The following is a 111,515-nucleotide window of genomic DNA, read 5'->3' as shown; positions in this document are numbered from 1 at the left end:
TGGCGTTTGGCCAAATCTCCCCCTTTCTCCCAAACTGTTCTTCAGACCAGCGGTCACATCCACGACTTGCAGAAAATTATTATGAGAATAATATTCTAGTCGTAATATTCGGAGGCAACGATGAACGATAAAAAAGCTCAAACCCGCGAACGCATCCTCAAGGCTGCCAGCGCCGCGCTGATCCAGCGTGGTCCGGCCGAGCCGAGCGTTGGCGAAGTGATGGGCGCAGCCGGCCTGACCGTCGGCGGCTTCTATGCGCACTTCGAAAGCAAGGACGCGATGATGCTGGAAGCGTTCAAGCAGTTGCTGGGTCACCGCCGTGACCTGATTGCCGACATGGATGACCAATTGACCGGTGAAGAGCGTCGCGCGTTGGTCGCTGCGTTTTATCTGTCACGCAAACACCGTGATTCCAGCGAGTCTGCGTGCCCGATCCCGGCCTCGATCGGTGAGCTCGGCCGCCTGCCTGAGGCGTTTCGAATCGCCCTGAATGAGCACATGGAACTGATGGTCGCGCAGTTGGCGGCCAGTCCTGAAGACACCGACAAAGCCCTGGCCGATCTGGCCTTGATGGTGGGCGGCCTGGCGCTGGCACGGGCGCTGGGACCCGGTGATTTATCCGATCGTTTGCTGCGCGCGGCCAAGTCGGCGGTGCGTTGACCTGAAGGCTGCGGCCTGGGGAGAATGCGATGAGCACGTTGAAGTGGGTTCGTGGCGTTAATGGCACCTTGGGCTGGTTCGCCCCGAAGCTGGTGGCGAGCAAAATGCGCCTGGCGTTCATGACGCCGCGCGATTTTCCACCGCGTGATTGGGAATTGCCGCTGCTGGCCAAATCCGAACGAATCACTTTGCGTTTCGGCCTCTCGGCCTTGCGCTGGGGGCAAGGCCCTGCGGTGTTGCTGATGCACGGCTGGGAAGGTCGGCCTACGCAGTTTGCCAGCCTGATCACGGCGCTGGTCGATGCCGGGTATTCGGTTGTCGCCCTGGACGGCCCGGCGCACGGTCGCTCGCCCGGAAGCGAGGCGAATGTCGTGCTGTTCGCCCGTGCCATGCTCGAAGCCGCTGCCGAGTTGCCGCCGCTGCAAGCGGTCATCGGCCACTCCATGGGCGGTGCCAGCGCCATGCTTGCCGTGCAATTGGGCTTGCGCACCGAAACCCTGGTCAGCATCGCCGCCCCGGCGCGGATTCTCGGGGTATTGCGCGGTTTCGCCCGCTATGTGGGGCTGCCCCCGAAAGCCCGCTCGGCGTTCATCCGCCAGGTCGAGACTGACGTTGGCATGCGCGCGGCGATGCTGGATGTCGCGCACTACCAGCTCGACATGCCTGGCCTGATCGTGCATGCCGAAGATGACACCCATGTCCCGGTCAAGGAATCGCAACTGATCCACGAAGCCTGGTTCGACAGTCGCTTGCTGCGTCTGCAGGAAGGCGGTCATCAGCGGGTGCTGGCCGACCCGCGGGTGATTGATGGCGTGTTATCACTGCTGGCCGGTCGCAGCCTGCAATCGCGCCAATCGGCTTGAGCATCCGTTACACTGCCCCGGTCGAATCAAACTGACCGGGGAGTGGGGCATGGGCTGGGATCGGGCAACGCCATTTATCATTGATCTGCAAGTGGGCGCCGAGGACATCGATGGGCTGGGGCACGCCAATAACGCGGTGTACGTGACCTGGCTGGAACGCTGTGCCTGGCGCCACTCCCAGCGCCTGGGCCTGGATCTGGTCGAGTATCGTCGGCTGGACCGGGCGATGGCGGTGGTGCGGCACGAGATCGATTACCTGGCAGCCGCCTATGAAGGCGACGAGCTGCAGTTGGCGACCTGGATCGTCGATTGGGATCAGCGTCTGCGCATGACCCGGCATTTCCAGCTGAAGCGCCCCAGCGACAACTCGACCCTGCTGCGCGCGCAAACCACGTTCGTTTGCATCGAGCTGTCCACGGGCAAGCCCAAGCGCATGCCTGCCGAGTTCATCGAAGGCTATGGGCCTGCGTTGCAGCTCACGATCTGATTGTCCGAACGGGCCTCTTCGCGGGCAAGCCTCGCTCCTACAGCGAAGACGTCCGCACAAACGCCACCATCCGGTCTGACGAAATACCTTCTGCACGCCGAAACCAGTAAACTGCCGCACGTTTTTCGTTGAGTGTGTTTTTCATGCAAATTGCCTTGGCGCCCATGGAGGGGTTGGTCGACGATATCCTGCGCGACGTGCTGACCCGAGTGGGCGGTATCGATTGGTGCGTGACCGAGTTCATTCGGGTCAACGACCAACTGCTCACGCCTGCCTATTTCCATAAATTCGGCCCGGAGCTGCTCAACGGCGCCCGGACTGCTTCTGGTGTGCCACTGCGCGTGCAGCTGTTGGGTTCGGACCCTGTGTGCCTGGCGGAAAACGCCGCGCTGGCGTGTGAGCTGGGCTCTGAGGTGATCGATCTCAATTTCGGCTGCCCGGCCAAGACGGTCAACAAGTCCCGGGGCGGTGCTGTGCTGCTCAAAGAGCCTGAGCTGCTCAACCAGATCGTCGAGCATGTACGTCGCGCCGTTCCGGCGCACATTCCGGTAACGGCCAAGATGCGCCTGGGCTTCGATAGCCCGGACGGTTCGCTGGTGTGCGCCACGGCGCTGGCTGAAGGCGGCGCCGAGCATATCGTGGTCCACGCGCGAACCAAGACCGACGGCTACAAGCCACCCGCCCATTGGGAGTGGATCCCGCGCGTACAGGACGTGGTCAAGGTGCCAGTGTTCGCCAACGGCGATATCTGGAGCGTCGAAGACTGGCGCCGTTGCCGCGAAATCAGTGGCGTGGAAGACATCATGCTCGGTCGCGGCCTGGTGTCGCGCCCGGATCTCGCCCGGCAAATCGTGGCGGCGAAGGCCGGTGAAGAAGTCGTCGAGATGACCTGGGCCGAGCTGCTGCCGCTCATCCAGGACTTCTGGCTGCAAGCCAAGGCGCAGATGACCGCGCGTCAATCGCCGGGCCGATTGAAGCAGTGGCTGGCGATGTTGACTCGCAATTATCCGGAGGCGGTAGAGCTGTTCAGCGTGCTGCGCCGTGAGACCGAACTGGATCAAGTCTCGCGTTTGTTGGGGTTGCAGGTGGCTGAGGCCGCCTGAAAAAAATCTGTGGAAAATCTCTTGAAAACCAATCAGCGGTCCCTATCTAAGGGTTACGCGATGCCGAATTCGGGTCGCGGAGACAAAAAACCTTGCTGATTGTTTTCAGGAGATTTGAACCATGAGTACCGCATTTTCCCTGGCCCCACTGTTCCGTTCCTCTGTCGGTTTCGACCGTTTCAACGACCTGTTCGAAACCGCCCTGCGCAACGAGCCAGGCAGCACCTACCCACCCTACAACGTCGAGAAACACGGTGACGACCAATACCGCATCGTCGTGGCGGCGGCCGGCTTCCAGGAAGAAGACCTGGAGCTGCAAGTCGAGAAGGGCGTGCTGACCATCAGTGGCGGCAAACGTGACGCCAACGAAGGCGTGACCTTCCTGCACCAGGGCATTGCCCAGCGTGCGTTCAAGCTGTCGTTCCGCTTGGCTGATCACATTGAAATCAAGGCCGCGGACCTGCGCAACGGTCTGTTGAGCATCGACCTGTTGCGGGTTATTCCGGAAGAGGCAAAAGCCAAGCGCATCCCGATCAACGGGACGCAAAAGCCGGCTCTGCAACACTAAGTCAGAGCAGGAAAAGGGCGCCATCAGGCGCCCTTTTTTGTGAAAATAAATCTGTCCCCCTCTTTTGTCCCCCTCTTTTTATCCTCCCTTTTTCATTGTTTTATTTCCCTATGGCTGTCGCAGAGTTTTCGCAGCCTTTTCAAGGCGAACCCGAGGGATAGGAACGTAGCGAGGGAATAGAGTGTCATTGTAGATAGAAGTTGCGGGAATGCTTGAGCTCACGGGGAGTGGTCTTCCTATCACTTTTAGGTCCATGATTGCGACTTTAAGCTGAAGTCTAAAGACGTCCATACTGGTTGCTACCCTTGCCTCAGTGGACCTAGTTAATAGATATGATGCATCGTTCACTATGTCGAGTCTTCTTGTAATCTGTGACATGTATCCTTGTGCCTGCGGTAGAAGGTCGGGTGCTTGTCCGCGTGTCGCGGATTGATAACGTAATAGCTCAACTTCGTCCGGGACGAGCACTCGGTTGTCGGAGATGAGTTTTTCGGCAACTTTTCGTGTGGATTCAAATCTGAGGGTGTATGGAGTGCTCGGTTGTAGCTTTGTTACTGCCTCTACCGTAGCGGTTGATAACATCCCATTACCGGCGCGAAATTTTATAGAAGATTTCATCGTATTAAGAATTGCCTCCAAAGTTCGCCCTGTTGGATCAGTATTCAAGACTGGATTGCCACTGCAATATGCATATGCGTTCACCCCTCCCTTTTTAAACGGGCTCAAACTGTCTGGACTATTGAAACGCATTAATACGGGATTGAACTGTCGATATCCATTACCTAAGTGATAATGCCCAGTCACCGGATCGGGTCGTTCGCCGTTATATGCAAGCAGTCTAAGTAACCCGTTACTTGGTAGACGATGGCCATAAGGCGTATAAGCAATGGGATGTAGTCGGTGTGCGTCGAGAGCGTTCAATACCGACCCTTGCAGGTCGGTTGTCAGTAGGGTGATATCGATCTTGTTGTCCATATGCTGCCGTTGCGCCAACACTTGGACGTCATGCTGAAAAATACTGTTCTTGACCGAGTCCTGGATTTCAGTGGTCAAACGGTCTTTACAGTGAAAACGCTGAATGCCGGCTTGCCCAATCGGCGCCCAATCGATAGATCGATCCAAGGCGTCATAGCGGTAACTGCACAGCAGACTCTGGCGAGGTGATATGGGCATTGGCTGAGCTCCTAGCAAGGTCCATAAAGCTGGACCTAAAGCATCGGCGCATTTTCAGTTTCTGCCCACTATCAGAACTGCTAGTCCGCTCATGTGGCTGGGGTCAATGCAGTCAAGTCCACCCATACCGAACCAGATGAAAGAAGATCGGCGCCGCAAAACACACCGAATCCAGTCGGTCGAGCATGCCACCATGGCCCTCGATCATATGCCCCCAATCCTTCACCCCACGGTCGCGCTTGATCGCCGACATCACGATGCCGCCGGCGAATCCCAGCAGGTTGATCAGCAGGGCGATGAGCAGCGACTGCCAGGCGGTGAACGGTGTGATCCACCACAGGGCGCAGCCGATCAGCGAGGCCAGCAGGATGCCGCCGACAAAACCTTCCACGGTCTTGGACGGCGACAGGTTCGGGGCGATCTTGCGTTTGCCGAACAATTTGCCGCAGACGTACTGCAGCACATCCGACATCTGCACCACGATCACCAGATAGGCGATCAGCAGCAGGTTTCGGCCCTCATAACCGGCGATGTCCAGGGTCAGCAGGGCGGGGACATGGGACACGCAGAACACCGCGATCATCAGGCCCCACTGGACTTTCGAGGCGCGTTCGAGGAAGTGCGTGCTGTCGCCGCCCAGCGACGCCAGGATCGGCAGGAGCAGGAACACGTAGACCGGGATGAAGATCGAGAACAGCCCGTACCAGTCGTAGTAGATCAACAGGTACTGCAACGGCAGCGCCAGGTAGAAGGCCGCGACCAATGCCGGGTAGTCGCTGCGGCGGGTGGGCGTGAGGGTCATGAATTCGCGCAGGGCGTAGAAGGACACGGTGTAGAACAGCAGGATCACCGCGGTGGTGCCGAGCCAGAAGGCGATCCCGATCACCAGGACCATCACCCACCAGGCGTTGATCCGCGCGTTGAGGTTGTCGATCACCGGGTTGGGGCTGCCTTGGCTGCGGCGCTTGAGCACCCAACCAATCGCCGAGGCCAGAAGCAGAAACGCGCCAATCCCACCGAACAACATCAAGGTTTGTCTATCCATGTCAGGCAGGCTCCCCGGCCAGGCTCAGCAGCGCGTCGCGACTGCGTTCGAGAAAGTGCGTCTTGCTTTCGTCTTCGCCCAGGGTCAGCGCAGCGCCAAAGCTGATGGTGCATAACAGCGGCAGCGGCAGGACCCGCCCCTTGGGCATGACGCGGTTGAGGTTGGCGATCCACACCGGGATCAACTGCGCCTGGGGATACTGCCTTGCCAGGTGGTACAGCCCGCTCTTGAACGGCAGCAAACCCTCATCGGGGTTGCGCGTGCCTTCGGGGAAGATGATCAGCGAGTCGCCGTTTTCCAGGGCATCGAGCATTGGCTGCAAGGGGTTGTCGGCGGGTTCCTTGCGTTCACGGTCAACCAGCACGCCGTTGAACACCTGGTTGATGATGTAGCGCCGCAGCGCGCTTTTCAGCCAGTAGTCGGAGCCTGCCACGGGCCGGGTGATGGTGCGCAGGGTTGGCGGCAGCGAGGCCCACAGCAGGACGAAATCGCCATGGCTGCTGTGGTTGGCGAAGTAGATCCGCTGTACCGGTTCCGGCGCACAGCCGAGCCACAGGCTGCGCGCGCCGGTCAGGATGCGCGCGGCCGAGGTGATGAGGGTGGCAACCACGGGTTCGAGCATGAGATCTCCTTATCCAGCAAAGGTCAGCCAGGGGCCGGCCAGGATGAAAACCAGGGTCAACAACAGTTGTGCGGCCACCAGCAGCGCCTGGCGGCGTAACAGTTTCAGGGCTCCGGCGATGCGTTCGCTCCAGGGGCGGCCGCCGCGGTCAGCGGGTTGTAGGCCGAGGGCCGCCAATGCCTGGTCCAGGGCTTGAGTGTGCTGGGGAAGCTCTTCGGCGGGGTTGGCGAGGTGTCGGAATAGATCGGCATCGAAGGCAACCCGCAGTGCCCAGTATTTTTGCCATAGACCGAGCACCAGCAGCCCGCTGCTGCAGACCAGGCCCCACCACCCAGGTCCGGGAATTACGTATTGGCTCAGGCCGAGCAGGGCGCCCAGCAGGGTGAGGCCGCTGGAGAGTCGATCCAGTGAGTCGCCGCGACGCAACAGGCTGGCGGTCGCCTGCAACTGCATATCAATGGGCACTGTGCATCTCCATATGGATCGCCAGCGGCTCCAGCGCCTCTCGGTGACGCGGCCCCAGGACAATCCCCGGGCGAGCGCGCTGAATCAACAAGAAGGCTTCGGCGACACTGCTGGCCCGCCCGGTGTGCAACAGCCAGGCGGCTACGGCGGTGGCGCTGCGCGAATAGCCCAGGGCGCAGCAGACCAGGAGCGGCCCATGCTGGCGCAGGCTTTCGATGGCCAATGCGGCTTCCCGGCATTGCGCGGCGGTGGGGGCGGTCAGGTCCAGGACAGGCAACGCACGGTAGGCGACAGCGCCAGGATCGAGAGACAGTTCGGCACACAGGTCGAACACCGCAGTGAAGTTACTGCTCTCGAGTTCTCGGCGAGTCGGTATGCGCCCGAGCCAGACGTCATCGAGCACCTGGTCTGGCAGCGGATTGTTGCGGGTCCACAGCCGCGAATTGATCCAGGCGGCCGCCAGGTAGGGCGCCAGCAGCCAGCGCGCGGCGGGGGACAGTCGCCCGTCGGCGCGCTTCTGAAACCCTCCTGCGTCCAGGACGGCGTAATTGAGCGCCACCAGCAGCAAGGCCAATGCTGACCAGGTCAGCCACAGCCAAGCTCCGCCGAAGTAAAAGGCCGGGACGGCGAAGGCTGCAGCCCCCAACAGGTAATACAACGCGAGTTGCCAGCGCTTTTTTTCGGTTGCCAGCCGGGCGTCGTGCAGAGGCCCCGGTCCCTCCAGCGGCCACACCCATACACACAGCCAGCCAAGCAGCGCACCGGTAGGCAGATCAATGAAGTGGTGCTGGTAGGTGGTCAGCACCGAGAGCCCGATCAGGGTAAACCAGGCGTGCATCAATCCGCGCCAGAAGCCCTGCAAGTGCCGGTGATAGCAGGTCCACAGGATGACCAACAGCGCAATATGCAGCGATGGCGCCTGATTGAACGGTTTGTCGAAACCGGCCAGGACGTCGAACAGCCAACCGAATACGCCGTCCAGTTCCGGCCGGGCGAAGGTGAAGCGCAACGGCCAGATCAGAAAGCAACTGACGGCAATCAGTTGCGCGGTCAGCAGGCGCAAGGCGTGGCGCCTGAGCTCTACGCGACTGGTGGGCAACAACAGGGACAGCCCGTACAGCAAGTCGATGGACCAGTACGGGACGATGCTCCAGGCCCAGAACGGCATGTGGGTTTCCCAGCCGAAGACCAGGCTGCCGACATCGTCGCGCTGGGTGGTGACCCAGGTGGCGAAGCCGTAGGTGCCGAAAAACAATGGCGCCAGGAGCAGCAGCCAGAGCACTGCGGGCTTGAGCAAGCCGGGCTCGCGTGCCGCCGTTGCTGTGAGCTGCATCACGACACCCGTTGCGCGAGAGCCACGCTGAAAATCCCCCACTCGTCGACGCGCATGCCGACCTTGCGAAATCCGGCGACCTCCACCAGTTGATCCATTTCCGCCTGGGTGCGCCGGCGCATGACCCAGGCCTGGCCTTCACGGTGGCTGGTCAGGGCGCGGGCGATCAGTTCCAGCTGCGGGTGCCAGGGTTGACCGGTGTAGACCAGGTAGCCACCGGGCTCGACGGCTTCGGCCAGCCCGGCGAGGGACGCGCTAACCATTTGGTTGTCGGCGAACAGTTCGTAGAGTCCGGAGACCACCGCCAGGGTCGGTTTGGGCTCCAGCGCGGCCAGGTCGGCACGGTCGAAGGCGTCGCCCTTGACGAACCGCGCGATTCCTTCCAGGCCTTTTTCCCGGATCAGCGCGCTGCCGTCGCGCACGTTGATATCGCTGTAGTCGCGCAACAGAATCGATTCGGGTAACGGGCTGACGCCCTGCAAGGCTTCGAGAATGTAACGTCCGTGTCCGGCGGCGATGTCGACGATGCGCACTTCGCGGCCCTGGTCGCGTAATTGCTGCATCGCCAGGCGCAGCAGTTCTTCGACGTGCAGCTTGCGTTGGCGAATGCCGCGCCAGCCGATGGAGTCGAGGTAATTGCGGTCGATCAGGCGGCCGACACCCGAGGTGCCCGTGGGGGTGTTGCGATAGACGTAGTCCAGGGTGCTCCCGGAATCGAAACCGGTGTCGAAGCCTAGCTTGATCCCGGACGACAGTTGGCTGCCCAGGCGCATGCTGGCGCGGGTCATGCGCCAATACAGATCGCGCAGGGAGTTGCGCGGCAGCGGCGCGGCCAGTGATTCGGATTCGGCGCAGGTCAGGCCCAGGCGATCGGCGGTCAGCAGGGCAGGGCGTTCGGTGGGCTGTGCGAAATTCTGCAGAACGAAGCGACGAGCGCTGGCGACGGCGTGTCCACGGTTCTTTTCACCCAGGGTGTCGTGGAAGAACCCCGGCAGGACATGTTTTTCCTTGTGCACAGTGCCCAGGCGCTCGAAAAACTGTTCCTGGGGTTGGCGATGCACGACGAAGTCGGCACCGGAGATCAGCATCTGCGTGGGTATCGCAATGGCCTGGGCATCGGCCACCACTCGGTCGGCGGCCTCGTAGAGACCGAGCAGGACATTGACTGAAATGGCCTTGGTGATCAGCGGATCGTTGTCGTAGCTGGCGACACGCTGTGGGTCATGGCTGAGAAAGCGCGCCTTGACGTAGCTGTTGACGAAAAAGTTGCCGCGCCACCGGCGCATCAGCGCCAACCCCTGGCGGGCGAAGGGCACATAGAGCTTGACCTTGAACGCCGGTGACGCCAGCACCAGCGCACGTATGCGCGGCGCGTAATCGTGGGCCCAGGTGGCCACGATCACCGCGCCGACGCTCTGGGCGATCACCGCCATATTTTCTTCATCGATACCGTAAACCGCGCTCAGGTGCTCGCAGAAGGTCTGCACGTCCCGCACGCTGGTGGCAAAGCTGGGGCTGTCGCCCCGGGCACCCGGCGAGAGACCATGGCCCCGGGCATCCCAGGCGAAGAAGTCAAAGCCGGGCAGCTCCAGTTCATCCACCAGATGGGCAATGCGCCCGGAGTGTTCATGGCCGCGGTGAAACAACAGCACGGCCTGGCGGGGCGCTCCCGGTTCAGGGCTGCCGGGCCAGTGGCGGTAGAACAATTGCACGCCATCGTGGGTGGTGAATGTTTGTTGCTGTGCTTCGCGCATTGCCATTTCCTTAGGCTGAAGAGCTGTCGATGTGTACTTCCCTGAGGCCCTGGCGGACCCGGTTGACCATGGTGTAAACCAGCAGCATCGCGATGATCGCAAACACCGTGTTGATCCAGAATGGGCTGAGCCAGCCCGGTACGATGCCGGCGGCCACGACCCCCAGCACGAAAGCCCGGTCACTTTTGCCCATGGGTCCGTCGTAGCGCCGCGAAGCCCCGACCATTGGCCCCAGTACGCCGCTGTACTCGCTGAACAAGGCGAGCAAAGTCACCAGCAGCACCAGCCACAGGCTGACACCGGGCAGCAGGGCAAAGGGCAGGATCAAGGCGCAGTCGGCGGTGATGTCGCACAACTCGTTGAGATAGGCCCCCAGGCGCGACTGCTGGTCGAACTCCCTGGCCAGCATGCCGTCGATGGCGTTGAGCGCCATGCGCACCAGCATCCAGATCGGTACCAGCACGAATACCCAGGGGTGATTCACGAAACCTGCGATCACCACGCCCACCAGTATCGAGCCGATGCCGGCCAGCAGGGTGATCTGGTTGGCGGTGGTGCCTTTGGCGAACAAGCGCCGGACCAGGGGGCGCAGGAGGTTTTGGAATGCGGGTTTGATCAGGTAGATGCTGGGCACGTTGATGAGGTCTCGGGGGAGGCGATATGGTTACTGAGTGTAGATGGCATCCTGAGATGGATTTGGGGACGGCGCCTGGTGTGTGGGTTTAATGCTCAAAGCGTGTCAGGGATTCGTCCATGGCTTGGCCAGTGACAGCTTGATGAGGTAGCGCTCCTCGGTGGGGTGCCTGTAATCCTTGAAGCGATTGACCACCAGCATCACTTGATACTGGGTGCCTGCATGCCAGTAGGAGGTGCCGCCCTTGTTCACATCCCGCAATTGGGCTCGCCATTGCGGGGTGTCGGCGAACGGTGGGTCTTCTTCGACGCGGATAGGTGTCCAGCCAGCTCTGCGCCATTGCTCTTGCAGATCCAGCACGACCTTGAAGGTGTCGTCGAGTAATAGCGGCTCAATTTGTGGGGACATGCGGACACCGTGGATGTGTTCATCATCAAACATCACCGTGAAAAAACGGGCCAGAGGGGTTACAAAACCGTACTTGGGATCAATGAAGCGCAGGCGTGCATCTGATTTCGGAACACTGAACCATGAGCGCCCCGGAATGGCTGGGCCAATGCTAGCGCTGGAGCGCTGGCGCATAGACTCGTAGGGCTCGCCAATCAATAGGGCGATTTCCGGCTCATCCGATAGGGTCTCGATCACGGCCAGTGTCAGAAGGGCCGCGACTGCCAGTACTGACACGCCGCGTCGCCAGCCCATGCGTTGCATCAGGTTCACCGCACGCCTCCACCCCAGGCGATATCCCGAATCGATTGCTCAATCTGGTCGCGCTGGTCGCTGTGCAGTAAATCGTTAAACTGCGCCGCGGCTTTGAGCACAAAGGCCATGCGCCGTTCGATGTCAGCCAGGTTGGCAAAGGGATTGCTGCCAAAACCAATGGTGCGTCCGTCCTCGATTGGACGGCACTGGCTGGCCAGCGTCAGCTCGATGGCCTGAGCGGCACCGGAGGGGATGTTAGTGACGTAGGAGGCATGGTTACCGCGCAATAACCATTTCAGACCGCTGTCTTCGTACATCGCCGGTTGCAGAATATTGACCTGTTCGTGCTTGGCTAGATACTCAACACTCTTGGCAATATTGCCCACCTCGATCGCCTCAAAGGCTTGGAGGATTTCCTCTTGGCTAGTCCCGAATTCCAGAGTTTCCTGCCCGACTGGCCACAGCACCGGATGCTGACCAGTGCCATAGATGTTTTTTCGTGAAGCGAGGCAGTCCTTCAGCGCCTCCAACCCCCGTTCCTTGTAGAACACATGCAGCGGATACACATCCAGGAACAGCGTGGTATTGCCCATGGCCAGCATCTCGTACACAAACCGGTACATCCGTTGCGAGAGCGACAAGGGAAGGTCGGCACCCCAGTGGGTGAAGCCCCATACCGGGTTGTCACGGTTGGCCTCTTCGTACTCGTGCTGGCGCTGCTCAAACGCCCGAATGGTCGCGCGCTTTTCCCGCTCACTGGGACTGAGCAAGCCTCTCAGTCCTTGTCTGGCATTGTCCCTCAATTGCTGTATCGCCTCTTCTTCCGCCTGAATTTTCTCGACCGAATCAGCCGCGTGCAGCAGACCACAGCCCACCTGTTTCGAAGCGAACGCCGCAAGACCAGCCCACTGGAAACGCGGGTCATGGCGCCACAGCTGGGCGTAGGCGGCATTGATCGCCTTGTTGCGCGCCTTCGGGTCGGCAATCAGCTTGCCGCCCGGTGCCACGACGTTTTCGACCCGCAGCTGGTAGCCGCGCCAATGGTTTTCGCAGACCGTCCCTGGCCGTTCGCTGAGCGTCGGCGAGGGGGCCCGCGCTGAAGTGAAACTGGATTGTCGTGGCGTCACCGGATTGCTGGGCGCAACAGGCGCGGCCGCCTGTTGAGGGGCACTCCTCACGGCTTGCGGCGCTGAACCCTGGGTGGACTCATAGCTGACGTTGGTAAACGACGGGAGGAGCCCGGCCTTGCAGGGACAGCTGCTGCGGCTATCCAGCGAGCCAGCTGCCAGCCTGCCGTGACTGTCAAAGAACGAGATTCCACCGACGATTTCATAGGTTTCGTCGTTCTTGCCACAGGACACCGGATCCCCGGCGCGAGCATGGGCGAAGCCATACATCATGATGCGGGTATCGGTGTCCAGCACCTCGCCACCGCAACTGGTCTTGTCGCCCTTGCGAATGAAATATCCCTTTGTCATTGCTTCAACTCCTTGTCTGTTGGCGATCTGCAGCACAAGGGTTCAATACGAAGGTGTCAGGCGTAAATCAGACGTATCCGGAATGCGTGTAGGAAAGGGGGATTGAATCGAAGGTGGGGATTTGTAGGAGCGAGCCTGCTCGCGATGAACCTGAGAGTGTCGCGGGGTGTCAGGCTCCCCGCGTTATCGTTGACGACCTTCGCGAGCAGGCTCGCTCCTACAGAAGGAGCTTTTGCAGCTCCTCCACCGGCAGCGGCCGGCTATGCAGGTACCCCTGATAGAGATGGCAACCCAGGCCCTGCAAAAACTCAAGCTGTTCCGAGTTCTCCACCCCTTCGGCAATGATCTCCAGCCCCAGGCTGCGGGCCATGGCGACGATGGCGCGGATGATCTCGGCATCGTTGGGGTCGGTGGTGGCGTCGCGAATGAAGGACTGGTCGATTTTCAGGGTGTCGACCGGCAGGCGCTTGAGGTAGGTCAGCGAGGAGTAACCGGTGCCGAAATCGTCCATTGCAAAGCTCACGCCGAGTTTTTTCAGGCGCAGCATCTTGTTGATGGTGTCTTCCAGGTTCTGGATGACGATGCCTTCGGTGATTTCCAGTTTCAGCAGCGAGCTGGGCAGGCCGTAGGTGGCGAGGCTGTTTTCGATGCGCTCGACGAAGTCGTTCTGGCGGAACTGACGCGGGCTGATGTTGACGCACAGGCTGAATTGCAGCGGGTCCACCCGGCCATCGGCGATCAGTTGCCTGAAGGCCTGGCAGGCTTCGTCGACGATCCAGGTGCCGACCTCCAGGATCAACCCGCTGTCTTCCAGCACCTTGATGAACTCGGTGGGCGACTGCGCGCCGAGTTCCGGGTGGTTCCAGCGCACCAGCGCTTCGGCGCCGACAATGCGGTTATCCCGGGCGTCCACCTGGGGTTGGTAATGCACGCGAAACTCACCGCGCGAAAGCGCCAGGCGCAGGTCGGTTTCCATGCGCAGGCGTTCGCTCGCGGCCTTCTGCATGGTGTTGTGGTACATCTGTGCGGTATTGCGCCCTGAATCCTTGGCGCGATAAAGGGCGATATCGGCACGCTTGAGCAGGTCGGTCGGCGTGGCGCCGTGGTCGGGAATCAAGGCAATGCCGATACTCGGCGTCACCTGCAGGCGCTGACCGTCGAGGAACATCGGTTCCGACAGCAGCTCACGAATGGTATCGGCCAGCTCGCAGACCTGGTCGCTGACCTCGTTGCGCGAGCCTTCGAGACCGCTGAGCAGCACCACGAACTCATCCCCGCCCAAGCGCGCGACGGTGTCTTCCATGCGCACGCTGGCTTCCAGGCGCGCGGTGATGATTTTCAGCACCGTATCGCCCACCGGATGGCCGAGGGAGTCGTTGATGTGCTTGAAGTGGTCGAGGTCGAGGAACATCAACGCGCCGCGCAGGTTATGGCGCTTGAGCAGGGCGATCTGCTGGCTCAGGCGATCCATCAGCAGCGCGCGGTTGGGCAGGTTGGTCAACGGGTCGTGGTAGGCCAGGTGGCGGATCTGCGCCTCGGCGTTTTTCAGCAGGCTGACGTCCCGGGCGGTCAAGAGCAGGCACGCGGTTTCGTTGAGGGTGATCGGTTCCACCGACACCTCCACCGTCAGCAACTCGCCGCGCTTGTTGCGCCCGAGCATTTCCTGGTGATGTACGCGGCCCTTGATCTGCAGTTCGGCCAGCAACGCCGAGCGTTGCTTCTCTTCGGCCCAGATCCCCACCTGGTACACGGTACGGCCGATAACTTCGTCGGCGCGATAACCCGTCAGGCGGCAGAAACCGTCGTTGACCTCCAGGTAGCGTCCGGTATCGCGTTCAGTGATGGTGATGGCGTCGGGGCTTGAGTGGAAGGCCTTGGCGAACTTCTCTTCGCTGGCCTTGAGCGCCGCTTCCGAGCGTTGCTGTTGGGTAATGTCGCGCAAGGTGGTGACGATGCACGGCTGTTCGCTGACGCTGATCTGGCGACTTGAAATCACGCAGGTCAGCGACTGCCCGTCCTTGTGCTGGACGAGGATCGCCACATTGTTCAGGCCTTGTTCGCGGATCACCTGTTCGATCCGCTGCAGGCTTTTTGCCGATGCGTCCCACAGGCCGATTTCGTCGGCGCTGCGCCCGATCACATCGGCGGCGCTCCAGCCAAAGGTCTGGGTGAAGCTGGAGTTGATCTCGATGAACTGCCCGGTGTCCTGGCGCGTCACGCAGATCGGGTCCGGGCTGACTTGGAACAGGGTGGCGAATTTCTCTTCGGAGGCCACAAGGCGTTGTTCGCGCTCAACCTGGTCGGTGATGTCGAGCAGGGTGCCGGCCATGCGCAGGGGCACGCCGTTTTCATCGCGGTAGAGGCGGGCGCGGCTTTCCAGGTAGCGTGAGCTGCCGTCCGGCATTTGCACCCGATAGGTCAACTGATAGTTGCCGGCCGGGCCTTCGCGCAGGCTGCGGTAGGCATCGCGCATGGTGTCGCGTTCTTCGCCGGGCACGCCTTCGAAAAAATCGTCGAAGGATTCATGGAAAGGGATGGGATCCATGCCGTGCAACTGGGCGGCGCGGGCCGAGCCATACAGCATGCCGCTGGGAATGTGCCAGTCCCAGGTGCCCAGTTGCGCCGAGTCCAGGGCCAGGTCGAGGCGCTCCTGGCTGTCCTTGAGGGCGTGTTCGGCGGCTTTGCGTTCGGTGGTGTCGAGGAAGGTGCTCAGCAGGTAGGGCTGGCCTTCGAGTTCGACCTTTTGTGCACTGAGGATGCCATCGTGGATCTGCCCGTTGCTGGCGCGAAACTGCACCTCCATGCTGGTCAGTTCGCCCTTGGCCTTGGTGGCCTTGACCAGTTGCGCGCGTTGCTCGGGGTGTACCCAGAGGCCCAGTTCCAGCGTGGTGCGGCCGATTGCGTCCTGCACCGGCCAGCCGAACAGGCTTTCGAAATACTGGTTGGCTTCGGTGATCAGGCCGTCATCCTGGCGCGTCAGCAGGACCATGTTCGGGCACAGGTGGAACAGCGTTGCGAAGCGTTTCTCCGAACTGCTCAACGCCTGTTCGCGCAGGCGTTGGTGGGTGATTTCGCGGATCACGCCAATCATGCGTGGACGGCCGTGCTTGTCTGGCAGCAGGCTGCCGCTGATCTCCAGCCAATGCAGGCTGCCGTCGGGCCAGCGAACGCGATGGTGCATCGCTTGCTCCAGCGGCGCGCCAGCGATCACGGCATGGAAGGCGCGAAGGGTCTTTGCCCGATCTTCGACAGGTAACAAGTCGAGGTATTCCAGATCGGCCGGCAATGGTTGCCGGGGATCGAAGCCAAACAGCGCCTGCGTGCCCCGGGACCAGCTGATCTGCCCACGTTCTATATCCCAATACCACGCGCCCAGGCGCGCGCCGTTAAGCGCGGCCAGCAATTGCGAGGCACTTTCCCAGCTTTGTTCGGAGCTTTTCGGGTCAAGCGCCTGGATGCGCGGCATGGGCGGAACACGGTCAACAGATTTCGGCATTGGCAAGCCTTGAGCTGAATTGGGTATCGGGTACAGAAATTCGGGCTCTATAGGAGTAGCACAAGTCAGCCTTGAGTCCCTGGCAGATCGATCTGGGCATCCAGCAAGGCCATGAAAGCCCGGGCTGCATTCGATAGCGTCCTTTCTGTGTGCAGGATATAGCCTAGCTGGCGAGTCAGTTGTATGCCCGGTAAAGGTATTCGCGCAACCTGCTCATCAAGCATGGTGCGTGGCAAGACGCTCCAGGCCAGGCCGATCGACACCATCATCTTGATGGTTTCCAGGTAATTGGTGCTCATGGCGATGTTCGGCGTCAGGCCCTGGGCCTCGAACAGGCGCTGGACAATGTGGTGGGTAAAGGTGTTGCCGCCGGGGAACACCGCCGGGTGCCGGGCGATGTCCGCGAGGCTGACCTTGCCGTTGTTGAGCAACGAATGCTCCGGGGCCACCACGAAGTCCAGCGGGTCGTCCCACACCGGCGTGGCCTTGACCAGGGCGTGGGGTTCCGGCGCCAGGGTGATGACCGCCAGTTCGGCCCGGCCATGGAGGATTTCTTCGTAGGCCACTTCCGAATCGAGAAACTGGATGTCCAGCGCCACCTCGGGGTAGCGGCGGGTGAACTCCCTTAATAAAGGCGGCAAACGGTGCAGGCCGATGTGGTGACTGGTGGCCAGGGTCAGACGGCCGGTCACCTCCCCGGTGAGGTTAGTCAGGGCGCGACGCGTATCATCGAGGACATTCAGAATCTGGTAGGCCCGGGGCAGCAGGGCACGGCCAGCCTCGGTCAGGCCGACTTCGCGGCCCAGCCGATCGAACAGCCGCACCTTCAGTTGCTGCTCCAGCCCGGCGATGCGCTTGCTGATCGCTGGCTGCGTCAGGTGCAAGCGTTCGCCCGCGCCGGAAAAGCTTCCGGTCTCGGCGATGGCGATAAAGGCATTGAGGTTGGCCAGGTCCATATCAGTATTCCAGATGGTTATCCAAAGCATAAAAAATATGAATTTGAGTTATTTAATGTAACCCCATAGGATCAGCCTCACAAGCCAAAGGGTTATTGAATCACTCAAGACCCAGGGCATAGAAACAAGCTGATGAGGAAACCGTCTGATGGCCGGCAAAACGCTCTACGACAAGCTCTGGGATTCGCATTTGGTCAAACAGCGCGACGATGGCTCGGCGCTGATCTACATCGATCGTCACATCATCCACGAAGTGACCTCGCCGCAAGCCTTTGAAGGCCTGCGTCTGGCCGGGCGCAAGCCATGGCGTATCGATGCCAACATCGCGACCCCGGACCACAACGTACCGACCACCCCTGAGCGCAAGGGCGGCATCGCAGCCATTGCCGACCAGGTCTCGCGTTTGCAGGTCCAGACCCTCGACGATAACTGCGACGAATACGGCATCGTCGAATTCAAGATGAATGACGTCCGCCAAGGCATCGTCCACGTCATCGGCCCGGAGCAGGGTGCAACCTTGCCGGGCATGACCGTGGTCTGCGGCGACTCCCATACCTCGACCCACGGCGCGTTCGGTGCCCTGGCTCACGGTATCGGCACTTCCGAGGTCGAGCACGTGCTCGCCACCCAGTGCCTGGTCGCCAAGAAAATGAAGAACATGCTGGTACGCGTCGAAGGCCAATTGCCGTTCGGCGTGACCGCCAAGGACATCGTTCTCGCCGTGATCGGCAAGATCGGTACCGCCGGTGGTAACGGCCACGCCATCGAATTCGCCGGCAGCGCGATTCGCGACCTGTCCGTCGAAGGCCGCATGACCATCTGCAACATGGCCATCGAGGCCGGTGCCCGTGTTGGCCTGGTAGCAGCGGATGAAAAAACCGTGGCTTACGTGAAGGGCCGTCCCTTCGCCCCGAAAGGCGCGGAATGGGATTTGGCCGTCGAAGCCTGGAAAGACCTGGTGTCCGACGCCGATGCGAAGTTCGACACCATCGTTGAGCTCGACGCGACCCAGATCAAGCCGCAAGTCAGCTGGGGCACTTCGCCCGAGATGGTATTGGCTGTGGATCAGAACGTGCCGGATCCTGCGAAGGAAATGGACCTGGTCAAGCGCGGTTCCATCGAGCGTGCCTTGAAATACATGGGTTTGACCGCCAATCAGGCGATCACCGACATTCAGCTGGACCGTGTGTTCATTGGCTCCTGCACCAACTCGCGGATCGAAGACCTGCGCGCAGCAGCAGTGATCGCCAAGGGCCGCAAAGTGGCCTCGACCATCAAGCAGGCCATCGTGGTACCGGGTTCGGGCCTGGTGAAGGCCCAGGCTGAATCGGAAGGCCTGGACAAGATTTTCCTCGAAGCCGGTTTCGAATGGCGCGAGCCGGGTTGCTCGATGTGCCTGGCGATGAACCCGGACCGTTTGGAGTCGGGCGAGCATTGCGCTTCCACCTCGAACCGCAACTTCGAAGGCCGCCAGGGTGCCGGTGGTCGTACCCACCTGGTCAGCCCGGCCATGGCCGCCGCCGCCGCTGTGAACGGTCGTTTCGTCGACGTCCGTGAATTGATCTAAAGGAGCGCAGCATGAAAGCTTTCACCCAGCACACTGGACTTGTCGCGCCTCTGGATCGTGCCAACGTCGACACCGACCAGATCATCCCGAAACAATTCTTGAAGTCGATCAAGCGCACCGGTTTCGGCCCGAACCTGTTCGACGAATGGCGTTACCTGGACGTGGGTCAGCCGTATCAGGACAACTCCAAGCGCCCATTGAACAAGGACTTCGTGCTCAACGCCGAGCGTTACCAAGGCGCCAGCGTGTTGCTGGCCCGGGAGAACTTCGGTTGCGGCTCCAGCCGTGAGCACGCGCCATGGGCCCTGGAAGAGTACGGTTTCCGCAGCATCATCGCGCCGAGCTATGCCGACATCTTCTTCAACAACAGCTTCAAGAACGGCTTGCTGCCGATCATCCTGAGCGACGCTGAAGTCGACGAGCTGTTCCAGCAGGTCGAGGCCAATCCGGGCTACCAGTTGCAGATCGATCTGCAGGCCCAGACCGTGACCCGTCCGGACGGCAAGGTCTTGAGCTTCGAGATCGATGCGTTCCGCAAGCACTGCCTGCTCAATGGTCTGGACGATATCGGCCTGACGTTGCAGGACGGTGATGCGATTGCAGCATTCGAGGCCAAGCACCGGGCTAGTCAGCCTTGGTTGTTTCGCGACGCGTGATTTTTCTTAAGGCCTGATGACGCCTTCGCTGGCAAGCCAGCTCCTACAAGGGCAGCGCAATACCTGTAGGAGCTGGCTTGCCAGCGAAGAGGCCCTAACCCCAAAAGGAAGTCCCCCATGACCAGCACCGCCCAGCACAGCCAGGTAGTCCAGAAGCAATTCGGTGAACAGGCCGCGGCCTACCTGAGCAGCGCCGTACACGCTCAAGGCACCGAATTCGCGCTGCTGCAGGCCGAACTGGCGGGGCAGGGCGATGCCCGTGTGCTGGACCTGGGTTGCGGTGCCGGTCACGTGAGTTTTCAGGTGGCTTCGCTGGTCAAGGAAGTGGTGGCCTACGACCTGTCGCAGCAGATGCTCGACGTGGTCGCCGCCGCAGCCGTTGATCGGGGCCTGGGCAATATTTCCACGGTCAACGGCGCCGCCGAGCGCCTGCCGTTCGCCGACGGCGAGTTCGACTTCGTCTTCAGCCGCTATTCGGCGCACCACTGGAGCGATCTCGGCCTGGCCCTGCGGGAAGTGCGTCGGGTGCTGAAACCGGGTGGCGTGGCGGTATTCATCGACGTGTTGTCACCGGGCAGCCCGTTGTTCGACACTTACCTGCAGAGCGTCGAAGTGCTGCGCGACACCAGCCATGTGCGCGACTATAGCGCCGGTGAGTGGTTGCGCCAGGTCAGTGAGGCAGGGCTGCATACCCGCAGCACGAGCCGCCAGCGGCTGCGCCTGGAATACAACTCCTGGGTCGAGCGCATGCGCACGCCACAGGTGATGCGCGCGGCGATCCGCGAGTTGCAGCAATCGATGGGCAACGAAGTGCGCGAATATTTCGAGATTGAGGCCGATGGTTCGTTCAGTACCGATGTGCTGGTACTGATGGCTGAAAGATAAGCGACTAACAGACTTTTTCCGGGAGCGCCCCAGGCGCACCGACTGATGACATGAGGAACGCATGAGCAAGCAGATTCTGATTCTCCCAGGTGACGGTATTGGCCCGGAAATCATGGCCGAAGCGGTCAAGGTGCTGGAGTTGGCCAGTGACAAGTTCGCTCTGGGCTTCGAGCTGAGCCACGATGTGATCGGTGGCGCGGCCATCGACAAGCACGGCGTACCTTTGGCCGATGAAACCCTGGAACGTGCCCGCGCTGCCGATGCCGTGCTGTTGGGCGCTGTGGGCGGCCCGAAATGGGACACCATCGAGCGTGACATTCGTCCTGAGCGCGGCCTGCTGAGAATCCGTGCGCAACTGGGCCTGTTCGGCAACCTGCGTCCGGCGATCCTGTACCCGCAACTGGCCGAGGCCTCCAGCCTGAAGCCGGAAATCGTTGCCGGCCTGGACATCCTGATCGTCCGCGAGCTGACCGGCGGTATCTACTTCGGCGCGCCACGCGGCACCCGTACCCTGGAAAACGGCGAGCGTCAGTCCTACGACACCCTGCCGTACAGCGAAAGCGAAATCCGCCGCATCGCCCGTGTCGGTTTCGACATGGCCATGGTTCGCGGCAAGAAGCTGTGCTCGGTGGACAAGGCCAACGTACTGGCCTCCAGCCAGCTGTGGCGTGAAATCGTCGAGGAAGTGGCCAAGGATTACCCACAGGTCGAACTGAGCCACATGTACGTCGACAACGCCGCCATGCAACTGGTGCGGGCACCGAAGCAGTTCGACGTGATCGTCACCGACAACATGTTCGGCGATATCCTGTCCGACCAGGCGTCGATGCTTACCGGTTCCATCGGCATGCTGCCGTCGGCGTCCCTGGACACCAACAACAAAGGCATGTACGAGCCGTGCCACGGTTCGGCACCGGACATCGCAGGCAAAGGCATTGCCAACCCGTTGGCGACCATTTTGTCGGTCTCGATGATGCTGCGTTACAGCTTCAACCAGCAGGCCGCTGCCGATGCCATCGAAAAAGCCGTTAGCCTGGTGTTGGACCAGGGCTTGCGCACCGGTGACATCTGGTCGAACGGTTGCACTAAAGTCGGTACGCAGGAAATGGGCGACGCAGTAGTCGCCGCGCTGCGGAATCTGTAATCTCTCGGGCCCGCTGCCACTTTTACCCCCAAAGGCAGCGGCCCACTTTTCAAGAAGGTGTAGTTGCGATGAAACGTGTAGGTCTGATCGGTTGGCGCGGTATGGTCGGTTCCGTGCTCATGCAGCGGATGCTGGAAGAGCAGGATTTCGATCTTATCGAGCCGGTGTTTTTCACCACTTCCAATGTCGGTGGCCAAGGCCCGTCCGTGGGCAAGGACATTGCTCCGCTCAAGGACGCTTACAGCATTGAAGAGCTGAAGACCCTCGACGTGATCCTGACCTGCCAGGGTGGCGACTACACCAGCGAAGTCTTCCCGAAACTGCGCGAAGCCGGCTGGCAGGGTTACTGGATCGACGCCGCTTCCAGCCTGCGCATGCAGGATGACGCGGTCATCGTGCTGGACCCGGTCAACCGCAAGGTCATCGACCAGCAACTGGATGCCGGTACCAAGAACTACATCGGCGGCAACTGCACCGTCAGCCTGATGCTGATGGGCCTGGGCGGCCTGTTCGAAGCCGGTCTGGTGGAGTGGATGAGCGCCATGACCTATCAGGCGGCATCGGGTGGCGGCGCGCAGCACATGCGTGAGCTGATCAAGCAGATGGGCGTAACCCACGGCGCTGTTGCCGATCAACTGGCCGACCCGGCCAGCGCGATCCTCGACATCGACCGTCGTGTGGCCGAAGCCATGCGCAGCGACGCGTACCCGACCGAAAACTTCGGCGTACCGCTGGCCGGCAGCCTGATCCCGTGGATCGACAAGGAACTGCCGAACGGTCAAAGCCGTGAAGAGTGGAAGGCCCAGGCCGAAACCAACAAGATCCTCGGTCGCTTCAAGAGCCCGATCCCGGTGGATGGCATCTGCGTGCGCATCGGCGCCATGCGCTGCCACAGCCAGGCGCTGACCATCAAGCTGAACAAGGACGTGCCGATCGCCGATATCGAAGGGTTGATCAGCCAGCACAACCCTTGGGTCAAACTGGTGCCGAACAACCGTGACATCAGCATGCAGGAGCTGAGCCCGACCAAGGTCACCGGCACCCTGAACATCCCGGTTGGCCGTCTGCGCAAGCTGAACATGGGCTCGCAGTTCGTCGGCGCGTTCACCGTCGGCGACCAACTGCTGTGGGGCGCGGCCGAGCCGCTGCGTCGCATGCTGCGGATCCTGCTCGAGCGTTGATCGACTGAAGCTGTGAAAAAACCCGCGCCTTGCGAGAGGCGCGGGTTTTTTATTCCCCCACCGATCGTTCCCACGCTCTGCGTGGGAATGCATCCCGTGACGCTCTGCGTCACATTCAGAAGCGGAACGCGGAGCGTCCCTGGCGGCATTCCCACGCAGAGCATGGGAACGATCCAGGGTAGGCGCGAATTGCCTGCATGCCCCCCACCCGGTAAAGTGCCGCTCCCCCCGTTTCGCCAGAGGTAAAACCATGAGCCAGACCATTGATATTGCCGTGATCGGCGCCACCGGTACTGTCGGCGAAACGCTGGTGCAGATCCTCGAAGAGCGTGATTTTCCGATCGGCAGCCTGCACCTGCTGGCCAGCAGTGAATCCGCTGGCAGTTCGGTGCCGTACCGCGGCAAGAACGTGCGGGTGCGCGAAGCCGATGAGTTCGATTTCAGCAAGGTCCAGCTGGTGTTCTTCGCCGCGGGCCCGGCAGCGACGTTGAGTTTCGCTGCACGCGCCACGGCGGCCGGTTGCTCGATCATCGACCTGTCCGGCGCCTTGCCGGCCGACCAGGCGCCACAGGTGGTCCCGGAAGCGAACGCGCAGTTGCTGGCCGGCCTGAAGAAGCCATTCCAGGTCAGCAGCCCGAGCCCGGCGGCCACCACCCTGGCGGTGCTGCTCGCGCCCCTGCTGGGGCTGATTGATCTGCAACGCATCAACCTGACCGCCAGCCTGGCGGTGTCTGCACAGGGCCGCGAAGCCGTGACCGAGCTGGCCCGGCAAACCGCCGAACTGCTGAATGTGCGCCCACTGGAGCCGACTTTCTTTGACCGGCAGATGGCCTTCAACCTGCTGGCTCAGGTCGGCAAGCCGGATGAGCAGGGCCATACCCTGCTGGAAAAGCGCCTGGTGCGCGAACTGCGTCAAGTCATGGCGTTGCCTGCATTGAAGATTTCCGTCACTTGCATTCAAGCCCCGGTGTTTTTTGGCGATAGCTATAGCGTGACCCTGCAGTGCGCGAGCGACATCGACCTGGCAAAGGTCAACGCTGCGCTCGAGGACGCGCCCGGCATCGAGCTGGTGGAAGCTGGCGATTACCCGACAGCGGTCGGCGATGCGGTAGGGCAGGATGTGGTCTACGTTGGTCGGGTGCGCCTGGGGATCGACGAACCGTCGGAACTTAATGTGTGGCTGACGTCAGATAACGTACGCAAAGGCGCGGCGCTCAATGCTGTGCAGGTGGCCGAATTGTTGATAAAAGACCTGCTGTAAAAGATACTTCCAAACGAGCGTCATGCTTGGCCGTAATGTCGAAGGCGAGCCGCCCTGAAGGACTTTGCAGGGCATGCATGAAACGATCGCGCGCGGCGACCTTCGCCCGCGCGCAATGCCTTACGGCAGCGGCTATCTGCCTCGCTGGCCGAGGAATGTGAAAACTAAGGATAAGCTATGGTTCAAGTTCGCAAACTGGTGTTAGCAATAGCGGCCGCCTCGGCGCTGTCCTCCGGTATGGCGCATGCCCTCGGGCTCGGGGAACTGACCCTGAAATCGACGCTGAACCAGCCGCTGGTGGCGGAAATCGAGTTGCTCGACGTCAAGGAACTCACTGCTGCCGAAGTGGTGCCGAGCCTGGCTTCTCCTGAAGATTTCGCCAAGGCCGGTGTCGACCGCCAGGCGTTTCTCAACGACCTGACCTTTACCCCGCTGCTCAATGCCAGCGGTAAAAGCATCCTGCGCGTGACCTCCAGCAAGCCCCTGACCGAACCGATGGTGAAATTCCTGGTTCAGGTAATGTGGCCCAACGGTCGTCTGCTGCGCGATTACAGCGTGCTGCTCGATCCGTCCAAATTCTCGCCGCAGACCGCCGAAGCGGCTGCGCAAGCTGCACCTGTTCAAACCGGTACCACGCCCGTCACCGGTGCGACCCAGCCGTCCGAATACACCACCACGCGGCGCGATACCCTGTGGGAAATCGCCGCGAAGGCGCGTAATGGCGGTTCGATTCAACAAACCATGCTGGCCATCCAGGCGCTGAACCCGGATGCCTTCATCGATGGCAATATCAACCGGCTCAAAACCGGTCAGGTGTTGCGTCTGCCGGATCAGGCCCAAAGCACGAGCTTGCCGCAATCGAAGGCCATCGCCGAAGTGGCTGCGCAAAACACCGCCTGGCGTCAGGGGCGGCGTTATGTCGCCAAGCCGGGTGCAGGCCAGCAACAGCTCGATGCGACCAATCGCGGTCGCGGTGAAGCCGTTTCCACGCAAGCTGGCCAGGACAAGCTGAGCCTGGTTTCCGCCGAATCTGGCAAGGCCAGGGGCAAGGGCACCGCAGGCGATGCCAAGGCCTTGAACAACCAGTTGGCGGTAACCCAGGAAAGCCTGGATACCAAGCGCCGTGACAGCGCTGAACTGAAAAGCCGCATGACCGATCTGCAAAGTCAGATGGACAAGCTGCAACGCCTTATTGAGCTGAAGAACAACCAGCTGGCCAAATTGCAGGCCGAAGGTGCGGCGGGAGCGCCGGCGGCAACGGCGACCGCTGCGGCGATCCCGGCTGAGCTGCCCGCCGATCCTGCGGCAACGCCTGCCGAAGCGCCGGTGCCAGCCACCGCCGAAGCAGCGGCGCCTGCCCCGGCTGAAGCGGCGCCTGAAGCGAGTCCTGCTGCGGCCCCGGCAGAAACGCCGATCGAACCGACGCCTGCAGTCTCGGACGAGCAGAAATTCAATGAATTGCTGACCAATCCGTGGCTGCTGGGCCTGGCGGGCGGCGGGGCGGTGGTGGTGCTGCTGTTGCTGCTGTTGCTGGCCCGTCGCCGCAAAGCCCAGCAGGAAGCCGAGAAACATCTGCGCATGGCTCGCGCCCTGGCCGAAGAGCAGGAATTTTCCTCCGAGCTTGACCTGTCTAAAGGCATCTTCGACGACCTGGAAGAGGTTGAGCCGCCGAGCCCGAAACTGGCCACTGCACCAGCTCCAGAACCGACTCCAGCCCCAGCTCCAGCACCCGCCCCGGTGATTGCCCCGGTCGTGGTCACGCCGCCAATTGCCGCGCCGCTGGTGTCGCCCGCCGGCGAGCATTCCGACGATGTGCTGGACCGCGCGCAGTTACACATCGACGGTGGTCGCCTGAATCAGGCGGTCACGCTGATGGAGGCGGGCGTCAAGCAAGAGCCGCAACGCAGCGATTTGCGTCTCAAGCTGATGGAAGTCTACGGTTTGCAGGGCGATCGCGACTCGTTCGTGGTCCAGGAGCGCCAGTTGGTAGCCAATGGCGACAACTATGCCCAGGTCGAAAAGCTCAAGAGCCGTTTCCCCGCCATGGCGCTGGTCGCTGCGGGCGGTATAGCCGCTGCGGCCGCCGCTGCCGAGCTGGACGCGCAGTACGTCAAGGACCTGTTGCTCGACGAGCCGCAAGCGCCGGCTGCGGTCGCTGACGATTTTGACAGCGCGTTCGACCTGAGCCTGGATGACCTGGAAAACGTCACGCCGGTAACGGTTGCGCCAGCGCCGGAGCCCGAGCCGGCACCCGCTTCGGAGCCGGAGCCTGAAACAACCCTGGCCGATCTGGAAGATTTCCCGCTGGACGATGACCTGAGTTTTGAGTCGGTCCTGCAGCAACAGACTGAAACCCAGGAAAACCTCGATGACCTGTCGGAGTTCGACCTGGACATGGACCTCGGTGGCGAGCCAACGCCTGCGATCCTGGCCGAGGACGATTTCCTGCTGAGCCTGGACGAAGACGTCAAGGACCTGCCGGCCGCGCCAGCGCCGGAGCTGCCACAAGTGACCCTGGACGAACTGGACCTGCCGGCCGATTTCGATTTGTCCCTGGCCGATGAAATGGACGTTGCGGCGCCTGCGCAGGCGTTTACCACAGAGCTGGATGACGTCAGCGCCGAACTGGAAAGCCTGTCCCAAAGCATCAGCGAGCCAAGCTTCACGATCGATGACGCCTTGGCAACCGTGGATGACGAGCCGGAATTCGATTTCCTGGCCGGTACCGACGAAGTCGCTACCAAGCTCGATCTGGCCCAAGCCTACATCGACATGGGCGACAACGATGGTGCCCGCGACATCCTCAATGAAGTGGTGACCGAAGGCAGCGACGGCCAGAAGAGCGAAGCCAAGGAAATGCTCGCGCGCCTGGCTTGAGTGACTGACCGGTTGTAGACAAAGCGGCAGCCCATTGAGGCTGCCGTTTTTGTTTGCGGGTGATGTGATGGTGGCTGTGGGGCCGCTTTCGCGAGCAGGCTCGCTCCTACAGGGGAAGGCGTTTTGCCTGAAGAAACGCGGTCCACTGTAGGAGCGAGCCTGCTCGCGATAGCGGCATCCCATTCACCACAGGGCCCTCTGTTGTACTGGCGTCCCTGCTCGACAGCCTTATAATGCCCCCCTTTGCGTACATCAGCAGGCTGTCACTCCTTGGCAAACATAGATAACCCGGCCGCCGAAATGGCGGCCGACGGCTTTTTCCGGATCGCGTTGGGCGTTGAATACAAGGGCTCGCGTTACCGTGGCTGGCAGCGCCAGGCCTCTGGCGTGCTCACGGTGCAGGAAACCCTCGAAAACGCCTTGTCCAAGGTCGCCGACTCTCCCGTTTCGCTGCTGTGCGCCGGGCGTACCGATGCCGGCGTGCACGCGTGTGGCCAGGTGGTGCACTTCGACACGCAAGTCGAGCGTTCGATGAAGGCCTGGGTCATGGGTGCCAATATCAATTTGCCGCACGATGTCAGCGTTAGTTGGGCCAAGGTCATGCCGGCGCATTTTCATGCCCGGTTCAAGGCTATTGCCCGGCGCTATCGCTACGTGATCTACAACGACCAGATCCGTCCGGCGCACCTGAACGAAGAAATCACCTGGAACCACCGTCCGCTGGACGTCGAGCGCATGGCCGAGGCGGCCCGGTACCTGGTGGGCACCCACGATTTCAGCGCTTTCCGTGCCGGCCAGTGCCAGGCCAAGTCGCCGATCAAGGAGCTGCATCACCTGCGCGTCACGCGTCACGGCAAGATGATCGTGCTGGATATCCGCGCCAGCGCCTTCCTGCACCACATGGTGCGCAACATTGCCGGCGTGCTGATGACCATCGGTGCCGGCGAGCGCCCGGTGGAGTGGATGAAGGAAGTGCTGGAGAGCCGAATTCGCCGTTCCGGCGGGGTGACGGCGCATCCGTTCGGCCTGTATCTGGTGCAGGTCGAGTACCGCGACGAGTTCCAGTTGCCCGAGCGTTACATCGGCCCACATTTCCTTACCGGTTTCAGCGAACTTGACGGCTGACGCCTTCGAACGCTTTTGTTACCATCCGGGACTTTCCCGGATTTACCGTGAGGATTTCTCGACATGCCAGCCGTTCGCAGCAAGATTTGCGGAATTACCCGCATGGAAGATGCGTTGGCGGCGGTCGAGGCCGGGGCCGATGCCATCGGCTTTGTGTTCTACGCCAAGAGCCCGCGGGGCGTGACGTTCCAGCAGGCGCGCGCAATCATCAAGGCGTTGCCGCCGTTCGTCACCACCGTGGGCTTGTTCGTCAACGCCAGCCGCTGCGAGCTGGGGGAAATTCTCGACGCCGTGCCGCTTGACCTGCTGCAGTTCCATGGCGATGAAACGGCAGAGGACTGCGAGGGCTGGAATCGTCCGTACATCAAGGCCCTGCGGGTCAAGGCGGGGGATGATATCGCGGCGGCCTGCGACGCTTATCCGAGGGCCAGTGGTATTTTGCTCGATGCCTATGTCGAAGGCGTTCCCGGTGGAACCGGCCAGGCGTTCGACTGGTCATTGATACCGCAAGGCCTGAGCAAGCCGATTATCCTGGCGGGCGGCCTGACCCCGGAAAACGTCGCCGAGGCGGTGGCGCGGGTTCGACCTTATGCCGTGGATGTCAGCGGCGGGGTAGAGGCGAGCAAGGGCATCAAGGATCACGCAAAGATTCAGGCGTTCATCGACGCGGTACGCAGAAGCTCACAGGAGCTCCCACGTTGATGTGACGGCTGGCAGACTGCCGCCGTCCACTGCACTGTACAAAACGGCTGAGGATTGATGGGGCGTACGCTGGTCTCTGCACTGACCCGGCCCCCATTGAACATCGCCGCACACATGAATTTAGCTCAAGGGCATACGCGGGGCTGCGAACCAGAGCGTTCGGGCCGCCGGTACTGGAGAAAGAAAGCATGAGCAACTGGTTAGTAGACAAACTGATCCCTTCGATCATGCGTTCCGAGGTCAAGAAGAGCTCGGTGCCTGAAGGTCTTTGGCACAAATGCCCGTCTTGCGAGGCTGTGCTGTATCGTCCGGAGCTGGAAAAGACCCTGGACGTTTGCCCCAAGTGCAATCACCACATGCGTATCGGCGCACGCGCGCGTATCGACATTTTCCTCGATACCGAAGGTCGTACCGAACTGGGTGCTGACCTGGAGCCGGTTGACCGCCTGAAATTCCGCGACGGCAAGAAGTACAAGGATCGCCTGACCGCCGCGCAGAAGCAGACCGGCGAAAAAGACGCGCTGATCTCGATGAGCGGTACCCTGCTGGGCATGCCTGTGGTGGTTTCGGCGTTCGAATTCTCCTTCATGGGTGGTTCGATGGGCGCCATCGTCGGTGAGCGCTTCGTGCGCGCCGCCAACTACGCGCTGGAAAAACGCTGCCCGATGATCTGCTTCTCCGCCTCCGGTGGCGCGCGGATGCAGGAAGCCCTGATCTCGTTGATGCAAATGGCCAAGACCTCCGCGGTGCTGGCGCGTCTGCGTGAGGAAGGCATTCCGTTCATTTCCGTGCTGACCGACCCGGTCTACGGTGGTGTTTCCGCCAGCCTGGCGATGCTGGGCGACGTGATCGTCGGCGAGCCCAAGGCCCTGATCGGCTTTGCTGGTCCACGCGTAATCGAACAAACCGTTCGTGAAAAACTGCCTGAAGGCTTCCAGCGCAGCGAGTTCCTGCTGGAACACGGCGCGATCGACATGATCATTCACCGTCAGGAACTGCGCCCACGCCTGGGTAACCTGCTGGCGCAAATGATGGGCCTGCCGACGCCGAAATTCGTCGCTGCGCCAATCGAGCCAGTCGTGGTTCCACCGGTGCCTGCAAACATATGACCCAACGCACCCTTGGCGAGTGGCTCGCCTACCTTGAGCAGTTGCACCCTTCGGCCATCGACATGGGCCTTGAGCGCTCGCAGCAGGTAGCGTCCCGCATGGGACTGGGCAAGCCGGCGCCTCGGGTGATCACGGTCACCGGCACCAATGGCAAAGGCTCTACCTGTGCATTCGTGGCTTCATTGCTGCGAGCACAGGGCCTGCGCGTCGGTGTCTACAGTTCTCCGCACCTGCTGCGTTACAACGAGCGGGTGCAGGTCAATGGCGTCGAAGCCACTGACGCCGAGCTTTGCCAGGCTTTCGCTGCGGTCGAAGCCGGTCGCGGCGACACTTCCCTGACCTATTTCGAGATGGGCACCCTGGCGGCGTTCTGGCTGTTTCAACAGTCAGGACTCGACGCCGTGGTCCTGGAAGTGGGGCTGGGCGGACGCCTGGACACAGTCAACGTGGTGGACGCCGACATGGCGCTGGTTACCAGCATTGGCGTGGATCATGCGGATTACCTGGGTGATACCCGCGAGTCCGTGGCCTTCGAGAAGGCCGGCATCTTCCGCCAGGGCGCGCCTGCGCTCTGCGGCGACCTGAATCCCCCACAGCCCCTGCTGGACAAGGCGCGCGAGCTCAATTGCCCGTTTTTCCTGCGTGGACGCGATTTCGACCTGGGTGTGACCGATCAGCATTGGCAATGGCGCGGAGTCGATGCCAAGGGGCAAGTGGTCGAATTGCACGATCTGCCGTTGCTCGACCTGCCGATGGAAAACGCCGCCCTGGCGCTACAGGCCTACCTGTTGCTCGGTTTGCCTTGGGAGCGCGCGCAGATTGTCCAGGCGCTGCAAGCGACGCGGATCGTCGGTCGACTCGATCGCCGGCAGGTCGACTGGCAGGGTAAACGCCTTAATCTGTTGCTGGATGTGGGGCACAACCCCCACGCCGCCGAGTATCTGGCCCGTCGCCTGGCCAGTCGTCCACCGGTCGGCAGGCGTCTGGCGGTATTCGGATTGCTGGCAGACAAGGATCTGGATGGTGTCATCGGCGAATTGAGTGCTAGTGTCGAGCACTGGGCTGTCGCGCCGCTGGATTCACCCCGGGCGCGACCGGTGGCCGACTTGCGCGAGGCGCTGGATAAGCGCGGTGCGTCGGTGACGTCCTACGACAGCGTGGCCGCCGCCCTGGAAGGGCAGTGTGCGCAGGCGACGAGCGACGACGAGATTCTGCTGTTCGGATCATTCTATTGTGTTGCCGAGGCCCTTGAGTGGCTGGCCCGGCGCTCCACGGAGGAGGCGGCAAATGGCATTGCTGGATAAGGCTTACAAGCAGCGCATGGTTGGTGCCCTGGTCCTGGTGGCGCTGGCCGTGATTTTCCTGCCGATGCTGTTCTCCCGCCAGGATGAGCAGCGTCAGGTGACGGTCCAGGCCCCGGCTGCACCGCAAGCACCGGCGATGCCGCAAGTGCAGGTGGAGCCGGTGGTGGTGCCTGAGCCGCAAGCCCTGCCACAGGAGCCTGTGCCGAGCGACGAAGAAATCGCCCAGCAGGAAGCGCCGGTTGCACCGGTTGCGCCTGCAGCATCGGCGCCCGCCGCCAAGCCGGTCACGCCGCCTCCTGCGCCAGCCCCTGTCCCGGCGCTGGCGGCCAAGCCCGCCACGCCGCCGTCGCAACCGATCACCGCCGCATCGGGCAAGCCCGATACCAGCCAAAGCCGTGTCGACGCCAATGGCCTGTCGGTCAGTTGGTCGGTGCAACTGGCCAGCCTGGCCAATCGCGAAAGCGCGGAAAAGCTGCAAAAAACCCTGCGCAGCCAGGGATACAATGCCTACATCCGTACGGCCGATGGCAAGAATCGCGTGTTTGTCGGGCCGCTCATCGAGCGTGCAGAAGCCGATCGCCTGCGTGACCTGTTGAACCGCCAACAGAACCTCAAGGGGTTTGTCGTGCGCTTTCAGCCAGAGCGTGGCTAAAACTATCGCCACGATTTGAAATGCACTGACAATCGCAGCTTACCGATAAGCATGGGCTCTGCTAAAATGCGCCGCCTTATCCGTCTGTAGGCTGCACTGTGCCATTTACCTGGGTTGACTGGGCGATCGTTGCAATCGTCGCCATCTCCGCTTTGATCAGTTTGAGCCGCGGCTTCGTTAAAGAAGCATTGTCGCTGGTGACCTGGATCATCGCAGGAGCTGTTGCCTGGATGTTCGGTGGCTCATTGTCCGAGTACCTCGCCGGATACATCCAGACCCCATCGGCTCGTGTGATCACGGGCTGCGCCATCATGTTCGTCGCCACACTGATCGTGGGCGCAATGATCAATTATCTTATCAGCGAGTTGGTTCGCGTCACCGGGTTGTCCGGGACCGATCGATTCCTCGGCATGGCTTTCGGCGCAGCGCGTGGCGTGTTGCTGGTGGTCGTGGCGGTCGGGCTATTGAGCCTGGGGCCGGTACAACAGGACGGGTGGTGGAAAGAGTCCCAACTCGTGCCAAAATTTTTATTGGTCGCCGACTGGTCCAAAAACCTGATTCTCGGGTGGAGCAGTCAGTGGCTTGCCAGCGGTATCAGCGTACCCGCTGATATTCCGTTCAAGGAGCAGCTCTTGCCGATGGCCAAAACGCCTCAGTGAGTGTTGTTCAGTTCAGATCCATTAAGTAGGGGTTGCGTCGCATGTGTGGCATCGTCGGTATCGTCGGTAAGTCGAACGTCAATCAGGCGCTGTATGACGCGCTAACCGTCCTCCAGCACCGCGGCCAGGACGCTGCCGGTATCGTGACCAGCCATGATGGCCGGTTATTCCTGCGCAAGGACAACGGCCTGGTGCGTGACGTGTTCCAGCAGCGTCACATGCAGCGCCTGGTCGGCCACATGGGCATTGGCCATGTGCGCTACCCGACCGCGGGCAGCTCGACCTCGGCCGAAGCTCAACCGTTTTACGTCAACTCGCCTTACGGCATCACCCTGGCGCACAACGGTAACCTGACCAACGTTGAACAACTGGCCAAGGAGATTTACGAATCTGACCTGCGCCACGTCAACACCAGCTCCGATTCGGAAGTACTGCTCAACGTGTTCGCACACGAGCTGGCCCAGCGCGGCAAGCTGCAGCCGACCGAAGAAGACGTATTCGCTGCCGTCACCGACGTGCACAACCGTTGCGTCGGTGGCTACGCGGTCGTAGCGATGATCACCGGCTACGGCATCGTCGGTTTCCGCGACCCGCACGGCATCCGTCCGATCGTGTTCGGCCAGCGTCACACCGACGAAGGCGTCGAGTACATGATCGCCTCCGAAAGCGTGTCCCTGGACGTGCTCGGTTTCACCCTGATTCGCGATCTGGCACCGGGCGAAGCGGTCTACATCACCGAAGACGGCAAGCTGCACACCCGTCAGTGCGCGACCAATCCGTCCCTGACCCCGTGCATCTTCGAACACGTCTACCTGGCGCGTCCGGACTCGATCATCGACGGCGTGTCGGTGTATAAAGCCCGCCTGCGCATGGGCGAGAAGCTGGCCGAGAAGATCCTGCGCGAGCGTCCGGATCACGACATCGACGTGGTTATCCCGATCCCGGACACCAGCCGCACCGCGGCCCTGGAGCTGGCGAACCACCTGGGCGTGAAGTTCCGCGAAGGTTTCGTTAAGAACCGCTACATCGGCCGGACCTTCATCATGCCGGGCCAGGCCGCACGGAAAAAATCCGTACGCCAGAAGCTCAACGCCATCGAGCTGGAATTCCGCGGCAAGAACGTGATGCTGGTGGACGACTCCATCGTGCGCGGCACCACCTGCAAGCAGATCATCCAGATGGCACGCGAGGCGGGCGCCAAGAACGTTTACTTCTGTTCCGCTGCCCCGGCCGTGCGTTTCCCGAACGTCTATGGCATCGACATGCCGAGCGCCCACGAGCTGATCGCCCACAACCGTTCGACCCAGGACGTTGCGGACCTGATCGGTGCCGACTGGCTGATCTATCAGGACCTGCCTGACTTGATCGAAGCGGTCGGTGGCGGCAAGATCAAGATCGACAAGTTCGATTGCGCGGTGTTCGACGGCCAGTACGTCACCGGCGACGTCGACGAGGCTTACCTGAACAAGATCGAGCAGGCGCGTAACGATGCCTCCAAGGTCAAGACCCAGGCAGTCAGCGCGATCATCGATCTGTACAACAACTGAGTAACTACCGGCCCTGAGGGGCCGGTTTTGTATCTGGCTTTTAATTTTCGAGATTAGGGAAAGGAGTGACAGCATGAGTCAGGATTGGGATGCCGGTCGGTTGGACAGCGACCTCGAAGGCGTAGCGTTCGATACCCTGGCCGTACGTGCCGGTCAGCACCGTACGCCGGAAGGCGAACACGGTGATCCGATGTTCTTCACTTCCAGCTACGTATTCCGCACCGCCGCCGACGCGGCCGCGCGTTTTGCCGGGGAAGTGCCGGGTAACGTCTACTCGCGCTACACCAACCCCACCGTTCGCGCCTTCGAGGAGCGCATTGCCGCTTTGGAAAGCGCCGAGCAAGCCGTGGCCACCGCCACCGGCATGGCCGCGATCATGGCAGTGGTCATGAGCCTGTGCAGTGCCGGCGATCACGTGCTGGTGTCGCGTAGCGTATTCGGCTCGACCATCAGTCTGTTCGAGAAGTACTTCAAGCGTTTCGGCGTCGAAGTCGACTACGTGCCCCTGGCGGACCTGTCCGGCTGGGATGCGGCGATCAAGGCCAACACCAAATTGCTGTTCGTCGAATCGCCGTCCAACCCACTCGCTGAACTGGTGGACATCACCGAACTGGCGAAAATCGCTCATGCCAAGGGCGCGATGCTGGTAGTCGACAACTGCTTCTGCACTCCGGCGCTGCAACAACCGCTGAAACTGGGCGCGGACATCGTCGTGCACTCGGCAACCAAGTTCATCGATGGCCAGGGCCGTTGCATGGGTGGTGTCGTGGCCGGGCGCAGCGAGCAGATGAAAGAAGTGGTCGGCTTCCTGCGCACCGCCGGGCCGACCTTGAGCCCGTTCAACGCCTGGATCTTCCTCAAGGGCCTGGAAACCCTCAACCTGCGGATGAAGGCCCATTGCGCCAACGCCCAGCAGTTGGCCGAGTGGCTGGAACAGCAGGACGGCATCGAGAAAGTCCATTACGCCGGTCTCAAGAGCCATCCGCAGCACGAGCTGGCCCTGCGTCAGCAGAAGGGCTTCGGTGCGGTGGTGAGTTTCGAGGTCAAGGGTGGCAAAGCGGGCGCCTGGCGCTTTATCGATGCGACCCGCCTGATTTCGATCACGGCCAACCTGGGCGACAGCAAGACCACCATTACCCACCCGAGCACCACCTCCCACGGCCGCCTGGCGCCGCAAGAGCGTGAGGCCGCGGGCATTCGTGACAGCCTGATCCGCATTGCGGTCGGCCTGGAAGACGTGGCAGACCTGCAAGCCGACCTGGCGCGCGGGTTGGCTGCCCTGTGATCGAGTTGTCCACGCCACCGGGCTCCAATGGCCGCGTTGCACTGGTGACCGGTGCGGCGCGGGGCATTGGCCTGGGTATTGCGGCCTGGTTGATCAGCGAAGGCTGGCAGGTAGTGCTGACGGACCTGGACCGGACGCGTGGTTCGAAAGTGGCGAAGGCGCTTGGCGACAATGCCTGGTTCATCGCCATGGACGTTTCGAACGAAGGGCAGGTGGCGCTGGGTGTTGCCGAGGTGCTGGGGCAGTTCGGGCGCCTGGATGCGCTGGTGTGCAATGCGGCGGTTGCCGATCCGCACAACATCACCCTGGAAAGCCTCGACCTGGCTTACTGGAACCGGGTGCTGGCGGTGAACCTCAGTGGGCCGATGCTGTTGGCCAAGCACTGCGCGCCCTACCTGCGGGCCCATAGCGGGGCGATCGTCAACCTGGCCTCGACCCGCGCCGGGCAGTCGGAACCCGACACCGAGGCCTATGCCGCGAGCAAGGGTGGTCTGCTGGCCTTGACTCACGCACTGGCTATCAGCCTTGGCCCGGAGATTCGGGTCAATGCGGTCAGCCCCGGCTGGATCGATGCGCGGGACCCTTCCGTGCGTCGTGCCGAGCCGCTCACCGATGCCGACCATGCCCAGCATCCGGCGGGCAGGGTAGGGACGGTCGAGGACGTGGCGGCGATGGTGGCGTGGCTGCTGTCGAAGAACGCCGGGTTTGTCACGGGGCAGGAGTTCGTGGTCGATGGCGGTATGACCAAGAAGATGATTTACAGTGAGTAATGCAAGTTTACTGTAGGAGCGAGCTTGCTCGCGAAAGCGGTCTGACTGTTGTCGATGCTGTGCCGGTTGAAAGAATTTTGTCTTTTTCAGAAAAACTTCAATCCTGCTATTGACTTAGGTTCGCTACCTGCGTAAATTTCGCGGCCTCGGAGATGCAAACGGGTGATTAGCTCAGCTGGGAGAGCGTCTGCCTTACAAGCAGAATGTCGGCGGTTCGATCCCGTCATCACCCACCACTTCCGAGAAACTTGCGAAAGCAAGAGGTAGGCTGAAATGCCTCCACCGACGCGCAGCGGTAGTTCAGTCGGTTAGAATACCGGCCTGTCACGCCGGGGGTCGCGGGTTCGAGTCCCGTCCGCTGCGCCATATTTACGAAGCAGATTACGATCTGGTTCGCGATTGAAGAGCACCGAAGCTTTTCAATCAAACAAGTTAAATGGACGCAAGTCCACAGCGATACGCAGCGGTAGTTCAGTCGGTTAGAATACCGGCCTGTCACGCCGGGGGTCGCGGGTTCGAGTCCCGTCCGCTGCGCCATATCTGCTTCGAGGCCCACTGAACGCCTTGGAGCTACGAAGAAAGCCACTGGTTTACTTCGAGTCGATAGCAAAGACCCTGGTCGAAAGACCGGGGTTTTTTGTTTCTGGAATTTGTCTTTTTCTCCTCTCTAACGCCCCCCGTCGAATTGGTTTTGCGTTGTTACATAGTTTCAATGAACAGCACAAATCCCCTGTGGGAGCGAGCCTGCTCGCGATGGCGGCATCAGCCACACCGCAAACTCAGCCTTGCAGATGAACTGTATGCGTACGGGCCTGCTCAACAACCCGTCCTCACCATCCTCTCCACCAGTCTGCTGCGTCCAAAAGTCGCGGTTTTTTGATTTCTTGGTCAGTTTTTTGTTTTCCGCGAGCGCAGAAACCTTTAAAGTTAACCTATCGGTCAGCTTTGAATTGTCATCACAGCCCCTTGCATCGTCAAAAGGGGCTTCTGCGCGACTCGAGATTTCCAGAACATAACCAGAAGGGCGGCCTCCATGACCGCCCATAGGATGATCCATGTCCAACCGTGAAATATCCCGGCGCTCGTTCCTTCAGGGCGGGCTGGTGGCGGGTGTGAGCGTGACGCTTACACCGCTGAGCAGTCAGGCGCTGGCAGCCTTGATGGAAAACAGCGTGACCGTGCCGTCCGAGCAGTGGCTTGGCAACAACGGCAAGGCGCGCGCCCGTAATGATGCCTTGTCCAAGGTCTGCGGCAGCAAAGTCTTTGCCCGCGACATCCGCGCCAAGGACATGCCGGGCTGGCCGCAGCAGCAAGGCCACGCCATGCTGCTGAAAACCATCAAGGCCGACCGCATCTACGCAGGCTACGACCTGTCGTGGCTCGGTGCCGACCTGCAGCCCGACCGCATCGTTACCGCCGACGACCTGGTCAAGGACGGCATCGTCTTCCCGGAAGAGCACGCCCCCGACCCCCTGTTGCCGGCCGGCAAGGTGCCGATGTTCATCGGCCACCCGGTGGCAATCCTGATCTGGAACGACTTCGAGCGCTTCCGCCAGGCCAAGGCCCAGCTCAAGTTCAATGACAAGGCAATCCGCTACGGCGAAAAAGTGCCGTTCTACGAGGGCGATCCCTATGGCAGCTTCCGCTATGTGCGCGTCGGCGGCGCTACCTCGGCTGACGAAGACGAATTCGCCAGCCTCAAGGATTCGATCCTGTTCCCGATGCTGCGTAACCGCCGGCCGGTCTGGAACGCACAGCCGAACCTGCACGGCAACCTGACCGAGCGCGGCTTGTTCTACGCCGAGCGCATGAAGCAACAGATCGACACGCCGCCAGACAACTGGCTGGTGTTCGACGAGCGCTACAAGACCCCGTCGATCGAGCCGGCGGCGATGGAGCCGGACAACGGCAACGGCTGGTACGACCCGGCAACCAAGACCCTGCATTTTGTGGTTGCCACCCAGTGCCCGCTGGAAACCGCGACCGAGACCGCGAAGATGATCGCGCCGTCGCGTTTCGGCCTGGCCAACCTGAACATGCACCCGGGCTACACCGTCGGCTACGGCTCGAAAGACCACAACATTTTCGTCTACTACGCGGCCTTGGCGGCGTTGTACGGCGCCGGTGTGCCGGTACGCCTGGCCAACGACCGCTACGAGCAATTCCAGAGTGGCATCAAGCGTCACCCGTTCGACATCCGCTACCAACTGGCGGTGGACAAGACCGATCACAGTTTCAAGATCTTCCGCGCCGAGATGAGCGTCGACGGCGGCGGACGGGTCAACTACAGCCCGTCCGTGGCCGCAGTGGGCGCCACGGCGGCGCAGTCGATCTACTACATGCCGCAGAACGACCTGCAGGTCACCGCCTATCACTCGCGCGCGGTGGAAGCCGGTTCGATGCGTGGCTACGGCACGCTGCAGAGCATGGCGTCCACCGAGATGATGGTCGATGAAATCGCCGATCGCCTCGGTGTCGATGCCATTGAGCTGCGGCGCAAGAATGCCCTGCGTTCGGGCATGAAAAACACTCAGGGCGCGGTCCCGGCGGGTGCCCTGCGCCTGCACGAGATTCTCGACAAGGCGGCGGTCAACGAAGTCTGGAAGAACCGCAACGCGATCAAGCAACAACGCGAAGCGGCGGACCCGGATAACTGGTATGGCGTCGGTTTCGCCATTTGCCAGAAAGATTTCGGCACCGGTTCCGAAGCGCCAATGGCCAGCATCGAGTACAGCGTTGACGGTCGCATCACCCTGCGCCACATCGGTATCGAAATCGGTACCGGCATGTCCACCTCGCAGGCGATGGTGGTGGCCGATTTCCTCGGCAACCCGGCGCACGAAGTGAAGACCGGCGAAACCGAATGGAAAGAGCTGCAGCTGATCAGCGGCGGCAACCCGTACATCATGAGCCAGGCCGAGCAGGACAACTTCCTGCGCAACCCGCGCTGGGTCGGCAAGGTCGCGTCGGCGTCGTCGGCGACCAACTCCGCCTACTACTTCAGCCACGCCACCCGTGAAGCGGCGCGCGTGCTGTTCAACCACGGCCTGTGGCCGGCGGCGCTCGAGATCTGGCGCCAGGGCCCCTACGGCGGCCAGGCCAACCCTTACGTGGTGCGCCGCGAAGACGCCCATTGGGTCGATGGCAAACTCACCGCCAACGGCATGGAGCCCTTGCCGTTCGCCATGCTCGCCAAGCGTGCCCACGAACGCGGTTTGGTCACCGGTGCCACGGTGCACGGCTTCAACCGCTGGAGCTGGGCCGAGGCCGAGTACAGCATCGATGGTGTGCGTGAGCGTTTGCCGCTCGATGGCCTGGCGGTCAAGTACGGCGACGGCGCGCCGAAGGCGAAGCAAGCGCAGATGAGCAGCGCCGGTTTCCATCTGCTGGATCGGCAGAACATCGCCTATCCGCCAACCCAGTTGAACAACGCTGCGGTGACTTACTACAGCCCGGTGGCGACGCTGGTGGAAGTGAAGGTCAACAAGGGCTCGCACGAAGTGTCGGTGCTTAATCACCACTCGTGGGTCGAGTGCGGTCGGGTGCTGGTGGAAGAGCTGGTCAAGGGCCAGGTCGAAGGTGGCATCGCCATGGGTATCGGCCATGCGCTGATGGAAGAAATGCCGCTGTACGAAGGCGGGCCGGGGGAGGGTGACTGGAACTTCAACCGTTACCGCTTGCCGATGGCGCGGCACGTGGCGGTGTGGAAACAGACCGCGGAAATCCTGCCGCCACTGTCGCCGAGCGACCCGTCCAAGGGCATCGCCGAAGTGGTGATGATCCCGGTGGTCGGTGCCATCGGCAACGCTGTGGCCCACGCCATTGGCAAACGTGTCCGCGACCTGCCTATCACTTCTGCACGCATCAAGGAGGCCCTCAATGGCTAACCGTCCGCTTCAACTGACCCTCAACGGTCAATCCGTCGGCCCGGTGGACATCCCTGATGACCTGCCGATGATCGACTACCTGCACGAATACAAGAACCTCACCGGTTCGCGCCTGGGCTGCGGCCAGGGCATCTGCCACGCCTGCGTGGTGATCGTCGACAACCCCGACGGCACCAGCGAAGAAGTGCGCACCTGCATCACCGGCGCGCACTATTTCGAGGGCAAGAAAGTACGCACCATCGAAGGTCATGCGACCCGTGACGAGCAGGGCAAAGTCACCGAGCTGAACCCGATCCAGCAGCGCTTCGTCGACGAGTTCGCCTTCCAGTGCAGCTACTGCGCACCGGGTTTTGTGAATGCCGCGACGGTGCTGGTGGAAAAGCTGCAGCGTCAGCCGATCGTCAAGAGCCAGCTGGAAAAAGTCATCGAGGACAGCCTCGGTCATCACATCTGCCGTTGCACCGGATACGTGCGCTACTACAGCGCCACGCGCAACGTGCTGACCGATCTCGGCCTGGTCAAGGAGGGCTAAGCATGAAGCAACTACTTACCCGCCTGACCCTGGCGGTCGGCTTGGCTGCGCCGGTATTGCTGGCGCAGGCGGATGATCAGGTCACGCGCGGCGAATACCTCGCCCGTGCCGCTGACTGCATGGCCTGCCATACCGCTCCGGGTGGCGCGCCCTATGCGGGTGGCCTGCCGATCGTCTCGCCATTCGGCACGATCTACGGCACCAACATCACCCCGAGCAAAGAGCACGGCATCGGCCTGTACAACGATGACGAGTTCTTCGCTGCGCTCACCGCAGGCAAGCGTCGCGATGGCGCCAACCTGTACCCGGCGATGCCCTACACCTCGTATCACCTGATGCCACGTGCGGATTCCGACGCAATCCACGCCTACCTGAAAACCGTCGCGCCGATCGAGCGTGCTGCACCGGTCACCAGCCTGAGCTTTCCGTTCAACGTGCGCCTGGGCCTGATGGGCTGGAACATGATGTACGGCAAGGACGTGAAGCTCGCGCCGACCGAAGGCAAAAGCGAAGCCTGGAAGCGTGGCCAGTACATGGTCGACGTGCTCGGTCACTGCGGCGAATGCCACACCCCACGCGGTTTGCCGGGCGCGATGCAGCAGGACAAACGCATGACCGGCGGCATTCTCAACGGCTACCTGGCGCCGAGCCTGTTGGCCACTGACCTGGCGGCCCGTGGCTGGAATCATCAGGACTTGAGTTCGTTCCTCAAGCACGGCATGAGCGCCCAGGGCACCATGTTCAACGAGATGTTTCCGGTGTTCCACAACAGCACCCAGGGCCTCAACGACCCGGACCTGGCTGCGATGGCGACCTTCCTGCTCGGCGACCAGCCACCGGCGGCGAAAGTCTTGACCGACGTGCCACTGGAGCAGCTCAGTGCCAGCGCCCAGCGCGGCCGCCAGGGCTACCTGAACGTCTGTGCCGGTTGCCACGCGCCAAATGGCGAAGGCAAGCCGCACATCGCCGTGGCCATGCGCGGCAACACCACCTTGCGTCTGGAAGATCCACGCAACCTGGTGCGGGTGATCGACGATGGCATCGGCGAGCAGAAGTTCGCAGGGTTCGAACACATGCAACCCATGCCGGGTTTCGCGCAGAAGCTCACCGACGCGCAGCTTGCGGATCTGTTGAACTACCTGCGCCAGGCGTGGGGCGGTCAACCGGGTGACCTGGCCTTGAACGATGTGCAGAAGTTGCGGGCCGACGCGCCGCCGCTCGAGCACAAGGCGCACTGACATGCAGCATCTGGATCTGCAAGTGGTGCGGCGAGCACTGGCGTGGTCGACGGCCGGGCAGCGCATCTGGCTGTGCAGCGTGCTGGCCACCTACGGCTCGGCGCCTCGTGCGCCGGGTTCGTTGCTGGCGGTGAATGCTGACGGGCAGTGGATAGGTTCGCTGTCCGGCGGCTGTGTCGAAGAGGACTTCCTCGAACGCGTCGCCGAAGGTGCATTCGAGCAAGCGGTCAGCGTGGTGCGCTACGGCGAAGGCGATGACCCGCGCTCGCGGGTCAGCCTGCCCTGCGGCGGCGTGCTCGATGTGCTGGTGGAAAAGCTTGAGCCTGTTTGCGAGGTTCAGGCGCATCTGCGGGAGCTGGAGTCGGCGTTGTTGGGCCGACGTCGGCTGATCCGCGAAGTCGACCTGGCCAGCGGCGCGCGCAGTCTGTTCGATGATCGCGAGCAGGGTGTGCGCGTCGAGCGCGAGATCGATCGCGTCAGGCTGCGCATCGGCGCGGCACAACGCCTGTTGCTGGCCGGGTATTCCAGCGTGGCCCAAGCCTGCGCGGAGTTTGCCGTGGGCCTGGGATTCGAGGTGATTCTTTGCGATCCGCGGGACGAAGTGCTGGAAGGCGTGGTGCTGGACAACGTGGAGATTCGTCGTCAATTGCCCTCGGTGTTCATCGCCGACGGCGGCTGTCACAGCGATACCGCGGTAGTGGCGCTGACCCACGATCCGCGCATCGATGACCTGGCGATGATGGAAGCGGTGCGCACCGACGCGTTCTACATCGGCGTGATGGGCTCCCTGCAGACTTCGCAAAAGCGCTTCGAGCGATTGCGGCGCATCGGTGGGTTGGGGGAGGCGGAACTGGCGCGGATCCATGCGCCCATCGGGCTGAACCTGGGCAGCAAGACCCCGGCGGAAATCGCCCTGGCCGTGCTCGCCGATATCCTGCGAATTCGCAGCGGGATCGCGCGCGATCGACTGTGATGCAGGCCCCGTCAGGGCCCAGGCTTGTGCAAAAAGAGGCTCGTCGCTTGATTGGACGAGCCTTTTTTGTTGTGCGTCATTCTTGACACTGTCCGGTCAGCTTCTCTAGGATGTTGCCCATGCGCCGATTTAAACAGCTACTTGCGGGGCGCCAGGTAACTCATTGAGTTACCGACAGAAGCTTGAAGCAGGCTTCGAAATACCGCTAAAGCGCTGGTTCGGTGTTGCCTCTCACCTGCCATGCAGACTTTTTGAGGCTGAGACACGACACGATGAATGCACTAAGCCCAGTTGTACGTCCCGCGCCGATCACGGCACATCTCACCCAGCGCAATCCAAAAATCCTGCTTGGCGGTAAACATCAGCCGACGCTGCTGCGTTACCTCGATGGTTGGCCACGCCGTACCGGTGGGCCAGCAGCCTTCCTGATCCAGTTTGTCGAAGACGGTGAATCCCTGGCGCGCTTTGCCGCGGACAGTTTCGACCTGGCGGTGATTCAGTCGCCCAGCATCGAAGACGCTCCGGAAATGATCAGGCAACTGACCCGCGTTGCCCGGCAGGGGCTGATTACCCGCCGCTGAGGCGCCGATCACTCGGGCGCATCGCGCTGCTGCTCATGGATAGTCGATCGCCACGATATACACACATTGCTCACCCGTCGGAGTCTGGACCCGTACCTCGGCGTCCAGTGCCTTGCCGATCAGCGCGCGGGCCAAGGGCGAGTCGATGCTGATCAGGCCCTGTTTCAAATCCAGTTCATCCGGGCCGACGATGCGGTAGCGTGATTGCTTGCCATCCTCGTCCTCGATCGTGACCCAGGCGCCAAAATAGACTTTGTTCGGGTCGCTGGGCTTTTCGCTGACGACCTTGAGGGCTTCCAGGCGTTTGGTCAGGAAGCGCACGCGACTGTCGATCTCGCGCAGCATCTTTTTGCCGTAGGTGTACTCGGCGTTTTCCGAACGATCGCCCTGGGCTGCCGCTTCGCTGACCGCTTGCGTCACCTGGGGGCGGCGTACGTGCCACAGTTCATGAAACTCGGCGCGCATCCGCGCTTCACCTTCTGGGGTGATCAGCGCGGTACCGGCGGTACGGGGAGGGCGATAACGGCTCATGGCAACTTTTCTTCGAATCAGGAGCGCTTGAGTCTATCAACCCTCGCGCAGGACTGTCAGGGGGCTGGCGTTCAAGGCGCGCCGGGTGCCGAACACGCCGGCGCCACCGATCAGCACGGCGCCGATCAACGGCAGCACCAGCAGCCACGGATGCGGATGCCAGGGCAGGTCGAAGGCGTAGCGGTAGAGCACCAGGCTGACGACTTCCGAACCGAGCGCCGCGAGCAGCCCGCTGACCGCACCCAGCAGCCCGAATTCGATCCGTCGCGCCTTCACCAGCAACTGCCGTTCCGCCCCCAGCGCGCGTAGCAGGGCGCCCTGGCGGATGCGTTCATCCAGGGTCGCCTGCAGGCCGGAGAACAACACCGCCATCCCCGCCGCCAGGACAAACAGCAGCACGTACTCCACCGCCAGGGTGACCTGGGCGAGGATGCTGCGCAGTTGCGCCAGCAGGGCTTCGACCTGCAGGATCGTCACCGCCGGAAAACTGCGCGACAGGTCGACGATCTGCTGGTCATGCCCGGCCGCCAGATAGAAGCTGGTCAGGTAGGTGGCCGGCAAATCCTTCAGGGTGCCTGGCTGGAAGATCATGAAGAAGTTCGGCTGGAAGTTGTCCCAGTTGATCTCCCGCAGGCTGGTGACTTTCGCCTCGCGATTAGCCCCGCCGACGGTAAAGACCATGTGGTCGCCGAGCTTGAGCTTCAGGCTTTCGGCGACCTTGCCCTCCACCGACACCCCGGGGATGTCATCCGGCGGTTGCTCCGGCCACCAATTGCCGGCGGTGATCTGGTTGCCCGCGGGCAGGTCTGCCGCCCAGGTCAGGCTCAGGTCACGCTGGATCGCCCGGTCACCCGCCGATTCCTTGGTGACGATTTGCTGCACGGGTTCGCCGTTGATGCTGATCAGTCGCCCCGGGACCACCGGATACAGTGGCGCCGATTGCGCCGACAACGAGATCAGGCGGTCGGTGAACGCCTGTTTGTCCGCGGGCAGGATGTTCAGGGCAAAATAGTTCGGTGCGTTCTTGGGCAACTGGTTCTGCCAGGTGTCCAGCAACTCGCCACGCAGCAGGGCGATCAACGCCATCGACAGCAGGATCAGGCCGAAGGCCAGGGACTGCCCGGCGGCGGCCAACGGATGGCGCAGCAATTGCCCCAGCCCCAGGCGCCACGGCAGGGAGGCACGGGCCAGCAGGCGTCGCAGGCTTTTCAGCAACAGCAACAGCAGGCCGCCCAACACCAGTGCCGCGACCACGCCGCCGCCGAGCAGGGCGAAGGTCAGCACCAGGTCCAGGCTCAGGCGCCACATGATCAGCCCGAGGGCGCCCAATGCGGCGCCGTAGACCATCCAGGTGCTGGAGGGTATCGGTAGCAGGTCCCGGCGCAATACGCGCAAGGGTGGAACCCGACCCAGCGCCGCCAGCGGCGGCAGGGCAAAACCGGCCAGGGCCACCAGTCCAGTGCCAATACCGGCGATGGCCGGGAACAGGCCGCCCGGTGGCACGTCGGTCGGCAGCAAGTCATGCAGCAGGGCGAACAGCCCCAATTGCGCCAGCCAGCCGATGGCGGCGCCACTGAGGCTGGCGAGCAGGCCAAGCACGGTCAGCTGCAAACTGAACAGCACCATGGTTTCCCGACGGGACAGGCCAAGGCAGCGCAACAACGCGCTGGCATCGAAGCGGCGGGTGGCGAAGCGTGTCGCCGACAACGCCACGGCTACCCCGGCCAGCAGCACCGCCACCAGGCTGGCCATGTTCAGATAGCGTTCGGCCTTGCCCAGTGCGCCGCCAATCTGCCGGTTGCCATCGCGGGCATCCTGGATGCGCTGGTTGGCGGCCAGTCCGGGCTTGATCAGTTGGCGATAGGTTTCCAGGGCTTCGGCTTTGCCGCGCCAGAGTTCGCGGTAGCTGACCCTGCTGCCGGGTTGCACCACGCCAGTGGCTTGCAGGTCACTGAGGTTGATCAGTACCCGCGGCGTCAGGCTGTAGAAGTTGCCGGCGCGGTCGGGCTCGTAGGTCAGCACCCGTGCCAGCTTGAGGGTTTTCATGCCGACATCGATGCTGTCGCCGATCTTCAAGTCCAGTGCCGTCAGCAACCGGGCTTCGACCCAGGCCTCACCGGGTTTCGGCCCGCCACCGGGTTCTTCCGGGGCGAAAGGCGCAGGGGCGCTTTTCAGTTCGCCGCGCAGCGGGTAGACATCGTCGGCCGCCTTGATGCTGGAGAGCTGTATGCCGTTGTCCGTGGCGATGACACTGGAAAACTCCACCACCCGGGCGTGCTCGAGGCCAAGCTCGGTGCCGCTTCTTACTTGCTCGGGGCGCGCTGGCGAGCTGCCTTCGAGCAGCAGGTCGGCACCAAGAAACTCGGTGGCGCGCAACATCATCGAGGCATTCAGGCGCGCGCCGAAGTAGCCGATGGCGGTACTGGCGGCCACGGCGACCACCAGGGCGAAAAACAGCACGCGCAGCTCACCGGCGCGGGCATCGCGCAACAGTTGACGGAGGGCGAGACTGAACAGGCGCAACAGCGGCAGGCTTGCCATCAAGGCTCCAGAGGGGCGACCAGCAGGCCGGCTTCAAGACGGATCAGGCGCCGGCAGCGGTGTGCCAGGCGTTCATCATGGGTCACCAGCACCAGGGTGGTGCCGCGTTCCTGGTTGAGTTCGAACAGCAGGTCGCTGATGCGCTCGCCGGTATGGCTGTCGAGGTTGCCGGTGGGCTCGTCGGCGAACAGCACATCGGGTTCGGCGGCAAATGCCCGGGCAATCGCCACGCGTTGCTGTTCACCGCCGGAGAGCTGGCGTGGCGAGTGGGTCAGGCGTTGCCCGAGGCCGACCCGCTGCAACAGCTCGGTAGCACGGCCGCGGGCGTCCTGGCGGCCATCGAGCTCCAGCGGCAGCATGACGTTTTCCAGGGCGTTGAGGCTGTCGAGCAACTGGAACGACTGGAAGACGAAGCCCACATGTTCGGCACGGATGCGCGCACGCTGGTCTTCGTCAAGGTTGCTCAGGCCCTGGCCGGCGAGGGTGACTTCGCCGCTGCTCGGCAGGTCGAGGCCGGCGAGCAGGCCGAGCAGGGTGGATTTTCCGGAGCCCGAGGCGCCGACGATGGCCAGGCTGTCGCCCTTGTTCAGTTCCAGGCTGAGTTGGTGCAGGATGGTCAGTTCACCTTCCGCGCTGGGTACCACTTTGCTAAGGTTCTTCGCGGTGAGAATACTTGCGCCCATGGAGAGTCCGATGCGTGTGTGGTTTTTGAGTGCTGGACTGGCCTTGATGTGCATGGCCCAGAACGCAGCGGCGGGTACGGTCCTGATCGTTGGCGATAGTATCAGCGCCGGTTTCGGACTGGATACCCGCTTGGGGTGGGTGTCGTTGCTCGAGCAGCGGCTCAAGCGCGAAGGTTTCGACGATAAGGTGGTCAATGCGTCCATCAGCGGCGACACCAGTGCCGGAGGCCAGGCACGCCTGCCGGCGCTGCTTGCAGAGCATAAGCCAGCGCTTGTGATCCTCGAGTTGGGGGGCAATGACGGCTTGCGCGGTTTGCTGCCAACACAATTGCAACAAAATCTTGCTTCGATGATCCAGCAGTCGCAGGAGGCGGGTGCCAAGGTGCTGCTGCTCGGCATGCAATTGCCACCCAACTACGGCGCTCGATACACCAAGGCCTTCGCTGACGTTTACAGCAACCTGGCCGATGAGAAAAACATCCCGTTGGTGCCGTTTTTCCTCGACGGCGTGGGCGGTCATCCGGACCTGATGCAGGCCGATGGCATTCACCCGGCAGCCGGGGCTCAGGACAAGTTGCTGGAAAATGTCTGGCCTACGCTAAAACCGCTGTTATGACACTTTTCTAGGAGCAGGCTTTCGGCTAAGGTGGCGCCCCCGATTTGGAGCCCCCGATGCCGCGTTCTGCCTGGTCACTTTATGCCTATCAACTGATCGAGCCTGACGAACAGCTGGATCTGTTCGCCTGCCAGGAAGTTCGTGTACACCTGGTGACCCGGCAACTGGAGCTGGGCGGCTCGGCGGACCGGACCTTGTGCGGCAGTCTGCTGCCGGCTCAGCCACGCTGGTCTAACGTCGATCGGCGGGTGTTCCAGGATCAGCGCCTGTGCTCGTTGTGCCGGGCCATTCTGGAATCGCAAAAGCGTGGCACATCGCCGATCTGGCCGGAGTTGCGGTTCGAGCTTTGATCGTTGCCGCGGTGGCGGCCCCTGTAGGAGCTGGCTTGCCAGCGAAGGCGGCCTTATAGTCGACCTATGTTTTGTCGACTGCGTACATATCCATTCCTGCGGTAACGGCCACTTAGGGTTTCGCCCTTACGGCGACTCACTTTTTCAAACGCCAAAAAGTAAGCAAAAGGCTTTGCCCCACCACTCGGTGCCTCGCCTAGGCTCGGCATGCCGTAACGAAGGCATTGCTCCGTGGGTCGCCGCGATGGGCCGTCCCTGGCCCAGCGCGGCTAAACCGGCGTCCTGCCGGTTTACCCACTGCGCAATGCCTGCGTTCGGCCATCGTGGTTAACGGGGCACCCAGATCAAAAACAAAAGCGAGGCGGCCTTAAAGCCGACCTGACTTTTCCGGTTACCCCCAACCTGATCGTTCCCACGCTCTGCGTGGGAATGCATCCTGTGACGCTCCGCGTCACCATTGCGCAAGGCTAACGTCATGCGTCGTCATCGGAACGCGGAGCGTCCCTGGCGGCATTCCCACGCAGAGCGTGGGAACGATCACATCGCGGACAGCCCTGCAATCAGGTCGGCTATAAAGCCGCCATCGCAGGCGCGCCAGTTCCTCCAGGAAATGCCTTGCATCGCCTACACCCCCCTCAACCTCCCCGAAATAACGGCCAGCGGTGTACAATCTCGTTCTTATACCCCTCTGTCGATCATGCAAAGGATTTTCCGGATGTTGCCGCGCTTTCCCGCCGTCACCCGCTGCCTGACACTTGCCGCCCTCTGTGTAGCGGGTCCCGTCGCAGCATTGGAGCTACCCCTGCCACCGCCTGGTGAAGACATCGTTGGCCAGGTACAGGTGATCAAGGCCAAGTACGAAGATACCTTCGCCGACCTGGGCACGACCTACGACCTGGGCTATTCGGAAATGGTAGCCGCCAACCCTGGCGTCGATCCATGGCTGCCTGGCGCCGGCACTGAAATCGTTCTGCCGACCCGCTTCATCCTGCCACCTGGCCCCCGTGAAGGCATCGTCATCAACCTGGCCGAATACCGCCTCTACTACTTCCCGAAAGGCCGGAACGTGGTCTACACCTTCCCGCTGGGGATCGGCCGTGAAGGCTGGGGCTCGCCGATTGCCCACACCAGCATCGTCGCCAAGACGCCGAACCCGACCTGGACGCCTCCTGCGTCGATCAAGGCCGAGCACGCCGCCGACGGTGATCCGCTGCCCAACGTGGTGCCGGCCGGCCCTGACAACCCGCTGGGGCCGTTCAAGTTCACATTGGGGACTCCTGGCTACCTGATCCACGGCTCGAACAAGAAGTTCGGCATCGGCATGCGCACCAGCCATGGCTGCTTCCGCATGTTCAACAACAACGTGCTGGAAATGGCGGGCATGGTGCCGGTAGGCACGTCCGTACGCATCATCAACGATTCCTACAAGTTCGGCGTGAGTGGCGGCAAGGTCTACCTGGAGGCGCACACGCCGCTGGACGACAAGGGCAACCCGTCGGTGGTCGACAAGCACACCGCCGTGATCAACGCGATGCTCAAGCGTGAAGACATCACCAACAACCTGCGCATGAACTGGGATGTGGTGCGTGATGTAGTGGCGGCCGAAGATGGCCTGCCGGTGGAAATCGGCGTGCCGAACACCACCGCGCCGATGGTGACGAGTGCACCGATCGACCCGCTGCAGTAATGCTTGAAACAAACCCGCCGACGCAGGCCGCGTCGGCGGGTTTTTTATTGGCTGCAGGAAATCGCAGGCAATAAAAAAGCCGACCCAAAAAATGGGTCGGCTTGATAATAATCCCGAAGGACTATTACTTGCGGCTAGCTTTTTCCAGCATGCGCAGAGCACGCTCGTTAGCTTCGTCAGCAGTCTGTTGTGCTTTTTGAGCAGCAGCCAGAGCTTCATCAGCTTTACGGTAAGCTTCGTCTGCACGAGCCTGGGAGCGAGCTGCTGCGTCTTCAGTAGCGGTCAGACGTGCTTCGGTTTCTTTCGATGCGCTGCTGCAACCGGTAGCCAGAACTGCGGCCAGAGCCAGAGCAGAGAATTTCAGAACGTTGTTCATCGTGTTCCCCTTCAAGGACTTTCTATTAAGTGGCTGTCTCCTCCGAGTGAGGAAATAGCCGGCGTACATACTACCCATTACTTGTCGTAAGTAAACTGACGTGAAGCAAGAAGCAAAAAAAATTGTAGGCGTTGATTCTTTTTCGAGCAACTTTTAACTGCGTTGCATAAAAAATATCCAGCTACAAGGCCCGTTTTGAGCGATCCGCCCAGGAAAAGTTCCCCAGGCTCAAAGCTCTTTTTGCGGTCTTGTCTTAAGTCCGTCTAGATGGATTCGTCTACACTTTTGTTCGGAATTTGCGCGGTGTCTCTCATATCTTTCTCCATGTTCAGGTGACTTTAACGAGGGGCGCTCGTCTTATGTCTCAACATCCGGCAATGTTCAGGCTGTCGACCGCTGCAAGACCGTCGGTCCAGCTGTTTCCTGCGTTATCCACAGCAGCACCTGCCAACCAGCATGATGACGAGCGAGCCTTGAGCATTTCTGCCAATGGCGCCTACTATTTGTACGTGCTCGGTTGCGCGAGATCGGTGTAGCTCTTCTCGGTGTCGATTCAGGCACGGGGTGGCGTAGTTGTTCCTTCGCCGGAAAAACATCGGTAAGGTAGGGGTCAGAATCCCAGACCCGCGAGGAGTAGTGATGAGCGAGGCGTTGTCCATCCACCATGACCAGGCTGGTCATCAATTCGAGACCAATGTGGACGGTCATCGTGCCTACCTGACCTATATGGATCTGGGGAAACAGACCCTGGATATCTATCGCACGTTTGTGCCCAATGCATTGCGCGGTCGCGGCATCGCCGCGGCCCTGACCGAGAAGGCGCTCGAGTACGCCGAGGAGATGGGTTATACCGTCATTCCCTCGTGCTCCTACGTCGAGCGCTACATGGAGCGTCACCAGCGCCATGCGGCCAAGCTGAGCCAGTGACCCTCGACAAAATCGACGCATAAAAAAACGCCGGGTCCAGCCCGGCGTTTTTTTTGTCTGCGGTAAAAGCCAATCAGGTGCGCTGGCGTTTCGGCAGCACTTCCTTGAGCTTGGCATGCATGCTGCGCAAGGTGTTTTCGGTGGCAGTCCAGTCGATGCAGGCATCGGTGATCGACACGCCGTATTGCAGGTCGGCGAGGTCTTTCGGGATGGCCTGGGCGCCCCAGTTCAGGTGGCTTTCGACCATCAGGCCGATGATCGACTGATTGCCTTCGAGGATCTGGTTGGCGACGTTCTCCATCACCAGCGGTTGCAGGGCCGGATCCTTGTTGGAGTTGGCGTGGCTGCAATCGACCATGATGTTGGGCTTGATCTTCGCTTTGTTCAGCGCCTGTTCGCACAGGGCGACGCTGACCGAATCGTAGTTCGGCTTGCCGTTGCCGCCGCGCAATACGACGTGACCGTAGGCGTTGCCCTTGGTGGTGACGATCGACACGCCACCTTCCTGGTTGATGCCCAGGAAGCGGTGCGGGCTGGAAACCGATTGCAGGGCGTTGATCGCGACGGTCAGGCCGCCATCGGTACCGTTCTTGAAGCCGACGGCCGAGGACAGGCCGGAGGCCATTTCACGGTGAGTCTGGGATTCGGTGGTGCGCGCGCCGATGGCCGACCAGCTGATCAGGTCTTGCAGGTATTGCGGGGAGATCGGGTCGAGCGCCTCGGTAGCGGTCGGCAGGCCCATTTCCGCCAGGTCCAGCAGCAGCTGGCGACCGATGTGCAGGCCGTCCTGGATCTTGAACGAGTCGTCCAGGTACGGGTCGTTGATCAAGCCTTTCCAGCCAACGGTGGTGCGTGGCTTCTCGAAGTACACGCGCATGACCAGATACAGGGTATCGGACACTTCCGCCGCGAGAACCTTCAGGCGCTCGGCGTACTCGTGGGCCGCCTTGATGTCGTGGATCGAGCAAGGCCCGATGACCACGAACAGGCGATGGTCGGTGCCATCGAGAATGTTGCGAATGACTTCGCGGCCCTTGGTGACGGTGCGCAGGGCGGCATCGCTCAGGGGGATATCACGCTTGAGCTGGTCAGGAGTGATCAGCGTCTCGTTGGAAGCGACGTTTAGGTCGTTGATCGGTAAATCAGCCATCGTTTACTCGTCAGGTCACGGGTGCCGTCCGCCAGCGAACCCGCGCGGCGGAGCACAGCAAATTAAGCGCGTCGGGGAGCCGAACCTTAGCGCGTTACACCGTGGCTCGACAATGGGCTGGCCCGGTTTAATCCAGCACAGCCTGTGCAAATGCCTGGTGGACCCGGTCGTGGGAGAACTCGTCGGCATGTTGCTGGACCCATTCAAGGGCCAGGGCCTGGATATCCTGCAGGTCGTTGTGGGCATCATGCTGGCGGCAGTAACGCTCGATCTGGCATACCTGCTCACCCATCCTCGCACTGAAAAGCGTCTGTTCGTCGACGAAGGCAATGCCCACCAGGTAGCCTCGCTTTCGTCGCAGGCACCAGGCCACGTAGCCCAGGAAGCGCAGGTCCGGGTTCAGGGTCGGCATGCGCACCTCCAGCGCCGTGCCGTGACGCCAGGCGCGGTGATAATTGCAAGCCATGCCCCCGAGGCTGATAGTGTGCAGTTGTTGCCTTGAAATGCACTCCGGTTTGAGTAACGTCAATTCGACAGGTATATCGTCAGGATGAGGAATAAAACGTCCCATGAGCACGGACTCCATGTGTCGGCCATCTGACATTGTTTCCCCCAGTATAGTGGTCGAATTGGAACTGACCGATTTCGACGCCGACCAACGGCTGCTGGCAATGGCTGGCGTATCGCTGGTGGTTTTCACCAGTGTCGGCTGTTCCTCCTGTCGTTTTGCCCGCGAGCAGTTGCCCGCGCTCGACCTGAATGTCGATCGCCTGTGCTGGATCGATGCCGGCAACAATGGCGGGGTGGTCGAGCGTTATCAGGTCTTTCACTTGCCGGCGCTGTTTGTCGTACGCGACGGTGAATTCCATGGGGCATTAAAATCGCGCCTGACCGGCGCCGAGCTCAACGCTGCCTTGAGGCAGGCGTTGGGTCGAACAGCAGAGGAGTTGCCATGACGGGTGCAGTTGCCAAGCCGACAATCGGAATTATCGGGACCGGGGCAATCGGCGGGTTCTACGGGATGATGCTGGCGCGGGCCGGCTTCGATGTGCATTTTCTGTTGCGCAGCGAGTTTTGCGCGGTGGCCGAGCGCGGGCTGCAACTGCACAGCGCGGTACATGGCGCGCTGACGCTGAATCCGGTGCAGGCCTATTCGGCGGCCGAAGACATGCCACCCTGCGACTGGTTGCTGGTCGGCGCGAAAACCACCAGTAACCGCGATCTTGCGCCCGCCATCGTGCAAGCCGCCGCACCGAATGCCAGGGTGTTGCTGTTACAAAATGGCCTGGATGTCGAAGACAGCCTGCGTGAACTGCTGCCCGACGCGCTGCATGTGCTGGGCGGACTCTGCTATATCTGCGTCCATCGCCAGGGCCCCGGTGTGATTACTCATCAGGCCCTGGGGGCGGTGCATGTCGGCTATCACAGCGGGCCGGCGTCCGAGGGGCCTGCGCGTGCCGCGATTGTCGAGGAGGGCGCGGGGTTGTTTCTTGAAGCTGGCATCGACGCCCAGGCCATGGCGAACCTGCACCAGGCGCGCTGGCAGAAACTGGTCTGGAATATCCCGTACAACGGTCTTTCCGTGCTGCTCGGGGCAAGTACCACGCCGCTGATGGCCGATGCGGACAGCCGCGAGCTGATCAGGTCGCTGATGGGCGAGGTGATCCAGGGCGCAAACGCCTGCGGTCACGAGGTGCCTGCCGGCTATGTCGAACAGTTGTTGATGATGACGCAGAGAATGCCCGACTACTGGCCGAGCATGTACCACGATTTTCTGCACAAGCGGCCGCTGGAGCTGGAGGCTATCTACGCCCGGCCCCTGGCCGCGGCGAAGGCGGTTGGCTGTGAATTACCACGCATCGAGGCGATGTATCGCAGTTTGAGTTTCATCGATCGACGGAATGCCTGAGTCGATCAACCGGAGGGGGAAGGGGATGCCAAAGTCCATAGACGACAAGCTGGTGCTGGCGATTTCTTCGCGAGCGTTGTTCGACCTGAGTGAAAGCCACAAGGTCTATCTGTCGAGTGGCGTCGAGGCCTATCGGCAATACCAGATCGAACACGAAGAGGAAATCCTCGAGCCCGGCGACGCCTTCCCGCTGGTGCAAAAACTCCTGAATCTCAATGCCCACCTCGGCCGCGCCCGGGTCGAGGTGATCCTGGTCTCGCGCAACAGCGCCGACACCGGCCTGCGTGTGTTCAACTCGATCCACCACTATGGGCTGGCGATTTCCCGCGCGGCGTTTGTCGGTGGACGCAGTCCTTACCCGTACCTCAAGGCCTTTGGCTGCGATCTGTTTCTTTCGACCCACGCCGAAGACGTGCGCAGTGCGCTGGACGAAGGGTTCGCCGCGGCGACCATCCTGTCCGGTGGCGCCAGCCGTGCAGCCAGCGACGAACTGCGCATCGCCTTCGACGGTGATGCCGTGCTGTTTTCCGACGAGTCCGAACGCGTCTACCAGGCCGGTGGCCTGGAAGCATTTCAGGCCAGCGAGCGCGAAGCGGCCCGGGAACCTTTGCGCGGGGGGCCGTTCAAGGGCTTCCTCGCCGCCCTCAATCTGTTGCAGCGCGAATTCCCGGATGACGCTTGCCCGATTCGCACGGCACTGGTCACGGCGCGCTCGGCGCCGGCCCATGAGCGGGTCATCCGTACGTTGCGCGAGTGGGATATTCGCCTGGATGAATCGCTGTTCCTCGGTGGCCTGACCAAGTCGGCCTTTCTTGAAGCCTTTGCCGCCGATGTGTTTTTCGACGATCAGGCCGGCCATTGCGAGTTGGCCCGCGAAGTGGTCGCCACCGGCCATGTGCCACATGGCATAAGCAACGAGCAAAAGGTTTAAGCCCGCCGTTCAACGTGTTACGCCAGACGTCGCACTCGCCAAGGCACTGCTAAGCTGAATCAATCTCCGCCATTGTCGGCACGTGAGGAGGTCATATGATTCGCTCGATGCTGTATGCCACTGACCTCGGGCTGTACGCACCCGTGGTGATGCAGCATGCCCTGGAACTGGCCCGAACATTCAATGCCGACCTGTATGTGGTGCACGCCGTGGAGCCCATGGGGCTGTTTGCCGAATCGGTGCTGCAGAGCTATCTCGACGAACAGGCGTTGAACGAATTCCACAGCCAGGGTCTTAACACGGTGATTGCCAGCATCGAGCAGCGGGTGCTCGACAATTTTCGCGAAGAGTTGGGAGACGAGGGGGAGCACGACCTTGAGCGGATCAAGGCGGTACGGGTGCTGCAGGGGGATCCATCGCAGGTGATTCTCGACCAGGCGCAGAAACTCTCGGTGGATTTACTGATCGTAGGAAGTCACAGCCATGGTGCGGGTGCGGAAACGCCTTTGGGCCGGACCGCAGCGCGTGTGTTGCAACTGGCCAAGGTACCGGTTTACCTGGTGCCGCTGGTGCAACGTCGTCGCCAAGGGGATCGCTAGAACACGAATAATGGCGTTTTGATAAAAAGTTCTAGATTTATTCTTCAAACCATTAATATAGTTATATACCGTCGCTGATGCCCGTGGCGTCTACCTGCTTTGAGGGATTCATATGAAGCTCCAACAATTGCGCTACATCTGGGAAGTGGCGCACCACGACCTCAACGTTTCCGCTACAGCCCAAAGTCTCTACACCTCTCAGCCGGGCATCAGCAAGCAGATCCGTTTGCTGGAAGACGAATTGGGCGTCGAAGTGTTCGCCCGCAGCGGCAAGCACCTGACCCGCGTGACCCCGGCCGGTGAGCGCATCATCACCACCGCTGGCGAGATCCTGCGCAAGGTCGAAAGCATCAAGCAGATTGCCCAGGAATTCTCCAACGAGAAGAAAGGCACCCTGTCGATCGCCACCACCCACACCCAGGCGCGCTACGCGTTGCCGCCGGTGATCAGCAATTTCATCAAGCAGTATCCGGACGTTGCCCTGCACATGCACCAGGGCTCGCCGATGCAGATCGCCGAGATGGCCGCTGACGGCACCGTGGATTTCGCCATTGCCACCGAAGCCCTCGAGCTGTTCGGCGACCTGGTGATGATGCCGTGCTATCGCTGGAATCGCTGTGTGGTCGTGCCCCAGGGACACCCGCTGACCAAGCTCTCGAAGCTGACCCTCGAAGCCCTGGCCGAATACCCGATCGTGACCTACGTGTTCGGTTTCACCGGCCGTTCCAAGCTCGACGAAGCCTTCAGCCACCGTGGCCTGACGCCCAAGGTAGTGTTCACCGCCGCGGATGCCGACGTGATCAAGACCTACGTGCGCCTGGGCCTGGGTGTGGGCATCGTGGCGAAAATGGCGGTCGATACCAAGCTCGACAACGACCTGGTGGTGCTCGATGCCAGCGAGTTGTTCGAATCCAGCGTGACCAAGATCGGTTTCCGTCGCGGCACCTTCCTGCGCGGTTTCATGTGCGACTTCATCGAGAAGTTCGCCCCGCACCTGACCCGCGAAGTCATGGCCAAGGCCATCCAGTGCCACAACAAGCAGGAGCTGGAAGAGCTGTTCGACGGCGTCGAGCTGCCGGTTCACTGATAGCGCGTCCTGCCACGCAGACAGGGCAGCCGGTCAAACCACCTCGGTGACAGCGAACTGTTGCCGAGCACCCGCCACCAGAATTTCCACCTCGTCACCTGCGAACTTGCCCAGCAGACTCTTGCCCAGCGGTGAGCGCGGGGTGATCACGGTAATCAGTTGCCCCACCAGGTCAACCTTCAGGCCCGCCGCATCCGGCGCCAGGAACAGCCATTGCTCGCGACCCTTTTCGTCTTCCAGGCCGAGCAGGGCACCGATCTCGATACCCCGTTGCTCATCATACGGACGCAGTGCCAGGTTCTGGCAAAGCGCCAGTGACTGGCGAATCTCCTCGACCCGCCTGGCCTGCCCGGCGGCCAGGTAAGACGCTTCCAGGCCCAGTGTGTCGTACTTGTTTTCGGCGATGTTTTCTTCGTGGGTCGCGGTTTCGTACGCGGTTTGCGCGGCGCGCTCGGCAATGTCGAGATCGACCCGCAGCTTGTCGAGAATCAGTTGGTGGACAGTGTGCTTATTCATGATCAATCGCAGAATTGCAGGACATTGGCGCGGCTTTTTTCGCTGGGTGCCGTCTGGTCCTGTTGCAACCAGAACTGGCATCGGGGGTTCGACAGGTTGCGGTTGCTGCCGCGCGCCTGGTCGAGTCGTTGTGCCTGCTCGTTCTTACGCAGGTTTTCTTCATACTGCTCGAACAAGGGGCTCTGTGCGGGAATGTCCGGTACCGGGCGTGTCACCGCCGGCGGTTTGACCGCTTGCTCCACCGCGGCGGCGACCGGTGCCAGTTGTTCGCTGAAAAACAGCCGGGATACCAGCCAGCCGGTCAACACGATGGCGATGAAACCCAGCCACAGGCCGAGGGCGATGCTGCCGGTCAGTTGCAGGGCGCTGAGGTGAATCGCAATGGGTCGGCGCGGAGTAGGGCGGTAGGGCATGGTTGCCTCCTGGCGAGGGGTCGCGGGCGAGTGCCGATTGTCGCACGAAGATTAATCGGCGTCGGCTCTTCTGCGCGGGCTGATTTATGCGGACAATTGGCACTTTTGCCAACGGGAGCCTGGAATGCCTGATAAGAAAACCCGCTGGGATATTTTTTGCACCGTGGTCGACAACTTTGGCGACATCGGCGTGACCTGGCGGCTGTCCCGGCAACTGGTGGCCGAGCACGGGGTGGAGGTTCGTTTGTGGGTCGACGACCTGCGTGCCTTCGAGCGCCTGTGCCCGCAGATCGACATTCACGCTGGCCGGCAATGGCAGCAGGGTGTCGAAGTGTGCCATTGGTCGGCCGATTGGCAACCGGTGGAGGCCGCCGATGTGGTGATCGCCGCGTTCGCCTGTCAGTTGCCAGGCGCCTACATGGATGCCATGGCCCTGCGGGAAAAGACGCCGCTGTGGATGAACCTCGACTACTTGAGCGCCGAGGACTGGGTGATCGGCTGCCACGGCTTGCCGTCGGTAAAATACAAACATGTGCAGAAGCACTTTTTCTTTCCCGGGTTCCACAAGGGGACGGGCGGCCTGCTGCGTGAGAACGGCTTGCTCGAACGGCGTCGGCAGTTCCAGCAGAGCCCCGAGGCTCAGCGAAGCTTCCTGCAAGGCCTGGGGGTCGACCGCGCGCCGGGTGCGCTGCTGATTTCGCTGTTTGCCTATGAAAACGCCGGGTTGGCCAGCTGGCTGGACACCTTGGCGAGCGACTCCACGCCCACTCATCTGCTGGTGCCGCAAGGGCGGATCCTGGGCGACGTCGAGCGTTGGCTGGGGGTGCAGGATCTGCACGCGGGGGCATTGCATGTGCGCGATGCCTTGACCGTACAGGTGCTGCCGTTCGTCCGACAGGACCAGTATGACCAGTTGCTGTGGTGCTGTGATTTCAACGCCGTACGCGGCGAAGATTCCTTTGTCCGTGCGCAATGGGCGGGGCGGCCCATGTTGTGGCACATCTATCAGCAGGAGGAAGATGTCCATCTGGACAAGCTCGAAGCCTTCCTCACGCTCTACACCAAGGACCTGGCGCCAGCGGCTGGCGAGGCGATCAGCGGTCTCTGGCGGGCCTGGAATGCCGGTGAGACAATGACCGACCACTGGCAATCAACCCGCAAACACTGGCCACAGCTACAAAATCACGCCGAGACGTGGTGTCTGGAACAGGCCTTGCACACCGATCTTGCCGCGGCGCTGGTACAGTTTTATGTAAATTGGATATGATACGCGGCCTAGATTTTTGTAAATCCCATCCAAATTCGGATATTCGCAATGAAAACTGGTAAAGAACTCAAACCCGGTACCGTGATCCGTATCGACAACGATCCTTGGCTGGTTCAGAAAGCTGAATTCACCAAGTCGGGCCGTAACAGCGCGATCATGAAGACCAAGCTGAAAAACCTGCTGACCGGCTACAAGACTGAAACCGTCTACAGCGCCGACGACAAGCTGGACGACGTGATCCTGGACCGTAAAGAAGCGACCCTGTCCTTCATCAGCGGTGACAGCTACACGTTCATGGACACCACTGACTACACCATGTACGAACTGAACGCCGAAGACATCGAAAGCGTTCTGCCGTTCATCGAAGAAGGCATGACCGACGTTTGCGAAGCCGTGTTCTTCGAAGGCCGTCTGGTTTCCGTAGAGCTGCCGACCACCATCGTGCGTCAGGTTGACTACACCGAAGGTTCCGCTCGCGGCGACACTTCCGGCAAGGTGATGAAGCCTGCCAAACTGAAGAACGGTACCGAGCTGTCGGTTGCTGACTTCATCGAAATCGGCGACATGATCGAGATCGATACCCGCGAAGGCGGTTCCTACAAAGGCCGTGCTAAATAAGCACTGCTTGAGGAATGAAAAAGCCCGACCATTGAGTCGGGCTTTTTTGTGCCTGTTGCAAAGGTGTTGACCGATGCGCGGCCGGTACACCCGATCCCTGTAGGAGCCCGGCTTGCCGGCGAAGGCGTCTTCAAGATCGCTTTCGCCGGCAAGCCGGGCTCCTACAAGTGGGGCGTGTTATTTCAAGTGTTCTTTCAGTTCTTGCGAAGCTTGAAGCATCGCCGACCGCACCGCCGGCACCTGGCTCACCACGTTGAGCAAGCCATAGTCGTGGATCATGCCGTTGTAGCGCACCGAGGTGACCGCCACACCGGCCTCGTCGAGTTTGCGGGCGTAGGCTTCACCTTCATCGCGCAGCACGTCGGCACTCGCCGTCTGCACCAGAGCAGGTGGCAGCCCCTTCAACTGAGCGGTGGTGGCCCGCAACGGCGAGGCGTAGATCTCGCTGCGCTGTTTGGCGTCAGTGGTGTAGTTGTCCCAGAACCACTTCATCATGTTGCGAGTCAGGAAGTGCCCTTCGGCATACTGGTTATAGGAACCGGTGTCGAAGTTGGCATCGGTCACCGGCCACAACAGGACCTGGAACTTGATTGCCGGTGTGCCTTTGTCTTTTGCCATCAGCGCGACCACTGCCGCCATGTTGCCGCCGACGCTGTTGCCGGCCACCGCCAGGCGCTTGCCGTCGACGTTGATCTCTTTGCCGTGCTCGGCCACCCATTGGGTCGCGGCATAGGCCTGGTTGATCGCCACCGGGTAGTGCGCTTCCGGCGAGGGGGTGTAGTTGACGAAAACCGCCGCCGCACCCGAGCCCGCCACCAGATCCCGAACCAGCCGCTCGTGGGTCGGGAAGTCGCCCAGGACCCAGCCGCCGCCGTGGAAGAACATGAACACCGGCAGCTCGCCCTTGACCCCGGCCGGCCGGACGATGGTCAGCTTCAGCGGTTGGCCATCGACCTGGATGGTCTTCTCGCTGACATCGGCTTTTGGCAGTGTCAGCTTCACCCCGGCTTGCGCGCCCACCAGCACGGCGCGGGCGTCTTTGGGCGTCATCTGTTCCATCGGTTTGCCGGTGCCGGCATTCAGTGCATCGAGGAACGCCTGGGTGTTGTGTTCAACGTCGCCGGCGAATGCACTGTGGACAGACAGGGCGAGAAGGGTACCGGTCAAGACTTTGCTGAAAGTGTTCATGTTCATTTCCTGTTCGGGCCTGGGTGGAAAGTGGCGTTAGACCGTTACGTGCAGACGTACTTCGACGTTGCCGCGGGTGGCATTGGAGTACGGGCAGACCTGGTGGGCAGCCTCGACCAGTGTTTGTGCGTCGGCTTGTTCAAGGCCCGGCAGGCTGATGTGCAAGTCGATGTCCAGGCCGAAGCCGCCAGGGATCTGGCCGATGCCGACATGGGCGGTGATCGACGCGTCATCCGGGATTTTGCGTTTGGTCTGGCTGGCGACGAATTTCAGCGCACCGATGAAGCAGGCGGAGTAGCCGGCGGCGAACAGTTGCTCAGGGTTGGTCGCCGCGCCACCGGCACCGCCGAGTTCTTTCGGGGTGGCGAGCTTGACGTCGAGAATGTTGTCGCTGGAGATCGCACGACCGTCGCGGCCACCGGTGGACGTTGCAATGGCGATGTAGAGAGTTTGCATGGTGAAAGCCTCGTTCGGGTTTGATTGGTTGCGCTAAATGTTTGCGCGCTAAGTAAGTGCGAGATGAATGTATCGCGCTAATAGTTAGTGCGCAAGATAATTTTTTGAAAAAATTTAGCGCAGGCGTAAAACGACTGTAGGAGTGAGCATGCTCGCGATCGCTGTGTCACATTCAACATCGAGGTTGACTGACACACCGCCATCGCGAGCAGGCTCACTCCTACAGGGGATTTTCGGTGGTTTGAAAATCAGAGGCTGTCTTGCAGATGCCGACGCAGTTCCTGCAGTTCCGCTTGAAGCTTTTGCAGTCGCTCCACGGTCATCCCGCTGGCGCCGAGGATGCATTGCGGAATGTCCCGGGCCTTGTCGCGCAGGGCGCGGCCCTGTTCGGTGAGCTCGACGATCACCACGCGCTCGTCCTCGCGGCTGCGGGTGCGGCTGAGCACGCCTTCGGCCTCCAGGCGCTTGAGCAGCGGCGTGAGCGAGCCGGGATCGGTCAGCAGGCGCGCGCTGATTTCACCTACGGTCAAACCGTCCTTCTCCCACAGCACCATCATCACCAGGTATTGCGGATAGGTCAGGCCCAGCGCCTGCAGCAAGGGTTTGTAGACCTTGGTCATCATCAGCGAAGTGGAATGCAGGGCGAAGCAGGCCTGGTTGTCCAGCAGCAGGTCGTCGCAGTTGTCCGGGGTGTCGCGCTTGGTGGTCATTGGGAAGCCTTGATCAGTGATCTGCATGAATCTAGCGGGCAAATCTTTAACGCGCCAGGCAATTCTGGGCTAGTGCCGGCCCAGATGGGTTTGCAGCACCAGGTCCCACGGCGGAATCGGGCTGAAACGGGTTTTCAGGTATTCCAGCAGCAGGCGACTGCGGGAGTTGGGTTGCTGCTGCAGGCGCAAGGCATAGATCCCGGTGCTTTCCGGATTCGGCAGGCCCTTTTCGCAGAACAAGGGCAGCAGTTCACCGCGCAACAGGTACTCGCTGGCCAGCCAGGTCGGCAAGTGGGCGATGCCCAGGCCGGCCAGTGCGCCGAATACCAGCGCTTCGGCATTGTTGGCGCTCATGCGCACGCGCGACGGCCGATGCAGTTGCATCTGGCCGTCCCGTTCGAAGCGCCAGGCGAAGGGAGGGGCCAGGCCGGCCCAGTCCAGGCCGTCATGTTCGACCAGCTGCGCCGGATCATTCGGCACGCCGCGGCGTTGCAAGTAGGCGGGGCTGGCGCAGGCGATGCGCACCATGCTCGCCAGCGGCGTGGCGACCAACCGGGTATCGGCCAATTGCCCGGCGCGCAAGACCAGATCGACCTTGCCCAGGTTCAAGCCCTGCATGTCGACAAAGCTGTCGATCAACTGCAATTGCACGTCGAGGCCGGGATAGAGCAGCAGGAAATCGGCGATCACCGGTGCCAGGTGGCGCCGCCCGAATGCGGCCGGTGCATCGATACGAATCAGGCCTTCCGGCGCACTGCTCAGGGACACCGCTTCGGCCCGGGCCAGGCGCAATTCGGCGACGATCCTGCGTGCGCGTTCGGCAAACGCCAGCCCCGCCGGCGTCGCGCGCACCGCATGGGTACTGCGAATGAACAATTGGCTGCCGACGGCGCCTTCCAGGCTGTCAATGCGCCGCGCCACGGCCGAAGGTGTCAGTGGATGCCGGCGTGACGCCGCGGAAAAACTGCCGGTTTCCAGCACGTCGAGAAACAGGCCCAGTTGCTCGGTCAATTGGTTGGGATTCATGTGTGGTTCGATGCTTGTGCGAGTTTGGCATAGCCATTGTGCGTTGCTGTGCGTTTCCACGCCAGAAGCAGTTGCGTAGGATGAATCGCCTGACGTTTGGGAGAGATGCACCGTGATTGAGTTTGTGTTGTACCTGGTTTTCGGCGCCGCCCTGGGAACCCTCGGCGGCCTGTTTGGCATCGGCGGGGGATTGATCGCCATTCCGTTGCTGGGCGTGTTGTGCGGTCTCGATCAGCAGATTGCCCAAGGTACGGCATTGGTGATGGTGGTGCCGAACGTGATGCTGGCGCTGTGGCGCTACCACCAGCGCAACAGGATCGAGTTGCGTCACGCGCTGCCGCTGGCCTCGATGGGCTTTTGCTTCGCCTGGCTCGGATCGATCTGGGCGGTGGGCATCGATGCGCAAAGCATGCGTATCGGTTTTATCGCGTTCCTGATCGCGCTTTGTGCCTACAACCTGATGCGGATGTTCTTTGCCAGCGCATCGCCTTCGGCGCAGATGAATCATTCATGGCCATGGCTGGGCGTGCTCGGTGCGGCATCCGGCACCATGGGCGGCCTGTTTGGCGTGGGCGGGGCCGTGGTGGCGACACCGGTGCTGACCAGCGTGTTCGGCACTACCCAGGTGGTTGCCCAAGGCCTGTCCCTGGCACTGGCGCTGCCAAGCACCGGCGTCACGCTGGTCACCTATGGGGTGCATCACCAGGTGAACTGGATGATCGGTGTGCCACTGGCGATCGGCGGGCTGATGAGTATCAGTTGGGGCGTGAAGATCGCCCACAGCCTGCCGGAGCGCCTGCTGCGCGCCCTGTTTTGCGGCTTCCTGCTGTGCTGTGCGGTGATGCTTGCGTTTAAAGCTTGAAGCCTTCGACGATATGCTCGGCCAGGCACTCGGTGATCGGTGACGGATTGTGCAGGTTGCGCACCAGCATGATGCTGGCCTCGGGCAGCACGGGCAGATCCTCGGCTTCACCGAGGATGCGCATGTCCGCGGTGATCAGGCTTTCAAGTTGCGCGGTGACAGCCAGGCCGGCGCTGACCACCGCCATGATCGCCGATAGGCTGTCGCTGTTATACGCCACGCGATAATCGCGCCCTTGGGCATCAAGGGCGTTGCAGGCCCACATCCGGCAGAAGCAATCACTGTTGAACATCGCCAGGGGCAGCGGCGTCTGCTCGTGGGCGCTGTAGCATTGCGCCTCGGCCCAGACAAAACGTTCCTTGCGCAACAACTGGCCGATTTCGCTGCCCGGCTCACGGGTGACGATGGACAGGTCGAGGTCCTGGCGCATCAGCAGTTGTTTTGATGATTCGCAGTGCACTTCGATCTGGATCAGCGGGTAGGACTGGGCAAACTGGCGCAGGATCCCCGGCAAAAAACGCATCACGTAGTCATCCGGGGTGCCGATGCGTACCGTGCCGACCATGTGCGGTTCGCGCAGGGTGTTGAACACCTCGCTGTGCAGCTTGAGGATGCGCCGCGCATAACCCAGCAGCACCTGGCCTTCAGCCGTCAGCCGCACCTGGCGTCCGTCACGCTGGAACAATTGGCGCTGCAGCACATCTTCTTCCAGCCGCTTCATCTGCATGCTGACGGCTGACTGGGTGCGATGGACCAATTCACCGGCGCGGGTGAAACCACCCTGGTCGGCGATGGCGACGAAGGTGCGCAGCACTTCGGTATCGATACTCGGGTAGGCCGACATGCATCAATCTCCGAGATGGTTACCATCAGAAACATTCGTTGGATTGATCTTAGTCCTGGGCAGAGACTTGAGCCATCCAAACGGAGGGCAACAAGATGAAAGGTCAACATGAAATTCACGGCACTGAAAAACATTCGGTTCACCTGATTTCCGATCTGTTGCACAAGGTCGGTCGCTGGTACGAGCTGCACCGTGAGCGCGAACTGCTGGCGAGCATGAGTGATGAGGCGTTGAAGGACATCGGCTTGAGTCGTGCCGACGTCGCGCATGAAGCTGATCTGCACTTTTGGCAAGACCCGATGGGCAACGGAAAGTAGGCTCGGCGACCCATGGAAATGTCCTGTGACTACCCCGTCATCCCGGCTAAAGCCCGGGCTGATGGGGTAGGCGTACTTCCGAAACAGATGGTCATAGAGCTTTGCTGGAGCCTGTTTGCGAACGGGCTGAAGATCCGCTCCCCAACATTGAGGAGTGGTGTCATGGAACGACAAGGCATTGAAGGGCGAGGCGTAGGGCATGGTGTGCGCGATGCACTGCACCAGCTCCGGCAGCCCGTCCGGGCAGCGATTACGCAATTGCAGCGCTGGCGCCAACTGAGCAGGGACCGAACCGAACTGTCGCGATTGAGCGACGAGCGTTTGCGCGATATTGGCTTGAGTCGAGCCGATGTCCTGCGGGAGTCAGCGCGCCCGTTCTGGGATGATCCATTCAAGCGATGAAGCGTTGGCATTGGCGTTTTTCCCGCCTGCCGCTAAGGTGGGGAGAGCCTTGCCGATGAGTCTCCAGATGCCTGCATCCCTGTCTTTTTCCTTGAAGCAAGCCAGACGCCTGGTCCTGACCGCCCAGGGTTTTGTCGGGCGCCAGCCATCAGTGCCGGTGAAACGTGCCGCTATCAACCGATTGATCGAGCGACTGGGCATTTTGCAGATCGACTCGGTCAACGCACTGGTGCGTTCGCACTACCTGCCGCTGTTTTCCCGGCTTGGCCAGTATTCTGCCGACTTGCTCGACCAGGCCGCCTGGAGCCAGGGGCGCCAGCGTACCCTGTTCGAATACTGGGGACATGAAGCGTCCTTGCTGCCCTTGTCGATGTACCCGTTGATGCGCTGGCGCATGCAGCGGGCAAGCCGTGGCGAAGACATCTATCAACAATTGGCGCGTTTTGGTCGTGAGCAGCAGGACACGGTTCGCCGGGTGCTGGCCTGCGTCCAGGAGCAGGGCGCATTGGGCGCTGGCAGCCTGTCGACTCGCCAGGAGCGGGCCGGGCCCTGGTGGGACTGGAGTGCGGAAAAGCATGCGCTGGAATGGCTGTTCGCCACCGGTGAAGTGACAGTGGCCGGCAGGCGTGGGTTCGAGCGGCTTTATGACCTGCCGGAGCGGGTCATCCCTTCGGCGATCCTGGCGCAACCGCGGCTCAATGAGGCTGAGGCCCAGCGCGGGCTGATACGGCATGCCGCGTCAGCCTTGGGCGTGGGCACCGAGAAAGACCTGCGTGACTATTTTCGTTTAAGCCCAGCGGACAGTCGTCCGCGCCTGGCGGAATTGGTCGAGGCCGGTGAGTTGCTCTGCTGTGAAGTGGAGGGTTGGCGGCAACCTGCCTATTGCCTGCCTGAGCCAAAGGTGCGGCGCAAGGTCCAGGCCAGCGCGTTGCTTTCACCGTTCGACTCGCTGATCTGGGAGCGCAGCCGTACCGAGCGGCTGTTTGATTTTCGCTATCGGCTGGAGATCTACACGCCGCCGGGTAAGCGGGTCTATGGCTATTACGTCCTGCCTTTCTTGCACAATGAGCGAATTGCCGCGCGGGTCGACCTGCGTGCCGAGCGGGCTGCCGGGCGGCTGGCGGTGCATGCGGTGCATGAAGAGGAAGCGGGATTGGATGACGAGGGGATGTTGGCGCTGGCGCTTAATCTGCGGCAGATGGCGGATTGGCTGGGGCTGGCGCGGGTCCAGTTGAATTGCCCGCGGGCGAGTGCGGCAAGGTTGCGGGTGGCACTGGCACAGATAGAGGGTGACTGATCTGGCCTAATCGCCAGCAGGCTGGCTCCCACACTGGATCTGTGTCCTGCACAAATCCCATGTGGGAGCCAGCCTGCTGGCGATAGCGGTACATCAGGCGATCAAAACTACCGCCGGACTTGCTTGAGGGTTTCAGCAATCAGGAAGGCCAGTTCCAGCGACTGATCGGCATTCATTCGCGGGTCGCAATGTGTGTGGTAGCGATCCGACAAGCCGTCCTCGGTGATCGGCCGCGCACCGCCGATGCACTCGGTGACGTTCTGCCCGGTCATCTCGATGTGGATGCCGCCCGCGTAACTGCCTTCAGCTTCGTGGACCTGGAAGAACTGCTTCACTTCGCCAAGAATCTGTGCAAAGTCGCGGGTCTTGTAGCCGCTGCTGGCCTTGATGGTATTGCCGTGCATCGGATCGGAACTCCAGAGCACTTGCTTGCCTTCACGCTGCACGGCGCGGATCAGTTGCGGCAAATGGTCGCCGACCTTGTTCGCGCCCATGCGTGCGATCAAGTTCAGGCGACCCGGATCGTTCTCGGGGTTGAGCACGTCGATCAGGCGGATCAGGTCTTCGGGGTTCATGCTCGGACCGACCTTGACCCCGATCGGATTGTTCACCCCGCGCAGGAATTCGACATGCGCGCCATCAAGCTGACGGGTGCGGTCGCCGATCCACAGCATGTGGGCCGAACAGTCGTAATAGTCGTTGGTCAGGCTGTCGCGACGGACGAAGGCTTCCTCATAATTGAGCAGTAGCGCTTCGTGGGCGGTAAAGAAGCTGGTTTCACGCAGTTGCGGCGAGCTGTCCATGCCGCAGGCGCGCATGAAGGCCAGGGTTTCATCGATGCGGTCGGCCAGGTGGCTGTATTTTTCCGCCAGGGCCGAGTTGGCGATGAAGTCCAGGTTCCACTTGTGCACCTGGTGCAGGTCGGCAAACCCGCCCTGGGCGAAGGCGCGCAGCAGGTTCAGGGTGGCGGTGGACTGGTGGTACGACTGTAGCAGGCGTTCCGGGTCCGGCACGCGGCTTTTTTCATCGAAGCCGATGCCGTTGACGATATCACCACGGTAGGCCGGCAGTGTCACGCCGTCGATGGTCTCGTCGTTGGCCGAGCGAGGTTTGGCGAACTGTCCGGCCATGCGCCCGACCTTGACCACCGGGCATCCAGCGGCGAATGTCATGACAATGGCCATTTGCAGCAGCACTTTGAAGGTGTCGCGGATTTTCGCGGCGGAAAACTCGGCGAAACTTTCGGCGCAGTCGCCGCCCTGCAGCAAAAACGCTCGTCCCTGGGTCACTTCGGCAAACTGACGGCGCAATTCCCGGGCTTCCCCGGCAAACACCAGCGGCGGGTAGCTGGCCAGGGTCTGCTCGACGTGCTGCAGATGCGCCGCGTCGGGGTATTGGGGTTGTTGCTGGATCGGCAGGGCGCGCCAGCTGTCAGGGCTCCAGGGTTGGCTCATCATGATCTCTAGTGTTTTACGCTCGGACGTCCATGTTATCAGCAATTAGTGCGTGACCTGTTCCCGTCGATTCGCGGACAATCGCGCCTTTGCCGCTTCCGCTGCGGTTTATCGCGTTGCTGTTTGCCCAAGTAGGCCCGGTGACATCAGGAGACGAAATGACTGAGGAGCGCGTCGAGCATCTGCTCGCCGAGGTGCAGGACGAATTTGGCGTGATTCGCGTGCTGGAAGTGGCTGATTACCGCTTTCTAGAGTTCGGTGATGCCATCGAGCAAAGTTGCGTGTTCACGGCCGATCCGAGCTGGCTCGAGTATGACTATACCCGGGCGATGCTGATTGGCGCGCTGTGCCACGAGCAGCCGGAAAGCGCGCTGTTCCTGGGGCTTGGTGCTGGCACGCTGACCCAGGCCTGCCTCAAGTTCCTGCCGCTGGAAGATGTCGAAGCCATCGAGCTGCGCCCGGATGTGCCGCGCCTGGCCATCGAATACCTGGGGCTGGACGACGATCCGCGCCTGTACATCCGCGTGGGCGATGCGCTGGAACTGCTCGACACCGCCGAGCCTGCGGACCTGATTTTCGTCGATCTCTACACCGATGTCGGCCCCGGTGTCGGGCATCTGGCCTGGACCTTCCTGGAGAACTGCCAGAAACGCCTGAATCCGGGCGGTTGGCTGGTGATCAACCAATGGGCCACCGACGATGGCAAGCCACTGGGCGCCGCGTTGCTGCGCGGGCTTTATCATCGGCATTACTGGGAGCTGCCGGTGAAGGAGGGCAACGTGATCCTGATCGTGCCATCGGAACTGGATCAGGTGCTGGACATGGAGAGCCTGACCGCTCGGGCTGAAGCGCTGGCGCCGCGGTTGGGGTATTCGTTGCAGTCGTTGATCAAGGCGATTCGCCCGGCGACATAAGTCGGTGTCTATTAGGGCCTCTTCGCGGGCAAGCCCGCTCCTACAGGGTTTGTGAGCACCGCGCCCCTGTAGGAGCGGGCTTGCCCGCGAAGAGGCCATCAGGGTCAATACAAAACTACATCCCTTTGAAAACCCCGGGCCGCCGCTCCACCAGTGACTGCACGCCTTCCCGCGCATCCTCGCTGACCAGCAACTTCTTCACCAGCGCCGGCAGCCCTTGCGCAGCAGCGGTTTCACCCTCGTAGCGGGCCTGCCGGGCAGACATCAACGTTGCCTGGACCCCAAGCGGTGCCTGCCGGGCGATACGCTCGGCCAGTTCAATCGCCCGCGGCAACAAATCTTCGCTGGCCATGACTTCCTGCACCAGGCCCAGGTGCAAGGCATCATGGGCATCGAATTCGTCGCCGGTCAGCATCCAGCGCATGGCATTGCCCCAGCCAGCCACCTGATGCAGGCGCAACGTCGCGCCGCCGAATGGGAAGATGCCGCGCTGCACCTCCATTTGTGCGAATCGGGTGTTGCTGGCGCACAGGTTGATGTCGGCGGCCAGCATCAACTCGATACCGACGGTCAGGCAGTAGCCCTGGGCGGCGACGATCACCGGTTTGTTGACCCTGGGCCCGGCGAAGACACCCCACGGGTCGCAGCCGCCAGGCGGGGCTTGCCAGCCTTCGGTCAGTGCCGCGCTGGCACTGGCCAGGTCCAGGCCGGCGGTAAAATGCTCGCCATGCCCGAAGACCACGGCCACCCGTGCTTCGCTGTCGGCATCGAATTCACCGTAGGCCAGGCTCAATTCGTTGAGCAGGTCGAGATCAAAGGCGTTGCGCTTGGCGACCCGGTCCAGTCCGATCAACAGGACATGACCACGCTTTTCACGACTCACGCGGCTGGTATTGAGCTCTTTCATGCTGCATTTCCTCGAGCGGCTGAGGGGGGCGCAGACCCAAGGTCTGTGGCGGGTGGGTGAACCGTTTTAGCGACATCGCCCGCGGGGCAGGGCCTTTGAAAAGTAGACGCTGGCGCGATTATCCGCAAAGCCTGTGACAGAACGCCGTACACGGGAGTTTTGCGATAAAAAAAGCTCCCTTTTTCGGCAAATTCCGGTATAGTGCGCGCCGGCCTTTAGCCGGGCCGCGTTTAGGTGGCGCAATTCCCCGAAGTCAGATTCGGTTGCACGTTCGCCCAGCGAACTCTTCCTAAACGATTCTTTCATTCATTCGTTTTCGCAAATCCCCGCCGACAAAGCTGCCAGGGCGACTCTTGAGTCTCAACACGGCATGCGCAGCTTTGGAGCATGGGTCTTTGCGGATGCACTTAGAGGCAGACCCATGACCCAGGAAATCGGCGGCTTCGCCGCTCTTGAACTTCACCCTAATATTGTCGCTGCAGTAGTCGCTACCGGCTATGAAGAGCCTTCGGCCATTCAGCAGCAGTCGATCCCGATCATTCTCGCCGGTCACGATATGATTGGCCAGGCGCAAACCGGTACCGGTAAAACCGCTGCCTTTGCCCTGCCTATCCTGCACCGCATTGATCCGTCCAAGCGCGAGCCGCAAGCTCTGATCCTGGCCCCAACTCGTGAGTTGGCGCTACAAGTTGCAACCGCTTTCGAAACCTACGCCAAGCAAATGCCGGGCGTAACTGTTGTGGCTGTCTACGGCGGCGCGCCGATGGGCCCACAATTGAAAGCAATCCGTAATGGCGCACAGATCGTTGTCGCCACTCCGGGCCGTCTGTGCGACCACCTGCGTCGCGACGAAAAAGTTCTGGCGACCGTGAACCACCTGGTTCTCGACGAAGCAGACGAAATGCTCAAGCTGGGCTTCATGGATGACCTGGAAGTCATCTTCAAGGCCATGCCGGAAACCCGCCAGACCGTACTGTTCTCGGCTACCTTGCCGCAATCGATCCGTGCTATCGCTGAGCGCCACCTGCGCGATCCGAAGCACGTGAAGATCCAGAGCAAGACCCAGACCGTTACCGCGATCGAGCAGGCTCACCTGCTGGTTCACGCTGACCAGAAGACTTCTGCCGTTCTCAGCTTGCTGGAAGTGGAAGACTTCGACGCCCTGATCATGTTCGTGCGCACCAAGCAAGCGACCCTGGACCTGGCCAGCGCCCTGGAAGCCAAAGGCTACAAAGCCGCTGCGCTGAACGGTGACATTGCCCAGAACCAGCGTGAGCGCGTAATCGACTCCCTCAAGGATGGCCGTCTGGACATCGTTGTGGCGACCGACGTTGCCGCTCGTGGCCTGGACGTTCCGCGCATCACTCACGTGTTCAACGTCGACATGCCGTACGATCCGGAATCCTACGTTCACCGTATCGGCCGTACCGGCCGTGCCGGTCGCGAAGGTCGTGCGCTGCTGTTGGTGACTCCACGTGAGCGCCGCATGCTGCAAGTGATCGAGCGTGTAACTGGTCAGAAGGTTGCTGAAGTTCGCCTGCCGGACGCTCAAGCCGTTCTGGATGCGCGCATCAAGAAGCTGACCAATAGCCTGTCGCCGCTGGTGGCTGAAGCCGAATCGACCCACGGTGATCTGCTTGATCGCCTGACCGCCGACATCGGTTGCAGCCCGCGTGCCCTGGCCGCGGCCCTGCTGCGCAAGGCAACCAACGGTCAAGCGCTGAACCTGGCCGCTATCGAGAAAGAGCGTCCACTGGTGCCGAACAACGCACCGCGTGGCGATCGTCCAGAGCGTTCCGGTGATCGTCCTGAGCGTGGCGACCGCGAGCGTCGTGCTCCGATGCCACTGGGCGAAGGTCGTGCTCGTTGCCGTACCGCGCTGGGTGCGCGTGATGGCATCGCTGCCAAGAACCTGCTGGGCGCCATCCTCAACGAAGGTGGCCTGGCGCGTGAAGCGATCGGTCGCATCCAGGTGCGTGACAGCTTCAGCCTCGTCGAGCTGCCGGAAGACGGTCTTGAGAAGTTGCTGAGCAAGCTGAAGGACACTCGCGTTGCCGGCAAGCAGTTGAAGCTGCGTCGCTACCGCGAAGATTGATCCGCCCCCGGGCTGATTGATCGAACATAAAAAATCCCCGACTGGTTCGGGGATTTTTTTTGTCCTGCATTTGAATAATCGGGGGGGGCTAATCCTTCTGTTCACCCCCGCCCGCCGTCACCACCTGAATGCTCATGCGCGGTGTCGCCAGATCCAGCCCGGCTTCATCCAGATGCCGTTTGAGCGACAGGTTGAACGCCCGTGAAACTTCCCATTGCTTGATCGGCGCGGTCTTGAACCGGGCCCGCAAAATCGCGTTGCCGGACTCGAAACTCTCCACGCCCTGAAACTCCAGGGGCGACCAGATGTTGCGCCGTTGCAGCGGATCGGTGCGCATTTTCTGGCCGACGTCGCGCATCAGCTTGATCGCATTGTCGATGTCCATGCTGGCAGGCACCGCGACCCGGAAGATCGCGTAGCCGAATTCCCGGGAGTAATTCTTGATGCTCTTGATTTCGCTGAACGGAATGGTGTGGACGATGCCGTCGATGTCCCGCAGGCGCACGGTGCGAATGGTCAGGCCCTCGACGGTGCCCAGGTGGCCGCCGACGTCCACGTAGTCGTCGATGGCCAGGGAGTCTTCGATGATGATGAACAGGCCGGTAATCAGGTCTGCCACCAGCGATTGCGCGCCGAAACCAATGGCCAGGCCGATCACGCCGGCACCGGCCAGCAGAGGCGTAACGTTCATGCCCATGTTCGCCAGGGCGACAATCAGCGCGATGATGAAAATCGCCACGAACAGCACGTTGCGGATCAGCGGCATCATGGTCTGTGCGCGGGCGTTGGCCAGGCCTTTGCGCGAGCGGGTGAGGGCGTGATGCACGGCGGTGTCACTGAGAATCCAGATCAGCCAGGCAAAGATCAGCGTGCCGATAAGGCTGAACAGTTTGACGCTTACCTCATGGCCTTCACCTTCGGTGAAGCTGATCAGCGACATGCCCCAGACCCGCAGGCCCAGCTCGATGAATGCCAGCCATACCAACAGATGGGCCAGGGTGTAGAAGAAGTTTTTCAGACGTTCCGAATACAGGGCGTGACGCTTCGCGCCGCGTTGCGGTTTGAGCGCGTGGCGGCGCACCAGGCCATTGATGACCATGCACAACACCAGCAGCACGGTGCAGATCAGCGACTGGCGCAACGCGGTGCTGGTATCGCCGGCCGAGACGAAGGTGGCGAACAGGGAAATCCCCACCAGCACCAGCGCCGGTACAAACCAGAAGGTGCCGAGAATTTCGATGGTGTCGCTCAGGGCGCGGCGGGTCAGGCGTCGGGACAGTGGCTGGTTGCGGATCAAGTGGGCAATCGGGCGACGGAAACGCAGGATGAACAGCCCCGTGGACAATGCCGCCAGCACATTGGCCACCGTCGCCGCGGTGTGGGCCAGGTGCACGCCAAGGCTTTCAGTCAGGCGCGGGTCGTTCAAGGCTTCGCCGAAAGCGGCGAAACTGCCGATCAACCACAGCGGGCGGAAGGCCTGGTGCCGCAGGATGTACAGGGCCCGGTGACGGTGCGGGCCGTCGAGCAGGGAAAAGGCAATCACGCAGATTGCGGAGAAACAGGTGCCGACCACCAGTGCGTAAGCCAGCACCATGGCCAGGCTTTTGCCGAGTGACGACGGCAGGGCGTAACTCATGTAGACGGTGATGACCAGGGCAATCAGCCACGGTCCCAGCTTGCGCAGGGCGAAGCGCAGCATGTCCAGGGCCCGGGGGTGTTGCGGCAGTTCTTCGGTCAGGCCGAAACGCATCCGTACCCGATGGCTGACCCAGATCAGCGCCGCCGCCAGCAGGCTCCAGACCATCAGGATCATGGCAAAGGCGAAGATGATCGGCAGCCACTCGCTGGCCGGCAATACCAGTGCCTTCAATTCATCCTGGGCCAGGTCGAACTCGTTGGACCAGCGAGTGATCGGGCTGTCGGCACCGGAGAATTGCTTTTCGAAACTTGCCAGGGTCCCGCCAATCAGGCCCAGCACACCTTCCTCGGCGGCCGGTTGGGCTTTTTTCGTGGCGTCGCGCAGCTTCTTCAGGTCCGCCAGCAGCTTGCTGCGCTGCTGATCGTTCTCCAGCGACTTGATGACTTCGTCCAGGGATTGCCCAAGGGGTTCCTGCGCCTCGGGTTGGGTTTTTGCCGGGCTGCCAAGCAGGCTCGGCAGCCCGGCGGCCTGGGCAGGCGCCGGCGCCATCAGCGTCATCAGGCAGATAAGGAAAAGGCACGGCAGGGCGAGCAGGCGAGCGAACACTAGGCGGTCAACCTCTGAATGGGCAGATCGACCGAGTGTACGAGCCCGTCAAAACCAATGCGAGCGGGGGTGGGGATTTATTCGTTGAGTTTGGCGAGGATCTTAAAGATCACCGTGGCCAGGATCAACAGCATGCCGAGCCACATGGCGAGCACGCCGGCGTTCTTGTCGCGAAAATTGAAACCGACTGCCAGCATGATCATCCCGATAAGAATAGGGATAAGCATGGCGTGGAACGAGGACATTGTGATCATGGCGACTGCCTTGTCGAAAGGGATGGTTGAAGTTTAGGTGGCTTTGTGGGGGGCTGCCGTGCGGCAATTCGACCTACCGGCGTGGGCGGTGTGATTGACACACCGCTTCGCTTGGTTCGCTGTAGGAGCCAGGCTTGCCGGCGAACCAGGCGATGCGGTGCTCCTGGCACACCGCGTCATCGTTCTTCGCCGGCAAGCCTGGCTCCTACGAGTACGGGGGGGGCTACGGCAATTCGCGGCAGGCGTAGAACGCGCTGAGTACCTTGACCAGATGCGCCAGGTCATGGCTGCCGCACAGTTCGCGGATCGAATGCATGGCGAAGGTCGGCAGGCCGATGTCCACGGTACGCACACCCAGGTGGCTGGCGGTGATCGGGCCGATGGTCGACCCGCAACCCATGTCGCTGCGCACCACGAAGCTCTGTACCGGCACTTCTTCGGCCATGCACAGGTGACGAAAGAACCCGGCGGTTTCGCTGTTGGTGGCGTAGCGCTGGTTGCTGTTGACCTTGATCACGGGGCCGGCGTTGAGTTTCGGGCCGTGATTGGCATCGTGCTTGTCGGCGTAGTTGGGGTGCACGCCGTGGGCGTTGTCGGCCGAGACCAGCAGGGATTTCTGAATGGTGCGTACGAACTCATCACCTTCCGGCAGCAGGCGACGCAACGTCTGCTCCAGCATCGGGCCGTCGGCGCCACAGGCCGAGCAGGAACCGACTTCCTCATGGTCATTGCAGACCAGGACGCAGGTTTCATCGGTGTCGGTGGTCAGCAGCGCTTGCAGGCCGGCATAGCATGACAGCAGGTTGTCCAGGCGCGCACCGGCGATGAAATCACCGTGCAGGCCAATGACGGCCGCGCTTTGGGTGTCGTAGAAGCTCAGTTCGTAATCCAGCACGACATCGGCGTTCAGGCCGTGTTCGCGGGCCAGCTGGTCGGTGAGCACGGCGCGGAAATCCACGCGCTCGTCCCCGGCGAATTGCGCCAGTACCGGCGGCAGTTCGGTCTGGGCGTTGATTGCCCAGCCCATGTTGGCTTCACGATTGAGGTGAATGGCCAGGTTGGGGATGATCGCGATCGGTGCCTTGAAGTCGATCAGCTGGCTCTCGACCTTGCCGTCACGGCGGAAGGTGACACGGCCGGCCAGGGACAGGTCGCGGTCGAACCAGGGGGCCAGCAGGGCGCCGCCATAGACTTCGACGCCCAACTGCCAGAAACCCTGGCGTTGCAATTCAGGCTGGGGCTTTACCCGCAGGCACGGGCTGTCGGTGTGGGCGCCGACCAGGCGAATGCCACCGTGCAGCGGCGAGTGCCGGCCCATCTTGATCGCGACGATCGATGAGTCGTTGCGGGTGACGTAGTAGCGACCATTGGCTTCGGTGTTCCATGGCTCGCGTTCGTCCAGGCGTTGGAAACCCGCCGCTTCCAGTCGCTGAACAAGGCTGGCGGTGGCATGGAACGGGGTAGGGGAGGCCTTGAGGAAATCGATCAGGCCTTGGTTCAACTCTTCGCGCATAAGTAGCTCCAGACAGCAATGGCGCCAGTTTAACGTATTGGCCCGACGCATTGGACAAGAGCTTTCAGCGTCGGGCCTGGCCAGGTGCTCAATGGTTCATCCGCTCGCGCAGGTAGGCAATGATGGTTTGCTCGTCGCCGGATTTTGCCGGCCGCGGCAGATGTTTTGGCCAGCGGCCCTTTTCCGTTCCGAAAAACCTTTTCTGTTTGTCTTCATCCCAGCGCAGGATTTCCCGGGAGGCGGACTCCCACCATTCATGGCGGCACACTTCGTAGTACGGATGTTCGGGCGCCGCGCTGCCATACAGCAGGTCTCGACCGACCTTTTTCACGCTCTTGCGCTTGTTGCGCAGCTTCCACTTGATGCGCAGGCGCTGCCAGGGTGAGGGCACGGGCTTGCAGCGTGGGACTTCCGTGCACAGGGCCGGCAGCTCGGCACGGAACTGCTCGCCATGACGGGTGAAAAAATGCTTCTGCATGGCATGGAAGAAGCGTTTTTCAGCGAAGTAGTGATAAATGAACTTCCTCGCTTCCTGAACGGGTTGGTTGCGCATCGCAAACGACAGGGCGATTTGCTCGATGGTGTGGATGTCGAACGAGTCCTGGGTCCATTCATCGATCAGGCGGATTGATTCTTCGAGCAGCGGCGTATCGCTGTCGGTGACACCGCACAAGCCGCTGTTATACAGCTTGAAACTGTTGTTGGCCGAGATGCCATGGGGTTGCAGGCAGCGGCCGAGCTTGATGTAGTCCGGGCGTTCGCAGACGTAGCTCCAGTCGTACTCGAAACGGTCCATGACATAGCGTCCGGGCTCGATCCGCTCGAAGACGCGATGCGGCGATTCCAGGAACAGCGTATCGGTATCGACGAACAGGGTCTTGTGCGCAAGCTTCAGCCCCTGGGCAATGGCGCAGGCCTTGCGTCGATGGTGATAACCGTTTTCGCCCTGCCATTGGGCCATGGTCTGATTACTCAGGGCGATGGTATCGACCGGCCAGCCGGCATAATCCTCCGGGCGATCGGTCATGACCCGGATGCACAGCGACTCACCCCGTTTGAGCTGTGCCAGGGCGGTGAGCATGCTGAACTTGGCTTCGCGCCGATAGACATCCTGGTTGCCGTAGATGAGGTAGAGCAACTGGTGCGGTGTTTTCTCGAGGGGGGACAGCGCTTCGCGCATAAGTAGCTCCAGGCAACAGAGGCGCAAGTCTACCGTATTGGCTTTGGGCAATGCAGGTGCACTGTTGTCAGCAAATGTTGTAACGACAAATGAAAAACGCCCCTCCGTGCCAGGGCGTTTTCAATGAGCTTCTGTGTGACCCGCTCAAAACGGAGCAGGGCACTCGAAGCGCAGTCGCTCACCGCTTTGTGGGTGAGTGAAGCTGAGCATGCTTGCATGCAGGCACAGGCGTGGCCAGGCGGCCAGGGCTTGCTCGTGGGCGTAGAGTCCGTCGCCCAGCAATGGGTGGCCGATCGACAGCATGTGCACGCGCAATTGGTGCGAGCGTCCGGTGATCGGCGTGAGTTCGACGCGACACCAATCGCCACAGCGCTCCAGCACGCGCCAGAAGGTCAGGGCGTGTTTGCCGAATTCATGGTCCACCACGTGGCGTGGCTTGGTCGGCGGGTCGTAGCGCAACGGCAAGTCGATGCTGCCACTGTCGAGCGCCGGCTGGCCCCAGCACAATGCGGTGTAGGCTTTTTCGGTTTCGCGGTCGTGAAATTGCCTGGACAGTTCGCGGTGTGTGTCGGCATCGCGGGCCAGCAGGATGATGCCGGAGGTTTCCCAATCCAGTCGATGGACGATTCGCGCTTCCGGGTAGCCGTTTTCCTGCAGGCGGGTAATCAGGCAATCCTTGTTGTCGTCGGCCCGGCCAGGCACGGAGAGCAACAGGGTGGGTTTGTTGACCACCAGGACAGCGGCGTCCTCATGGATGATGTGGATATTGGACAGCGGCATTAAACAGCCTCGTTACAAACGCCAACGGCGGTTCAGGCTTGCAGGCCTGACCGCCGTGGTTCCAGCCGGATCGACTCAGCGATCTGGCAGGGTGATATTGAGTTCCAGAATCGAGCAGCTGCCCTGGCTTTCCAGTGCGACGTGCACGTCATCGGACCCGATATTGACGTACTTGCGAATCACTTCGACCAGTTCCTTTTGCAAGGCTGGCAGGTAATCCGGGGTACTGCGTTGGCCGCGTTCGTGCGCCACGATGATCTGTAGACGCTCTTTCGCTACCGACGCGGTGCTTTGCTTTTTGTTGGCACGAAAGAAGTCAAAAAGGTTCATTGTTTAGTTGCCTCCAAACAGGCGCTCGAAGAATCCCTTCTTCTGTACATCGAGGAAACGATGTTCCACGGTTTTGCCCAGCAGGCGGTCAACAGTGTCGCTGTAGGCCTGGCCGGCATCGCTCTGGTCGTCGAGAATCACCGGAACGCCCTGGTTGGATGCCTTGAGCACCGCCTGGGATTCAGGGATCACGCCGAGCAGCGCCACCGAGAGGATTTCCTTGACGTCTTCGACGCCGAGCATTTCGCCCTTGCTCACGCGCTCTGGATGGTAACGGGTAATCAGCAGGTGTTCCTTGATCGGGTCTTCGCCGCGCTCGGCGCGACGGGACTTGCTGGCCAGCAGGCCGAGCATGCGGTCGGAGTCACGTACCGAGGACACTTCCGGGTTGGTCACCACGATCGCTTCGTCAGCGAAGTACATGGCCAGGTGGGCGCCTTTTTCGATGCCCGCCGGGGAGTCGCAGACCACGAACTCGAAGTCTTCCTTGAGTTGCATCAGGACTTTTTCCACGCCTTCGACCGTCAGCGCGTCTTTGTCGCGGGTCTGGCTGGCCGCCAGTACGTAGAGGTTTTCCAGGCGCTTGTCTTTGATCAGGGCCTGTTGCAGGTTGGCTTCGCCGTTAACCACGTTGACGAAGTCATACACCACGCGGCGTTCGCAACCCATGATCAGGTCGAGGTTACGCAAACCGACGTCGAAGTCGACGATGACTGTTTTGTGACCGCGCAGAGCGAGGCCGGTACCGATAGCGGCGCTGGTGGTGGTCTTACCCACACCACCCTTGCCGGATGTAACCACGAGAATCTTGGCCAAGGTGTTTCACCCCTAAGGAAAAAGGACTTTTAGCCCCTGAAAAACATCTCTTGAAAACTACAGCAGCGGGACAGCCTTGGCTGGAATATGGCCGCAGACGGCATTTACCCCCGGTAAACACTGTTTGTAGCCTGTTTCCTACTTCGTTTGAGCCGTTTTCGCTACGTTTTAGAGATGATTGGAAAATGCGGCAGTATCCGTTAAAGCCGAATGATGTTCAACACGTCGCCTGACAGGCTGACCTGCACGCCCGAGCCCCACAGCGGGTCGCGGCGCAGATCTTCGGAAACCTTGTAATGACCGGCGATGGAGATCAGTTCAGCGCTCATTTGCTGGCAGAAAATCCGTGCCTTGGTGTCGCCTTTGACGCCCGCCAGCACACGACCGCGCATCGCGCCGTATACATGGATGTTCCCATCGGCGAGAAGTTCCGCCCCCGGGCTGACCGAGGAGATCACCACCAGATCGCTGCCCTGGGCATAAATCTGCTGGCCACCACGTACTGGCGAGGTGATGATTTTTGTCGGCTTGATGGTCGGTTCCGCTGGTTTTTCCGGCTTTTTCGCCACAACGCCTTCGTTCAGGTCCAGCGCCCGTTCACGGGCCCCGGACGGCGGCAGTACCGGCAGGTCGACCGCGATGGCCGCCGCGATGTCTTCGATGCGGCTGGCGCGGATAGCCAGGGTACGCAGGCCATGCTGGCGGCAGATGCGCATCAGGCCGGGCAGATCGACGGTGCCGCCATTGGCCGGGAGCTTGTCCAGGGCCAGGACCAGCGGCGCGTTACTGAAGAAGTTCGGCGCCTGGGCGACCTTGGCGGCCAACTGCCGATCAAGGCCTTCAAGGTCATTTCGGGCCAGTTCCAGCACCGTTATGGCAAGCATGCTGCCCTTCAACTGGAACACGGGATCTTGGTCTAGCGGTTCGGTTTGGCTCATGGTCGGCATACAACGACTTGTCACTAAAAGTGCCCAGACTTATAACGAGAACGCCCGCGAGCCGCAAGCCGGGTCGAACGATGTAGAATGCGCGGCCAACGTCTTTTCGGAACCTTTAATGGATCGCCCGCGTTTTCGAACAACTTTTCTGATGCCGCGTTTCTGGCCGCTCTGGTGCGGCCTGGGGCTGTTATGGCTGATTGTCCAGCTGCCGTACCCTGCATTGCTGTGGATCGGTCGGGGCCTGGGTGCCTTGATGTATCGAGCAGCGGCCGACCGGCGGCGCATTGCCAAGCGCAATCTCGAGCTGTGCTTCCCGGAAAAATCCGCGGCCGAGCGCAAGCACCTGTTAAAGGAAAACTTCGCCTCCACCGGTATCGCTTTCTTCGAAATGGCGATGAGCTGGTGGTGGTCGCGCGAGCGGCTGGCGAAACTGGCCCATGTCGAGGGCCTGGAGCACCTCAAGAATGCCCAGCGGGAAGGCAAGGGCGTGATCCTGATGGCCGTCCACTTCACCACGCTGGAAATCGGTGCGGCGCTGCTCGGCCAGCAGCACACCATCGACGGCATGTACCGCGAACACAAGAACCCGCTATTCGATTATGTACAGCGTCGCGGTCGCGAGCGGCATAACCTCGATTCGCTCGCCGTGGAGCGCGAAGACGTGCGCGGCATGCTCAAGTTGCTGCGGGCCGGCCGTGCGATCTGGTACGCGCCGGACCAGGACTATGGCGCCAAGCAAAGCATTTTCGTGCCGCTGTTCGGCATACAGGCCGCCACTGTCACCGCCACCAGCAAATTCGCGCGGCTGGGCAAGGCGCTGGTGGTGCCGTTCACCCAGGAACGCCTGGCGGACGGCAGTGGTTATCGCCTGGTGATCCACGCACCGCTCGAAGGCTTCCCCGGTGAAACCGAAGAGGCCGACTGCTTGCGCATCAACCAGTGGATCGAAGGCGTCTTGCGTGATTGTCCGGAGCAATACCTCTGGGCCCATCGCCGCTTCAAGAGCCGTCCACCCGGTGAGCCGAAGCTGTACGCAAAACGCGGCTGAACGTCCAATCCCGAAATGCACCATGGAGTGTTGCGATGAGTCCTGCTGAACCCGTCACGGGGTTGATCCTTTCCGGCGGCGGGGCTCGGGCGGCCTATCAGGTGGGGGTGCTGGCGGCGATTGCCGAATTGCTGCCCCTGGGGGCGGACAATCCTTTTCCGGTGATTGTCGGCACCTCCGCCGGCGCTATCAATGCGGTCAGCCTGGCCAGCGGGGCGATGGATTTTCGCGCGGCCATCGAGCGACTGACGGCGTTCTGGCAGGGTTTTCGCAGCCATCTGGTGTTGCGCAGCGACTGGCCTGGCGTGATCAGCCAGGCCACCCGGTTCGTCAGTCACAGTTTGTTGGGCCTTGGCGCCCAGGTGCCCGTGGCGTTGCTCAACAGCTCGCCGCTACGTGGATTGCTCGACGACAAACTGCACATGGGCGGCATTGCCCACGCCATCGCGCAGAAGCAGTTGCAGGCCGTCGCGGTCACGGCGTTCGGCTACGAATCCGGTCAGGCGGTAACGTTCTATCAGGGCGGCGGCACCATCGACGCCTGGTTGCGCCATCGGCGGATCGGCGTTCCCACACAATTGTCCGTTGACCATTTGCTCGCCAGTTCGGCCATTCCGCTGCTGTTCGCTCCGGTGAAAATCGGCGAAGAGTATTTCGGCGACGGCGCGGTGCGCCAATCGGCGCCCATCAGCCCGGCCCTACACCTGGGGGCCAACCGGGTGCTGGTGGTGGGCGTCAGCGGCAACCCGCGTGGGTTCGACCCGGAGCAACCGCTGCAACGCGCCTACACCGGTCAGCAGCCAACCCTGGCACAGATCGGTGGGCACATGCTCAACAGTACGTTCATCGATAGCCTGGAAAGCGATATCGAGCTCTTGCAGCGCTTGAATCAGTTCAGTCGCCTCATGCCCGATGGCACGCCGATCCGTACGCTGGGGGTGGCGCCGGTGGAGGTGTTGGTGATTTCACCGAGCCAGCCGATCGACGAGATCGCCGCACGCCATCGCCAGGAACTGCCAGCGGCGCTGCGCCTGTTCTTGCGCGGGCCGGGGGCGACCAGGACCAGTGGGGCAGGGGTGTTGAGTTATCTGCTGTTCGAGGCGGGGTATTGCAGCGAGTTGATTGACCTGGGGCGGCGGGATGCGCTGGCCAAGCGTGGGGAGATTTGCCGGTTTCTCGGGTTGGCGGAGCCTGTGGTTTCGGCTTGAGATTGGCGGTGTGGCATTCGCGAGCAGGCTCGCTCCCACAGGGGATCTTCAGAGCGACAAAGATCAACTGTGGGAGCGAGCCTGCTCGCGATGGCGTCCTTGCAGACGCCGAATCAATCAATGATCAGAAGTGAACCTTGACCAGGAAGCTGGTCACGCTCTGATCCGTCTTGAAGCCCTGGCTGTCTTCGATACCGTACTTGTTTTTCCAGTAGTCATACTCGACACCCACGTACAACTGCTTTTCGCCCAGGCTCAGCGCCTTGCCCAGGTCATATTTGATCTGTGGGTTGAAGTGCAGGTTGGCGTGGTATTCGCCTTTCTTGTTGACGTCGTTGTCGACCACCCAGTCCATGAAACCGTCGATCAGGATGCTCGAGTCGCCCACCGGAATGGTGTAGGACCAGGCCGGGGTGACTTGCCAGATGTTGTCACCCGGGCGATCGCCTTCGGTGTGGCGGTTGTAGAAGTTCAGCTGGAAGTAGTCGAAGCCGGGGATGGCCAGGTCGAAACCCGGGCCGATCAGGTACGACTCGGTGTCGTCTTCGCCGAACTCATAGGTCATGGCCAGCAGCACGTCCTTGATCGGGCCGAACTCCAGCTTCTGGTCGAAAATCTTGTTGAACGACAAGCGCGGGCTGAATTCGCCGTAGTGGGTGTTCTTGCCCGCGAAGGCGTCTTCCTTGCCGTTGTAGAAGATTTTGTCGATGAAGAAGAAGTTGTCGCCGTATTTCCAGCCGTCGGCGTGTTCGAAGGTCACCGTCTGCTGGATGCGCGGGTTGACCTGGAAGTCCTTGCCATACAGGTAGGTCAGGCTGTTGTTCTGCCATTGCAGCAAGTCGCCGGCCATGGCCTGACCCCCTGCCAGCAACGATCCTGCCAGCATCAGGCTAGTGCACGTACGTTTCATTCGGTTGCTCCCAAAAAGTAGTGGTTTCACGTTATTTTTTTAAGGTCGACGCTCTGGTGTGGCGCCTTTTTCCGTAGCTGCAAAAAAATCATCCATTCGGTCAGCTTTGTGCTGTTAGCAAGAGCTGCGCCAAGGCTTTCAGAAAACAAAAAAACTCCCGCTCGGCTGCTCAAAAACAGTCGATTGAGAGTGGTTTGGGGATGCCTTGGTACCGTCCAGGGCCGGGATAAGTTGGCTTTCTGGTCAGGAATTAAATCCGGGCTTTTTTTTAAAGCGGATTCAGGCGGCCGCGGAGAATACTGACTCCTCGGCCAGGTCTCAAGTGCCCCGCAACAGCGCACCGACGACAGGTTTGGGGCACGGTTGCGGATCATCTTAGAAATGCACCTTCACCAGCAGGCTGGTGGTGTTTTCATTGGTGTCGAAGTTGCCGGTGTTTTCGATGCCGTATTTGTCTTTCCAGTAGCTGTACTCGACGCCGACGTACACCTGTTTCTCCCGCCAGCCGAGGGTTTTGCCCAGGTCGTACTTGATCTGCGGGTTGAAGTGCACGTTGGCGTGATAGGTGCCGCGCGAGTTCTGGTCGTTGTCGACGACCCAGTCGAGGTAGCCGTCGATCAACAGGCTCGAATTGCCCAGTGGCACGGTGTAGGACCAGGCCGGCGAGATCTGCCAGACATCGTCGCCGGGACGCGAGCCTTCGGTCTGGCGATAGTAGAAGTTCAAGGTGAAAAAGTTGAAGCCCGGTATCGCGATGTCGAAGCCAGGACCAATGAGATAGGCCTCGCTGTCGTCTTCGCCATTCTCGTAGGTCATGGCGAGCAACACGTCCTTGATCGGGCCGAATTCGAAACGGCGGTCGAGGATCTTGCCGAAGGACAGGCGCGGGCTGAACTCGCCGTAGTAGGCGTGAGAGCCTTTGTTGCGGTCCTTCTCGCCGTTGTAGTAGGTGCTGTCGACGAACATGAAGTTGTCACCGTACTTCCAGCGATCGGCGTGCTCGAAGGTGATCGTCTGCTGGATTGACGGGTTGACCGCGAAATCCTTGCCGTACAGATAGCTCAGGCTGTTGGTTTGCCATAACAGCAAATCGCCGGCCATGGCTTGGCTCGCGGCCAGGAGGCCGGCACCCAACAGCATGTTTTTCTGTGTACGAATCATCTGTTGCTCCCTCTTGTTTTTATTTTTCAAGGCGCAGAAAACCCCTGCCCCTGTAGGAGCGAGCCTGCTCGCGATAGCGTTGAATCAGTCAACTCAAGTGTTGAATGTCATACCGTCATCGCGAGCAGGCTCGCTCCTACAGGGGTTGTGCGTTTCTGTCTTAGTGGGCGTGGCAGTCGTTGATGGCCGCGCGTTCGGCGCCGCCGAGGATGTTGAACAGCAGGTTCAAGGTCAGGGCACTGAGCGTGGCCATGGCGATACCGCTGTGGGTGATCGGGCTCATCCACACCGGCAGGTGGGCGAAAAATTCCGGACGTACCACCGGGATCAGGCCCATGCCGATGCTGACCGCCACCAGCAATTGGTTGCGTCGGTCGCCGATGTCGGCTTCCTGCAGGATCTTGATCCCGGTGGCGGCGACCATGCCGAACATCGCGATCGCCGCGCCACCCAGCACTGCCGGTGGAATCGAGGCCACGAGGAACGCGGCCTTGGGCAGCAGGCTCAGCACGATCAGCAAGCCGCCGGCCACGATGGTTACCGAGCGGCAACGCACGCCGGTCATTTGCACCAGGCCGATGTTCTGCGCGAAGGAGGAGTGGGTGAAGGTGTTGAAGAAGCCGGCGAAGAACGAGGCGCCGGCATCACACAGCAAGCCGCGACGCAGCATCCGTGGGCAGACTTCCTGGCCGGTGATCTTCCCCAGGGCCAGGAACATCCCGGTGGATTCGACGAAAATGATCACCACCACCAGGCACATCGAGAGGATTGGCGCGAGCTCGAATTTCGGCATGCCGAAGTGCAGCGGGGTGACAAATTGCAGCCATGGCGCCTGGGCCATGCCGCTGAGGTCGACCATGCCCAGCAGACCGCAGAGCACGTAGCCCAGGCACATGCCGATCAGCACGGAAATATTGACCCAGAAACCGCGCATGAAGCGATGCACCAGCAGGATGGTGCCCAGCACCAGCGCGGCAATGGTCAGGTAGATCGGTGAACCGAATTGAGCGGCGCCAGCACCGCCCCCGGCCCAGTTCACGGCCACGGGGAACAGCGACAAACCGATCGAGGTGATCACCGTGCCGGTGACCAGGGGCGGAAAGAAGCGTACGACTTTGGACATGAACGGCGCGATGAGCATGCCGAAGAACCCGGCGGCGATGGTCGCGCCGAAGATCCCCTGCAGGCCGATGCCCGGCATGCCAGCCATGGCGACCATGCTGCCGACGGCGGCGAAACTGGCGCCCATCATCACCGGCATGCGAATGCCCATGGGGCCGATACCGAGAGACTGGACGATGGTGGCGACGCCAGCGACCAGCAGGTCGGCGTTGATCAAGAAGGCGATTTCTTCACGATTCAGGCCAGCGGCCTGTCCGATGATCAGCGGCACCGCGATGGCGCCGCCGTACATCAGCAGAACATGTTGCAGACCGACCAGGATCAGTTGCAAAAGGGGCAAACGCTGAATGGCGGGTGCGTCGGGGATGCGCGCTTGGGAGAGCTCGGACATGCAACACCTCGGATCATTTTTATTCTTGTGATTTTGTGCATCAGGGTTGACCGCGGCGCGGCCGTTCGCTGGCAAGCCAGCTCCTACAGGTCATGCGAAATCCTGTAGGAGCTGGCTTGCCAGCGAAGCTTTTCAACGATTAATTGGTCGGAGCACCCTGAACAATCCAGGCGCCAATCAGGTCACGTTCCTGCTGGGTCATCTGGGTGATGTTGCCCAACGGCATGATCTGGGTGGCGACGGCTTGAGCCTGGATGCGCGCCGCGTTCTGGCGGATCTGCTCGGGGGTGTCGAACATCACGCCGGCGGGAGCGGCGCTGAACAGCGGGCTGGTCGGTTTGGCCGAATGGCAAACCGCGCAACGTTCCTGGATCACGCTGTGCACCTTGTCGAAACCAGGACCGGCATTGGACGCCTGGGCTGGCGCGGCTGCAGGGGCTTCGGCAGGTTTTGCTTCAGCCGGTTTCAAACCACCACCCACTGCTGTTTCCGGCAGAGGCTGGTACTCGATCGCGGCAGGTGCCTTGGCCACTTCAGGCGCGCTGGACATCGGTTTCGGACCCGACACATAGGCCAGGCAGATCATGCCCACCGCTGCCACCGGCAGGGTCCAGGCAAACTTGTGGCTGTCGTGACGGGTGTTGAAGTAGTGACGCACCAACACCGCCAGCACCGCGATCCCGGCCAGGATCAACCAGTTGTACTGGCTGCCGTAGGTGCTCGGGAAGTGGTTGCTGATCATGATGAACAGCACTGGCAAGGTGAAGTAGTTGTTGTGACGCGAACGCAGCAGGCCTTTGGCCGGCAGCGCCGGATCAGGCGTGCGGTTCTCGGCGATGGCCGCTACCAGTGCGCGTTGCGCCGGCATGATGATGCGGAACACGTTGCCGACCATGATGGTGCCGATGATCGCGCCGACGTGCAGGTACGCACCACGACCGCTGAACACCTTGCTGAAGCCATAGGCGGCGCCGATGATCAGCACGAACAGGATGAAACCCAGCAGGGCAGGGCGTTTGCCCAGGGCCGAGTCGCAGAGGAAGGAGTAGATGAACCAGCCGATGAACAGCGAGCCGATACCGATGGCCACGCCTTCAGGGCCGCTCAGGGTGCTGCCCGGAGCCAGCAGGTAGAGCGTTGGGTTGGAGTAGAACACCACGCATAGCAGCGCGATCCCCGACATCCAGGTGAAGTAGGCTTCCCATTTGAACCAGTGCAGGTTGTCCGGCATGGTCGGTGGGGCCAGCTTGTATTTTTCCAGGTGGTAGATACCGCCGCCGTGGATCGCCCACAAGTCACCGGCCAGACCGCTTTTCGGGTTGACCCGATTGAGGTTGTTCTCCAGCCAGACGAAGTAGAACGACGCACCGATCCAGGCCACGCCAGTAATCATGTGAACCCAGCGCACGCTCAGGTTCAGCCATTCCAACAGATGTGCTTCCACAGTCTTTACCTCTCGCCCGTCACTCTTGTTGTCGAGTGATCGGACCTTCTCTTATTGGTGGGGGGCGAGGATCAAACGCTCATCCTCTTTGAAAAAATGCTCATCGCAGTTATTGCCTGTGCCACTGCGATCAACCACCAGGAAGTCATCCCGCTTTTCGATCGTCAGCACCGGGTGGTGCCAGACGCCGCGATGGTAATTAATGCCCTGCCTGCCGTTGGTGACGAAGGCGCGGACCAAGCCTGATACAGGTTCATCGCCAAGTGGCGCGACCACGATCAGAAAGGGGTTGCCGAGCAGCGGAATGAAAGCCTGGCTGCCCAGCGGATGACGCTCCAGCATGCTGACGGTCAGCGGCATGTCCTGCGCGTCGGCGCGGAAAATGCTGATGATCGCGTTGTCTTCTGGCTTTGCGGTTTCGACCACAGCCAGTTTATGGAAGCGCATGGTCGAACCGTTGTTGATCATGAAGTGATCGCTGCCGTCGGTTTCGATCACGTCACCGAAAGGGGCGAAGGCTTCTTTGGTCAGCGGTTCAATCGTCAGTGTGCGCATGCTGGTCTTCTTAATCTCAAATATGTTGGGGTGCTGCTTTTGTAGGAGCTGGCTTGCCAGCGAAGGCGCCCTCACTGACGCCTTCGCCGGCAAGCCGACTCCTACAGGCTCAGCATTACTTCGCGACCTTGCCCAGGACGCGCAGGCGGCTCACACCACCATCCGGGAACACGTTCAGGCGGATGTGGGTGATCGGGCCCAGTGCCTTGATCTGCTCGGCGAAGGTGTGTTCGGCGTGCATTTCCAGCTTCTGGCTTGGCAGCAGTTCGCGCCAGAACAGCGACTGGGTTTCGATCTGGCTGTCGGTACCGCCCTTCACGAACGCGCCCTGGATCGAGCAGCTGTCCGGGTAGTTGCCCTTGAAGTGCAGGGTGTCGACGATGATTTTTTCGATCTCACCCGGGTGGCCCAGGGCGACGATCACCCAGTCATTGCCAGGCGTGCGACGACGTGCGGTTTCCCAGCCGTCGCCCATGTTGATGCCACGGCCCGGGTTGAGGATGTTGCTCATGCGGCCGAAGTGTTCGTCGGAGCAGGCGAGGGCGCGGCCACCGTTAAGGGCTGCGGCCAGGTCGACTTGCTCGTTGTCACCCACAGCGGACCAGTCGCGGAACGGGATGCCGTACACGCGCAGACGTGCCACGCCGCCATCCGGGTAGATGTTGAAGCGCAGGTGGCTGAACGCCTGGTCGTTGCTGATTTCGTGGTAGTGGTGGCTGTTGCCTTGCAGCTCGACGGCCGACAGCACTTCAGTCCACTGGGTGTTTTCGTTCGGCTCGCCTTCGGCCAGGAAGCAGGCTTCCAGGGAAGCCGACGGCGGGAAGTTGCCGGTGAAGAATGAAGTGTCGATGTCCACGCCCTTGATCGAACCTGGTACGCCCAGGCGGATCACTGCGCTGTCGAAGCCTTCGAAGCGCTTGCGGCGCGACTCCCAGCCGTCCATCCACTTGCCGTTGTCATCGAACACGCCCTCCTTCCACACGGCCGGGGTCGGTTGGAACAGACGGTTGGCGTCTGCGAACCAGTCATCGGTGACCGAGATGATCTTGGTGCCCAGGCGGGCGTCGGCCAGGTTGACGAACTTCTCGAAAGGTACGGCGTAAGCTTTCATTCTTCTTGTCTGCCTTTAAATAAGTGGCTTGGGATGCTTGCAGTGCCCTGGGTACTTTTTGCGTTTGAGAGTACTCGGGCAAGGCTCGCTATAGGGTCAGTAATCGGAACAGGGCGATCTTGTTGATCTCCGCCAGCGCGCACTTGAACTCGGTGTCTTCCGGGTTGTGAATGCGCGTTTCGAACGCCGCGAGGATCTGATGCCGGTTGCTGCCTTTTACCGCCATGATGAAGGGAAACTTGAACTTGGCCTTGTAGGCGTCGTTCAGCTCGGTGAAGCGAGAAAACTCTTCGGCCGTGCATTGGTGAATACCGGCGCCAGCCTGTTCATTGGTGCTGGCTTCGGTCAACTGGCCCTGGACGGCGGCTTTGCCGGCCAGGTCCGGGTGAGCGTTGATCAGGGCCAGCTGACTGGCATGATCGGCGCTCAACAGGATGTCGCTCATGCGCTGGTGCAGGGTTTCGATCTCGTCGATCGAAGCGTCCTGGCCCAGGTCGAAGGCCTTCTCGGCCACCCATGGCGAATGTTCGTAGATGTCGGCGAAGGCTTTGACGAAGGCGTCGCGGCTCAAGGTCGAGGGTTTCAATGTTTGAAAGGCGCTCATTTCGCGGCCCCTTGGTACGGGTGGGTTTCCTGCCAGTGGCGTGCGATGTCGACGCGGCGGCTGAACCACACCTGTTCATGACTTTTAGCGTATTCGATAAAGCGCTTGAGCGAAGCCAGACGCGCCGGACGGCCGATCAGGCGGCAGTGCAGGCCGATCGACAGCATTTTCGGGGCTTCTGCGCCTTCGGCGTAGAGCACGTCGAACGCATCCTTGAGGTATTCGAAGAAATCGTCGCCCTTGTTGAAACCCTGGACCTGGGTGAAGCGCATGTCGTTGGTGTCTAGGGTGTACGGGATCACCAGGTGCGGCTTGCCAGTCGGGTTGTTTGGTTCCCAGTAGGGCAGGTCGTCGTCGTAGGTGTCGCAGTCGTAGAGGAAACCGCCTTCTTCCATCACCAGCTTGCGGGTGTTGGGGCCGGTGCGACCGGTGTACCAGCCCAGCGGACGCTCGCCGGTGATTTCGGTGAGGATGCGGATCGCCTCGAGCATGTGCTCGCGTTCCTGATTCTCGTCCATGTACTGGTAGTCGATCCAGCGGTAGCCGTGACTGCAGATCTCGTGGCCGGCATCGACCATCGCGCGGATCACATCCGGGTGACGCTGGGCGGCCATGGCCACGGCGAAGACGGTCAGCGGAATGTCGAATTCCTTGAACAGCTTCAGAATCCGCCAGACGCCGGCGCGGCTGCCATACTCGTAAAGCGATTCCATGCTCATGTTGCGCGCGCCCTGCAGCGGCTGGGCGGAGACCATTTCCGAAAGAAACGCTTCGGACTCTTTATCGCCGTGCAGGATGTTGCGCTCGCCGCCTTCTTCGTAATTGAGTACGAATGACAGGGCGATGCGGGCATTGCCCGGCCAGTGTGGGTGCGGAGGGTTACTGCCGTAACCGATCAGGTCGCGAGGGTAGTCAGCGCTCACTGCAGTCTTCCTTCTTGTATTCGTGGTGACAGTTGGTGTGACGCGACTAAAGGTTGGATCACTGGCTGGCGTCACAGCGATGGGTTGATTGTATACAACTTTATATTCACTTTGTAAGCCTGATTTTTTGCATTTTTCGTTAACGGTCATCTTTGCGTGCTATTGGCATGCACCTGCAAGAAATCTGCCTGACTGGTCAGTTACTGATTGTGGGCTTCAGAGGAGGTAGGGTTTCCCGGGAAATCGGCGAGATTTTCATCGTTGGCGCCGTCAGTCGCAAAAATGTCGTTTTTATTGTGTACAATTTTTTTGAAAAGTGTCTTAATCAATCGCTCGCCGCAGCTTTTCGTGCTCCGAATCGGTGCGGTCTCCTTTTCATCTGACTTCGGGAGGCGCGAAGTCTGGCTGCTCCATGCAGGCAGGCGCGCAGAATCAATGGGACGTTTGACTACACACGTTTTGGACGCTGCACATGGTTGCCCGGGCAGCTCGATCAAGGTCGAGTTGTACCGTGTTGAAGGTTCGCAGCTGGAATTGGTCGCCAGCGCGATAACCAACAGCGATGGCCGTGTCGATGCACCGCTGCTGCAGGGCGATGACTACCGGACCGGGGTCTATCAGGTTCAGTTCCATGCAGGCGACTACTACCGCGCCCGTGGCGTCCAGTTGCCGGAGCCGGCATTCCTGGATGTGGTGGTGCTGCGTTTTGGCATCTCTGCCGAGCAGGATCACTACCACGTGCCGCTGCTCATTTCGCCCTACAGCTATTCAACGTACCGAGGAAGCTGATCCCCCAAGTAGCTTCCTCCTCATAGAAGCGACTGCGCATATAGCTTCTTTGGTCTTTCGCCCGCTCACACTGCGGGCTTTTTTTCGCAAAAAATCCTTGGCGGCAAAGGCCGGATTTACTGCTACATACAGCCCATCCCGCCTAAACAGGGTGTGGCGAAGACAATTCAGTTACTTATTCAGCAGGCAAAAAGACGATTCATGTAGTATAACTACAAGCGTGCTACATCCCCGGCGCCTGCCAAATAAAAAAGAGTCCAGCCCTTTGAATCTGCTGCAACACATCGCCCAGTCACGCCACCTGTTACGCAAGTCGGAGCTCAAGGTCGCCGATCACGTTTTGCTTGATCCTGCGGCCGTGATGCACAGTTCCATGGCTGACCTGGCCCACAGCGTGGGGATCAGTGAGCCGACCATCGTGCGCTTTTGCCGCGCCATCGGTTGCTCGGGTTTCCAGGACTTGAAGCTGAAGCTGGCCCAGAGCCTGGCGGCAGGCGCGAGTTTCGGGCAGTTCGCGATCCATGAGGACGATTCGGTAGCGGACTACAGCCTGAAGATTTTCGACACCACCCTGCACACGCTGATGGAGGTTCGCGAGAAACTCGATCCGCTGGAGTTGCAGCGCGCGGTGACGCTCATGTCCCAGGCCCAGCGCGTCGAGTTCTATGGTTTCGGCGCCTCCGGTGCGGTGGCGGCAGATGCGCAGCACAAGTTCTTTCGCTTGCTGCTCACGGCGGCGGCTTATTCCGATCCGCACATGCAGGCGATGTCGGCGGTCACCCTGAAACCCAGCGACGTGGCGATCTGCATTTCGCAGTCCGGCCGCTCCAAGGATTTGCTGATCACCGCCAACCTGGTGCGTGAGAGCGGCGCCTCGTTGATTACCTTGTGCCCGAGCCAGACGCCTTTGGCCGAACTGTCGACCGTCAACCTGGCCATCGACGTTCACGAAGACACCGAAATCTACACGCCGCTGACCTCGCGTATTGCCCACCTGGTGGTGATCGACGTGCTGGCCATGGGCGTGGCCATGGCCCGCGGGCCGAGCCTGGTCAACCACCTCAAGAGCGTCAAACGCAGCCTGCGCAGCTTGCGCCTCTCGCCCAAGTCGGTGAAAGCGCTGGACGACTGATTCTGATCTGGATCCGCTGGAAGGTCGTTCCGACCTTATCGCGAGCAGGCTCGCTCCCACAGGTCCTATGGCCACTGCCGATCAAATGTGGGAGCGAGCCTGCTCGCGAAGGCGTCTTCGAAGGCGCCGAACATTCACATCCCTGTAACCCGCCCGCCGCCAAACCGTCACTCCTCGCGCCTATCTTGAAACTCCCGTACTCGACTTGGGAGAACCGAAATGGGCCAGCCCTACGAAGAACGCAACAGCGCCGTCAAAACCCGTCGTCAGCAGGAAGACCAGCGCCGCATGGCGTTTCGCCGTGCCATCGAAGATCGCTGTGAGCAGCGTCAGCTTCAGGCCGAGATCGCGGATTTTACTGGCGACCTGGAGCTCAATTACTGGCAGGCGGCAGCGCCAACTTCCCGTCGAAGCGCTCAACCAGCGCGCTGATCTGAATTCTTTCGCTACGAATGAACGCAAGGAAGGCGTGAGCCACCGGTGACAGGCGCTTGGCCTTGGCCTGTACCAGGCACCAGCTGCGGTAGAGCGGCAGTTCTTCGATCGGCAACTCGATCAAGCCGCCGGTGGCCAACTCAAGGTTCAGGGCGTGGCGCGTCAACAGCGCCACGCCCAGACCCGCCAGCACGCATTCGCGCTGGGCTTCGGCCGAAGAGACCTCCTGGGTCTGGTTGAAGTGCACGCGCTTCTCCTTGAAGTATTCTTCGCAGGCCAGTCGCGTTCCCGAGCCCACCTCGCGCATCAGCAAGGTGTAAGGCTCAAGATCCTGCAGGCGCAAAGGCCCCTGGTGGCACAGCGGGTGGTCGGGCGGTGCCACCGCAACGATCGGATTGTTCAGGAACGGCAGGAACTCCAGCCCCATGTCCTGCGGCACCATGGACATGATCACCAGGTCGTCGCGGTTGTCCGACAGGCGCCGGATCACCTGGGCGCGATTGACCACCGTCAGTTGCAGGTTCACCTCCGGATGCTGGCGCTTGAAGGCGGCAAACAGGTGCGGCACGAAATACTTGGCGCTCGATTCCACCGCCAGTTTCAGTTGGCCTTGCAAGGATCCCTGCATGTCCGACAGCTGCATGTCGAGGTTTTCCAGGCGCCCGAAAATATCCCGGCTCGCCCGTTGCAGGGCTTCCGCGGCTTCGGTCATGTAGAGCTTTTTGCCGACATAATCGAAGAGGGGCTGGCCCACCAGCTCCTCAAGCTGCCGAATCTGCAGGCTGACGGCCGGTTGCGTGAGGGACATTTCGTCGGCCGCGCGGCTGTAGGACCTCAGGTCACAGACTTCGTTGAAGATCTGCAATTGACGTAATGTCATACGCATCAAGGACTTACGCATTATTTGAACACTCTGGCCACAGGCTGGTGTGTCAACTATAAGTCTTTACTTATGCGTGACCCAATAATTATTCATTTTTGTTAATCCCTTGTGAGCGCTAGTGTGGCGTTGCGACCAAATTGAAACATTTGGTCACGCGTCGACCTGGTCTAGCAGGTCGTGGGTACCACCGGATCAAGGGAAACTCCAAGTGATAAAAAAGATCCTGATCGCCAACCGCGGTGAGATTGCCGTACGAATCGTACGCGCTTGTGCCGAAATGGGCATTCGCTCGGTCGCGATCTATTCCGACGCCGATCGCCATGCCTTGCATGTCAAGCGTGCGGATGAGGCCCACAGTATCGGTGCCGAGCCACTGGCCGGTTACCTGAACCCGCGCAAGCTGGTGAACCTGGCCGTGGAAACCGGTTGCGATGCCTTGCACCCTGGCTACGGTTTCCTCTCGGAAAACGCCGAGCTGGCAGACATCTGCGCCGAACGCGGGATCAAATTCATCGGTCCATCGGCTGAAGTCATTCGCCGCATGGGTGACAAGACCGAAGCACGCCGCAGCATGATCAAGGCGGGCGTTCCGGTCACACCGGGTACCGAAGGCAACGTCTCCGGTATCGAAGAGGCCCTCACCGAAGGCGACCGTATCGGTTACCCGGTGATGCTCAAGGCCACTTCCGGTGGTGGCGGTCGCGGTATCCGTCGCTGCAACAGCCGTGAAGAACTTGAACAGGCGTTCCCGCGCGTCATTTCCGAAGCCACCAAGGCGTTTGGTTCCGCGGAAGTGTTCCTGGAAAAGTGCATCGTCAACCCCAAGCACATCGAAGCACAGATCCTCGGCGACAGCTTTGGCAACGTGGTGCACCTGTTCGAGCGTGATTGCTCGATCCAGCGCCGCAACCAGAAGCTGATCGAAATCGCACCGAGCCCGCAACTGACCCCGGAACAACGCGCCTATATCGGCGACCTGTCGGTGCGTGCAGCCAAGGCCGTGGGTTACGAGAACGCCGGTACCGTGGAGTTCCTGCTCGCCGAGGGCGAGGTGTACTTCATGGAAATGAACACCCGGGTGCAGGTGGAACACACCATCACCGAAGAAATCACCGGCATCGACATCGTCCGCGAGCAGATCCGCATTGCGTCCGGCCTGCCGCTCTCGGTGAAACAGGAAGACATCCAGCACCGCGGTTTCGCGCTGCAATTCCGGATCAACGCCGAAGACCCGAAAAACAACTTCCTGCCCAGCTTCGGCAAGATCACCCGTTACTACGCACCGGGCGGTCCGGGCGTACGGACCGACACGGCGATCTACACCGGCTACACCATTCCACCGTTCTACGACTCCATGTGCTTGAAACTGGTGGTGTGGGCGCTGACCTGGGAAGAAGCGATGGACCGTGGCCTGCGCGCGCTGGACGACATGCGTGTGCAAGGGGTCAAGACCACCGCGGCGTACTACCAGGAAATCCTGCGTAACCCGGAATTCCGTAGCGGCCAGTTCAACACCAGCTTCGTTGAAAGCCACCCTGAACTGACCAACTACTCGATCAAGCGCAAACCCGAAGAGCTGGCCCTGGCCATCGCTGCCGCCATCGCCGCCCACGCAGGCCTGTGAGGAATAGAATAATGAGCAAGAAGATTCATGTAACCGACACCATCCTGCGCGACGCCCACCAATCGCTGCTCGCGACCCGCATGCGCACCGAAGACATGCTGCCGATCTGCGACAAGCTCGACAAGGTCGGCTACTGGTCGCTGGAGTGCTGGGGTGGCGCAACGTTTGACGCCTGCGTACGTTTCCTCAAGGAAGATCCGTGGGAGCGTCTGCGCCAGCTGCGCGCCGCTTTGCCTAACACGCGCCTGCAAATGCTCCTGCGCGGCCAGAACCTGCTGGGCTATCGCCACTACAGCGACGACGTGGTCAAGGCCTTCGTCGCCAAGGCCGCGGTCAACGGCATCGACGTGTTCCGCATCTTCGACGCCATGAACGACGTACGTAACCTGCGCGTGGCCATCGAAGCGGTAAAAGCCGCCGGCAAGCACGCCCAGGGCACCATCGCCTACACCACCAGCCCGGTGCACACCATCGACGCGTTCGTGGCACAGGCCAAGCAAATGGAAGCCATGGGTTGCGACTCGGTGGCGATCAAGGACATGGCCGGCCTGCTGACCCCGTACGCCACCGGCGAACTGGTCCGGGCGTTGAAAGCCGAGCAGTCGCTGCCCGTGTTCATCCACTCGCACGACACCGCCGGCCTGGCCACCATGTGCCAGCTCAAGGCCATTGAAAACGGCGCCGACCACATCGACACCGCGATCTCCAGCTTCGCCTCGGGCACCAGCCACCCGGGTACCGAATCGATGGTTGCCGCCCTTAAAGGCAGCGAGTTCGATACCGGCCTGGACCTGGAGTTGCTGCAGGAAATCGGCCTGTACTTCTACGCCGTGCGCAAGAAGTACCACCAGTTCGAAAGCGAATTCACCGCGGTCGACACCCGGGTTCAAGTCAACCAGGTTCCGGGCGGGATGATTTCCAACCTGGCCAACCAGTTGAAAGAGCAGGGCGCCCTGAACCGCATGGGCGAAGTGCTGGCAGAGATTCCGCGGGTTCGCGAAGACCTCGGATTCCCGCCACTGGTGACCCCGACTTCGCAGATCGTCGGCACCCAGGCGTTTTTCAACGTACTGGCTGGCGAGCGCTACAAGACCATCACCAACGAAGTGAAGCTGTACCTGCAAGGCGGCTACGGCAAGGCGCCGGCCCCGGTGAACGAGCAACTGCGTCGCCAGGCCATTGGCAGCGAAGAAGTGATCGACGTGCGTCCGGCGGACCTGCTCAAGCCGGAAATGGCCAAACTGCGCGCCGACATCGGTGCCCTGGCCAAGTCTGAAGAAGACGTGCTGACCTATGCCATGTTCCCGGACATCGGGCGCAAGTTCCTCGAAGAGCGTGCAGCGGGCACCCTGACCCCTGAAGTGCTGTTGCCGATTCCAGAAGCCGGTGGCGTCGCCTCGGCCGGCGGTGAAGGCGTGCCGACCGAGTTCGTCATCGACGTCCACGGCGAAACCTACCGCGTGGATATCACCGGTGTGGGCGTCAAGTCTGAAGGCAAGCGTCACTTCTACCTGTCCATCGACGGCATGCCGGAAGAAGTGGTGTTCGAACCGCTCAACGAATTCGTCGGCGGTGGCAGCAGCAAGCGCAAGCAGGCGTCGGCCCCGGGTCACGTCAGCACCACCATGCCAGGTAACATCGTCGATGTGCTGGTCAAGGAAGGCGACACCGTCAAGGCGGGCCAGGCTGTGCTGATCACCGAAGCGATGAAGATGGAAACCGAAGTGCAGGCCGCCATCGCCGGCAAAGTCACCGCCATTCACGTGGCCAAGGGCGACCGGGTGAATCCGGGCGAGATCCTGATCGAGATCGAAGGCTGAGTTAACAGCCTCGATACAACGCTTTAAACCTCGGGGGGGCATGTGCTCCCCTTTTTTTTGCGCGGATTTTCACCATTGGTCCCCTGGACACCTTCCCTCCAGGCTTTTTGAGCAAAGTACGGCACTCGCGCCGGCTGTGATGGCCTAAGCATCAAGGCGCAACGTTGCGTCTCGGTGACTGGCCAGGATCGGACATGAACGAAGACACGCTAAAAGATAAATCGCTGGCGGTTTTGCTGGTGTTGGTGAGCATCGCGTTTATCTGGATCCTGTTGCCGTTCTACGGTGCGGTGTTCTGGGCGGTGATCCTGGGAATTGTCTTTGCACCCATGCAGCGACGGCTGCAGCTCAAGTTCGGCTGGGAGCGCAACCTGACTTCGTTCTGTACTTTAAGCATCTGCCTGGTGATTGCGATCCTGCCGGTGATCATCATCAGCTTCCTGCTGGTTCAGGAGGGCACGGCGCTGTACAAGAGTATCGAAAGCGGTGAGCTCGACATTGCCGGCTATGTGACCCAGTTCAAACACCATCTGCCGGCGTATTTTCAGCATTTGCTCGATCGGTTCGGCGTGGGCGAATTGAACGGGCTGCGGGAGAAAATCGTCAAGAGTGCGATGGCGGGCGGTGAGGTAACGAATCAGGTGTTCAATCTTGGCCAGGGTACGTTCGAGTTCATCGTCAGCTTTTTCATCATGCTCTACCTGCTGTTTTTCTTCCTGCGCGACGGCGCTGAACTCGCACGCAAGGTGCGCATGGCCGTGCCATTGGAGGAGCACCAGAAACGCCGTTTGCAGCTCAAGTTCAATCGCGTGGTGCGGGCCACCGTGAAGGGCAACCTGCTGGTGGCAATAACCCAGGGCGCCTTGGGCGGAATGATTTTCTGGTTCCTGGACATTCCCAGCGCGCTGGTCTGGGCGGTGTTGATGGCGCTTCTGTCATTGTTGCCGGCGGTCGGGGCAGGGATAGTCTGGGCGCCGGTGGCGGCGTTTTTCCTGTTGACCGGTGCGGTCTGGCAAGGCGTGGTGCTGGGGTTGTTCGGGGTGTTCGTGATCGGCCTGGTGGATAACGTGCTACGACCGATCCTGGTGGGCAAGGACACGAAGATGCCGGACTACATGATCCTGATCTCGACCCTGGGCGGCCTGGCGCTGTTCGGGCTCAACGGGTTTGTCATCGGTCCGTTGATCGCGGCCCTGTTCATGTCGAGCTGGGACATTTTCCTCGAAACCAAGCCGCGGGTTCAGTTGCCTTAGGCACTGAGCTTGCCTGGCTGTCCCGTGCCGATTTGCAGGGACAACGCCTGGGCGTCCGGCAGCGAGGTGAGCGGGCCGCTGATTTGTTCGCCGTCCTGGACCAGGTACCAGCAGGCGAGCAAGCCAAGCGCTCTGAGCGGTGCGGGAACGGCGCTGCCGATAACGGACATGATCTGAATCTGAGACATCATAGGGACCTCCATCAATCTGTGGAGTCACCTTACGGCCCGGGTGCGTCGAGGGAAAATCAACGTTTTCAATAGTGGTCATTGATGCCAGTGAGGTCAGCTCAGCGGCTGATGCTCAGGCGACCACCTGGTCGAGCATTTGAACCACTTCCTGCTCGTTCAGCAGACCCTTGCGCACCAGGTTCTGCGTCAGCAGCGAAAGGAACTTGGCGCTGCGATGGCCTTCGAGCTGCTTGAGTTCGGTCAGGGCGTTGTAGACCTTGCTGCAAGTGCACAGGCCATTGATGCGGTGCGGGTTTTGCGTGGGCATGAGCTCGTCCTTGTTGTTATTGACCTTGGCTGGCGCAAAGGGAAGGGCGAGTCAATCTTGCCAACTTCAACGGTCGGCACTGTCCCGATAGCGACACCGACAGGATCTTTCCAGACCTGCGACGACGAACGGCGGCTTTGCGGGCGCGGGATTACCAGCGGCCGTAGCCGTGGGGCGGGCCGTAGTAGCCGCGAGGCGGGCCGTAGTAACCACGGGGTGGGCCGTAATAGACCGGCGCCGGGCGGTAGTAGATCGGTTGTCCCACGTACACTGGTGCGGGCTGGTAGTAGACCGGTGGAGGCGGTGCCATGTACACCGGCTGTGGCTGGGCGTAAACCGGTTGGGCGTAGACCGGTTGCGGGGTCACGTATACAGGCCGGTTGCTGTTGATGATTGCCGAGCCGACGATGGCCGAGCCGACGATTGCGCCAAATACCGCCGGACCTTCCCAACCGCCACCGCCATGCGCCTCTGCCTGGCCAGCTACAGCCAGGGCGCCGATCAGCAAAGCCACTGTGGGGATTTTACGGATCATGATGATTCCTCGGTTCTTCAACCCGGCGCTTGTGTCTGCCATAGACTCAAGGAATGTCGCGGGGATACTTCTAAGACAGCTTTTTTTTGAAAATCAGCACAGCCGCCGGGTAAATTTTGTGTAAGGTCTGTGTCGCCGTCCTTACGGTCGCGCGGCATCGATCAGGGCACGCGAATATGATTGATCAGAACCCGATGGACCGGCTAATCCCGTCCATCCGAAAGTGCAGCACAAGGAGATTCACATGCAGATGAACCCCAACAGAGACACCCAGCTGTGCATGTCGCTCTCCGGGCGTCCCGGGAACTTTGGCCTGCGATTCCACAACCATCTGTATGAACAATTGGGACTGAATTTCTACTACAAGGCGTTTTCCAGCCAGGACCTGCCGGGGGCCATCGGCGGTATCCGCGCCCTGGGTATTCGCGGTTGCGGCGTCTCGATGCCGTTCAAGGAAGCCTGCATTCCCTTGGTCGATGAACTGGACCCATCTGCCACGGCCATCCAGTCGATCAATACCATCGTCAATACCGACGGCCACCTCAAGGCCTTCAACACCGACTACATCGCCATTGCCCAGTTGCTGCAGACTCACCAGGTGCCCAAGGACATCACGTTCGCCTTGCTTGGCAGCGGTGGCATGGCCAAGGCGGTGGCCAGCGCCTTGCGCGATGGCGGTTACCACAATGGCCTGATCGTGGCCCGTAACGAGCGTGCGGGCCAGGCGCTGGCCAAGTCGCTGGGCTACCCTTGGCAGCCCGAACTGGGTGAGCAACGCCCGCACATGCTTATCAACGTCACGCCCATCGGCATGACCGGCCCGCAAGCCGAGCAGTTGGCGTTCGATGCCCAAGCCATTGCGGCTGCGGATATCGTCTTCGATGTCGTCGCGGTTCCCTCGGAAACTCCGCTGATCGTGCGCGCTCGGGCCGAGGGCAAACATGTCATCACCGGACTCGAAGTGATTGCGATCCAGGCAGTGGAGCAATTTGTGCTCTATACCGGTGTGCGCCCTACCGATGAGCAGTTCCAGAAAGCCGTGGAGTTTGCCCGCAGCAGCCTTGCCTATTGATTGACGGGCAGCCGAAAACGCCGCTCGCCTCCTTTATTCAAGGCGTGCCAAGCGCTCTTCCAGCGCGGCGATTCGTGCTTCCAGCTCCTCGATTCGCTCAACCGACACCGCGCCGCCAGCCCCACGCTCCGGCGCATTTTGGCGCGCAGCGAGAATCACTTCGATATCCGCCGGATCACCCAGCGCGTGGGTATAACGATCTTCGCGCTGGCCGGCCTGACGCGGGATCAACACCGCCAGGCCGCGGGCAATCAGGCGTTCGAGTTGATGCACGACCTGCTCGGCATCCTCGAAATCATGCATGCGCCCGCTGCGGGTCAGCAGTTCGTTGACCGTCTGCGGCCCCCTTAAAAACATCAGCCCCGTCAGGATCACCTGCGCTGGCACCAGTTCCAGTGCCTTGTCGACCTTGTGTTCATAGCGATCGGCACGGCTGCCCATCACCAGCCTGGCGAAGCCGCGTCCTTCGAGGGCGCGCAGGCTCTGGCCAACCTGGCCCTGGGTGAGGTTCATCACCGGCTCGCGGCTGGTTTTCTGATTGCAGGCAATCACCAGGGCATTGAGGGTCAGCGGGTAGGTTTCCGGGCTGGTGGCCTGTTTTTCGATCAGGGAACCCAGGATGCGGATTTCCGTGCTGTTCAGGCGTGGTTCATCGAACGTCGTTTCTTGCTCAGTACTCACAGTGTCTGGAACCTCGCTAACGGTTGGTCTGGAATTTCTCGGCTTATAAGACCTCGTTGATGGAGGTTAGTCGAGCCTTGCCGGCGTGCAGCGCTTCATTGTCCACGGCATCGCTCATTCGGACTAGGCAAGGCTGACGATTTCAGCGCGCCCGGACGGCGTCAGACTTCATGTTCAAAGGGGTGTTGCGCCACGCGCGCCCCGTCAGACGAGCAGAAGGCGCCGCGATGGAGTTTGCATTCAGCGACGAACAGGAAATGATCCGCGCATCGGCCGAGGGCTTGCTCGCCGATGTCTCGGATTCCGCCGCCGTGCGCGCGGCAATGGTCAGCGAACGGGGTTTCGACGAGGCCCTCTGGCAGCGCTTATGCCAGGAGATGTGCTGGCCGGCGATTCATATTCCCGAAGCCTATGGCGGTCTCGGCCTGGGCTTCGTCGAGTTGGCCATCCTGCTGGAGCAGATGGGCCGGCGCCTGCTGTGTTCGCCGTTTTTCGCCACCGCCTGCCTGGCCACCCCCGCGCTGTTGCTGGCCGCCAATGACCAGCAAAAGCAACGCTGGTTGCCGTCGATCGCCGACGGCAGCCTGACCGCGACGCTGGGGTTCAGCAGTGCCAATGGCTGGTCGGCCGACGATATCCAGGCCACGGCGGTGGCTGAGGGCGATGGCTTTATCCTCGACGGCACGCTCAAGCACGTACTGGACGGCCATGGCGCCGACCTGTTGATCATCGCCGCACGGCAACCCGGTTCGACCGGCGAGGCGGGTATCAGCCTGTTCGCCGTTGACGCCGAGCGGGCCGGCATCGAGCGGTACCTGCTGCCGACCATGGACCAGACCCGGCGCCAGGCACGCATCGAGCTCAAGGGCCTGCACCTCGAAGCCGACTGCCTGCTGGGTGCGTTCGGCAGCGGCTGGTCGCACCTGGAGCGGGTCCTGCAACTGGCCTGCATCGGCCTGGCTGCCGAGCAGACCGGCGGCGCGCAGCAGGTGCTCGACCTCAGCGTGGCCTACATGCAGGAACGCCAGCAATTCGGTCGCCCCATCGCCAGCTTCCAGGCCCTCAAACACCGTGCCGCCGACATGATGCTGCAAGTCGAATGCGCGCGTTCGGCCAGCTACTACGCGGCGTGCGTGGCTCAGGAAGCCCTTGATCCGCGAGGTGATGCCGTCGTGGCGGGCGAACTGCCGCTGGCAGCGGCGCTGGCCAAGGCGCAGTGCTCGGAAACCTTTTTCCACTGCGCGTCCGAGTCGATCCAATTGCATGGCGGCGTCGGTTTCACCTGGGAATACGACCCGCACCTCTACTTCAAGCGCGCCCGCGCCAGCGAGAGCTTCCTCGGGCTGCCGGCCTGGCATCGCGAGCGGATCGCTGCGGTGATTCTTGGAGAGCAACCATGAAAATCAGTTTCAGCGAGCAAGACGAGCGCTTTCGCCAGGAAGTCGCCGACTGGATGAGCGCCAACCTCTGTGGCGAATTCGAGCCCCTGCGGTTTCGCGGCGGCCCGGGCGATGAGCATATGTTTCCCCAGGAGCGCAAAGCCTGGGAACGCAAACTTGCCGAGGGCGGCTGGACCTGTGTCGGCTGGGCGCCGGAGCATGGCGGACGCGGGCTGTCGATCACCCGACAGGTGATTTTTCACGAAGAGTACGCCCGTGCTGGCGGCCCCGGGCGCATGGGGCATATCGGCGAAGGCCTGGCCGGGCCGACCATCGCCGCATTCGGCACGGCCGAGCAGCAACAGCGTTTCCTGCCAGGGATCGTCAGCGGCACGAGCTTCTGGTGCCAAGGCTATTCCGAGCCAGGGGCCGGGTCCGACCTGGCCAACGTCAAGACCCGCGCGACGCTGGATGAAGCGACCGGCAGTTGGGTGATCAACGGGCAGAAAGTCTGGACCTCCCTGGCCCATGAATCAGACTGGTGCTTCGTGATCGCCCGCACCGAGCCGGGCAGCATCGGCCATCGTGGTTTGTCTTTCCTGCTGGTGCCGATGGCCCAGGCGTCAATCACCGTGCGCCCGATCGAGCAACTGACCGGCACCTCGGAGTTCAATGAAGTGTTCTTCGATGATGCCCGTACCGACGCCGCCAACATCATCGGCGCACCGGGCGACGGCTGGAAGATCGCCATGGCGTTGCTCGGGTTCGAGCGAGGTGTGTCGACCCTCGGCCAGCAGATGCAGTTCCAGAACGAACTCAACGAAATCATCGCCATCGCCAGGAGCAACGGCGCTGCCCGCGATCCGATCCTGCGCCAGCGCCTGGCCGAGGCCTGGAGCGGGCTGCGGATCATGCGCTACAACTCGCTGCGCATGCTCTCGGGTAGCCAGGACGGATCGCTGCGCAAGGAGGCGACCATCTACAAGCTGTTCTGGTCGACCTGGCATGCCAGCCTCGGCAAGCTGGCGATGGACGTGCTCGGCGCCGAGGCGGAACTGCTCGAAGCTGCGCCTTATCAACTGACCCGCCTGCAGTCGCTGTATCTGTTCAGCCGCGCCGACACGCTCTACGGCGGTAGTAACGAGATCCAGCGCAACATCATTGCCGAGCGCGCCTTGGGCATGCCCAGGGAACCGCGTGCGGGCAAATGAAAAAGAGCCGTCTCGGGAGGGCCGCGCGCGGCTATAATCGGCCGACGTTTTCCTCCTGTCATCACACGAGACTGCCATGACCATTTCCCTGTACGACGCTTCCGTGCCTGTTTTCCAGCAAATGCTCAACGCCCTGAGCGATGTACTGAAAAAGGCCGAGGCCCACGCTACCGCCAAGAACATCGACCCGAATGCTTTCCTGCAAGCGCGCCTGTACCCGGACATGTTCCCGCTGGTGCGCCAGGTGCAGATCGCCGTTGATTTCGCCAAGGGCGTTTCTTCCCGCCTGGCTGAAGTCGAACTGCCGAAGTACGACGACAGCGAAACCACCTTCGCCGACCTGCAAGCGCTGATCGCCAAGGTCCTGGCCTACATCGGCGAGTTCACGCCCGAGCAGATCAACGGTAAGGAAGGCATCGAGATCGTGACCCGTCCAGGCACGCCGAAAGAGAAGCGTTTCTCCGGCCAGGCTTACCTGCTGACCTATGGCCTGCCGCAGTTCTTCTTCCACGTCACCACCACTTACGCACTGCTGCGTCATAACGGCGTGGAAGTGGGCAAGCGCGATTACATGGGCGCGTTCTAAACCGCCCAGGTACAAAAAAGCCCGCCCAGGTTTGCGCCCTGGCGGGCTTTTTAATGTGTACGCATTTTTCATTTACATCGCAGACCCTTGTGGTAGCGAGCCTGCTCGCGATAGCGGTGGGTCATTCGACATTGATATTGAATGTAACGCCGCCATCGCGAGCAGGCTCGCTCCCACAGAGTCTGCGGCGTTACGCCAATCTTTGGGCTTTCTGCTCTTCACCCAGGCAAGCGGCCGCGGTGAACAGCACATCGGTGGACGAATTCAGCGCAGTTTCAGCCGAGTCCTGCAGCACGCCGATGATGAAACCGACCGCCACCACCTGCATCGCGATTTCGCTCGGGATGCCAAACAGGCTGCACGCCAGCGGGATCAGCAGCAACGAACCACCTGCCACGCCCGAAGCGCCACAGGCGCAGATCGCCGCAACGACGCTCAGCAGGATGGCGGTCGGGATGTCCACTGCGATGCCTAGGGTGTGCACGGCCGCCAGGGTCAGCACGGTGATGGTGATCGCCGCGCCGGCCATGTTGATGGTGGCGCCCAGCGGGATCGACACAGAATAGGTGTCTTCATGCAGGCCCAGGCGCTTGCTCAGTTCCAGATTGACCGGAATGTTCGCCGCCGAGCTGCGGGTGAAGAACGCGGTAATGCCGCTCTCGCGCAGGCACATCAGCACCAGCGGATAGGGATTGCGGCGCAGTTTCCAGAACACGATGAGCGGGTTCATCACCAGCGCCACGAACAGCATGCAGCCGAGCAACACGGCCAGCAGTTGTGCATAGCCGATCAAGGCGCCGAAACCGGAGGTGGCCAGGGTCGAGGCCACCAGGCCAAAGATCCCCAGCGGCGCGAAGCAGATCACCAGGCGCACGATCACGGTCACGCCATTGGACAGGTCGCCGAGCACTTCACGGGTGGTGTCGCCAGCATGGCGAATGGCGATGCCCATGCCGATGGCCCATGCCAGGATGCCGATGAAGTTGGCGTTCATCAGCGCGCTGACCGGATTATCGACCACGCTCAGCAGCAGGCTTTGCAGCACTTCACCAATTCCGCCCGGCGCGGTCACCGCAACGTCATGGGTCGACAGCACCAGGCTGGACGGGAACATCATGCTGGCAACCACCGCGACCACGGCGGCGGCGAAAGTCCCCAGCAGATACAGGAACAGGATCGGCCGGATATGGGTTTCCTGGCCGTGCTTGTGGTTGGCGATCGACGCCATGACCAGCACGAATACCAGGATCGGCGCGACCGCCTTGAGCGCGCTGACGAAGACTTTGCCAATGAACGCCGTGGACTTCGCCGTTTCAGGCGCGAGCAAGGCCAGGGCAATGCCGGCGATCAGGCCGATCACGATCTGCGTGACCAGGCTCAGGCGTTTCAGGCGTTGAAATAGGGAAGGGGATGAAGCAGTCATAAAACGGCATCTCGGATTTTTTATAAGTGCATGGATTCCCGGTTGCAGCAACAAGCGAGGCAGGCTGCAGGCGGGAAGCCGGGAGGGGCAACATGGGGTGTAACGCCGCAATCCTCATGGGAGCGAGCCGGTTCGCGATGACGGTGGCACAGTCAACACTTGCGTTGCCTGACCGTCCGCCATCGCGAGCAGGCTCGCTCCCACAGGTATTGTCGATTAATTGGGTGTACGTTTTGCAGGGCGCGGACTTTATCACAGCGCAGGCACAATCCTTCAGGCCTGTGACGAACTGCCGCCGGGCTACGCAACGCGATTTGCAGGTTCGTGCAACCGCGTGTGTTATCACTCTGTTAATATTCGCGATCCTCATTTTCATGTCTGCCAGTGGGCCTTCGGGCTATCGCTGGTGTCGTCGTTTTTCCTGGAGTTGTGCATGCTGTTGCCCATTCTTCTGTTGTCTGCCGCCGGCTTCACGGTGCTGACCACGGAATTCGTCATCGTCGGCCTGTTGCCGGCCATCGCCCGGGACCTGGAGGTCAGCATCCCGCAAGCGGGGCTGCTGGTGACTCTGTTCGCCTTTACCGTTGCTGCGTTCGGACCGTTTCTCACGGCGTACTTCGCCCGTTTCGAGCGGCGCAAGCTGTTTATCTCGGTGTTGATCATGTTTGGTCTGGCCAACACGCTGGCGGCGTTGGCGCCGAACATCTGGGTGATGGCGTTTGCCCGGTTGATCCCGGCGCTGGGCTTACCAGTGTTCTGGGCACTGGCGAGTGAGACCGCGGTGGACATCGTCGGGCCGGACTACGCCGGCCGCGCCATCGCCAAGATCGGCTTCGGCATTGTCTGTGCCACGGTGTTCGGCATTCCCGTGGGCACGTTGATTTCCGATGCGTTCGGCTGGCGCAGTGCGTTCGCCATCCTGGCGGTCATTGCCTTTGCCAAGGCGCTGCTGCTGTTTATCTACCTGCCGAAAACCAACCTGCACCAGCATCAGGTGAGCTTGCTGTCGCAATTCAAGATTCTGCGTAGCCCGTTGATGATCGGTCACGTGTTGCTGTCGGTGATTGTGTTCAGTGGGATGTTCACCGCCTACACCTATCTGGCCGACATCCTTGAACGCCTGGCCGGGTTCAACGGCACCGTGGTTGGCTGGTGCCTGATGGGCTTCGGCGCGGTCGGGTTGATCGGCAACTCGCTGGGTGGCCGTGCGGTGGATCGTCACCCGTTGATGGCGTCGATGATGTTCTGTGCGTTCATGATTGCCGGCCTGGTGGCCCTGGTGCCGAACATTCATTCGCCCCTCGGCCTGGCGGCGGCGATGGGCATCTGGGGCGTGACCCAGGCGGCGATGTTCCTGGTCAGTCACGTGCGCTTGATGAAAGCCGCGCCTGAAGCGCCCGCGTTCGCCGCGTCGCTGAACATCGCCGGCGGCAACCTGGGCATTGGCCTGGGCGCGATGATCGGCGGGCGGGTAATCGACAGCGTTGGGTTGCAAGGCCTTGGCTTCGCGGCGGCCGCGTTTATCCTCGCCTCGATCCTGCTGGCGATTGCCCTGATGACGTTCAAGCCCCGGGTAGTCTGCGCCTGAGGCTTCACAGTTCGGTAAACAACTCGCGCCGGGCACCCTCGGTAATGGCGACAATGCCGGGGTGCTTGACCTTGCGTTCTACCGAAATGGCGTAGAACGACTCGCTGACCGCGTCGGTCTGGCCAATCACCTGTACGCCGTACTGGCGTTGCACTTCATCGGCGATCACGCTCGGGCCTATGAAAATTCCACTACCGGATTGGCCGAACGCCTGCATCAAGGCACTGTCGTCGAACTCGCCGACGATCTGCGGCTGGATCTGCTGTTCGGCGAACCAGCGTTGCAAGCGGCTGCGCACCACGGTTTCCGGCCCTGGAATCAGCAGGGGCGCACCGTGCAGGCTGCGGGGGAAGTCCTGGCCATACTGCGCCGCCAATTCGGCGGTGGCGAAGAAACTGATCCCGCATTCGCCGAGTTTCTGGCTGTAGCCCTTGATATCGAGGTGTGATGGCATGGGGCTGTCGGAAATCACCAGGTCCAGGCGCTGGATGGCCAGATCGGCCAGCAGCCGTTCGAGCTTGTCTTCGCGGCAGGTGATGCGCAGCGGCTCACTCAATTCCATGGTCGGCGCGATCAGGCGATAGACGATGGACTTGGGCACCACGTCGGCCACGCCCACGCGAAACAGGATCTGCTGCTCGTTGGGCTGCGCCCGCAACATCAATTCCAGTTCGCCGCCCAGCTGAAACATCTGCTCGGCGTAAGGCAAGGTTTGTCGGCCTGCCTCCGTCAGCTCAAGCTGCCGACCCACCCGGCGGAACAACTCGATGCCATAGGTTTGTTCGAGCAGCGAAATCTGCCCGCTGATGGTTTGTGGCGTCAGGTTCAGCTGCTCGCAAGCGCGCACGATGCTGCCCGTCTTGGCCACCACCCAGAAGTAATGCAATTGCCGATAGTTGAGCATGGGAACCAACAGTTCGTAAAAATCGAAGTATAACCGCTGAAAATACGAATTTTCCTGAAGTATTCAATTCCCTAGAATCCCTCGCTATCAACGGGCCATCGTTTCGGCTGCGTTCGTTATATCGAGGACATCACCATGAAAATCAAAGCCACGGCACTGCTGATCACATCATTACTGGTTCTGGCCGGTTGCGACCAGGCCGAAAAAAGCGCCCAGCAGTTGATGGGCAAGGCTGCCGAAAGTGCGAAACAGGCAATCGACGACACCCACAAGGCCGCCGAGCAAGCGCTCAGCGAAGCCACCGGCGGGCTGATCAGCAAAAAAGAATCATCGGAAAAAGAGGCGGAAAAATCCGCGTCGTCTTCCCAGGAAATCTAAACCGTCTTACAGCGAGTCAGGACTGACCCATGGAATACCTTTTACAGTTAGCCGCCAGCCCCACTGCCTGGGTCGCCCTGGCCACCCTGGTGGTGATGGAAATCGTGCTCGGCATCGATAACCTGATCTTCATTTCGATCCTGACCAACAAACTGCCCGAGCAGCATCGGCAGAAGGCGCGGCGCATCGGTATCGGCATGGCGCTGATCCTGCGACTGGGCTTGCTGAGTACCATTGCGTTTATCGTCCAGCTGACTGCGCCGGTCATCGAAATCTTCGGTCATGCGTTGTCCTGGAAGGACATGATCCTGATCGCCGGCGGCCTGTTCCTGTTGTGGAAAGCCACCACCGAGATTCATCACAGCATGGACCCGGCACCGGAAGATCCGAAGTCGGCCACCTCGACCGTGACCTTGGGCTTTGCCGCAGCGATCGGTCAGATCCTGATGCTGGACATGGTGTTCTCCATCGACAGCATCATTACCGCTGTCGGCATGACCGAGCATTTGCCGATCATGATCATTGCGGTAGTGGTGTCGGTGCTGGTGATGTTGCTGGCGGCTGATCCGTTGGCCAAGTTCATCAATGACAACCCGACGGTCGTGATGTTGGCGCTGGGCTTCCTGATCATGATCGGCATGACGCTGATCGCCGAAGGTTTCGGCGCCCACGTACCGAAGGGCTACGTTTACGCCGCGATGGCGTTCTCGGCAGCGATCGAGGTGTTGAACATGATGTCCCGGCGGGCCCGGGCGAAGCGGGTTACCGCTGAGGCTTGATCCTTGCTGAAATGAAAAGGCCGCCTGGAATCCAGGCGGCCTTTTTTTTGACCAAAAGCTGTCGTTCAGTGGACAGTGGCGTGCGATGTACTGGTTTCGTCGGTTTTCGCCAGAGGTTTCGGCTGGACAGGGTGATGGTGCCGGCGGGTAATGCGCAGAACGCCCCATAACATGGCGGCGGCCACGGCCAGCCAGCCAGAAATCAACATTACGATCGTCATTGCCAGGCTCATCGAGGCCTCCTCTTTGCCCTGCAGCGGGCGCACACGCTACGCAAGTGACAGTTTAGTCGCTGGCGTGTTTCAGGCTATTGACCAAAGGTCGCCTGTCACCAACCAGTTTGCTCTATCGGATGCCCTCAACTGCCGGTTAAGGCTATACCGCTGCGATCCGGCGCCCTATGATCGACGGCCAAGCCGGGAATGCGATTGCCTGGCGTCGATTAAGAGAGTGATGATGGTGCGAGTAATTTCTCGAATGCTGTCGGCGGTACTGATTGTGGGGTGTGTTGCCAGTCTGGCGGGCTGCGCCGGGAGCGTTTCGCCGCAGATCAAGCGTCTGCCGGAGCGCGTGGAGCTCAGCGGCCGTTTCTACAAGGGCGTGGCGAATCAAAGCGGGCCGCAAGTGCTGGCGAGCATGTTGTCGCAGCAGGGCATCGTGATCACCCCTGGCTTGCTCGATAAACCCTTGCATCTGCCGGGCGGCGAGGCGCAATTGCAACAGAACATGCAGAACCTTGCCCGCGAGTACGGGATGGTGGTCTATCCCCTCGACAGTAATCTGCCGGCCTTGCTGACCCAGGTCGCGGCCGGTTACCCGGTGATGGTGCGCTTCACTGAAGGCTCGGTGCTCTGGGCCGAACCGCGTTACGCGATCTTGAGCGGATACAATCGGCAGAAGCAGACCGTCTTGCTGCGTGCAGGCATGGATCAGCGATTGATGATGAGTTTCGGTTCATTCGAATCGGCGTTCAAGGACGCCGGTGGCTGGGCGGTATTGATCCAGAATCCGACCCAGCTGCCTGCTCAGGTCGATCAGCAACGCTGGCTCAAGGCAGCCAACGACCTCGCCCAGGCAGGCCAGGAGCAGGCGGCAACGAAGGCCAAGCAGGCGCTGGGCGCGCAGTAGGCCCGTTCGTCACCCGCCGGGCACCTGCGCCCATTGCCAGCCTCTAATGCTAAAGGCCCGGATTTTCCCGGGCTTTGAGGAGGTGCCATGGCGCATTCCAATTCCCCCGAGGGCCCTCACTCGTCCGAGCATTCGTCTGGCGATGAATTGGGGTTCGATCCCGACTCCCCGGACCTCGCTGATCCGGCGGTCGACCCAATCGGACCGGCCAAGGCGCCGAGGGATGTGAAACCGGGTGACAACCCCAGGGCGCCGGCCAAACCCTACGATCCACTGGGTAATCTGAAACCCTAGGTCTATTGGAGGTGCGTATGTCTACCGATTCGAGTTTCAACGACAAACGTCCGGAAACTGTACCGACCACGCCCGAGCAGGATATGGATCCGGTGATGGATCCGGACAGTCCGCTGCGCGATCCGCTGGCGCGGCCGACGGTGGCGCCGACCGAACATCCCCAGGGCTGGCGCGACCCCAGCAAAGGTGATGGCATTCCCGATGATGACCAGATGCCGCTGCCTAACGATTGATTGCGGGGGCGTTCGTCCGATTATGACGGGTGATATAACTGGATTTTCGCAACGCAGCGATGGTGGATTTTAGGCCGACTAGTCGTTCGCGGATGTACTCGATCTACTGTAGGAGCCAGGCTTGCCGGCGAAGGCGTCCTAACAGACGATGATTGTCTTCCAGGTGTACATATCCATTCCTGCGGTAACGGCCACCTAGGGTTTCGCCCTTACGGCGAGTCACTTGGAAAAACGGAACGCCGCCCGGCCCTAAGTAACCAAGGGCTCTTGCCCCTGGCGTTCGGTGCCTCGCTAAGGCTCGGCATGCCCTCGCTCCGGTCCTGCTCCGTGGGTCGCCGCGATGGGCCATCCCTGGCCCAGCGCGGCTAAACCGGCATCCATGCCGGTTTACCCACTGCGCAGAACCT

112 protein-coding genes, 3 tRNA genes and 2 pseudogenes are annotated in these 111,515 nt (G+C 61.1%); 64 read left to right on the top strand and 53 right to left on the bottom strand.

The features are described 5' to 3' along the window. Positions 1–120: 120 nt before the first annotated feature. From HFK74_RS11035 to HFK74_RS11015, 5 genes are all read left to right on the top strand, one after another. Positions 121–660, top strand: coding sequence for a TetR/AcrR family transcriptional regulator (locus tag HFK74_RS11035; RefSeq protein ID WP_180203524.1), 540 nt, complete (start codon positions 121–123; stop codon positions 658–660). A 29-nt stretch (positions 661–689) separates the two neighbouring features. Further along, positions 690–1,523 carry an alpha/beta fold hydrolase gene (locus tag HFK74_RS11030; RefSeq protein WP_180203523.1) on the top strand — a complete coding sequence of 278 codons (834 nt, stop codon included), beginning with the start codon at positions 690–692 and terminating at the stop codon, positions 1,521–1,523. A gap of 49 nt (positions 1,524–1,572) precedes the next feature. Then, a complete protein-coding gene (locus tag HFK74_RS11025) occupies positions 1,573–2,010 on the top strand; it encodes a thioesterase family protein (RefSeq protein WP_180203522.1) in 438 nt (145 codons plus the stop codon). Positions 2,011–2,153: 143 nt separating this feature from the next. Beyond that, positions 2,154–3,113: a tRNA-dihydrouridine synthase gene (locus HFK74_RS11020; RefSeq protein ID WP_180203521.1), complete on the top strand. Its 960-nt coding sequence runs from the start codon at positions 2,154–2,156 to the stop codon at positions 3,111–3,113. 121 nt (positions 3,114–3,234) lie between these two features. Then, on the top strand, positions 3,235–3,681 hold the full coding sequence (locus tag HFK74_RS11015; protein WP_180203520.1) for an Hsp20 family protein: 447 nt from the start codon (positions 3,235–3,237) through the stop codon (positions 3,679–3,681). A gap of 108 nt (positions 3,682–3,789) precedes the next feature. Here HFK74_RS11015 and HFK74_RS11010 read toward each other — a convergent pair whose 3' ends face one another. The 12 genes and pseudogenes from HFK74_RS11010 to HFK74_RS10960 all read right to left on the bottom strand — a co-directional run bounded on the left by HFK74_RS11010 (position 3,790) and on the right by HFK74_RS10960 (position 17,339). After that, entirely contained in the window at positions 3,790–4,854 is a 1,065-nt protein-coding gene (locus tag HFK74_RS11010) for an RHS repeat-associated core domain-containing protein (RefSeq protein WP_180203519.1), read from the bottom strand. A gap of 112 nt (positions 4,855–4,966) precedes the next feature. Further along, on the bottom strand, positions 4,967–5,899 hold the full coding sequence (locus tag HFK74_RS11005; protein ID WP_008056340.1) for a phosphatidate cytidylyltransferase: 933 nt from the start codon (positions 5,897–5,899) through the stop codon (positions 4,967–4,969). A gap of 1 nt (position 5,900) precedes the next feature. Then, positions 5,901–6,521 (bottom strand): lysophospholipid acyltransferase family protein, encoded by a 621-nt coding sequence (locus tag HFK74_RS11000; protein ID WP_180203518.1) that lies wholly within the window; start codon positions 6,519–6,521, stop codon positions 5,901–5,903. Positions 6,522–6,530: 9 nt separating this feature from the next. Continuing rightward, entirely contained in the window at positions 6,531–6,986 is a 456-nt protein-coding gene (locus tag HFK74_RS10995; protein WP_180203517.1) for a hypothetical protein, read from the bottom strand. Next, positions 6,976–8,319 carry a phosphatase PAP2/dual specificity phosphatase family protein gene (locus HFK74_RS10990; protein ID WP_180203516.1) on the bottom strand — a complete coding sequence of 448 codons (1,344 nt, stop codon included), beginning with the start codon at positions 8,317–8,319 and terminating at the stop codon, positions 6,976–6,978. The genes HFK74_RS10995 and HFK74_RS10990 overlap by 11 nt, the downstream gene beginning before the upstream one ends. Continuing rightward, complete coding sequence (locus HFK74_RS10985) at positions 8,319–10,073, bottom strand: bifunctional alpha/beta hydrolase/class I SAM-dependent methyltransferase (protein ID WP_180203515.1); 1,755 nt, start codon at positions 10,071–10,073, stop codon at positions 8,319–8,321. Before HFK74_RS10985 ends, HFK74_RS10990 begins: the two co-directional genes overlap by 1 nt. A 10-nt stretch (positions 10,074–10,083) precedes the next feature. Beyond that, complete coding sequence (locus HFK74_RS10980; RefSeq protein ID WP_180203514.1) at positions 10,084–10,707, bottom strand: CDP-alcohol phosphatidyltransferase family protein; 624 nt, start codon at positions 10,705–10,707, stop codon at positions 10,084–10,086. 105 nt (positions 10,708–10,812) lie between these two features. Then, a complete protein-coding gene (locus tag HFK74_RS10975; protein WP_180203513.1) occupies positions 10,813–11,427 on the bottom strand; it encodes a hypothetical protein in 615 nt (204 codons plus the stop codon). Further along, the gene (locus tag HFK74_RS10970) at positions 11,424–12,887 is read right to left on the bottom strand and encodes a PAAR domain-containing protein (RefSeq protein ID WP_180203512.1); all 1,464 of its coding nucleotides are present in this window, start codon (positions 12,885–12,887) and stop codon (positions 11,424–11,426) included. Before HFK74_RS10970 ends, HFK74_RS10975 begins: the two co-directional genes overlap by 4 nt. Before the next feature lie 122 nt (positions 12,888–13,009). Then, positions 13,010–13,096 (bottom strand): annotated as a pseudogene (locus HFK74_RS33140) (outer membrane lipoprotein carrier protein LolA); the annotation flags it as partial. 8 nt (positions 13,097–13,104) lie between these two features. Further along, entirely contained in the window at positions 13,105–16,383 is a 3,279-nt protein-coding gene (locus HFK74_RS10965) for an EAL domain-containing protein (protein ID WP_180203511.1), read from the bottom strand. Positions 16,384–16,448: 65 nt separating this feature from the next. Next, the gene (locus tag HFK74_RS10960; RefSeq protein WP_180203510.1) at positions 16,449–17,339 is read right to left on the bottom strand and encodes a LysR family transcriptional regulator; all 891 of its coding nucleotides are present in this window, start codon (positions 17,337–17,339) and stop codon (positions 16,449–16,451) included. A 148-nt stretch (positions 17,340–17,487) separates the two neighbouring features. Between HFK74_RS10960 and leuC the strand changes: the two genes are divergently transcribed. The 19 genes from leuC (at position 17,488) to HFK74_RS10865 (ending at position 36,600) form a co-directional block, all read left to right on the top strand. Beyond that, a complete protein-coding gene (leuC, locus tag HFK74_RS10955; protein WP_180203509.1) occupies positions 17,488–18,906 on the top strand; it encodes a 3-isopropylmalate dehydratase large subunit in 1,419 nt (472 codons plus the stop codon). An 11-nt stretch (positions 18,907–18,917) separates the two neighbouring features. Further along, positions 18,918–19,562 carry a 3-isopropylmalate dehydratase small subunit gene (gene leuD / locus HFK74_RS10950; protein ID WP_008056361.1) on the top strand — a complete coding sequence of 215 codons (645 nt, stop codon included), beginning with the start codon at positions 18,918–18,920 and terminating at the stop codon, positions 19,560–19,562. A gap of 117 nt (positions 19,563–19,679) precedes the next feature. Beyond that, positions 19,680–20,447, top strand: coding sequence for a class I SAM-dependent methyltransferase (locus HFK74_RS10945; RefSeq protein ID WP_180203508.1), 768 nt, complete (start codon positions 19,680–19,682; stop codon positions 20,445–20,447). Positions 20,448–20,508: 61 nt separating this feature from the next. Continuing rightward, positions 20,509–21,591, top strand: a complete 1,083-nt coding sequence (gene leuB / locus HFK74_RS10940) for a 3-isopropylmalate dehydrogenase (protein ID WP_180203507.1) — start codon at positions 20,509–20,511, stop codon at positions 21,589–21,591. A gap of 68 nt (positions 21,592–21,659) precedes the next feature. After that, entirely contained in the window at positions 21,660–22,772 is a 1,113-nt protein-coding gene (gene asd, locus HFK74_RS10935) for an aspartate-semialdehyde dehydrogenase (RefSeq protein WP_008056364.1), read from the top strand. A gap of 250 nt (positions 22,773–23,022) precedes the next feature. Continuing rightward, complete coding sequence (locus HFK74_RS10930; RefSeq protein ID WP_180203506.1) at positions 23,023–24,033, top strand: aspartate-semialdehyde dehydrogenase; 1,011 nt, start codon at positions 23,023–23,025, stop codon at positions 24,031–24,033. A 177-nt stretch (positions 24,034–24,210) separates the two neighbouring features. Beyond that, entirely contained in the window at positions 24,211–26,910 is a 2,700-nt protein-coding gene (locus HFK74_RS10925) for a FimV family protein (protein ID WP_180203505.1), read from the top strand. A 300-nt stretch (positions 26,911–27,210) separates the two neighbouring features. Next, entirely contained in the window at positions 27,211–28,035 is an 825-nt protein-coding gene (gene truA / locus HFK74_RS10920; RefSeq protein ID WP_033039317.1) for a tRNA pseudouridine(38-40) synthase TruA, read from the top strand. A gap of 63 nt (positions 28,036–28,098) precedes the next feature. After that, entirely contained in the window at positions 28,099–28,737 is a 639-nt protein-coding gene (locus HFK74_RS10915) for a phosphoribosylanthranilate isomerase (RefSeq protein WP_180203504.1), read from the top strand. Positions 28,738–28,925: 188 nt separating this feature from the next. Next, positions 28,926–29,846: an acetyl-CoA carboxylase, carboxyltransferase subunit beta gene (accD, locus tag HFK74_RS10910; protein WP_180203503.1), complete on the top strand. Its 921-nt coding sequence runs from the start codon at positions 28,926–28,928 to the stop codon at positions 29,844–29,846. Next, complete coding sequence (folC, locus tag HFK74_RS10905; RefSeq protein ID WP_180203502.1) at positions 29,843–31,150, top strand: bifunctional tetrahydrofolate synthase/dihydrofolate synthase; 1,308 nt, start codon at positions 29,843–29,845, stop codon at positions 31,148–31,150. Before accD ends, folC begins: the two co-directional genes overlap by 4 nt. Further along, on the top strand, positions 31,134–31,802 hold the full coding sequence (locus HFK74_RS10900; protein WP_180203501.1) for an SPOR domain-containing protein: 669 nt from the start codon (positions 31,134–31,136) through the stop codon (positions 31,800–31,802). The genes folC and HFK74_RS10900 overlap by 17 nt, the downstream gene beginning before the upstream one ends. A gap of 98 nt (positions 31,803–31,900) precedes the next feature. Continuing rightward, positions 31,901–32,461, top strand: coding sequence for a CvpA family protein (locus HFK74_RS10895; RefSeq protein WP_008056374.1), 561 nt, complete (start codon positions 31,901–31,903; stop codon positions 32,459–32,461). Positions 32,462–32,502: 41 nt separating this feature from the next. Then, entirely contained in the window at positions 32,503–34,008 is a 1,506-nt protein-coding gene (gene purF / locus HFK74_RS10890; protein ID WP_008056375.1) for an amidophosphoribosyltransferase, read from the top strand. Between the two features lie 73 nt (positions 34,009–34,081). Further along, a complete protein-coding gene (locus tag HFK74_RS10885) occupies positions 34,082–35,293 on the top strand; it encodes an O-succinylhomoserine sulfhydrylase (RefSeq protein ID WP_180203500.1) in 1,212 nt (403 codons plus the stop codon). Beyond that, a complete protein-coding gene (locus HFK74_RS10880; protein ID WP_180203499.1) occupies positions 35,290–36,063 on the top strand; it encodes an SDR family oxidoreductase in 774 nt (257 codons plus the stop codon). Before HFK74_RS10885 ends, HFK74_RS10880 begins: the two co-directional genes overlap by 4 nt. Positions 36,064–36,223: 160 nt before the next feature. Further along, a tRNA-Val gene (locus tag HFK74_RS10875) sits at positions 36,224–36,299 on the top strand. Between the two features lie 53 nt (positions 36,300–36,352). Continuing rightward, positions 36,353–36,429 (top strand) — tRNA-Asp (locus tag HFK74_RS10870). 94 nt (positions 36,430–36,523) lie between these two features. After that, a tRNA-Asp gene (locus HFK74_RS10865) sits at positions 36,524–36,600 on the top strand. Positions 36,601–36,772: 172 nt separating this feature from the next. On the opposite strand, the gene HFK74_RS10860 is transcribed toward HFK74_RS10865, so the two are convergent. Further along, a complete protein-coding gene (locus HFK74_RS10860) occupies positions 36,773–37,108 on the bottom strand; it encodes a hypothetical protein (protein ID WP_180203498.1) in 336 nt (111 codons plus the stop codon). A gap of 10 nt (positions 37,109–37,118) precedes the next feature. On the opposite strand from HFK74_RS10860, the gene HFK74_RS10855 reads away from it, so the two are divergent. The 5 genes from HFK74_RS10855 (at position 37,119) to HFK74_RS10835 (ending at position 43,274) form a co-directional block, all read left to right on the top strand. Then, entirely contained in the window at positions 37,119–39,950 is a 2,832-nt protein-coding gene (locus tag HFK74_RS10855; protein WP_180203497.1) for a xanthine dehydrogenase family protein molybdopterin-binding subunit, read from the top strand. Further along, the gene (locus HFK74_RS10850) at positions 39,943–40,482 is read left to right on the top strand and encodes a (2Fe-2S)-binding protein (RefSeq protein ID WP_007982256.1); all 540 of its coding nucleotides are present in this window, start codon (positions 39,943–39,945) and stop codon (positions 40,480–40,482) included. Before HFK74_RS10855 ends, HFK74_RS10850 begins: the two co-directional genes overlap by 8 nt. Before the next feature lie 2 nt (positions 40,483–40,484). Continuing rightward, on the top strand, positions 40,485–41,720 hold the full coding sequence (locus HFK74_RS10845) for a cytochrome c (protein ID WP_180203496.1): 1,236 nt from the start codon (positions 40,485–40,487) through the stop codon (positions 41,718–41,720). A gap of 1 nt (position 41,721) precedes the next feature. Further along, positions 41,722–42,693: an XdhC family protein gene (locus HFK74_RS10840; RefSeq protein ID WP_008055291.1), complete on the top strand. Its 972-nt coding sequence runs from the start codon at positions 41,722–41,724 to the stop codon at positions 42,691–42,693. A 272-nt stretch (positions 42,694–42,965) separates the two neighbouring features. Next, positions 42,966–43,274: a hypothetical protein gene (locus HFK74_RS10835; RefSeq protein ID WP_008055292.1), complete on the top strand. Its 309-nt coding sequence runs from the start codon at positions 42,966–42,968 to the stop codon at positions 43,272–43,274. A gap of 33 nt (positions 43,275–43,307) precedes the next feature. Here the strand turns inward: HFK74_RS10835 and greB are convergent, their stop codons facing one another. Genes greB through HFK74_RS10820 form a run of 3 tightly spaced genes read right to left on the bottom strand, consistent with a single transcriptional unit; the run spans position 43,308 to position 47,029 of the window. Further along, positions 43,308–43,805, bottom strand: a complete 498-nt coding sequence (gene greB / locus HFK74_RS10830) for a transcription elongation factor GreB (RefSeq protein WP_008055293.1) — start codon at positions 43,803–43,805, stop codon at positions 43,308–43,310. Between the two features lie 36 nt (positions 43,806–43,841). Continuing rightward, positions 43,842–46,346 carry an ABC transporter permease gene (locus tag HFK74_RS10825; protein WP_180203495.1) on the bottom strand — a complete coding sequence of 835 codons (2,505 nt, stop codon included), beginning with the start codon at positions 46,344–46,346 and terminating at the stop codon, positions 43,842–43,844. After that, positions 46,346–47,029, bottom strand: coding sequence for an ABC transporter ATP-binding protein (locus HFK74_RS10820; protein WP_008055295.1), 684 nt, complete (start codon positions 47,027–47,029; stop codon positions 46,346–46,348). The genes HFK74_RS10825 and HFK74_RS10820 overlap by 1 nt, the downstream gene beginning before the upstream one ends. Before the next feature lie 10 nt (positions 47,030–47,039). On the opposite strand from HFK74_RS10820, the gene HFK74_RS10815 reads away from it, so the two are divergent. The 3 genes from HFK74_RS10815 to HFK74_RS10805 all read left to right on the top strand — a co-directional run bounded on the left by HFK74_RS10815 (position 47,040) and on the right by HFK74_RS10805 (position 49,682). Beyond that, on the top strand, positions 47,040–47,645 hold the full coding sequence (locus tag HFK74_RS10815; protein ID WP_180203494.1) for an arylesterase: 606 nt from the start codon (positions 47,040–47,042) through the stop codon (positions 47,643–47,645). Positions 47,646–47,701: 56 nt separating this feature from the next. After that, positions 47,702–47,995 carry a hypothetical protein gene (locus tag HFK74_RS10810; RefSeq protein ID WP_008055299.1) on the top strand — a complete coding sequence of 98 codons (294 nt, stop codon included), beginning with the start codon at positions 47,702–47,704 and terminating at the stop codon, positions 47,993–47,995. Positions 47,996–48,710: 715 nt separating this feature from the next. Next, a complete protein-coding gene (locus tag HFK74_RS10805) occupies positions 48,711–49,682 on the top strand; it encodes a L,D-transpeptidase family protein (protein ID WP_180203493.1) in 972 nt (323 codons plus the stop codon). A gap of 124 nt (positions 49,683–49,806) precedes the next feature. Here the strand turns inward: HFK74_RS10805 and oprI are convergent, their stop codons facing one another. Then, entirely contained in the window at positions 49,807–50,058 is a 252-nt protein-coding gene (gene oprI / locus HFK74_RS10800; protein WP_003183784.1) for an outer membrane lipoprotei OprI, read from the bottom strand. Positions 50,059–50,697: 639 nt separating this feature from the next. Between oprI and HFK74_RS10795 the strand changes: the two genes are divergently transcribed. Beyond that, a complete protein-coding gene (locus tag HFK74_RS10795; RefSeq protein ID WP_008057026.1) occupies positions 50,698–50,985 on the top strand; it encodes a GNAT family N-acetyltransferase in 288 nt (95 codons plus the stop codon). A 73-nt stretch (positions 50,986–51,058) separates the two neighbouring features. Here HFK74_RS10795 and HFK74_RS10790 read toward each other — a convergent pair whose 3' ends face one another. Together HFK74_RS10790 and HFK74_RS10785 are read right to left on the bottom strand one after the other, a co-directional pair. Further along, entirely contained in the window at positions 51,059–52,135 is a 1,077-nt protein-coding gene (locus tag HFK74_RS10790) for a 3-deoxy-7-phosphoheptulonate synthase (RefSeq protein ID WP_008057023.1), read from the bottom strand. Between the two features lie 127 nt (positions 52,136–52,262). Continuing rightward, positions 52,263–52,706: a PilZ domain-containing protein gene (locus tag HFK74_RS10785; RefSeq protein WP_180203492.1), complete on the bottom strand. Its 444-nt coding sequence runs from the start codon at positions 52,704–52,706 to the stop codon at positions 52,263–52,265. Between HFK74_RS10785 and HFK74_RS10780 the strand changes: the two genes are divergently transcribed. From HFK74_RS10780 to cysB, 5 genes are all read left to right on the top strand, one after another. Next, on the top strand, positions 52,705–53,091 hold the full coding sequence (locus tag HFK74_RS10780; protein ID WP_180203491.1) for a co-chaperone YbbN: 387 nt from the start codon (positions 52,705–52,707) through the stop codon (positions 53,089–53,091). The genes HFK74_RS10785 and HFK74_RS10780 overlap by 2 nt on opposite strands. Continuing rightward, positions 53,088–54,044, top strand: a complete 957-nt coding sequence (locus tag HFK74_RS10775; protein WP_180203490.1) for a putative 2-dehydropantoate 2-reductase — start codon at positions 53,088–53,090, stop codon at positions 54,042–54,044. Before HFK74_RS10780 ends, HFK74_RS10775 begins: the two co-directional genes overlap by 4 nt. A gap of 25 nt (positions 54,045–54,069) precedes the next feature. Further along, on the top strand, positions 54,070–54,975 hold the full coding sequence (locus tag HFK74_RS10770) for a 5'-nucleotidase (protein WP_180203489.1): 906 nt from the start codon (positions 54,070–54,072) through the stop codon (positions 54,973–54,975). Positions 54,976–55,070: 95 nt separating this feature from the next. Next, positions 55,071–55,574 (top strand): universal stress protein, encoded by a 504-nt coding sequence (locus tag HFK74_RS10765; RefSeq protein ID WP_180203488.1) that lies wholly within the window; start codon positions 55,071–55,073, stop codon positions 55,572–55,574. A gap of 112 nt (positions 55,575–55,686) precedes the next feature. Then, entirely contained in the window at positions 55,687–56,661 is a 975-nt protein-coding gene (gene cysB, locus HFK74_RS10760; RefSeq protein WP_008057010.1) for an HTH-type transcriptional regulator CysB, read from the top strand. Between the two features lie 33 nt (positions 56,662–56,694). Here the strand turns inward: cysB and HFK74_RS10755 are convergent, their stop codons facing one another. Next, positions 56,695–57,177, bottom strand: a complete 483-nt coding sequence (locus tag HFK74_RS10755) for a GreA/GreB family elongation factor (protein ID WP_180203487.1) — start codon at positions 57,175–57,177, stop codon at positions 56,695–56,697. Between the two features lie 2 nt (positions 57,178–57,179). Beyond that, positions 57,180–57,590 (bottom strand): hypothetical protein, encoded by a 411-nt coding sequence (locus HFK74_RS10750; RefSeq protein ID WP_180203486.1) that lies wholly within the window; start codon positions 57,588–57,590, stop codon positions 57,180–57,182. 124 nt (positions 57,591–57,714) lie between these two features. Here HFK74_RS10750 and earP point away from each other — a divergent pair, with 124 nt between their 5' ends. After that, the gene (earP, locus tag HFK74_RS10745; RefSeq protein WP_180203485.1) at positions 57,715–58,857 is read left to right on the top strand and encodes an elongation factor P maturation arginine rhamnosyltransferase EarP; all 1,143 of its coding nucleotides are present in this window, start codon (positions 57,715–57,717) and stop codon (positions 58,855–58,857) included. A gap of 48 nt (positions 58,858–58,905) precedes the next feature. Next, a complete protein-coding gene (efp, locus tag HFK74_RS10740) occupies positions 58,906–59,475 on the top strand; it encodes an elongation factor P (RefSeq protein ID WP_008057003.1) in 570 nt (189 codons plus the stop codon). A gap of 177 nt (positions 59,476–59,652) precedes the next feature. Here efp and HFK74_RS10735 read toward each other — a convergent pair whose 3' ends face one another. The 4 genes from HFK74_RS10735 to HFK74_RS10720 all read right to left on the bottom strand — a co-directional run bounded on the left by HFK74_RS10735 (position 59,653) and on the right by HFK74_RS10720 (position 62,855). Then, positions 59,653–60,663, bottom strand: coding sequence for an alpha/beta hydrolase (locus HFK74_RS10735; protein WP_180203484.1), 1,011 nt, complete (start codon positions 60,661–60,663; stop codon positions 59,653–59,655). 36 nt (positions 60,664–60,699) lie between these two features. Then, a complete protein-coding gene (locus HFK74_RS10730; RefSeq protein ID WP_180203483.1) occupies positions 60,700–61,119 on the bottom strand; it encodes an organic hydroperoxide resistance protein in 420 nt (139 codons plus the stop codon). A gap of 248 nt (positions 61,120–61,367) precedes the next feature. Continuing rightward, positions 61,368–61,829 (bottom strand): MarR family winged helix-turn-helix transcriptional regulator, encoded by a 462-nt coding sequence (locus HFK74_RS10725; protein WP_180203482.1) that lies wholly within the window; start codon positions 61,827–61,829, stop codon positions 61,368–61,370. A 69-nt stretch (positions 61,830–61,898) separates the two neighbouring features. After that, on the bottom strand, positions 61,899–62,855 hold the full coding sequence (locus HFK74_RS10720) for a LysR family transcriptional regulator (protein WP_180203481.1): 957 nt from the start codon (positions 62,853–62,855) through the stop codon (positions 61,899–61,901). 112 nt (positions 62,856–62,967) lie between these two features. On the opposite strand from HFK74_RS10720, the gene HFK74_RS10715 reads away from it, so the two are divergent. Beyond that, positions 62,968–63,717 (top strand): sulfite exporter TauE/SafE family protein, encoded by a 750-nt coding sequence (locus tag HFK74_RS10715; RefSeq protein WP_180203480.1) that lies wholly within the window; start codon positions 62,968–62,970, stop codon positions 63,715–63,717. Here HFK74_RS10715 and HFK74_RS10710 read toward each other — a convergent pair. After that, positions 63,707–64,561 (bottom strand): LysR substrate-binding domain-containing protein, encoded by an 855-nt coding sequence (locus tag HFK74_RS10710; protein ID WP_180203479.1) that lies wholly within the window; start codon positions 64,559–64,561, stop codon positions 63,707–63,709. The genes HFK74_RS10715 and HFK74_RS10710 overlap by 11 nt on opposite strands. Positions 64,562–64,656: 95 nt before the next feature. On the opposite strand from HFK74_RS10710, the gene HFK74_RS10705 reads away from it, so the two are divergent. From HFK74_RS10705 to HFK74_RS10695, 3 genes are all read left to right on the top strand, one after another. Next, on the top strand, positions 64,657–64,878 hold the full coding sequence (locus HFK74_RS10705) for a DUF1127 domain-containing protein (protein WP_180203478.1): 222 nt from the start codon (positions 64,657–64,659) through the stop codon (positions 64,876–64,878). A gap of 162 nt (positions 64,879–65,040) precedes the next feature. Next, complete coding sequence (locus HFK74_RS10700) at positions 65,041–65,280, top strand: DUF1127 domain-containing protein (RefSeq protein WP_180203477.1); 240 nt, start codon at positions 65,041–65,043, stop codon at positions 65,278–65,280. Positions 65,281–65,347: 67 nt separating this feature from the next. Further along, the gene (locus HFK74_RS10695) at positions 65,348–66,577 is read left to right on the top strand and encodes a winged helix-turn-helix domain-containing protein (protein ID WP_180203476.1); all 1,230 of its coding nucleotides are present in this window, start codon (positions 65,348–65,350) and stop codon (positions 66,575–66,577) included. Positions 66,578–66,684: 107 nt separating this feature from the next. On the opposite strand, the gene HFK74_RS10690 is transcribed toward HFK74_RS10695, so the two are convergent. After that, positions 66,685–68,031, bottom strand: a complete 1,347-nt coding sequence (locus HFK74_RS10690) for a class II 3-deoxy-7-phosphoheptulonate synthase (RefSeq protein WP_180203475.1) — start codon at positions 68,029–68,031, stop codon at positions 66,685–66,687. 158 nt (positions 68,032–68,189) lie between these two features. Here HFK74_RS10690 and HFK74_RS10685 point away from each other — a divergent pair, with 158 nt between their 5' ends. Further along, a complete protein-coding gene (locus tag HFK74_RS10685) occupies positions 68,190–68,945 on the top strand; it encodes a spermidine synthase (RefSeq protein WP_008056991.1) in 756 nt (251 codons plus the stop codon). A gap of 115 nt (positions 68,946–69,060) precedes the next feature. On the opposite strand, the gene HFK74_RS10680 is transcribed toward HFK74_RS10685, so the two are convergent. Next, a complete protein-coding gene (locus HFK74_RS10680; RefSeq protein WP_180203474.1) occupies positions 69,061–69,852 on the bottom strand; it encodes a crotonase/enoyl-CoA hydratase family protein in 792 nt (263 codons plus the stop codon). 421 nt (positions 69,853–70,273) lie between these two features. Between HFK74_RS10680 and HFK74_RS10675 the strand changes: the two genes are divergently transcribed. Continuing rightward, entirely contained in the window at positions 70,274–71,947 is a 1,674-nt protein-coding gene (locus HFK74_RS10675; RefSeq protein WP_008056987.1) for a DEAD/DEAH box helicase, read from the top strand. A gap of 88 nt (positions 71,948–72,035) precedes the next feature. Here the strand turns inward: HFK74_RS10675 and HFK74_RS10670 are convergent, their stop codons facing one another. From HFK74_RS10670 to minC, 8 genes are all read right to left on the bottom strand, one after another. Next, positions 72,036–74,192 carry a mechanosensitive ion channel family protein gene (locus tag HFK74_RS10670; RefSeq protein ID WP_180203473.1) on the bottom strand — a complete coding sequence of 719 codons (2,157 nt, stop codon included), beginning with the start codon at positions 74,190–74,192 and terminating at the stop codon, positions 72,036–72,038. Positions 74,193–74,269: 77 nt separating this feature from the next. Next, the gene (locus HFK74_RS10665; RefSeq protein WP_008056983.1) at positions 74,270–74,446 is read right to left on the bottom strand and encodes a hypothetical protein; all 177 of its coding nucleotides are present in this window, start codon (positions 74,444–74,446) and stop codon (positions 74,270–74,272) included. Between the two features lie 223 nt (positions 74,447–74,669). Continuing rightward, positions 74,670–75,959 (bottom strand): M18 family aminopeptidase, encoded by a 1,290-nt coding sequence (locus HFK74_RS10660; protein WP_046817960.1) that lies wholly within the window; start codon positions 75,957–75,959, stop codon positions 74,670–74,672. Between the two features lie 88 nt (positions 75,960–76,047). Then, positions 76,048–77,139 (bottom strand): hypothetical protein, encoded by a 1,092-nt coding sequence (locus HFK74_RS10655; RefSeq protein WP_180203472.1) that lies wholly within the window; start codon positions 77,137–77,139, stop codon positions 76,048–76,050. Between the two features lie 144 nt (positions 77,140–77,283). After that, the gene (locus HFK74_RS10650; RefSeq protein ID WP_008056978.1) at positions 77,284–77,919 is read right to left on the bottom strand and encodes an RluA family pseudouridine synthase; all 636 of its coding nucleotides are present in this window, start codon (positions 77,917–77,919) and stop codon (positions 77,284–77,286) included. Between the two features lie 75 nt (positions 77,920–77,994). Beyond that, positions 77,995–78,249: a cell division topological specificity factor MinE gene (gene minE, locus HFK74_RS10645; protein WP_007974947.1), complete on the bottom strand. Its 255-nt coding sequence runs from the start codon at positions 78,247–78,249 to the stop codon at positions 77,995–77,997. Positions 78,250–78,252: 3 nt separating this feature from the next. Beyond that, a complete protein-coding gene (gene minD, locus HFK74_RS10640) occupies positions 78,253–79,065 on the bottom strand; it encodes a septum site-determining protein MinD (RefSeq protein WP_008056976.1) in 813 nt (270 codons plus the stop codon). Positions 79,066–79,265: 200 nt separating this feature from the next. Then, complete coding sequence (gene minC / locus HFK74_RS10635; protein WP_180203471.1) at positions 79,266–80,003, bottom strand: septum site-determining protein MinC; 738 nt, start codon at positions 80,001–80,003, stop codon at positions 79,266–79,268. 118 nt (positions 80,004–80,121) lie between these two features. Here minC and HFK74_RS10630 point away from each other — a divergent pair, with 118 nt between their 5' ends. Together HFK74_RS10630 and HFK74_RS10625 are read left to right on the top strand one after the other, a co-directional pair. After that, on the top strand, positions 80,122–81,054 hold the full coding sequence (locus HFK74_RS10630; protein WP_180203470.1) for a lipid A biosynthesis lauroyl acyltransferase: 933 nt from the start codon (positions 80,122–80,124) through the stop codon (positions 81,052–81,054). Positions 81,055–81,089: 35 nt separating this feature from the next. Beyond that, positions 81,090–82,262, top strand: a complete 1,173-nt coding sequence (locus HFK74_RS10625) for a patatin-like phospholipase family protein (protein ID WP_180203469.1) — start codon at positions 81,090–81,092, stop codon at positions 82,260–82,262. Positions 82,263–82,386: 124 nt separating this feature from the next. Here the strand turns inward: HFK74_RS10625 and HFK74_RS10620 are convergent, their stop codons facing one another. From HFK74_RS10620 to puuE, 9 genes are all read right to left on the bottom strand, one after another. Then, complete coding sequence (locus tag HFK74_RS10620) at positions 82,387–83,172, bottom strand: outer membrane protein OmpK (protein WP_180203468.1); 786 nt, start codon at positions 83,170–83,172, stop codon at positions 82,387–82,389. A gap of 26 nt (positions 83,173–83,198) precedes the next feature. Beyond that, positions 83,199–83,546: a hypothetical protein gene (locus tag HFK74_RS10615; RefSeq protein ID WP_180203467.1), complete on the bottom strand. Its 348-nt coding sequence runs from the start codon at positions 83,544–83,546 to the stop codon at positions 83,199–83,201. A gap of 1 nt (position 83,547) precedes the next feature. Then, on the bottom strand, positions 83,548–84,333 hold the full coding sequence (locus HFK74_RS10610) for an outer membrane protein OmpK (RefSeq protein ID WP_180203466.1): 786 nt from the start codon (positions 84,331–84,333) through the stop codon (positions 83,548–83,550). Between the two features lie 160 nt (positions 84,334–84,493). Then, on the bottom strand, positions 84,494–85,846 hold the full coding sequence (locus tag HFK74_RS10605) for a nucleobase:cation symporter-2 family protein (RefSeq protein WP_180203465.1): 1,353 nt from the start codon (positions 85,844–85,846) through the stop codon (positions 84,494–84,496). 139 nt (positions 85,847–85,985) lie between these two features. Next, positions 85,986–87,290: a urate hydroxylase PuuD gene (locus HFK74_RS10600; protein ID WP_180203464.1), complete on the bottom strand. Its 1,305-nt coding sequence runs from the start codon at positions 87,288–87,290 to the stop codon at positions 85,986–85,988. Between the two features lie 51 nt (positions 87,291–87,341). Next, positions 87,342–87,845, bottom strand: a complete 504-nt coding sequence (locus tag HFK74_RS10595) for an ureidoglycolate lyase (protein ID WP_007993087.1) — start codon at positions 87,843–87,845, stop codon at positions 87,342–87,344. A 115-nt stretch (positions 87,846–87,960) separates the two neighbouring features. Continuing rightward, positions 87,961–88,956 carry an allantoicase gene (gene alc, locus HFK74_RS10590; protein ID WP_008056961.1) on the bottom strand — a complete coding sequence of 332 codons (996 nt, stop codon included), beginning with the start codon at positions 88,954–88,956 and terminating at the stop codon, positions 87,961–87,963. An 88-nt stretch (positions 88,957–89,044) separates the two neighbouring features. Continuing rightward, complete coding sequence (gene uraD / locus HFK74_RS10585; protein ID WP_180203463.1) at positions 89,045–89,560, bottom strand: 2-oxo-4-hydroxy-4-carboxy-5-ureidoimidazoline decarboxylase; 516 nt, start codon at positions 89,558–89,560, stop codon at positions 89,045–89,047. Further along, the gene (gene puuE, locus HFK74_RS10580) at positions 89,557–90,483 is read right to left on the bottom strand and encodes an allantoinase PuuE (RefSeq protein ID WP_008056957.1); all 927 of its coding nucleotides are present in this window, start codon (positions 90,481–90,483) and stop codon (positions 89,557–89,559) included. Before puuE ends, uraD begins: the two co-directional genes overlap by 4 nt. A 435-nt stretch (positions 90,484–90,918) precedes the next feature. Between puuE and uraH the strand changes: the two genes are divergently transcribed. From uraH to HFK74_RS10565, 3 genes are all read left to right on the top strand, one after another. Then, positions 90,919–91,272, top strand: coding sequence for a hydroxyisourate hydrolase (gene uraH / locus HFK74_RS10575; RefSeq protein ID WP_008031462.1), 354 nt, complete (start codon positions 90,919–90,921; stop codon positions 91,270–91,272). A 265-nt stretch (positions 91,273–91,537) separates the two neighbouring features. After that, positions 91,538–92,404, top strand: coding sequence for a transcriptional regulator HexR (gene hexR / locus HFK74_RS10570; RefSeq protein WP_008056956.1), 867 nt, complete (start codon positions 91,538–91,540; stop codon positions 92,402–92,404). A 219-nt stretch (positions 92,405–92,623) separates the two neighbouring features. Further along, positions 92,624–92,836 (top strand): PA3496 family putative envelope integrity protein, encoded by a 213-nt coding sequence (locus tag HFK74_RS10565; RefSeq protein WP_008056955.1) that lies wholly within the window; start codon positions 92,624–92,626, stop codon positions 92,834–92,836. Here the strand turns inward: HFK74_RS10565 and HFK74_RS10560 are convergent. Next, positions 92,778–93,740 (bottom strand): LysR family transcriptional regulator, encoded by a 963-nt coding sequence (locus tag HFK74_RS10560; protein ID WP_180203462.1) that lies wholly within the window; start codon positions 93,738–93,740, stop codon positions 92,778–92,780. The genes HFK74_RS10565 and HFK74_RS10560 overlap by 59 nt on opposite strands. A 190-nt stretch (positions 93,741–93,930) precedes the next feature. Between HFK74_RS10560 and HFK74_RS10555 the strand changes: the two genes are divergently transcribed. The 3 genes from HFK74_RS10555 to HFK74_RS10545 all read left to right on the top strand — a co-directional run bounded on the left by HFK74_RS10555 (position 93,931) and on the right by HFK74_RS10545 (position 98,419). Continuing rightward, positions 93,931–95,346, top strand: coding sequence for an acetyl-CoA carboxylase biotin carboxylase subunit (locus tag HFK74_RS10555; RefSeq protein WP_008056950.1), 1,416 nt, complete (start codon positions 93,931–93,933; stop codon positions 95,344–95,346). Positions 95,347–95,357: 11 nt separating this feature from the next. Next, positions 95,358–97,166: a sodium-extruding oxaloacetate decarboxylase subunit alpha gene (gene oadA, locus HFK74_RS10550; protein ID WP_008056949.1), complete on the top strand. Its 1,809-nt coding sequence runs from the start codon at positions 95,358–95,360 to the stop codon at positions 97,164–97,166. Between the two features lie 194 nt (positions 97,167–97,360). Next, entirely contained in the window at positions 97,361–98,419 is a 1,059-nt protein-coding gene (locus HFK74_RS10545; protein ID WP_180203461.1) for an AI-2E family transporter, read from the top strand. On the opposite strand, the gene HFK74_RS10540 is transcribed toward HFK74_RS10545, so the two are convergent. The 3 genes from HFK74_RS10540 to HFK74_RS10530 all read right to left on the bottom strand — a co-directional run bounded on the left by HFK74_RS10540 (position 98,416) and on the right by HFK74_RS10530 (position 99,452). Then, on the bottom strand, positions 98,416–98,607 hold the full coding sequence (locus HFK74_RS10540) for a hypothetical protein (RefSeq protein WP_032831464.1): 192 nt from the start codon (positions 98,605–98,607) through the stop codon (positions 98,416–98,418). The genes HFK74_RS10545 and HFK74_RS10540 overlap by 4 nt on opposite strands. A 115-nt stretch (positions 98,608–98,722) precedes the next feature. Then, positions 98,723–98,917: a hypothetical protein gene (locus tag HFK74_RS10535; RefSeq protein WP_180203460.1), complete on the bottom strand. Its 195-nt coding sequence runs from the start codon at positions 98,915–98,917 to the stop codon at positions 98,723–98,725. A gap of 151 nt (positions 98,918–99,068) precedes the next feature. After that, on the bottom strand, positions 99,069–99,452 hold the full coding sequence (locus tag HFK74_RS10530) for a hypothetical protein (RefSeq protein ID WP_180203459.1): 384 nt from the start codon (positions 99,450–99,452) through the stop codon (positions 99,069–99,071). Between the two features lie 244 nt (positions 99,453–99,696). Between HFK74_RS10530 and HFK74_RS10525 the strand changes: the two genes are divergently transcribed. Next, the gene (locus tag HFK74_RS10525; RefSeq protein WP_180203458.1) at positions 99,697–100,524 is read left to right on the top strand and encodes a shikimate 5-dehydrogenase; all 828 of its coding nucleotides are present in this window, start codon (positions 99,697–99,699) and stop codon (positions 100,522–100,524) included. A gap of 33 nt (positions 100,525–100,557) precedes the next feature. Here HFK74_RS10525 and HFK74_RS10520 read toward each other — a convergent pair whose 3' ends face one another. Continuing rightward, positions 100,558–101,205: a DUF480 domain-containing protein gene (locus HFK74_RS10520; RefSeq protein WP_180203457.1), complete on the bottom strand. Its 648-nt coding sequence runs from the start codon at positions 101,203–101,205 to the stop codon at positions 100,558–100,560. A 227-nt stretch (positions 101,206–101,432) separates the two neighbouring features. Between HFK74_RS10520 and HFK74_RS10515 the strand changes: the two genes are divergently transcribed. The 3 genes from HFK74_RS10515 to HFK74_RS10505 all read left to right on the top strand — a co-directional run bounded on the left by HFK74_RS10515 (position 101,433) and on the right by HFK74_RS10505 (position 104,381). Next, positions 101,433–102,605, top strand: a complete 1,173-nt coding sequence (locus HFK74_RS10515) for an acyl-CoA dehydrogenase family protein (RefSeq protein ID WP_180203456.1) — start codon at positions 101,433–101,435, stop codon at positions 102,603–102,605. After that, positions 102,602–103,795, top strand: a complete 1,194-nt coding sequence (locus tag HFK74_RS10510; RefSeq protein ID WP_180203455.1) for an acyl-CoA dehydrogenase family protein — start codon at positions 102,602–102,604, stop codon at positions 103,793–103,795. Before HFK74_RS10515 ends, HFK74_RS10510 begins: the two co-directional genes overlap by 4 nt. A gap of 76 nt (positions 103,796–103,871) precedes the next feature. After that, on the top strand, positions 103,872–104,381 hold the full coding sequence (locus HFK74_RS10505) for a DUF1993 family protein (protein ID WP_008056935.1): 510 nt from the start codon (positions 103,872–103,874) through the stop codon (positions 104,379–104,381). A 190-nt stretch (positions 104,382–104,571) separates the two neighbouring features. Here HFK74_RS10505 and sstT read toward each other — a convergent pair whose 3' ends face one another. Next, the gene (sstT, locus tag HFK74_RS10500; protein ID WP_180203454.1) at positions 104,572–105,804 is read right to left on the bottom strand and encodes a serine/threonine transporter SstT; all 1,233 of its coding nucleotides are present in this window, start codon (positions 105,802–105,804) and stop codon (positions 104,572–104,574) included. Positions 105,805–106,237: 433 nt separating this feature from the next. Here sstT and HFK74_RS10495 point away from each other — a divergent pair, with 433 nt between their 5' ends. Further along, positions 106,238–107,392 carry an MFS transporter gene (locus HFK74_RS10495; protein ID WP_180203453.1) on the top strand — a complete coding sequence of 385 codons (1,155 nt, stop codon included), beginning with the start codon at positions 106,238–106,240 and terminating at the stop codon, positions 107,390–107,392. A 4-nt stretch (positions 107,393–107,396) separates the two neighbouring features. On the opposite strand, the gene nhaR is transcribed toward HFK74_RS10495, so the two are convergent. Further along, on the bottom strand, positions 107,397–108,296 hold the full coding sequence (gene nhaR / locus HFK74_RS10490) for a transcriptional activator NhaR (protein WP_180203452.1): 900 nt from the start codon (positions 108,294–108,296) through the stop codon (positions 107,397–107,399). 135 nt (positions 108,297–108,431) lie between these two features. Here nhaR and HFK74_RS10485 point away from each other — a divergent pair, with 135 nt between their 5' ends. Then, on the top strand, positions 108,432–108,674 hold the full coding sequence (locus tag HFK74_RS10485) for a hypothetical protein (RefSeq protein WP_008056928.1): 243 nt from the start codon (positions 108,432–108,434) through the stop codon (positions 108,672–108,674). Between the two features lie 29 nt (positions 108,675–108,703). Beyond that, complete coding sequence (locus HFK74_RS10480; protein WP_180203451.1) at positions 108,704–109,453, top strand: TerC family protein; 750 nt, start codon at positions 108,704–108,706, stop codon at positions 109,451–109,453. A gap of 65 nt (positions 109,454–109,518) precedes the next feature. On the opposite strand, the gene HFK74_RS10475 is transcribed toward HFK74_RS10480, so the two are convergent. After that, positions 109,519–109,686, bottom strand: coding sequence for a hypothetical protein (locus HFK74_RS10475; RefSeq protein ID WP_180203450.1), 168 nt, complete (start codon positions 109,684–109,686; stop codon positions 109,519–109,521). 167 nt (positions 109,687–109,853) lie between these two features. On the opposite strand from HFK74_RS10475, the pseudogene HFK74_RS10470 reads away from it, so the two are divergent. The 3 genes and pseudogenes from HFK74_RS10470 to HFK74_RS10460 all read left to right on the top strand — a co-directional run bounded on the left by HFK74_RS10470 (position 109,854) and on the right by HFK74_RS10460 (position 111,108). Continuing rightward, positions 109,854–110,581: pseudogene (locus HFK74_RS10470) on the top strand (peptidase C39 family protein). Positions 110,582–110,668: 87 nt separating this feature from the next. Continuing rightward, the gene (locus HFK74_RS10465; protein WP_180203449.1) at positions 110,669–110,875 is read left to right on the top strand and encodes a DUF6021 family protein; all 207 of its coding nucleotides are present in this window, start codon (positions 110,669–110,671) and stop codon (positions 110,873–110,875) included. 17 nt (positions 110,876–110,892) lie between these two features. Beyond that, a complete protein-coding gene (locus HFK74_RS10460; RefSeq protein ID WP_008056921.1) occupies positions 110,893–111,108 on the top strand; it encodes a hypothetical protein in 216 nt (71 codons plus the stop codon). The last annotated feature ends 407 nt before the right edge of the window (positions 111,109–111,515 follow it).

Origin of the sequence: Pseudomonas sp. SbOxS1, from assembly GCF_013416725.1 — a bacterium.
GTDB lineage: Bacteria > Pseudomonadota > Gammaproteobacteria > Pseudomonadales > Pseudomonadaceae > Aquipseudomonas.
This window is presented reverse-complemented; position numbering and strand designations above follow the sequence as displayed.

Coding starts and splice junctions, on each gene's coding strand:
- HFK74_RS10655 (WP_180203472.1), bottom strand. CDS start 77,139: ATGCGCGAAGCGCTGTCCCCCCTCGAGAAAACACCGCACCAGTTGCTC.
- HFK74_RS10825 (WP_180203495.1), bottom strand. CDS start 46,346: ATGGCAAGCCTGCCGCTGTTGCGCCTGTTCAGTCTCGCCCTCCGTCAA.
- minC (WP_180203471.1), bottom strand. CDS start 80,003: ATGAGCCAAACCGAACCGCTAGACCAAGATCCCGTGTTCCAGTTGAAG.
- HFK74_RS11000 (WP_180203518.1), bottom strand. CDS start 6,521: ATGCTCGAACCCGTGGTTGCCACCCTCATCACCTCGGCCGCGCGCATC.
- HFK74_RS10705 (WP_180203478.1), top strand. CDS start 64,657: ATGAAAGGTCAACATGAAATTCACGGCACTGAAAAACATTCGGTTCAC.
- asd (WP_008056364.1), top strand. CDS start 21,660: ATGAAACGTGTAGGTCTGATCGGTTGGCGCGGTATGGTCGGTTCCGTG.
- HFK74_RS10695 (WP_180203476.1), top strand. CDS start 65,348: ATGCCTGCATCCCTGTCTTTTTCCTTGAAGCAAGCCAGACGCCTGGTC.
- HFK74_RS10845 (WP_180203496.1), top strand. CDS start 40,485: ATGAAGCAACTACTTACCCGCCTGACCCTGGCGGTCGGCTTGGCTGCG.
- HFK74_RS10700 (WP_180203477.1), top strand. CDS start 65,041: ATGGAACGACAAGGCATTGAAGGGCGAGGCGTAGGGCATGGTGTGCGC.
- HFK74_RS10985 (WP_180203515.1), bottom strand. CDS start 10,073: ATGCGCGAAGCACAGCAACAAACATTCACCACCCACGATGGCGTGCAA.
- HFK74_RS10945 (WP_180203508.1), top strand. CDS start 19,680: ATGACCAGCACCGCCCAGCACAGCCAGGTAGTCCAGAAGCAATTCGGT.
- leuB (WP_180203507.1), top strand. CDS start 20,509: ATGAGCAAGCAGATTCTGATTCTCCCAGGTGACGGTATTGGCCCGGAA.
- sstT (WP_180203454.1), bottom strand. CDS start 105,804: ATGACTGCTTCATCCCCTTCCCTATTTCAACGCCTGAAACGCCTGAGC.
- HFK74_RS10925 (WP_180203505.1), top strand. CDS start 24,211: ATGGTTCAAGTTCGCAAACTGGTGTTAGCAATAGCGGCCGCCTCGGCG.
- HFK74_RS10625 (WP_180203469.1), top strand. CDS start 81,090: ATGAGTCCTGCTGAACCCGTCACGGGGTTGATCCTTTCCGGCGGCGGG.
- HFK74_RS10650 (WP_008056978.1), bottom strand. CDS start 77,919: ATGCCGCTGTCCAATATCCACATCATCCATGAGGACGCCGCTGTCCTG.
- HFK74_RS10465 (WP_180203449.1), top strand. CDS start 110,669: ATGGCGCATTCCAATTCCCCCGAGGGCCCTCACTCGTCCGAGCATTCG.
- HFK74_RS10725 (WP_180203482.1), bottom strand. CDS start 61,829: ATGACCACCAAGCGCGACACCCCGGACAACTGCGACGACCTGCTGCTG.
- HFK74_RS11035 (WP_180203524.1), top strand. CDS start 121: ATGAACGATAAAAAAGCTCAAACCCGCGAACGCATCCTCAAGGCTGCC.
- alc (WP_008056961.1), bottom strand. CDS start 88,956: ATGAAAGCTTACGCCGTACCTTTCGAGAAGTTCGTCAACCTGGCCGAC.
- HFK74_RS10480 (WP_180203451.1), top strand. CDS start 108,704: ATGGAATACCTTTTACAGTTAGCCGCCAGCCCCACTGCCTGGGTCGCC.
- HFK74_RS10665 (WP_008056983.1), bottom strand. CDS start 74,446: ATGATCACAATGTCCTCGTTCCACGCCATGCTTATCCCTATTCTTATC.
- HFK74_RS10475 (WP_180203450.1), bottom strand. CDS start 109,686: ATGAGCCTGGCAATGACGATCGTAATGTTGATTTCTGGCTGGCTGGCC.
- uraD (WP_180203463.1), bottom strand. CDS start 89,560: ATGAGCGCCTTTCAAACATTGAAACCCTCGACCTTGAGCCGCGACGCC.
- HFK74_RS10720 (WP_180203481.1), bottom strand. CDS start 62,855: ATGAATCCCAACCAATTGACCGAGCAACTGGGCCTGTTTCTCGACGTG.
- HFK74_RS10930 (WP_180203506.1), top strand. CDS start 23,023: ATGAGCCAGACCATTGATATTGCCGTGATCGGCGCCACCGGTACTGTC.
- HFK74_RS10780 (WP_180203491.1), top strand. CDS start 52,705: ATGAGCACGGACTCCATGTGTCGGCCATCTGACATTGTTTCCCCCAGT.
- HFK74_RS10685 (WP_008056991.1), top strand. CDS start 68,190: ATGACTGAGGAGCGCGTCGAGCATCTGCTCGCCGAGGTGCAGGACGAA.
- HFK74_RS10595 (WP_007993087.1), bottom strand. CDS start 87,845: ATGCGCACACTGACGATTGAACCGCTGACCAAAGAAGCCTTCGCCCCT.
- HFK74_RS10485 (WP_008056928.1), top strand. CDS start 108,432: ATGAAAATCAAAGCCACGGCACTGCTGATCACATCATTACTGGTTCTG.
- HFK74_RS10660 (WP_046817960.1), bottom strand. CDS start 75,959: ATGCGCGAAGAGTTGAACCAAGGCCTGATCGATTTCCTCAAGGCCTCC.
- HFK74_RS10750 (WP_180203486.1), bottom strand. CDS start 57,590: ATGCCCTACCGCCCTACTCCGCGCCGACCCATTGCGATTCACCTCAGC.
- nhaR (WP_180203452.1), bottom strand. CDS start 108,296: ATGCTCAACTATCGGCAATTGCATTACTTCTGGGTGGTGGCCAAGACG.
- HFK74_RS10615 (WP_180203467.1), bottom strand. CDS start 83,546: ATGATCCGCAACCGTGCCCCAAACCTGTCGTCGGTGCGCTGTTGCGGG.
- HFK74_RS11010 (WP_180203519.1), bottom strand. CDS start 4,854: ATGCCCATATCACCTCGCCAGAGTCTGCTGTGCAGTTACCGCTATGAC.
- leuD (WP_008056361.1), top strand. CDS start 18,918: ATGAAAGCTTTCACCCAGCACACTGGACTTGTCGCGCCTCTGGATCGT.
- HFK74_RS11005 (WP_008056340.1), bottom strand. CDS start 5,899: ATGGATAGACAAACCTTGATGTTGTTCGGTGGGATTGGCGCGTTTCTG.
- HFK74_RS10515 (WP_180203456.1), top strand. CDS start 101,433: ATGGAGTTTGCATTCAGCGACGAACAGGAAATGATCCGCGCATCGGCC.
- accD (WP_180203503.1), top strand. CDS start 28,926: ATGAGCAACTGGTTAGTAGACAAACTGATCCCTTCGATCATGCGTTCC.
- HFK74_RS10770 (WP_180203489.1), top strand. CDS start 54,070: ATGCCAAAGTCCATAGACGACAAGCTGGTGCTGGCGATTTCTTCGCGA.
- oadA (WP_008056949.1), top strand. CDS start 95,358: ATGAGCAAGAAGATTCATGTAACCGACACCATCCTGCGCGACGCCCAC.
- HFK74_RS10525 (WP_180203458.1), top strand. CDS start 99,697: ATGCAGATGAACCCCAACAGAGACACCCAGCTGTGCATGTCGCTCTCC.
- HFK74_RS10690 (WP_180203475.1), bottom strand. CDS start 68,031: ATGAGCCAACCCTGGAGCCCTGACAGCTGGCGCGCCCTGCCGATCCAG.
- folC (WP_180203502.1), top strand. CDS start 29,843: ATGACCCAACGCACCCTTGGCGAGTGGCTCGCCTACCTTGAGCAGTTG.
- HFK74_RS10530 (WP_180203459.1), bottom strand. CDS start 99,452: ATGATCCGTAAAATCCCCACAGTGGCTTTGCTGATCGGCGCCCTGGCT.
- HFK74_RS10885 (WP_180203500.1), top strand. CDS start 34,082: ATGAGTCAGGATTGGGATGCCGGTCGGTTGGACAGCGACCTCGAAGGC.
- HFK74_RS10735 (WP_180203484.1), bottom strand. CDS start 60,663: ATGAACACTTTCAGCAAAGTCTTGACCGGTACCCTTCTCGCCCTGTCT.
- HFK74_RS11025 (WP_180203522.1), top strand. CDS start 1,573: ATGGGCTGGGATCGGGCAACGCCATTTATCATTGATCTGCAAGTGGGC.
- HFK74_RS10540 (WP_032831464.1), bottom strand. CDS start 98,607: ATGTCTCAGATTCAGATCATGTCCGTTATCGGCAGCGCCGTTCCCGCA.
- HFK74_RS10535 (WP_180203460.1), bottom strand. CDS start 98,917: ATGCCCACGCAAAACCCGCACCGCATCAATGGCCTGTGCACTTGCAGC.
- greB (WP_008055293.1), bottom strand. CDS start 43,805: ATGAGCCGTTATCGCCCTCCCCGTACCGCCGGTACCGCGCTGATCACC.
- HFK74_RS10965 (WP_180203511.1), bottom strand. CDS start 16,383: ATGCCGAAATCTGTTGACCGTGTTCCGCCCATGCCGCGCATCCAGGCG.
- HFK74_RS10460 (WP_008056921.1), top strand. CDS start 110,893: ATGTCTACCGATTCGAGTTTCAACGACAAACGTCCGGAAACTGTACCG.
- HFK74_RS10790 (WP_008057023.1), bottom strand. CDS start 52,135: ATGGCTGATTTACCGATCAACGACCTAAACGTCGCTTCCAACGAGACG.
- purF (WP_008056375.1), top strand. CDS start 32,503: ATGTGTGGCATCGTCGGTATCGTCGGTAAGTCGAACGTCAATCAGGCG.
- HFK74_RS10680 (WP_180203474.1), bottom strand. CDS start 69,852: ATGAAAGAGCTCAATACCAGCCGCGTGAGTCGTGAAAAGCGTGGTCAT.
- HFK74_RS10915 (WP_180203504.1), top strand. CDS start 28,099: ATGCCAGCCGTTCGCAGCAAGATTTGCGGAATTACCCGCATGGAAGAT.
- HFK74_RS11030 (WP_180203523.1), top strand. CDS start 690: ATGAGCACGTTGAAGTGGGTTCGTGGCGTTAATGGCACCTTGGGCTGG.
- HFK74_RS10840 (WP_008055291.1), top strand. CDS start 41,722: ATGCAGCATCTGGATCTGCAAGTGGTGCGGCGAGCACTGGCGTGGTCG.
- HFK74_RS10785 (WP_180203492.1), bottom strand. CDS start 52,706: ATGGGACGTTTTATTCCTCATCCTGACGATATACCTGTCGAATTGACG.
- HFK74_RS10545 (WP_180203461.1), top strand. CDS start 97,361: ATGAACGAAGACACGCTAAAAGATAAATCGCTGGCGGTTTTGCTGGTG.
- HFK74_RS11015 (WP_180203520.1), top strand. CDS start 3,235: ATGAGTACCGCATTTTCCCTGGCCCCACTGTTCCGTTCCTCTGTCGGT.
- HFK74_RS10900 (WP_180203501.1), top strand. CDS start 31,134: ATGGCATTGCTGGATAAGGCTTACAAGCAGCGCATGGTTGGTGCCCTG.
- HFK74_RS10970 (WP_180203512.1), bottom strand. CDS start 12,887: ATGACAAAGGGATATTTCATTCGCAAGGGCGACAAGACCAGTTGCGGT.
- HFK74_RS10510 (WP_180203455.1), top strand. CDS start 102,602: ATGAAAATCAGTTTCAGCGAGCAAGACGAGCGCTTTCGCCAGGAAGTC.
- HFK74_RS10835 (WP_008055292.1), top strand. CDS start 42,966: ATGAATGCACTAAGCCCAGTTGTACGTCCCGCGCCGATCACGGCACAT.
- HFK74_RS10810 (WP_008055299.1), top strand. CDS start 47,702: ATGCCGCGTTCTGCCTGGTCACTTTATGCCTATCAACTGATCGAGCCT.
- HFK74_RS10730 (WP_180203483.1), bottom strand. CDS start 61,119: ATGCAAACTCTCTACATCGCCATTGCAACGTCCACCGGTGGCCGCGAC.
- HFK74_RS10710 (WP_180203479.1), bottom strand. CDS start 64,561: ATGTCGGCCTACCCGAGTATCGATACCGAAGTGCTGCGCACCTTCGTC.
- HFK74_RS10850 (WP_007982256.1), top strand. CDS start 39,943: ATGGCTAACCGTCCGCTTCAACTGACCCTCAACGGTCAATCCGTCGGC.
- HFK74_RS10495 (WP_180203453.1), top strand. CDS start 106,238: ATGCTGTTGCCCATTCTTCTGTTGTCTGCCGCCGGCTTCACGGTGCTG.
- HFK74_RS10815 (WP_180203494.1), top strand. CDS start 47,040: ATGCGTGTGTGGTTTTTGAGTGCTGGACTGGCCTTGATGTGCATGGCC.
- leuC (WP_180203509.1), top strand. CDS start 17,488: ATGGCCGGCAAAACGCTCTACGACAAGCTCTGGGATTCGCATTTGGTC.
- HFK74_RS10630 (WP_180203470.1), top strand. CDS start 80,122: ATGGATCGCCCGCGTTTTCGAACAACTTTTCTGATGCCGCGTTTCTGG.
- HFK74_RS10860 (WP_180203498.1), bottom strand. CDS start 37,108: ATGGGCGGTCATGGAGGCCGCCCTTCTGGTTATGTTCTGGAAATCTCG.
- HFK74_RS10610 (WP_180203466.1), bottom strand. CDS start 84,333: ATGATTCGTACACAGAAAAACATGCTGTTGGGTGCCGGCCTCCTGGCC.
- truA (WP_033039317.1), top strand. CDS start 27,211: ATGGCGGCCGACGGCTTTTTCCGGATCGCGTTGGGCGTTGAATACAAG.
- HFK74_RS10755 (WP_180203487.1), bottom strand. CDS start 57,177: ATGAATAAGCACACTGTCCACCAACTGATTCTCGACAAGCTGCGGGTC.
- HFK74_RS10805 (WP_180203493.1), top strand. CDS start 48,711: ATGTTGCCGCGCTTTCCCGCCGTCACCCGCTGCCTGACACTTGCCGCC.
- HFK74_RS10620 (WP_180203468.1), bottom strand. CDS start 83,172: ATGAAACGTACGTGCACTAGCCTGATGCTGGCAGGATCGTTGCTGGCA.
- earP (WP_180203485.1), top strand. CDS start 57,715: ATGCCTGATAAGAAAACCCGCTGGGATATTTTTTGCACCGTGGTCGAC.
- cysB (WP_008057010.1), top strand. CDS start 55,687: ATGAAGCTCCAACAATTGCGCTACATCTGGGAAGTGGCGCACCACGAC.
- HFK74_RS10565 (WP_008056955.1), top strand. CDS start 92,624: ATGGGCCAGCCCTACGAAGAACGCAACAGCGCCGTCAAAACCCGTCGT.
- efp (WP_008057003.1), top strand. CDS start 58,906: ATGAAAACTGGTAAAGAACTCAAACCCGGTACCGTGATCCGTATCGAC.
- HFK74_RS10990 (WP_180203516.1), bottom strand. CDS start 8,319: ATGCAGCTCACAGCAACGGCGGCACGCGAGCCCGGCTTGCTCAAGCCC.
- HFK74_RS10765 (WP_180203488.1), top strand. CDS start 55,071: ATGATTCGCTCGATGCTGTATGCCACTGACCTCGGGCTGTACGCACCC.
- HFK74_RS10820 (WP_008055295.1), bottom strand. CDS start 47,029: ATGGGCGCAAGTATTCTCACCGCGAAGAACCTTAGCAAAGTGGTACCC.
- HFK74_RS10795 (WP_008057026.1), top strand. CDS start 50,698: ATGAGCGAGGCGTTGTCCATCCACCATGACCAGGCTGGTCATCAATTC.
- HFK74_RS10675 (WP_008056987.1), top strand. CDS start 70,274: ATGACCCAGGAAATCGGCGGCTTCGCCGCTCTTGAACTTCACCCTAAT.
- uraH (WP_008031462.1), top strand. CDS start 90,919: ATGGGACGTTTGACTACACACGTTTTGGACGCTGCACATGGTTGCCCG.
- HFK74_RS10960 (WP_180203510.1), bottom strand. CDS start 17,339: ATGGACCTGGCCAACCTCAATGCCTTTATCGCCATCGCCGAGACCGGA.
- HFK74_RS10505 (WP_008056935.1), top strand. CDS start 103,872: ATGACCATTTCCCTGTACGACGCTTCCGTGCCTGTTTTCCAGCAAATG.
- HFK74_RS10775 (WP_180203490.1), top strand. CDS start 53,088: ATGACGGGTGCAGTTGCCAAGCCGACAATCGGAATTATCGGGACCGGG.
- HFK74_RS10560 (WP_180203462.1), bottom strand. CDS start 93,740: ATGCGTAAGTCCTTGATGCGTATGACATTACGTCAATTGCAGATCTTC.
- HFK74_RS10605 (WP_180203465.1), bottom strand. CDS start 85,846: ATGTCCGAGCTCTCCCAAGCGCGCATCCCCGACGCACCCGCCATTCAG.
- oprI (WP_003183784.1), bottom strand. CDS start 50,058: ATGAACAACGTTCTGAAATTCTCTGCTCTGGCTCTGGCCGCAGTTCTG.
- minE (WP_007974947.1), bottom strand. CDS start 78,249: ATGAACCTTTTTGACTTCTTTCGTGCCAACAAAAAGCAAAGCACCGCG.
- HFK74_RS11020 (WP_180203521.1), top strand. CDS start 2,154: ATGCAAATTGCCTTGGCGCCCATGGAGGGGTTGGTCGACGATATCCTG.
- HFK74_RS10855 (WP_180203497.1), top strand. CDS start 37,119: ATGTCCAACCGTGAAATATCCCGGCGCTCGTTCCTTCAGGGCGGGCTG.